Annotated in this window: 114 protein-coding genes and 4 pseudogenes (2 of these 118 running past the window's edge); 61 read left to right on the top strand and 57 right to left on the bottom strand. The window is 71.5% G+C overall.

Features of this window, described 5'->3' with window-relative positions; translation table 11 throughout:
- The 3 genes from ACWF79_RS00825 to ACWF79_RS00815 all read right to left on the bottom strand — a co-directional run.
- Positions 1 to 354 carry the 5' portion of a carboxymuconolactone decarboxylase family protein gene (locus ACWF79_RS00825; protein ID WP_453725878.1) on the bottom strand. Its footprint begins 39 nt before the window's first position, so only the first 354 of its 393 coding nucleotides appear in the window; the start codon lies at positions 352 to 354; its stop codon lies off the left edge, out of view.
- A gap of 100 nt (positions 355 to 454) precedes the next feature.
- Positions 455 to 784, bottom strand: coding sequence for a TfoX/Sxy family protein (locus ACWF79_RS00820; RefSeq protein WP_453725877.1), 330 nt, complete (start codon positions 782 to 784; stop codon positions 455 to 457).
- Positions 785 to 801: 17 nt separating this feature from the next.
- Positions 802 to 1,257, bottom strand: a complete 456-nt coding sequence (locus ACWF79_RS00815; protein ID WP_453725876.1) for an SRPBCC family protein — start codon at positions 1,255 to 1,257, stop codon at positions 802 to 804.
- A gap of 187 nt (positions 1,258 to 1,444) precedes the next feature.
- Here ACWF79_RS00815 and ACWF79_RS00810 point away from each other — a divergent pair, with 187 nt between their 5' ends.
- From ACWF79_RS00810 to ACWF79_RS00795, 4 genes are all read left to right on the top strand, one after another.
- Positions 1,445 to 1,570, top strand: coding sequence for a hypothetical protein (locus ACWF79_RS00810; protein ID WP_453725875.1), 126 nt, complete (start codon positions 1,445 to 1,447; stop codon positions 1,568 to 1,570).
- On the top strand, positions 1,570 to 2,022 hold the full coding sequence (locus tag ACWF79_RS00805; RefSeq protein ID WP_453725874.1) for a hypothetical protein: 453 nt from the start codon (positions 1,570 to 1,572) through the stop codon (positions 2,020 to 2,022). Before ACWF79_RS00810 ends, ACWF79_RS00805 begins: the two co-directional genes overlap by 1 nt.
- A gap of 54 nt (positions 2,023 to 2,076) precedes the next feature.
- Entirely contained in the window at positions 2,077 to 3,507 is a 1,431-nt protein-coding gene (locus ACWF79_RS00800) for a vanadium-dependent haloperoxidase (RefSeq protein WP_453725873.1), read from the top strand.
- 115 nt (positions 3,508 to 3,622) lie between these two features.
- Positions 3,623 to 4,183 (top strand): DM13 domain-containing protein, encoded by a 561-nt coding sequence (locus ACWF79_RS00795; RefSeq protein ID WP_453725872.1) that lies wholly within the window; start codon positions 3,623 to 3,625, stop codon positions 4,181 to 4,183.
- Positions 4,184 to 4,247: 64 nt separating this feature from the next.
- On the opposite strand, the gene ACWF79_RS00790 is transcribed toward ACWF79_RS00795, so the two are convergent.
- Positions 4,248 to 4,835 (bottom strand): TetR/AcrR family transcriptional regulator, encoded by a 588-nt coding sequence (locus ACWF79_RS00790; protein WP_453725871.1) that lies wholly within the window; start codon positions 4,833 to 4,835, stop codon positions 4,248 to 4,250.
- Between the two features lie 111 nt (positions 4,836 to 4,946).
- Between ACWF79_RS00790 and ACWF79_RS00785 the strand changes: the two genes are divergently transcribed.
- Complete coding sequence (locus tag ACWF79_RS00785; protein ID WP_453725870.1) at positions 4,947 to 5,597, top strand: peroxiredoxin-like family protein; 651 nt, start codon at positions 4,947 to 4,949, stop codon at positions 5,595 to 5,597.
- Positions 5,598 to 5,831: 234 nt separating this feature from the next.
- Here ACWF79_RS00785 and ACWF79_RS00780 read toward each other — a convergent pair whose 3' ends face one another.
- From ACWF79_RS00780 to ACWF79_RS00770, 3 genes are all read right to left on the bottom strand, one after another.
- A complete protein-coding gene (locus ACWF79_RS00780; protein ID WP_453725869.1) occupies positions 5,832 to 6,509 on the bottom strand; it encodes a hypothetical protein in 678 nt (225 codons plus the stop codon).
- A gap of 816 nt (positions 6,510 to 7,325) precedes the next feature.
- Complete coding sequence (locus ACWF79_RS00775) at positions 7,326 to 7,970, bottom strand: hypothetical protein (protein ID WP_453725868.1); 645 nt, start codon at positions 7,968 to 7,970, stop codon at positions 7,326 to 7,328.
- Positions 7,951 to 8,382 (bottom strand): type II toxin-antitoxin system PemK/MazF family toxin, encoded by a 432-nt coding sequence (locus tag ACWF79_RS00770; protein ID WP_453725867.1) that lies wholly within the window; start codon positions 8,380 to 8,382, stop codon positions 7,951 to 7,953. The genes ACWF79_RS00775 and ACWF79_RS00770 overlap by 20 nt, the downstream gene beginning before the upstream one ends.
- A gap of 110 nt (positions 8,383 to 8,492) precedes the next feature.
- Here ACWF79_RS00770 and ACWF79_RS00765 point away from each other — a divergent pair.
- From ACWF79_RS00765 to ACWF79_RS00740, 6 genes and pseudogenes are all read left to right on the top strand, one after another.
- Positions 8,493 to 8,648: pseudogene (locus tag ACWF79_RS00765) on the top strand (IS701 family transposase); the annotation flags it as partial.
- 417 nt (positions 8,649 to 9,065) lie between these two features.
- On the top strand, positions 9,066 to 10,049 hold the full coding sequence (locus ACWF79_RS00760) for a hypothetical protein (protein ID WP_453725866.1): 984 nt from the start codon (positions 9,066 to 9,068) through the stop codon (positions 10,047 to 10,049).
- A 105-nt stretch (positions 10,050 to 10,154) separates the two neighbouring features.
- The gene (locus tag ACWF79_RS00755; RefSeq protein WP_453725865.1) at positions 10,155 to 11,036 is read left to right on the top strand and encodes a sigma-70 family RNA polymerase sigma factor; all 882 of its coding nucleotides are present in this window, start codon (positions 10,155 to 10,157) and stop codon (positions 11,034 to 11,036) included.
- 84 nt (positions 11,037 to 11,120) lie between these two features.
- A complete protein-coding gene (locus tag ACWF79_RS00750) occupies positions 11,121 to 11,591 on the top strand; it encodes a carboxymuconolactone decarboxylase family protein (RefSeq protein WP_453725864.1) in 471 nt (156 codons plus the stop codon).
- A 96-nt stretch (positions 11,592 to 11,687) separates the two neighbouring features.
- Positions 11,688 to 12,074, top strand: coding sequence for a DoxX family protein (locus tag ACWF79_RS00745; protein WP_453725863.1), 387 nt, complete (start codon positions 11,688 to 11,690; stop codon positions 12,072 to 12,074).
- 96 nt (positions 12,075 to 12,170) lie between these two features.
- Positions 12,171 to 12,662 carry a pyridoxamine 5'-phosphate oxidase family protein gene (locus ACWF79_RS00740; protein ID WP_453725862.1) on the top strand — a complete coding sequence of 164 codons (492 nt, stop codon included), beginning with the start codon at positions 12,171 to 12,173 and terminating at the stop codon, positions 12,660 to 12,662.
- Positions 12,663 to 12,666: 4 nt separating this feature from the next.
- On the opposite strand, the gene ACWF79_RS00735 is transcribed toward ACWF79_RS00740, so the two are convergent.
- The gene (locus ACWF79_RS00735) at positions 12,667 to 13,884 is read right to left on the bottom strand and encodes a threonine synthase (protein WP_453725861.1); all 1,218 of its coding nucleotides are present in this window, start codon (positions 13,882 to 13,884) and stop codon (positions 12,667 to 12,669) included.
- A 236-nt stretch (positions 13,885 to 14,120) separates the two neighbouring features.
- Here ACWF79_RS00735 and ACWF79_RS00730 point away from each other — a divergent pair, with 236 nt between their 5' ends.
- Entirely contained in the window at positions 14,121 to 14,306 is a 186-nt protein-coding gene (locus ACWF79_RS00730) for a cytochrome P450 (RefSeq protein ID WP_453726160.1), read from the top strand.
- 18 nt (positions 14,307 to 14,324) lie between these two features.
- Here ACWF79_RS00730 and ACWF79_RS00725 read toward each other — a convergent pair whose 3' ends face one another.
- The 3 genes from ACWF79_RS00725 to ACWF79_RS00715 form a co-directional block, all read right to left on the bottom strand.
- Complete coding sequence (locus ACWF79_RS00725; RefSeq protein ID WP_453725860.1) at positions 14,325 to 14,627, bottom strand: sulfurtransferase TusA family protein; 303 nt, start codon at positions 14,625 to 14,627, stop codon at positions 14,325 to 14,327.
- A complete protein-coding gene (locus tag ACWF79_RS00720) occupies positions 14,624 to 15,871 on the bottom strand; it encodes an MFS transporter (RefSeq protein ID WP_453725859.1) in 1,248 nt (415 codons plus the stop codon). Before ACWF79_RS00720 ends, ACWF79_RS00725 begins: the two co-directional genes overlap by 4 nt.
- Positions 15,872 to 16,199: 328 nt before the next feature.
- Entirely contained in the window at positions 16,200 to 16,877 is a 678-nt protein-coding gene (locus ACWF79_RS00715) for an ArsR/SmtB family transcription factor (protein WP_453725858.1), read from the bottom strand.
- A gap of 48 nt (positions 16,878 to 16,925) precedes the next feature.
- On the opposite strand from ACWF79_RS00715, the gene ACWF79_RS00710 reads away from it, so the two are divergent.
- Both ACWF79_RS00710 and ACWF79_RS00705 read left to right on the top strand, forming a co-directional pair.
- Positions 16,926 to 18,344, top strand: a complete 1,419-nt coding sequence (locus ACWF79_RS00710) for an MBL fold metallo-hydrolase (RefSeq protein WP_453725857.1) — start codon at positions 16,926 to 16,928, stop codon at positions 18,342 to 18,344.
- Positions 18,341 to 19,618 carry an MFS transporter gene (locus tag ACWF79_RS00705; protein WP_453725856.1) on the top strand — a complete coding sequence of 426 codons (1,278 nt, stop codon included), beginning with the start codon at positions 18,341 to 18,343 and terminating at the stop codon, positions 19,616 to 19,618. Before ACWF79_RS00710 ends, ACWF79_RS00705 begins: the two co-directional genes overlap by 4 nt.
- Before the next feature lie 649 nt (positions 19,619 to 20,267).
- On the opposite strand, the gene ACWF79_RS00700 is transcribed toward ACWF79_RS00705, so the two are convergent.
- The gene (locus ACWF79_RS00700; protein ID WP_453725855.1) at positions 20,268 to 20,453 is read right to left on the bottom strand and encodes a hypothetical protein; all 186 of its coding nucleotides are present in this window, start codon (positions 20,451 to 20,453) and stop codon (positions 20,268 to 20,270) included.
- Between the two features lie 95 nt (positions 20,454 to 20,548).
- On the opposite strand from ACWF79_RS00700, the pseudogene ACWF79_RS00695 reads away from it, so the two are divergent.
- Positions 20,549 to 20,702, top strand: a pseudogene (locus ACWF79_RS00695) (pirin family protein); the annotation flags it as partial.
- Between the two features lie 141 nt (positions 20,703 to 20,843).
- Here ACWF79_RS00695 and ACWF79_RS00690 read toward each other — a convergent pair.
- The 4 genes from ACWF79_RS00690 to ACWF79_RS00675 are packed head-to-tail and all read right to left on the bottom strand — an operon-like array spanning position 20,844 to position 23,159.
- The gene (locus ACWF79_RS00690) at positions 20,844 to 21,110 is read right to left on the bottom strand and encodes a DUF4235 domain-containing protein (RefSeq protein ID WP_453725854.1); all 267 of its coding nucleotides are present in this window, start codon (positions 21,108 to 21,110) and stop codon (positions 20,844 to 20,846) included.
- Positions 21,107 to 21,577: a DUF3618 domain-containing protein gene (locus tag ACWF79_RS00685; RefSeq protein ID WP_453725853.1), complete on the bottom strand. Its 471-nt coding sequence runs from the start codon at positions 21,575 to 21,577 to the stop codon at positions 21,107 to 21,109. Before ACWF79_RS00685 ends, ACWF79_RS00690 begins: the two co-directional genes overlap by 4 nt.
- Positions 21,574 to 21,990, bottom strand: a complete 417-nt coding sequence (locus tag ACWF79_RS00680) for a phage holin family protein (protein ID WP_453725852.1) — start codon at positions 21,988 to 21,990, stop codon at positions 21,574 to 21,576. The genes ACWF79_RS00685 and ACWF79_RS00680 overlap by 4 nt, the downstream gene beginning before the upstream one ends.
- A 5-nt stretch (positions 21,991 to 21,995) precedes the next feature.
- A complete protein-coding gene (locus ACWF79_RS00675) occupies positions 21,996 to 23,159 on the bottom strand; it encodes a YihY/virulence factor BrkB family protein (RefSeq protein WP_453725851.1) in 1,164 nt (387 codons plus the stop codon).
- A 146-nt stretch (positions 23,160 to 23,305) separates the two neighbouring features.
- On the opposite strand from ACWF79_RS00675, the gene ACWF79_RS00670 reads away from it, so the two are divergent.
- The gene (locus ACWF79_RS00670) at positions 23,306 to 23,761 is read left to right on the top strand and encodes an archease (RefSeq protein ID WP_453725850.1); all 456 of its coding nucleotides are present in this window, start codon (positions 23,306 to 23,308) and stop codon (positions 23,759 to 23,761) included.
- Between the two features lie 100 nt (positions 23,762 to 23,861).
- On the opposite strand, the gene ACWF79_RS00665 is transcribed toward ACWF79_RS00670, so the two are convergent.
- The 3 genes from ACWF79_RS00665 to ACWF79_RS00655 form a co-directional block, all read right to left on the bottom strand.
- The gene (locus tag ACWF79_RS00665; protein ID WP_453725849.1) at positions 23,862 to 24,410 is read right to left on the bottom strand and encodes a GNAT family N-acetyltransferase; all 549 of its coding nucleotides are present in this window, start codon (positions 24,408 to 24,410) and stop codon (positions 23,862 to 23,864) included.
- Between the two features lie 48 nt (positions 24,411 to 24,458).
- The gene (locus ACWF79_RS00660) at positions 24,459 to 25,871 is read right to left on the bottom strand and encodes an RtcB family protein (RefSeq protein WP_453725848.1); all 1,413 of its coding nucleotides are present in this window, start codon (positions 25,869 to 25,871) and stop codon (positions 24,459 to 24,461) included.
- A 97-nt stretch (positions 25,872 to 25,968) separates the two neighbouring features.
- The gene (locus tag ACWF79_RS00655) at positions 25,969 to 26,199 is read right to left on the bottom strand and encodes a hypothetical protein (RefSeq protein WP_453725847.1); all 231 of its coding nucleotides are present in this window, start codon (positions 26,197 to 26,199) and stop codon (positions 25,969 to 25,971) included.
- Positions 26,200 to 26,347: 148 nt separating this feature from the next.
- On the opposite strand from ACWF79_RS00655, the gene ACWF79_RS00650 reads away from it, so the two are divergent.
- Together ACWF79_RS00650 and ACWF79_RS00645 are read left to right on the top strand one after the other, a co-directional pair.
- Complete coding sequence (locus ACWF79_RS00650) at positions 26,348 to 26,662, top strand: hypothetical protein (protein WP_453725846.1); 315 nt, start codon at positions 26,348 to 26,350, stop codon at positions 26,660 to 26,662.
- A 243-nt stretch (positions 26,663 to 26,905) separates the two neighbouring features.
- Complete coding sequence (locus ACWF79_RS00645; RefSeq protein ID WP_453725845.1) at positions 26,906 to 27,247, top strand: PRC-barrel domain containing protein; 342 nt, start codon at positions 26,906 to 26,908, stop codon at positions 27,245 to 27,247.
- Between the two features lie 90 nt (positions 27,248 to 27,337).
- Here ACWF79_RS00645 and ACWF79_RS00640 read toward each other — a convergent pair whose 3' ends face one another.
- The 10 genes from ACWF79_RS00640 to ACWF79_RS00595 all read right to left on the bottom strand — a co-directional run bounded on the left by ACWF79_RS00640 (position 27,338) and on the right by ACWF79_RS00595 (position 32,317).
- Positions 27,338 to 27,751 (bottom strand): hypothetical protein, encoded by a 414-nt coding sequence (locus ACWF79_RS00640; RefSeq protein ID WP_453725844.1) that lies wholly within the window; start codon positions 27,749 to 27,751, stop codon positions 27,338 to 27,340.
- Positions 27,748 to 28,113: a gas vesicle protein K gene (locus ACWF79_RS00635; protein ID WP_453725843.1), complete on the bottom strand. Its 366-nt coding sequence runs from the start codon at positions 28,111 to 28,113 to the stop codon at positions 27,748 to 27,750. Before ACWF79_RS00635 ends, ACWF79_RS00640 begins: the two co-directional genes overlap by 4 nt.
- The gene (locus ACWF79_RS00630) at positions 28,110 to 28,409 is read right to left on the bottom strand and encodes a gas vesicle protein (RefSeq protein ID WP_453725842.1); all 300 of its coding nucleotides are present in this window, start codon (positions 28,407 to 28,409) and stop codon (positions 28,110 to 28,112) included. The genes ACWF79_RS00635 and ACWF79_RS00630 overlap by 4 nt, the downstream gene beginning before the upstream one ends.
- Positions 28,406 to 29,254 (bottom strand): GvpL/GvpF family gas vesicle protein, encoded by an 849-nt coding sequence (locus tag ACWF79_RS00625; RefSeq protein WP_453725841.1) that lies wholly within the window; start codon positions 29,252 to 29,254, stop codon positions 28,406 to 28,408. Before ACWF79_RS00625 ends, ACWF79_RS00630 begins: the two co-directional genes overlap by 4 nt.
- Complete coding sequence (locus ACWF79_RS00620; RefSeq protein WP_453725840.1) at positions 29,251 to 29,580, bottom strand: gas vesicle protein; 330 nt, start codon at positions 29,578 to 29,580, stop codon at positions 29,251 to 29,253. Before ACWF79_RS00620 ends, ACWF79_RS00625 begins: the two co-directional genes overlap by 4 nt.
- 141 nt (positions 29,581 to 29,721) lie before the next feature.
- A complete protein-coding gene (locus tag ACWF79_RS00615) occupies positions 29,722 to 30,468 on the bottom strand; it encodes a hypothetical protein (RefSeq protein ID WP_453725839.1) in 747 nt (248 codons plus the stop codon).
- Positions 30,465 to 30,722, bottom strand: coding sequence for a gas vesicle protein GvpG (locus ACWF79_RS00610; protein ID WP_453725838.1), 258 nt, complete (start codon positions 30,720 to 30,722; stop codon positions 30,465 to 30,467). The genes ACWF79_RS00615 and ACWF79_RS00610 overlap by 4 nt, the downstream gene beginning before the upstream one ends.
- Before the next feature lie 55 nt (positions 30,723 to 30,777).
- Positions 30,778 to 31,491, bottom strand: coding sequence for a GvpL/GvpF family gas vesicle protein (locus ACWF79_RS00605; RefSeq protein ID WP_453725837.1), 714 nt, complete (start codon positions 31,489 to 31,491; stop codon positions 30,778 to 30,780).
- 3 nt (positions 31,492 to 31,494) lie between these two features.
- Positions 31,495 to 31,935, bottom strand: coding sequence for a gas vesicle structural protein GvpA (locus ACWF79_RS00600; RefSeq protein WP_453725836.1), 441 nt, complete (start codon positions 31,933 to 31,935; stop codon positions 31,495 to 31,497).
- 85 nt (positions 31,936 to 32,020) lie between these two features.
- Positions 32,021 to 32,317, bottom strand: a complete 297-nt coding sequence (locus ACWF79_RS00595; RefSeq protein WP_453725835.1) for a gas vesicle protein GvpO — start codon at positions 32,315 to 32,317, stop codon at positions 32,021 to 32,023.
- Between the two features lie 229 nt (positions 32,318 to 32,546).
- Here ACWF79_RS00595 and ACWF79_RS00590 point away from each other — a divergent pair, with 229 nt between their 5' ends.
- Positions 32,547 to 33,227: a class I SAM-dependent methyltransferase gene (locus tag ACWF79_RS00590; RefSeq protein ID WP_453725834.1), complete on the top strand. Its 681-nt coding sequence runs from the start codon at positions 32,547 to 32,549 to the stop codon at positions 33,225 to 33,227.
- A 48-nt stretch (positions 33,228 to 33,275) separates the two neighbouring features.
- Here ACWF79_RS00590 and ACWF79_RS00585 read toward each other — a convergent pair whose 3' ends face one another.
- Entirely contained in the window at positions 33,276 to 34,565 is a 1,290-nt protein-coding gene (locus ACWF79_RS00585; protein ID WP_453725833.1) for an MFS transporter, read from the bottom strand.
- Between the two features lie 72 nt (positions 34,566 to 34,637).
- Between ACWF79_RS00585 and ACWF79_RS00580 the strand changes: the two genes are divergently transcribed.
- Positions 34,638 to 35,657, top strand: a complete 1,020-nt coding sequence (locus tag ACWF79_RS00580; RefSeq protein ID WP_453725832.1) for a GlxA family transcriptional regulator — start codon at positions 34,638 to 34,640, stop codon at positions 35,655 to 35,657.
- 40 nt (positions 35,658 to 35,697) lie between these two features.
- Here the strand turns inward: ACWF79_RS00580 and ACWF79_RS00575 are convergent, their stop codons facing one another.
- The 7 genes from ACWF79_RS00575 to ACWF79_RS00545 form a co-directional block, all read right to left on the bottom strand.
- The gene (locus ACWF79_RS00575) at positions 35,698 to 39,174 is read right to left on the bottom strand and encodes a hypothetical protein (RefSeq protein ID WP_453725831.1); all 3,477 of its coding nucleotides are present in this window, start codon (positions 39,172 to 39,174) and stop codon (positions 35,698 to 35,700) included.
- A gap of 123 nt (positions 39,175 to 39,297) precedes the next feature.
- Positions 39,298 to 39,531, bottom strand: a complete 234-nt coding sequence (locus tag ACWF79_RS00570; RefSeq protein ID WP_453725830.1) for a ferredoxin — start codon at positions 39,529 to 39,531, stop codon at positions 39,298 to 39,300.
- A gap of 4 nt (positions 39,532 to 39,535) precedes the next feature.
- The gene (locus ACWF79_RS00565; RefSeq protein ID WP_453725829.1) at positions 39,536 to 40,801 is read right to left on the bottom strand and encodes a cytochrome P450; all 1,266 of its coding nucleotides are present in this window, start codon (positions 40,799 to 40,801) and stop codon (positions 39,536 to 39,538) included.
- Between the two features lie 70 nt (positions 40,802 to 40,871).
- Entirely contained in the window at positions 40,872 to 41,663 is a 792-nt protein-coding gene (locus tag ACWF79_RS00560; RefSeq protein ID WP_453725828.1) for an ABC transporter permease, read from the bottom strand.
- Positions 41,663 to 42,667 carry an ATP-binding cassette domain-containing protein gene (locus ACWF79_RS00555; protein ID WP_453725827.1) on the bottom strand — a complete coding sequence of 335 codons (1,005 nt, stop codon included), beginning with the start codon at positions 42,665 to 42,667 and terminating at the stop codon, positions 41,663 to 41,665. The genes ACWF79_RS00560 and ACWF79_RS00555 overlap by 1 nt, the downstream gene beginning before the upstream one ends.
- A 111-nt stretch (positions 42,668 to 42,778) precedes the next feature.
- Positions 42,779 to 43,669 carry a DUF4097 family beta strand repeat-containing protein gene (locus ACWF79_RS00550; protein WP_453725826.1) on the bottom strand — a complete coding sequence of 297 codons (891 nt, stop codon included), beginning with the start codon at positions 43,667 to 43,669 and terminating at the stop codon, positions 42,779 to 42,781.
- A gap of 132 nt (positions 43,670 to 43,801) precedes the next feature.
- Positions 43,802 to 44,332, bottom strand: a complete 531-nt coding sequence (locus ACWF79_RS00545; RefSeq protein ID WP_453725825.1) for a toxin-antitoxin system HicB family antitoxin — start codon at positions 44,330 to 44,332, stop codon at positions 43,802 to 43,804.
- Between the two features lie 298 nt (positions 44,333 to 44,630).
- Here ACWF79_RS00545 and ACWF79_RS00540 point away from each other — a divergent pair, with 298 nt between their 5' ends.
- Positions 44,631 to 46,880, top strand: a complete 2,250-nt coding sequence (locus ACWF79_RS00540) for an MMPL family transporter (RefSeq protein ID WP_453725824.1) — start codon at positions 44,631 to 44,633, stop codon at positions 46,878 to 46,880.
- A gap of 141 nt (positions 46,881 to 47,021) precedes the next feature.
- On the opposite strand, the gene ACWF79_RS00535 is transcribed toward ACWF79_RS00540, so the two are convergent.
- The 4 genes from ACWF79_RS00535 to ACWF79_RS00520 all read right to left on the bottom strand — a co-directional run bounded on the left by ACWF79_RS00535 (position 47,022) and on the right by ACWF79_RS00520 (position 49,814).
- Entirely contained in the window at positions 47,022 to 47,171 is a 150-nt protein-coding gene (locus ACWF79_RS00535; RefSeq protein ID WP_453725823.1) for a hypothetical protein, read from the bottom strand.
- Between the two features lie 66 nt (positions 47,172 to 47,237).
- Positions 47,238 to 48,947 (bottom strand): IclR family transcriptional regulator domain-containing protein, encoded by a 1,710-nt coding sequence (locus ACWF79_RS00530; RefSeq protein WP_453725822.1) that lies wholly within the window; start codon positions 48,945 to 48,947, stop codon positions 47,238 to 47,240.
- A gap of 4 nt (positions 48,948 to 48,951) precedes the next feature.
- Entirely contained in the window at positions 48,952 to 49,551 is a 600-nt protein-coding gene (locus ACWF79_RS00525) for an RNA polymerase sigma factor (RefSeq protein WP_453725821.1), read from the bottom strand.
- Positions 49,545 to 49,814, bottom strand: a complete 270-nt coding sequence (locus tag ACWF79_RS00520) for a hypothetical protein (protein ID WP_453725820.1) — start codon at positions 49,812 to 49,814, stop codon at positions 49,545 to 49,547. Before ACWF79_RS00520 ends, ACWF79_RS00525 begins: the two co-directional genes overlap by 7 nt.
- A 192-nt stretch (positions 49,815 to 50,006) precedes the next feature.
- Between ACWF79_RS00520 and ACWF79_RS00515 the strand changes: the two genes are divergently transcribed.
- From ACWF79_RS00515 to ACWF79_RS00505, 3 genes are read left to right on the top strand one after another with little or no spacing between them, the layout of a single operon-like run.
- Positions 50,007 to 50,867, top strand: coding sequence for an ABC transporter ATP-binding protein (locus ACWF79_RS00515; protein ID WP_453725819.1), 861 nt, complete (start codon positions 50,007 to 50,009; stop codon positions 50,865 to 50,867).
- On the top strand, positions 50,864 to 51,844 hold the full coding sequence (locus ACWF79_RS00510; protein ID WP_453725818.1) for an iron-siderophore ABC transporter substrate-binding protein: 981 nt from the start codon (positions 50,864 to 50,866) through the stop codon (positions 51,842 to 51,844). The genes ACWF79_RS00515 and ACWF79_RS00510 overlap by 4 nt, the downstream gene beginning before the upstream one ends.
- 5 nt (positions 51,845 to 51,849) lie before the next feature.
- On the top strand, positions 51,850 to 53,916 hold the full coding sequence (locus ACWF79_RS00505; protein WP_453725817.1) for an iron ABC transporter permease: 2,067 nt from the start codon (positions 51,850 to 51,852) through the stop codon (positions 53,914 to 53,916).
- Positions 53,917 to 53,993: 77 nt separating this feature from the next.
- On the opposite strand, the gene ACWF79_RS00500 is transcribed toward ACWF79_RS00505, so the two are convergent.
- The 3 genes from ACWF79_RS00500 to ACWF79_RS00490 form a co-directional block, all read right to left on the bottom strand.
- On the bottom strand, positions 53,994 to 56,384 hold the full coding sequence (locus tag ACWF79_RS00500; protein WP_453725816.1) for an ATP-binding cassette domain-containing protein: 2,391 nt from the start codon (positions 56,382 to 56,384) through the stop codon (positions 53,994 to 53,996).
- A 184-nt stretch (positions 56,385 to 56,568) separates the two neighbouring features.
- On the bottom strand, positions 56,569 to 56,925 hold the full coding sequence (locus ACWF79_RS00495; protein ID WP_453725815.1) for a VOC family protein: 357 nt from the start codon (positions 56,923 to 56,925) through the stop codon (positions 56,569 to 56,571).
- An 80-nt stretch (positions 56,926 to 57,005) separates the two neighbouring features.
- Entirely contained in the window at positions 57,006 to 57,935 is a 930-nt protein-coding gene (locus ACWF79_RS00490) for a LysR family transcriptional regulator (RefSeq protein ID WP_453725814.1), read from the bottom strand.
- A gap of 110 nt (positions 57,936 to 58,045) precedes the next feature.
- Between ACWF79_RS00490 and ACWF79_RS00485 the strand changes: the two genes are divergently transcribed.
- The 6 genes from ACWF79_RS00485 to aroQ all read left to right on the top strand — a co-directional run bounded on the left by ACWF79_RS00485 (position 58,046) and on the right by aroQ (position 63,985).
- The gene (locus ACWF79_RS00485) at positions 58,046 to 58,894 is read left to right on the top strand and encodes an EamA family transporter (protein WP_453726159.1); all 849 of its coding nucleotides are present in this window, start codon (positions 58,046 to 58,048) and stop codon (positions 58,892 to 58,894) included.
- Between the two features lie 182 nt (positions 58,895 to 59,076).
- Positions 59,077 to 60,168: a substrate-binding domain-containing protein gene (locus tag ACWF79_RS00480; protein ID WP_453725813.1), complete on the top strand. Its 1,092-nt coding sequence runs from the start codon at positions 59,077 to 59,079 to the stop codon at positions 60,166 to 60,168.
- Between the two features lie 102 nt (positions 60,169 to 60,270).
- The gene (locus ACWF79_RS00475; RefSeq protein ID WP_453725812.1) at positions 60,271 to 61,053 is read left to right on the top strand and encodes an ATP-binding cassette domain-containing protein; all 783 of its coding nucleotides are present in this window, start codon (positions 60,271 to 60,273) and stop codon (positions 61,051 to 61,053) included.
- Entirely contained in the window at positions 61,050 to 62,351 is a 1,302-nt protein-coding gene (locus tag ACWF79_RS00470) for a sugar ABC transporter permease (protein ID WP_453725811.1), read from the top strand. Before ACWF79_RS00475 ends, ACWF79_RS00470 begins: the two co-directional genes overlap by 4 nt.
- Before the next feature lie 192 nt (positions 62,352 to 62,543).
- Positions 62,544 to 63,476: a glucose-6-phosphate dehydrogenase assembly protein OpcA gene (gene opcA, locus ACWF79_RS00465; protein WP_453725810.1), complete on the top strand. Its 933-nt coding sequence runs from the start codon at positions 62,544 to 62,546 to the stop codon at positions 63,474 to 63,476.
- Between the two features lie 65 nt (positions 63,477 to 63,541).
- The gene (gene aroQ, locus ACWF79_RS00460; RefSeq protein ID WP_453725809.1) at positions 63,542 to 63,985 is read left to right on the top strand and encodes a type II 3-dehydroquinate dehydratase; all 444 of its coding nucleotides are present in this window, start codon (positions 63,542 to 63,544) and stop codon (positions 63,983 to 63,985) included.
- Here aroQ and ACWF79_RS00455 read toward each other — a convergent pair.
- The 4 genes from ACWF79_RS00455 to ACWF79_RS00440 are packed head-to-tail and all read right to left on the bottom strand — an operon-like array spanning position 63,955 to position 68,840.
- On the bottom strand, positions 63,955 to 64,668 hold the full coding sequence (locus ACWF79_RS00455) for an ABC transporter ATP-binding protein (RefSeq protein WP_453725808.1): 714 nt from the start codon (positions 64,666 to 64,668) through the stop codon (positions 63,955 to 63,957). The genes aroQ and ACWF79_RS00455 overlap by 31 nt on opposite strands.
- On the bottom strand, positions 64,665 to 65,606 hold the full coding sequence (locus ACWF79_RS00450; RefSeq protein WP_453725807.1) for an ABC transporter ATP-binding protein: 942 nt from the start codon (positions 65,604 to 65,606) through the stop codon (positions 64,665 to 64,667). Before ACWF79_RS00450 ends, ACWF79_RS00455 begins: the two co-directional genes overlap by 4 nt.
- A complete protein-coding gene (locus ACWF79_RS00445; RefSeq protein ID WP_453725806.1) occupies positions 65,593 to 67,332 on the bottom strand; it encodes an ABC transporter permease subunit in 1,740 nt (579 codons plus the stop codon). The genes ACWF79_RS00450 and ACWF79_RS00445 overlap by 14 nt, the downstream gene beginning before the upstream one ends.
- Positions 67,329 to 68,840 carry an ABC transporter substrate-binding protein gene (locus tag ACWF79_RS00440; protein ID WP_453725805.1) on the bottom strand — a complete coding sequence of 504 codons (1,512 nt, stop codon included), beginning with the start codon at positions 68,838 to 68,840 and terminating at the stop codon, positions 67,329 to 67,331. The genes ACWF79_RS00445 and ACWF79_RS00440 overlap by 4 nt, the downstream gene beginning before the upstream one ends.
- A 190-nt stretch (positions 68,841 to 69,030) precedes the next feature.
- Between ACWF79_RS00440 and ACWF79_RS00435 the strand changes: the two genes are divergently transcribed.
- Genes ACWF79_RS00435 through ACWF79_RS00420 form a run of 4 tightly spaced genes read left to right on the top strand, consistent with a single transcriptional unit; the run spans position 69,031 to position 72,241 of the window.
- Positions 69,031 to 69,771 carry an amino acid ABC transporter ATP-binding protein gene (locus ACWF79_RS00435; protein ID WP_453725804.1) on the top strand — a complete coding sequence of 247 codons (741 nt, stop codon included), beginning with the start codon at positions 69,031 to 69,033 and terminating at the stop codon, positions 69,769 to 69,771.
- 40 nt (positions 69,772 to 69,811) lie between these two features.
- Positions 69,812 to 70,654, top strand: coding sequence for a glutamate ABC transporter substrate-binding protein (locus ACWF79_RS00430; protein ID WP_453725803.1), 843 nt, complete (start codon positions 69,812 to 69,814; stop codon positions 70,652 to 70,654).
- 10 nt (positions 70,655 to 70,664) lie between these two features.
- Positions 70,665 to 71,330: an amino acid ABC transporter permease gene (locus ACWF79_RS00425; RefSeq protein WP_453725802.1), complete on the top strand. Its 666-nt coding sequence runs from the start codon at positions 70,665 to 70,667 to the stop codon at positions 71,328 to 71,330.
- Positions 71,327 to 72,241: an amino acid ABC transporter permease gene (locus ACWF79_RS00420; RefSeq protein ID WP_453725801.1), complete on the top strand. Its 915-nt coding sequence runs from the start codon at positions 71,327 to 71,329 to the stop codon at positions 72,239 to 72,241. Before ACWF79_RS00425 ends, ACWF79_RS00420 begins: the two co-directional genes overlap by 4 nt.
- A 28-nt stretch (positions 72,242 to 72,269) precedes the next feature.
- On the opposite strand, the gene ACWF79_RS00415 is transcribed toward ACWF79_RS00420, so the two are convergent.
- On the bottom strand, positions 72,270 to 75,251 hold the full coding sequence (locus tag ACWF79_RS00415; protein ID WP_453725800.1) for a carbohydrate binding domain-containing protein: 2,982 nt from the start codon (positions 75,249 to 75,251) through the stop codon (positions 72,270 to 72,272).
- 256 nt (positions 75,252 to 75,507) lie between these two features.
- On the opposite strand from ACWF79_RS00415, the gene nadE reads away from it, so the two are divergent.
- The 6 genes from nadE (at position 75,508) to ACWF79_RS00385 (ending at position 79,547) form a co-directional block, all read left to right on the top strand.
- Positions 75,508 to 76,338, top strand: coding sequence for an ammonia-dependent NAD(+) synthetase (gene nadE, locus ACWF79_RS00410; protein WP_453725799.1), 831 nt, complete (start codon positions 75,508 to 75,510; stop codon positions 76,336 to 76,338).
- 112 nt (positions 76,339 to 76,450) lie between these two features.
- Positions 76,451 to 76,843: a VOC family protein gene (locus tag ACWF79_RS00405; protein WP_453725798.1), complete on the top strand. Its 393-nt coding sequence runs from the start codon at positions 76,451 to 76,453 to the stop codon at positions 76,841 to 76,843.
- A gap of 78 nt (positions 76,844 to 76,921) precedes the next feature.
- Complete coding sequence (locus tag ACWF79_RS00400; protein ID WP_453725797.1) at positions 76,922 to 77,161, top strand: DUF6381 family protein; 240 nt, start codon at positions 76,922 to 76,924, stop codon at positions 77,159 to 77,161.
- 87 nt (positions 77,162 to 77,248) lie between these two features.
- Positions 77,249 to 77,929: an ABC transporter permease gene (locus ACWF79_RS00395; protein ID WP_453725796.1), complete on the top strand. Its 681-nt coding sequence runs from the start codon at positions 77,249 to 77,251 to the stop codon at positions 77,927 to 77,929.
- Positions 77,926 to 78,600, top strand: a complete 675-nt coding sequence (locus tag ACWF79_RS00390; RefSeq protein ID WP_453725795.1) for an ABC transporter permease — start codon at positions 77,926 to 77,928, stop codon at positions 78,598 to 78,600. The genes ACWF79_RS00395 and ACWF79_RS00390 overlap by 4 nt, the downstream gene beginning before the upstream one ends.
- Positions 78,597 to 79,547, top strand: a complete 951-nt coding sequence (locus ACWF79_RS00385; RefSeq protein ID WP_453725794.1) for an ABC transporter substrate-binding protein — start codon at positions 78,597 to 78,599, stop codon at positions 79,545 to 79,547. Before ACWF79_RS00390 ends, ACWF79_RS00385 begins: the two co-directional genes overlap by 4 nt.
- A 19-nt stretch (positions 79,548 to 79,566) precedes the next feature.
- Here the strand turns inward: ACWF79_RS00385 and ACWF79_RS00380 are convergent, their stop codons facing one another.
- Positions 79,567 to 80,730: an ABC transporter ATP-binding protein gene (locus ACWF79_RS00380; protein WP_453725793.1), complete on the bottom strand. Its 1,164-nt coding sequence runs from the start codon at positions 80,728 to 80,730 to the stop codon at positions 79,567 to 79,569.
- Between the two features lie 185 nt (positions 80,731 to 80,915).
- Here ACWF79_RS00380 and ACWF79_RS00375 point away from each other — a divergent pair, with 185 nt between their 5' ends.
- From ACWF79_RS00375 to ACWF79_RS00350, 6 genes and pseudogenes are all read left to right on the top strand, one after another.
- Positions 80,916 to 82,373 (top strand): cellulase family glycosylhydrolase, encoded by a 1,458-nt coding sequence (locus tag ACWF79_RS00375; protein WP_453725792.1) that lies wholly within the window; start codon positions 80,916 to 80,918, stop codon positions 82,371 to 82,373.
- Between the two features lie 101 nt (positions 82,374 to 82,474).
- Positions 82,475 to 82,606, top strand: a pseudogene (locus ACWF79_RS00370) (alpha/beta hydrolase); the annotation flags it as partial.
- Between the two features lie 190 nt (positions 82,607 to 82,796).
- Complete coding sequence (locus tag ACWF79_RS00365; RefSeq protein ID WP_453725791.1) at positions 82,797 to 83,912, top strand: GntR family transcriptional regulator; 1,116 nt, start codon at positions 82,797 to 82,799, stop codon at positions 83,910 to 83,912.
- 101 nt (positions 83,913 to 84,013) lie between these two features.
- Positions 84,014 to 84,913, top strand: a complete 900-nt coding sequence (locus tag ACWF79_RS00360) for an SIS domain-containing protein (protein ID WP_453725790.1) — start codon at positions 84,014 to 84,016, stop codon at positions 84,911 to 84,913.
- A gap of 19 nt (positions 84,914 to 84,932) precedes the next feature.
- Positions 84,933 to 85,688 (top strand): PIG-L deacetylase family protein, encoded by a 756-nt coding sequence (locus tag ACWF79_RS00355; RefSeq protein WP_453725789.1) that lies wholly within the window; start codon positions 84,933 to 84,935, stop codon positions 85,686 to 85,688.
- Positions 85,689 to 85,796: 108 nt separating this feature from the next.
- Positions 85,797 to 86,630 carry an enoyl-CoA hydratase/isomerase family protein gene (locus ACWF79_RS00350; RefSeq protein ID WP_453725788.1) on the top strand — a complete coding sequence of 278 codons (834 nt, stop codon included), beginning with the start codon at positions 85,797 to 85,799 and terminating at the stop codon, positions 86,628 to 86,630.
- A gap of 1 nt (position 86,631) precedes the next feature.
- Here ACWF79_RS00350 and ACWF79_RS00345 read toward each other — a convergent pair whose 3' ends face one another.
- From ACWF79_RS00345 to ACWF79_RS00335, 3 genes are all read right to left on the bottom strand, one after another.
- A complete protein-coding gene (locus ACWF79_RS00345; protein WP_453725787.1) occupies positions 86,632 to 87,411 on the bottom strand; it encodes a VOC family protein in 780 nt (259 codons plus the stop codon).
- 121 nt (positions 87,412 to 87,532) lie between these two features.
- Entirely contained in the window at positions 87,533 to 88,432 is a 900-nt protein-coding gene (locus ACWF79_RS00340; protein ID WP_453725786.1) for an SDR family oxidoreductase, read from the bottom strand.
- Positions 88,433 to 88,473: 41 nt separating this feature from the next.
- Entirely contained in the window at positions 88,474 to 89,460 is a 987-nt protein-coding gene (locus tag ACWF79_RS00335; RefSeq protein WP_453725785.1) for an NAD(P)/FAD-dependent oxidoreductase, read from the bottom strand.
- A 63-nt stretch (positions 89,461 to 89,523) separates the two neighbouring features.
- Here ACWF79_RS00335 and ACWF79_RS00330 point away from each other — a divergent pair, with 63 nt between their 5' ends.
- The 9 genes from ACWF79_RS00330 (at position 89,524) to ACWF79_RS00290 (ending at position 98,674) form a co-directional block, all read left to right on the top strand.
- Complete coding sequence (locus ACWF79_RS00330; protein ID WP_453725784.1) at positions 89,524 to 90,120, top strand: helix-turn-helix domain-containing protein; 597 nt, start codon at positions 89,524 to 89,526, stop codon at positions 90,118 to 90,120.
- A gap of 92 nt (positions 90,121 to 90,212) precedes the next feature.
- Complete coding sequence (locus tag ACWF79_RS00325; RefSeq protein ID WP_453725783.1) at positions 90,213 to 91,178, top strand: NADPH:quinone oxidoreductase family protein; 966 nt, start codon at positions 90,213 to 90,215, stop codon at positions 91,176 to 91,178.
- Entirely contained in the window at positions 91,178 to 92,374 is a 1,197-nt protein-coding gene (locus tag ACWF79_RS00320) for an acyl-CoA dehydrogenase family protein (RefSeq protein ID WP_453725782.1), read from the top strand. Before ACWF79_RS00325 ends, ACWF79_RS00320 begins: the two co-directional genes overlap by 1 nt.
- The gene (locus tag ACWF79_RS00315; RefSeq protein WP_453725781.1) at positions 92,371 to 93,459 is read left to right on the top strand and encodes an acyl-CoA dehydrogenase family protein; all 1,089 of its coding nucleotides are present in this window, start codon (positions 92,371 to 92,373) and stop codon (positions 93,457 to 93,459) included. The genes ACWF79_RS00320 and ACWF79_RS00315 overlap by 4 nt, the downstream gene beginning before the upstream one ends.
- Positions 93,460 to 93,547: 88 nt before the next feature.
- Positions 93,548 to 95,155: an ABC transporter substrate-binding protein gene (locus ACWF79_RS00310; RefSeq protein ID WP_453725780.1), complete on the top strand. Its 1,608-nt coding sequence runs from the start codon at positions 93,548 to 93,550 to the stop codon at positions 95,153 to 95,155.
- A 23-nt stretch (positions 95,156 to 95,178) separates the two neighbouring features.
- On the top strand, positions 95,179 to 96,144 hold the full coding sequence (locus ACWF79_RS00305; RefSeq protein ID WP_453725779.1) for an ABC transporter permease: 966 nt from the start codon (positions 95,179 to 95,181) through the stop codon (positions 96,142 to 96,144).
- Positions 96,137 to 96,973 carry an ABC transporter permease gene (locus ACWF79_RS00300; protein WP_453725778.1) on the top strand — a complete coding sequence of 279 codons (837 nt, stop codon included), beginning with the start codon at positions 96,137 to 96,139 and terminating at the stop codon, positions 96,971 to 96,973. Before ACWF79_RS00305 ends, ACWF79_RS00300 begins: the two co-directional genes overlap by 8 nt.
- A 101-nt stretch (positions 96,974 to 97,074) precedes the next feature.
- Positions 97,075 to 97,974, top strand: coding sequence for an ABC transporter ATP-binding protein (locus tag ACWF79_RS00295; protein ID WP_453726158.1), 900 nt, complete (start codon positions 97,075 to 97,077; stop codon positions 97,972 to 97,974).
- Entirely contained in the window at positions 97,967 to 98,674 is a 708-nt protein-coding gene (locus ACWF79_RS00290; RefSeq protein WP_453725777.1) for an ABC transporter ATP-binding protein, read from the top strand. Before ACWF79_RS00295 ends, ACWF79_RS00290 begins: the two co-directional genes overlap by 8 nt.
- Here the strand turns inward: ACWF79_RS00290 and ACWF79_RS00285 are convergent.
- Positions 98,637 to 100,190: an oxidoreductase gene (locus ACWF79_RS00285; protein WP_453725776.1), complete on the bottom strand. Its 1,554-nt coding sequence runs from the start codon at positions 100,188 to 100,190 to the stop codon at positions 98,637 to 98,639. The genes ACWF79_RS00290 and ACWF79_RS00285 overlap by 38 nt on opposite strands.
- Positions 100,191 to 100,405: 215 nt before the next feature.
- Here ACWF79_RS00285 and ACWF79_RS00280 point away from each other — a divergent pair.
- From ACWF79_RS00280 to ACWF79_RS00270, 3 genes and pseudogenes are all read left to right on the top strand, one after another.
- Positions 100,406 to 100,567: pseudogene (locus ACWF79_RS00280) on the top strand (hypothetical protein); the annotation flags it as partial.
- Positions 100,568 to 100,674: 107 nt separating this feature from the next.
- The gene (locus tag ACWF79_RS00275; protein ID WP_137991798.1) at positions 100,675 to 100,869 is read left to right on the top strand and encodes a hypothetical protein; all 195 of its coding nucleotides are present in this window, start codon (positions 100,675 to 100,677) and stop codon (positions 100,867 to 100,869) included.
- A gap of 127 nt (positions 100,870 to 100,996) precedes the next feature.
- A complete protein-coding gene (locus ACWF79_RS00270; protein WP_453725775.1) occupies positions 100,997 to 102,580 on the top strand; it encodes a hypothetical protein in 1,584 nt (527 codons plus the stop codon).
- Positions 102,581 to 102,643: 63 nt separating this feature from the next.
- Here ACWF79_RS00270 and ACWF79_RS00265 read toward each other — a convergent pair whose 3' ends face one another.
- Entirely contained in the window at positions 102,644 to 103,444 is an 801-nt protein-coding gene (locus ACWF79_RS00265) for a VOC family protein (RefSeq protein WP_453725774.1), read from the bottom strand.
- Positions 103,445 to 103,583: 139 nt separating this feature from the next.
- Complete coding sequence (locus ACWF79_RS00260; RefSeq protein WP_453725773.1) at positions 103,584 to 104,801, bottom strand: phosphodiester glycosidase family protein; 1,218 nt, start codon at positions 104,799 to 104,801, stop codon at positions 103,584 to 103,586.
- Positions 104,802 to 104,989: 188 nt separating this feature from the next.
- Here ACWF79_RS00260 and ACWF79_RS00255 point away from each other — a divergent pair, with 188 nt between their 5' ends.
- Entirely contained in the window at positions 104,990 to 106,069 is a 1,080-nt protein-coding gene (locus ACWF79_RS00255) for an NAD(P)H-dependent amine dehydrogenase family protein (protein ID WP_453725772.1), read from the top strand.
- On the top strand, positions 106,066 to 106,545 hold the full coding sequence (locus ACWF79_RS00250) for a carboxymuconolactone decarboxylase family protein (protein ID WP_453725771.1): 480 nt from the start codon (positions 106,066 to 106,068) through the stop codon (positions 106,543 to 106,545). Before ACWF79_RS00255 ends, ACWF79_RS00250 begins: the two co-directional genes overlap by 4 nt.
- A gap of 2 nt (positions 106,546 to 106,547) precedes the next feature.
- Here the strand turns inward: ACWF79_RS00250 and ACWF79_RS00245 are convergent, their stop codons facing one another.
- Entirely contained in the window at positions 106,548 to 108,125 is a 1,578-nt protein-coding gene (locus ACWF79_RS00245; RefSeq protein WP_453725770.1) for a GMC oxidoreductase, read from the bottom strand.
- Between the two features lie 162 nt (positions 108,126 to 108,287).
- Here ACWF79_RS00245 and ACWF79_RS00240 point away from each other — a divergent pair, with 162 nt between their 5' ends.
- Positions 108,288 to 108,315 carry the 5' end (the start) of a DUF6197 family protein gene (locus tag ACWF79_RS00240; RefSeq protein WP_453725769.1) on the top strand. It continues 560 nt past the right edge of the window, so the window shows 28 of its 588 coding nt (coding positions 1-28); the start codon lies at positions 108,288 to 108,290; the stop codon falls past the right edge of the window.

Here is a 108,315-nt window from a genome sequence, read left to right as displayed (position 1 = left end):
TTCATGTTCGAAGTCGTCGTAGTCCTCACGGATGCCGTTGAGGTATGCGCTCCAGCCGAGGCTGTTCTTCGCGTAGTGGACGGCTTCCTGAATCTCCTCGTCGGTGGCCCCGAACAGCTTCGCGGCCTCCGTGTGGAAGAGCGTGCAGTAACGACACTTCGTCTCCGAGTGCAACGCGATCCCGATCAGCTCCTTGTACTTGTTCGGGATGAGCGTCTCGCCGAGTTCGATCTTCTTGAAGATCTCCCACTCGTAGTCCAGCAGGTCATCGGGGATCCGGGAGAAGAAATGAGGTACGAGGCCCAGGGTCTCCTTGATCTCCGACTCGACCTCGCTCCGGGTCCGGCCCGCCATGGCGACCAACTCCTCTCAGCCGGGCGAAACCAACACCCCTCATTCCACGCTAGAACGCCCTGACGGCCCCTGCGACCGTTGCCGCTGCCGCCTGGGCACGTCACTTGGGTGGCAGCCCCGCCGCGAACGCATGGCCTTGCTCGATCCACTCGGCGAGGGCCGCGTCGTCGGTCAGGGCGGACGCGGCGACGACGACCCAGCCGCGCATCGGACGGCCGGTGTAGTCGAAAGGCCTCGTCCCGGGCCGCGCCAGGGCGGTGTCGGTGGCATCGGGGCCGACCCGGACCATGAGTTCGTCGCCGATCACGCCCACGGCCATGTTGCCGGCGTGCAGGAAGGCCAGCCCGCCGAACATCCGCTTCTCCGTGACGGCCGGGTGCGCGGCCAGGTGGGCCCGGATCCGTTCTGCCAGTCCCTCGTCGAACGCCACGACAGTCCTCATTCCGGTCAACGCTGTGGCGTGCTCAGCCGCCGCTCCAAGTCGCGCAGGTCCTTGACCAGCGAGGATCGCACCTTGCGTGCCATGAGGGGCGCCGCCAGGCCGTAGAAGCCGGACGCGCCACCCCGCACGCGGATCCGGGCGAGCGTGCCGCCGTCCTGGAGAGGATCGAACGTGTACGTGACGTGCATCGGCATCGGGCCCGCGACCGACACCATGTCGAGCAGCCGCGGGGGCTCGTAGGCGGCGACGCGCAGCACGTAGTCGATCCGCCTGCCCAGGAAGTACGCGGTCCGCGTCACCTCGGCCCCGACCCCGAAACCACCCGCATCGGCCTCCCGCGTCAGCTCAGCCGTGCGGATGCCCTGGGTCCACTCGGCGTCGTGGCGCCAGTCCATGGCGTACGCCGCCACCTGCTCACAGGGCAGCGGGATCACCCGCTCCACGGTCTCGTCGATTCCCATCCGCTGCCCCGTTTCCCGGTTCCGTTCCGCGCCCAGTTCCATGGACCCACCCAGACCCGGCACCGGCAACCGGACCCCGTGCGGCGGACTACCGGCGCATACGTAAGCGCGGTCGCGTACCTGCCGACGTCACACGTCCTGGCGTCGGCGGTGAAGGCGGCAGAACCCGCTCGATGGGGCGATCACCATGACCACCGCTGCACACGTATCCCCCAAGATCGCCGAGATCCCCGTCCATGCCGTGTGGGGAGCACCGGCCGGACTGGTCGGCGGCGTCGGGTTCGGCATCTGGAAGTCGGTGTCCCGGCCGTGATGGACACCGCGATGATCACCATGGTCGCCGGGCTGCTGGGCTCCACCAACGCGTTCGCCGGCTGGCTGATCCACCTCGCGATCGCGCTGACGGCCGGCACCACCTTCGGTGTCGTGTTCGGCCACCTCGCGCAGCGGCTCGCCGCCGCCGTCGTCCTCGGTCTCTTCTACGGCGCGGTGTGGTGGACCCTCGGAGCCCTGTGGATCATGCCGGCCAACATGGGCATGCCTGTCGTCCTGCACGAGCTCGCCGACCGGTATCTGATTCGCCTTGCGCGCGGCCGCATCACTGTTCTGGACCCGACCCGCCCTCCACGAAGAAACCGGATGAGGAGGAGCCCCCCGGTAGCTGCGCACGCGCGACGGGTTTCGGTCATGCACGTGCCCGGGGCCGGTCATTCCGCCGCGGGTGCGCGGCGAATCGGCCCGTCGTGGAGCGGCGAGAGGCCATGATCTCGCCGCCACCGGACGTGTGGTGATCAGCAGACGCGATCACAAGGAGCACCGATGCGCCCCACCCCGCGATCCGCCCGACGACGCACCTCCCGCCGCTTCAGCGCCCTGGCCACCGCCGCCGTCCTCGCCACGGCCGGAACACTCCTGACCGCCGCCCCGCAGCCCGCACAGGCGGCACTGCCCCCGCAGACCATCAAGGACCCCGTCCACTACTGGAACGACGTCCTGCTCCAGGTGGTACGGCGCGAAGGCGGCGGACCCGGCCCGATGGCCCGCGCCGCTGCCATGATGAACGCCGCCATCTACGACGCCGAGAGCTCCTACCAGCTCAAGTGGAAGGGCCGGATCGCGTCCGAGCCGTACATCCACGCCGAGAAGTACGCGGGCTGGATCGAGGGGCCGGACGAGGAAGAGCGGGTCATCGGGCGCACCGCCTACAACATCCTGCTCAAGCTGTACGGGAAGAATCAGACGGCCTTCCTCGACGCCCGCTTCCGGGAGCGCTTCGGTACCGAGCCCACCGAGTTCGACCTCCTCGACGCCACCGTCGTCAACAAGATGGTGACCCAGATGACGAACGCGCGCACCGGCGACGGCTCGGACGACGACCGCGTCTACGTGGGCGATTCCAGGCCGGGCGCGTGGCGGCCGACAAGCTACCCGGACATGCAGGACCCCAACTGCACGCAGCACAGCCAGGCGGTCACGCCCTACTGGGGCCTGGTCAAGCCCTTCGCCCTCACCTCCGGCTCGCAGTTCCGGCCGCCGACCCCCGGGCTCTACGGCACGTACGAGAAGCTGCTCGCCAGCGACGCCTACAAGGCCCAGGTCGAGGCCGCCCGGGCGGCGGGCGCCGACCGGCCGACCGCAAAGACACCTGTGATCAACCGCACCGCAGACCAGGAGGCCGCCGCCTGGTTCTGGGCCAACGACAACGACGGCACCTACAAGCCTCCGGGCCAGCTGCTCCAGGCCACTCGCGAGATCGCCACCGCGCGCGGCCTGAACACGTACGAGAGTGCCCGGCTCTTCGCGCTCGTGTCGATCGCCATGGCGGACGCCGGCATCGCCGTCCGGGACGTGAAGTTCCTGACCCCCATCGACCTGTGGCGCCCGGTCTCGGCCATCCGCGACAGCGGCATCGACCCCGAGTGGAAGCCGCTGCTGAAGAACCCGGCCGGCGTCAACGTCACCCCCTGCTTCCCGGCGTGGGCATCCGGTCACGCCACCTTCGGGGCGGCCTGGGCGGGCATCATGAAGCGCTACTTCGGCTCCGACGGCATCGCCTTCGACATGACCACCGATGAACCGCAGTCCCCCGTCAAGTCCCGTCACTTCACCAGCTTCAGTGCCGCCGCCCGCGAGGACGCGTACAGCAGGGTCTGGCTCGGTGTCCACTTCCCCTGGGACGCCGAGGACGGCCTCACCCTGGGCGACAAGATCGCCAGCCACGTCTTCACGACCAAGCTGCGCATGCTCTGACGAGCCCCGGGTCGACCGGACGTAATGGTTTCGTCATCCTGCACGGCTTCCAGCTGGAGCCTGGTGCCGCGTTGGATGGTGGCTGAACAGCCGTGCCGATGGATAGGGGAGTGCCGTGGAGCGTGCCAGGAAGAGGACACTGTGGGCAGGTGTCGCCGTTGCCCTCACGGTCGTGGTGGCGGCCGGGCTGGTGTGGTTCAAGCCCTGGGCCCTGTGGGTGGACGAGACGGTGAACGAGGCGCTGCCGTCGGCGGGCGCACCGGCGGTGACGGGAACGGCGTCCCCCTCCCCGGCCGTGTCGGCGAGCCCGTCGCCGGCCGGCCCCACGACCCTGGCGCAGGGCACTCTCATCAGCCATGAGCACGCGACGACCGGCACGGTGAAGGTCGTCCGCCTCGCGGACGGCACCCACACCCTGCGCCTGGAGGGGCTGGACACCAGCAACGGCCCTGACCTGCGGGTCTGGTTGAGCGACGCGCCGGTGAAGGAGGGCAAGGCCGGCTGGGGTGTCTTCGACGACGGGAAGTACCTGAACCTCGCCAAGCTGAAGGGCAACAAGGGCGACCAGAACTACCCGCTGCCCGCGGATGTCGACTGGTCGGCGTACCCGAGCGTCAGCATCTGGTGTGACCGCTTCGACGTCTCCTTCGGCGCGGCGGCCCTCGTCCGCGCCTGACCGGCGGCGGGCGCATCGAGGGGAGCCCGGTCGGACTGGGCTCCCCTCGGCGTTTCCCGCCCTCTCACGCGGTCAGTGCGGCGAGCGCAGCACGTATCGTGCCGCGCAGCTGGTCCTGCTCGGCGCCGGCGCGCGAGCGGAGGTTCACGCCGTGAGCGAGGAGGGCCAGGACCTCGGCCGCTGACGCGGGCTCAGTGGCCGGGCGGAGTTGGCCCTTCGCCCTCGCGGTCGTGAGCGCGTCCCGCAGGGCGTCACGGAGCCGGTGGTGCTGGCGGTCCAGGACGGTGCGGACCTCCGCCTCGTTGTGCTCGGCGCCGACGTGCGCGTTGGAGACCATGCAGCCCCAGCCGGCGTACTCGCCGGTGCAGCGCGTCGCGATCAGGTTCTCGAAGAACTCCTCGACGGCGGGCAACCCTCGTTCGTCCTCGGCGAGGCGGCCGAGGATGGGGCGGGACCTCTCTGCGACGTAGCGCTCCAGGGCGGCCACATAGAGCTGCTGCTTGCCTCCGAAGGTGGCGTACAGGCTGGAGCGGTTGAGCCCCGTCGCGTTCACGATGTCCTGGATGCCGGTCGTGGCCATGCCCTGCTTCCAGAAGAGCCGGACGACCCTGTCCAGGACGGTGTCGGGATCGAAGTGCTTGATGTCCGCCATCGCACGCCCCTCAGGTTGAAACGACAGTTCCAAGATACCTCTGGGCAGTGCGCCTGTGCGGCGCTATCTTGGAACAGTCGTTTCAAGATCGATGTGTTTCAGGGAGTCTTCATGAGCCTCAACGCCGAACTGCGCGCCTTCTTCGAGAGCCGTCAGGAGCACATCCCGGCCCACGTCCGCGAGATCATGAACCGCGCCGGCCAGGACCTCTCCGACTCAGGCCAGGCGGGCCGCGCTCTCAACACGGGTGACGCCGCACCCGACTTCACCCTCCCCGCCGCCACCGGCGAGTCGGTGGCCCTGCGCACCCTCCTCGCCGCCGGGCCGGTCGTGCTCACCTTCTACCGCGGCGCCTGGTGCCCGTACTGCAACCTCGCTCTGCGTGCCCTCCAGCAGTACCACGGCGACATCGCCGCCCGAGGCGCCCGCCTCGTCGCGGTCTCCCCGCAGATCCCCGACGAGTCCCTGTCCCTGGCCGAGAAGCACGACCTCGCCTTCGACGTCGTCAGTGACCTCGGCTCCGACGTCGCCAAGCAGTTCGGCCTCGCCTTCGATCTCCCCGATGACCTCGCCGAGGTCTACGTCGGCTTCGGCATCGACCTCCTGCACGCCCACGGCGGACACGCCCGCACCCTTCCCCTCCCGGCGACCTACGTCATCGACCAAGGCGGCGTCATCCGCTGGGCCTTCGTCGACACCGACTACACCGCCCGCGCTGAACCCGCCGACATCCTGGCCGCGCTGGACGCCCTGGATCGCTGACGAGGTGCGTGCGGCCCTGGCTGAGGGACCGACGGCAGGGTCGGCGGGGTGGTGTCAAGAATCGTTGTGTGCTCGCGGCCCGCGGTCTGATTCCTGCGGCACGAGAAGTGTTCGGGCAGCCCTTCGGGTCCAGGAAGGCTTGCGGGTTGACCGCAGCCGAAACGACAGAGCGGGATCGCTTGACCCGTCGCGTCGACCGGAACCTTGGCGGCCTCGGTTTCCCGAGGGCGGGACTCAAGTACGATGGCGCGACTGCCGCGTCGCTGATTTGATTCCGCCCGCACCTCCGAAGCTGGAGGGTCCTCGCTGCACCTGTCGCGCCGGCCCCCTTGTCGTACAGATGGTGCTCGACTGGTGGGCGGGCACGAGGACGCGGTGCCAGCCCAAGCAGTACCCGGGGTCGGTGGGGTTCTCCGGGTCGTAGGGCTTATTCGGGCAACGGGTGAGCGTGCCGCTTGGACTGCACTTGCCCTCCTCCAGGACGAAGTTGCCGTCCCGGACCGCGATGGGGTTCTTCTGCACGCGGATGACGGAGGCCGGCAGATTGGGCGGGCGGACGTAGGGGACGGTGCCGATGCCTGCCTGGTCGGGGTCGGCGAAGCCCCAGACCGACTGGATACCGCCGCGGCGCCGGAACCCCTCTCGTGCCCGCATTCCGCGGGCTGTCTGGGCGCTCAGCTGAGGCTCGTACCCCAGGACGATGCCGTTGGCGCCGTTGATGCGTACATCCAGGCGCGCGTGCCCGTCCGCGGTTTGCGACTCGATGTCGGCGTGGAAGCCGTGGTCTTCGGAGTCTTTCGCGATGCGTTCCTTTCGGGCGAGGTGTTCGTCGGACTCGTGGCTAATGGGCTTCTCTCCGGGCTTCCTGTAGTGGGAGGCAAGCCATACGCCGTCACGCTGGACGAGGTACATGGAGACGCGCCGGCCGCGGAGGTCCCGGCAGTCAGGGCAGATGAGCCCGCGCTTCTCGACGGGGACACGCTCATTACGCTACGGGGAAGGTCTGACAATCGGGGTTGAACAGCGGAAACAGGGCGCACTGGGAGACAAGGGGGCAGCTGGCCCACAGCGGTTCAGGTCCCCACAGCACACAGTGCTCCGCGCTGGTGAACTGGTAGGGGCGGGTGTCATCAGTAACGAAGGGGCGAAACTGACGAGCCTCGTCGGTGACCGTGACCCAAGCCGCTCCGTAGCCGCATAGCCCGGCGAGGATGGTCGGGGACAGGCTGCTCGTGAAGCCCGAGTCGGGCAGTCGGCGCAGGATTGCCTGCCAGAGTTCCGGCTGGAGGCGGGGAGTGGGGTCCCTCTGTTGTGGCCCGGAGATCGAGGATGCCGTCTTGCTGACGTCACCCAGGACGAACTGCTGGTCGCCGCAGTAGGTTTCGTCGGTGTCACACCTCGTGAGGTGCAGGGGCAGACCGAATGTCGGGTCCGTGAGGGCGGCGACGACGTTGTGTGGCCGGGCCCCTGCCCACGTACATGGGAGGATCGCAGGACCAGCCGTGCCACGTCGGAAGTGCCGCCGTAGCCGTCAAGGAGGAACGTGTTGGACACGGTGTGCAGGAGGGCGGCTCGGCGCAGCAGCCCGCTGCTGAGCCAGGCACCATGCTGCTGCACCTGAGTGAAGTGATCGCTGGGGCTCTCCCATTGGAGCTGATGCCCACTCTCGGCATCTGTCCATGCCTTCGGTGAGAACTTCCAGCACAGAAGCTTGACGTCCGGGTCGATCTACTTGTCGAGCATCCTTGCGATGGCGCTGCGCCACAGTCTCGCCGGCAGGCCGGTCAGTCGCAGTCGGGTGGGCTCGCCGAGCACGCGCAGTTCACTTGCCGTGCGATCTCGTTGCGTGATGCGGAGCCCCGGCACCCCGTGGACCTCGTGGTCCTCCTCCGATACGTACGTGGGGAGGAGGTTGAAGAGGATCTCGGCCGCCCGCTCCTCGCTCTCGACGTGCAGGGCAATGCCATCCGGCTCTGGGCGCACCGCGGTGATGCCGAGGGGATATCGGGTGTAAAGGTTCCGGAACTCCAGGAGGCCGAGAAGCACGCGTGCCTCGAAGTGCTGCTGAGCCGGCGAATCCGCCGAGGGGATTGGGGGCGTATCGGGCTCGAGCGAGTCAACCGCCCGACGGGCTTGCTGGACGCTCTCCCCTGTGTAGAGGCACCGGCGCAGGTAGACGTTTTGGTGCATCCCTGCCGCTCGTCTGCCGCAGGTGGAGGTGTGCTCCGGGTCGGGCAGGTGCGCGAAGTGGCAGGCGCGGTCCTTGTAAAGCTTGTTGGTGAGCTGTTGGCCGCATCCGCCCAGCCAGACTCCGCACCAGAAGGTGTGGCCGTCGCGGTGTGCACGGAAGGCATCAAGTTCTATGGCTTCCATCGGGAGGACGATGGGGATCTCGGAGTCGGCATGGCCGACTACCGCTGTTTGCACTCGGCGCTTGTCCAGGGGCCATGGGACCTGCTTGTCCCGCGAGGCGGAGGGCATCGTCGATCTCGCTGAGCTTCCTGGAGGACAGGACGGCCGCCCGCTCCATCAGGTCGTCCCGGGACACGGTGGTCAGCCACGTGCACGGGATGAAGCCCGGACGTGGGAACGCGAGCCGCAGCACGCCTTCGAGCGGCAGCCCTTCACCGGCGCCGACCGTCACTTCGATGGCGAGGCCGCTGATGTCGACGCCCGCCGGAGCGACGACCTGCATCACCTGGAACCCGGACGCGTCGTCTCCTGACAGCAGTACGACCAACCTCGGCTCGTCGAACTGGACCCACCAGACTTCGCCACGTTGCACGAGCCCTCCGATACACAGGGACGACAGGCAGGCGCTGTGCGACCTGACGCGGTGTGGAGACGGGTGTGGCCACCGTTGATCATCGGTGTGTGAAGACAAACGATCACGCCGTGGCCGTAGGTGACAGCGTAGACCCTGCCTGCTGGCAGGAGGCGCTCGAGGGCCTGACGAGCCGGACAGCGGGACGCTTCACACGGGTCGAATCCCGACGCCGACCCCGGAAGTTGGTACTCGGCCCGTTGTACGACCTGCCGCGCAAGAACTGCTGAGCCATCGCGCGACCGCTTTCCAGCGGCCATGCATCGGCACCGCGGGCTGGATCGAGAACGCCCAGGTCGCCTGGGTGCTGGGGCCGGCTGCCGGACGGTTGGCCGGCTCCACTCCATTGCGCCCCGGCGGCCGGCACGTCACCGCCGGTCCTTGGTGCTGGACGACCGAGGCGGCGTGACCGACTGTGTCTGCACCGACGCCGGGATGCCTTCGCCCCCGGCCAGGCACTCGACGATGGCGAGTGACGGATGCCGCCGGGACTGCGACAGGCTCGGCGGCCGTCGGTGGCGAACGACCACCGCTTCGTGCGCCACCGCCGGATACCCCGACAGCGAGGTGTCGCCGAGGCGGCCGGACCTCACATCTACCTCAAGCGGTACCCGTCTCGCCCAACGCGCGCTCATGGTTGCCTCATGGCGCTTCGACAGCGGACGGCACGTAACATGCGTGCCCACTGGAGACTGTTATGCATTCCCGTTGGCATCGTGGTGAACGCCTGCGGTAACGCTCTTTACGAAAGCCCCCGCCGGAATCTCGGCCTGTTCCTCTTCCTCGCGGGCGGGGCCCTATCTCTCTTTGGGGCGCGGTACCTTAAACGGTTCTTGAAGGAGAACCCGCTTCACGAGGGGACCGTCAACGTCATCGCGGCCGTGTCGATGCTGGCCTGTATCACCGCCATATCCCCCGTGGTTGCCGTGGCCAAGGGCATCGGAGAAATGGCCGCCCAGCCATCCGATTACCGTGCAGCGGGCGCATCGCTGACACTGATCTGCCTCACGCTGCCACCCATCCTGCGGTGGCTCGAACCGAGCGACTTCATCTTTCAGCGGCTTCCCGGGCGTATCCGAAGGGCCGCCATCTTCCGGACCGTCGCGAACGCCGCCGGCATTCTCGCCGTTGCCATGTTCTTGAAGTTCCGGTTCGGTGTCGTCCACCCTGCACCGCTGATCTCCACCGCCCTGACACTCTTGGTCGCCATGACCGTGGTCACTCACAAGACCTTCGCGCGGACGCGGAGGCTGTGCACGCAGATCCACGTCGACACGCAGAGCCTGCTTCGAGACCTGGAGGAGCTGGACCGGGCAAGAGGCAACGGTACGACGGGCAGGTCGAGGAAATGGCCGCTGATGCCGAAGGAGGCGAACGACAAGCACGACGACACGCGGGTGGCGGCACGGCGAAGCTGGGACGCCCTTAAGCGCGACCTCTCCACCACGGTGGACACCGGCTACCGTCGCATCGGTTTGTCGTTCCTCCCCGCCGAGGTGATAGCTGAGCTGGAGAAGAAAGTGCTGGACGGGATCAAGGCGGACGACAGCAGCACCTCCGCCCCTGCACGTGAAGACCTCCAGAGCATCAGGGACGCGTGCGCGGACCACATCGACGTGCTGGCCTGATATCGCCGCCGCCGTGCTTCCGTCGGGCTTGCCCGCCGAACGGTTACCTCGTCACCTTCGGGCCCGTCATGATCATGACGGAGTTCGCGCGAGGAAGGTAACGACATGACCGCATCAGGTCCGACCGACGTACTGGCGGGGGCTTTCGAGCAGCAGCGGGAGCGTCTGGTGGCAGTGGCCCATCGCATGCTCGGGTCGCGGGTGGACGCCGAGGACGCGGTGCAGGAGGCGTGGATACGGCTGGCGCGGCAGGACGCGGCGGCGATCGACAACCTGGCCGGCTGGCTGACCACCGTGGTCGGCAGGGTCTGCATCGACGTGCTGCGCTCGCGCAAGACCCGGCCCGAGCTGTCGTACGACGACCAGCTGCCGAGGCTGGTGGTGACCGTGGACGGCGGGGCGGCACCCGAGGACGACGCGATGCTCGCCGAATCGGTCGGGGTGGCCCTGCTGGTGGTGCTCGACACCCTCACGCCCACCGAGCGGCTGGCGTTCGTCCTGCATGACATGTTCGCGGTGCCCTTCGCCGAGATCGGCGAGATCATCGACCGGTCCACCGACGCGACCAAGATGCTCGCCAGCCGGGCCCGCCGGAAGGTGCGGGGCACATCGCTGCCGGACGGGGAGCCGCGGCGGCAGCGCGCGGTGGTCGACGCGTTTCTCGCCGCGGCGCGGAACGGGGACTTCGAAGAGCTTGTGCGGCTGCTCGATCCGAAGGTGACCTGGCGCACGTTCCACCCGCAGGGCGTGATGACCACGGTCGGGGCGGCCGAGGTGGCCGAACCGGTCCTGCGCGGTGCCCGGTCGATGACCTCGGTGCTCCCGGTCCTGGTCAACGGCGAGCCCGGGTTCGTGGCCTGGGGTGCGAACGGCAAGGTGCTCGGCGTGGTGGCGTGCACCGTGGTCGACGGCCGGATCGTCGAGCTCCTGACCGTGAGCGACCGCAAGCGCCTTGACGCCATGGGACTTCCCGAGCAACCCGAGTAACGCATGTCGGGCACGGGGCCTGTTACGTCTTGGCGGGGGGCTTCGTCGTAGGGGTGCAGGCATCCGAAGACGAAGGAGACCGAGATGGAAACCCGGATCAACCCCATGCGCAACGAGGTCGGGTCGAAGTGGGCCACGCACATCATCTCGTCGAACAAGGCCATCACCGACTCGGCGTTGCCGAAGGCGGTGCAGGAGCTGGTGAAGATCCGCGCCAGTCAGATCAACGGCTGTGGCGGCTGCCTCGACATGCACACCAAGGACGCCGCGGCCGCCGGTGAGAGTGCGGTGCGGATCAACCTGGTCGGGGCGTGGCGGGAGACGACCGTCTACACCGACGCGGAGCGGGCGGCGCTGGAACTCACCGAGCAGGGCACCCGCCTCGCCGACTCCAGCGGCGTCACCGACGAGGCGTGGGCGAACGCGGCGAAGCACTACGACGAGGACCAGCTCATGGCCCTGGTGGCCCTGATCTGCGTGATCAACGCCTTCAACCGGCTGAACGTGATCACCCGGACCCCCGGCGGCGAGTACCAGCCCGGACAGTTCGGCTGACGCGGGCACTCCCGCTCAGGCGCTCAGGCGGGCCCGGGACGATCCGGGTCCGCCGTCGGCCGCCACCACCAGACTTGCGCCAAGGAGAAGGCACACATGAACACCGCACTGTGGATCATCACCGGCCTGCTGACCGCCGTCTTCCTGTTCTCCGGTCTCGGGAAACTGTTCGTCCCACGGGAGAAGATGGCCGCGATGGCCGACGCCGCGCGCTGGGTCCTCGACTTCAAGCCCGGCGCACTCAAGGCCATCGGAGCGCTCGAGGTGCTCGGTGCCATGGGCCTCGTCCTGCCCGCCTTCCTCGGCAGCGCGCCGATACTGGTACCGCTTGCGGCCGGCGGGCTGGCGCTGATCATGATCGGCGCCACGACCATGCGGATCCGCCGAGGTGAGGCCAAAGCCGCGCTGGGGGACGGCGGCTACCTCGCCCTGACCGCCTTCGTGGCCATCGGCCGCTTCGCACTGGAACCGTTCAACGGCTGAGGGGCGTGCCACGGGCATCGAGCGCCTCGACCTTGATGAGGGTCGGTGCTGGGACGGGGGAGGGGCCGTGCGGCCCAGGGCCCGTACGCTCGGGGAATGATCACCGACACCGACATGCTTCCCCGTGACCCCGCCCAGCGTGTGCGGGACGTGCGGGCGCGGCTCGTGGCCGACATGGATCTGTGGGTCGCGTCCGCCGACGCCGACGGGCGGCCGTACCTCGTGCCGCTCTCGTTCCTCTGGGACGGGGACGCGGTCTGGGTCGTCACCCGGCTCTCCAACCCCACCGGCCGCAACCTCGCTGCCGGCAGCCGGACCCGGCTCGCGCTCGGTACCACCCGGGACGTCGTTCTCGTCGACGGCGAGGCGGTCGCCTACACCCAGGACGACGTCCCGGCCCCGGTGGCCGAGGGTTTCCGTGACAAGACCGGCTGGGACGCCCGTGCCGCCGGGCCCGCCTACCGGTGGTTCCGGATCCGGCCGGCGACTGTTGAGGCGTGGCACGAGTACCCCGAGTTCCCGGACCGCCGTCTGATGACCGACGGGGCCTGGGTGGCCGGGGCGGCGGAGGACGTCCGTCAGCGGTAGCCCTTCACGCGCCGTGGGATGGCCAGGGCCGGGCCGGGGTGAGCCGGGTCTTCAGCTCCTCCCACGTCAGGTCCACCGGCGGGTGCGTGTCGCGTGCCGTGGCGGTGTCCTTGTAGCCGCTGGACGTGGCCACGCAGACGACGGGGCCGTCCTCGTCGGCCGGGCCGTGGGTGCGCAGTCCGGCGAGGCCGGCCGCTGCGGACACCTCGCACCACAGGCCCTGTGCCGCCAACTCGTCCTGGGCCTGGGTCATCTGATCGTCGGTCACCGTACGGGCCTCGCCCATCGTCCCGCGCAGGGCGACGATCCCGCGGTAGCCGCTGATCTCGCAGTCGATGGCGTACGCGGCGGTCGGCCCGACCGGGACCCGCGCCGTGTCGGCGCCCGTGCGCATCGCCTCGGTGAGGGCGCCGGCGGCGGCCGGCTCGGTGGCGTACACGCGCGGGACGGCGTCGGTGACGCCGAGCCTCGCCAGCTCCAGGAAGCCCTTGGCGACGCCGTACAGCAATTCGCCGTATCCGGTGGGGAGGTGGACGGCGGCCGGGGCGCGGCCGAGGTCGAGGGCGATCTCGTACGCGATCGTCTTGTACCCCTCGGGGCCGAAGGGGTGGCCGGTGTGCGCGGTGTCGGTCACGCTGCTGACCGACTGGTAGCCGAGCTCGTCGACGATCCGCCGCATCAACGGCCGCACGGAGTCGAAGGGGACCGTCAGGACGGTCGCCCCGTAGGCACGCAGGTGGGACGCGACCGCCGGTGGCGCGGTGGGCGAAGTGAACACGGCACAGGGCAGCCCCGCGCGGGCCGCGTAGGCGGCGGCCGACGCGCCGTGGTTGCCCGAGGACGACACGACGATCCCGCGGGCTCCGGACGCGACGGCGGCGCTCACCGCGACCCGGTTCAGCCGGTCCTTGTGGCTCCAGGTCGGGTTGCGGGACTCGTCCTTGATCCAGACGCCGTCGGGGAGCCGCACCAGCGGTGTGTTTCCCTCGCCGAGCCCCGGTGCGGCGAGCGGAGGGAGAAGCGGCGCCCAGCGTTCCAGGCCATGGGCGGTGGGACCGGTGAACAGGTCCTCCGGGACGCGGTCGTAGTCGTAGTCGATGTCCAGCGGGTACGCGACGGATTCGGTGGACGTGGCGGGGTCGCCGGCCGTGAGCGGCGGCCACAGAGGGTGGCGTACGTCGGGGTTGCGGAGGGAACGCTGTGCGGAGGCAAGGGAGTTCACAGGATCATCTTCCCTTGGAGGGCCGGGCACCTCCCGTCGTTCGTGGCGACGGACCCGAACGATCCGCCCGTCCGGCCAGGCCGGCTCCATCTCGGCCGGACGGGATCCGGCCGTCCGTCGATCACCGCTCGGGCCGTCCACCGAACCGGCCGCTGGACAACGGTGCCGCCCACCACGACGAGGCCGTCCTCGCCGACCCCGACCGCTTCGACGCGACCCGTTAGGCCCTTGGGCATCTGACCTTCGGGTACGGCGTCCGTTACTGCGTCGGCGCGCCGCTGGCCCGGATGGAACTGCGGGTCGCCCTCGGTCAGCTCGTCCCGCGGTTCCCCCGGATGAGGCTCGCCGTGCCCGTCGAGGAGCTGCGCGTCCGTAGGAGCATCCTGACCGGTGGTCCGGAGGCGCTGCCTGTGACGCGGTGAGCTACGTCGACGGGACCGTCAGCCGTCGATGGCATGCCAGGGAGCGTCCGGGCGCGTCCGCCGCGCCTGGGCGGTGAGGCGCACGGCGTAGACGGGCGGTTCTTCCTCGGAGAGGCGCCCGAGGTAGGTGTGGCCGGTCATATGGCACCAGGCGGGCAGATCGAGCGGGGCGGCAGGGTCGGTGGCGATGACGTGCACCACGGTGTCCGGCGCGGCGCCGTCGATCTCCTTGCGCAGGCGGAGCAGGAGGGTGACGCAGAGCAGGCCGGTGCCGTCGACGGTGATGGCGGGTGCTGGGACCGGGCTGTCGTGGTGGGTCATCGGCGGTAGGCGGTGGCGGCGACGGCGGGCAGGACGGCGAGGGAGAGGACGCCTCCGGTCAGGGCGAGGGCGGGGTAGCCGGCGGCGGCGACGACGATGCCGGAGGCCATGCCGCCGGTGGCGCCGGCGATGGCGATGGAGACGTCCACCAGGCCCTGGGTCTTGGCGCGGGTGGCCAGCGGCACGGTGTCGGTGATGATCGCGGTGCCGGACACGAGGCCGAAGTTCCAGCCGAGGCCGAGCAGGGCGAGCGCGAGGGCGAGGAGGGCGACGGAGTCGCCGGGGGCGAGCGCGGCGAGGATGCCGGCGGCCAGGAGCGTGAGGCCGGCGGCGGCGGCGATCGACATGCGGCCGTAGCGGTCGACGAGCCAGCCGGTCAGCGGTGAGGGCAGGTACATCGCGCCGATGTGAAGGGCGATGACGAGGCCGGATGCGGCAGTGCCGTGGCCGTGGTCGTGCATGTGGACCGGGGTCATCGTCATGATCGCGACCATGACGAGTTGAGTGAGGACCATGACCAGCGCGCCGACAACGACGCCCCCGCGGCCCGCACGCGTCTCTGTGACGTCGGCTGCGGCTGGGTCGGCGGCCGCGTCGGCTTCCTTCGCTGCGGCGAGGGAACGGGCCAGGATGAGCGGGTCCGGGCGCAGCCACAGGGCGAGGACGAGCGCGGCCAGCCCGTAAGCGATGCCCGAGATGACGAAGAGTCCGGCGAGGTGGGGGATGCCGAGGTGCTCGGCGAGGGTGCCGGCGGGGGCGGCGAGGTTGGGGCCGGCGACGCCGCCGAGGGTGGTGGCGACGAGGACGGTGGAGACGGCGCGGGCTCGGTGGCCTGGGGCGGCGAGGTCGGCTCCGGCGTAGCGGGCCTGGAGGTTGGTGGCGGTGCCGGCGCCGTAGACGAACAGGGCGATGAACAGCAGGACGGGGTTGTCCAGGACGGCCGCGGTGATGACGCCGGCCGAGCCGATGGCTCCGGTGAGGTATCCGGTGGCGAGGCCGGGTCGGCGGCCGCGGGATTGGGAGATGCGCCCGACGATCACGGCCGTGAGTGCGGATCCGGCGGTGAACAGGGCGCTGGGCAGGCCGGCGAGGCTGGTGGTGCCGAGCATCTCCTGCGCCAGCAGGGCGCCGACGGTGACGCCGGCAGCGAGACCGGCGCCGCTGAGGATCTGGGAGGCGACCAGGACCCGCAGAGTCCGGGCTTGCGCCGTGGCGGGGTCGGACATGGAGGACGTGCTGGTCATGCCTTCTTCCAGGGTGAGCGGTGCGGGGTACGCATCGGACCATGGCCTTGAAGGCCCGGGCCGGTGCACGAGGGATGTTCGTCAGTCGGTGTCGGCGGCCTGGGCGAGGGTCGCTGCCGCCGTCTCGATGTCACCGGCCGTGGTCCGGCGGCCCAGGGACAGCCGCCACGAGCCGAGCGCGCGGTCTGAGTTCAGGCCCATGGCGGTGTGGGTTGCTGTGGCGGGCCGATCCGGTGGAGGCCGGGATCTGGCCGACGGCGGAGAGGAGCTCGTGCCCGAGGGCACCGTCGACGCTGACGTTCAGAGTGTGGGGCGCCGCCCGGGGCGGTCACGTCAGGTCCGAGGCATCGACGGGCAGTTCCGACAGGCGCCACTCGAGCATGCCGTCGTTGAGGCGGATCGCCCGGCGCCCACGGTCGGTCAGCAGCCGGACGGCGTCGTAGGCGAGGACGCAGTATTCGCCGCGGCAGTAGACGACGATCTCCGTGTCCGCGGGCAACTCGTCGATCCTCTCGGTGAGCTCGTCGACCGGGATGGAGATCGCGCCGGGGATGTGCCCGGCCCGGTACTCCTCGACCGGCCGGACGTCGAGCACGACGACGTCACCGGTCTCCACCCGCGCCCGCAGTTCCTCACGGGACAGTTCCGCCCCGCCGTCCTCCCCGAGGTAGGCGTCCCGCGCTGCGGGCACGGCGGCCTGGTGGCGGTCGGCGACCTTGCGCAGCAGCGCGAAGAGCTGGGCGACGTCGTCGCCGGCGAGCCGGTAGTGGATGCGCACGCCCTCGCGGCGGGTGGCGACGAATCCGGCCTGCTTGAGGGTCTGCAGGTGCGCCGAGGCGGTGGTCAGGTTCAGCCCGGCCGCCTTCGCCAGCGCGTCGACCGTGCGCTCGCCCTGGGCCAGCAGATCCAGCAGCTCCAGGCGCTTTCCGCTGGCCAGCGCCTTTCCGCTGGCCGCGAACGCGTCATAAAGCCGCGCCTTCGTCGCGCTCTTCGTGTTCTCCGGCATGACATCCTCCATAAATCCATGGATTATTGTAGGCGAGGCGGTGGGGGCGTGACCACACACCCCCGTTTCAAGATCCTGGAGGACGCCGTGGGCTTCGCGGACGATCACCTCATCCCGCTCGTCGACGAAGGACTGGGCAACAGCGCCTACCTTCTCGACCTCGGCGACGGCCGCGCCCTGGCCATCGACGCCAGCCGCGACCTGCGCGCCCTGCACGCAGCCGCCGAGCGGCGCGGCCTGCACATCGCGTTCGCCGCCGACACCCACCTGCACGCCGACTTCCTCTCCGGGGCCGTCCAACTCGGCCACGACACCGGCGCCACGGTGCTCGCCTCCGCCGCCGGCCGCCGCACCTTCCCCCACCACGCTCTCGCCGACGGCGACGAGGTCGGCCTGGGCGGGCTGACCCTGCGCGCTCTGGCCACCCCCGGCCACACCGACGAGCACCTGTCCTTCCTGCTGCTGGACGGCAACCGGCAGCTGGGCGTGTTCACCGGCGGCTCGCTGATCGTGAACTCGGCCGCCCGCACCGACCTCCTCGGCGCCGACCGCACCGAGGAACTGGCCCGCGCCCAGTACCGATCGATCAAGCGCCTGACCGAACTGCCGGACGAGACCGCGGTCTGGCCCACCCACGGCGCCGGATCCTTCTGCTCCGCCCCGCCCGGAACCGAGCGCACCACCACCATCGGCGCGCAGAAGCAGGCCAACCCGCTGCTTGCCGCGCCCGACGAGGACACCTTCGTCTCCCAGCTCATCGCGAGCCTGGGCACCTACCCCGCGTACTTCGACCGCCTCGGGGAGATCAACCGCCGCGGGCCCGCCGTGCTGACCACGGACCCGCTGCTGCCCGCCCTGCCCGCGCAGCAGGTCCGCGCCCTGATGGTCGACGGGTGTCACGTCGTCGACGTCCGACCGGCCGCCGACTACGCCGCCGGCCACATCCCCGGCTCGCTGTCCATCCCGCTGCGCGACCAGTTCGCCACCTGGCTCGGCTGGCTCCTGCCCGAGGCCGCCCCGCTCGCCTTCGTCACCGCCGACGGTCAGGACCTGAGCGAGCTCGTCTGGCAGGCGTACAAGATCGGGTACGAGCGGCTCGCCGGCCGCCTCGACGGCGGCATTCCGGCCTGGACCGCCGCCGGTCACCCGCTGGCCTCCACGGCCTTCGTCACCGCCGAGCAGACGGACAACCGCCCGTATGTGGACGTGCGGCAGGAGTCGGAGTTCGCCGCCGGACACGTCCCCGGCGCGGTCCACATCGAACTCGGCGGCCTCGCCCGCGTCGCCTCCGACGCCCCCGAGGGCGCGGTCGTGGCCTGCGGGCACGGAGAGCGCGCCATGACCGCCGCCAGCCTCCTGGAGCGAGCCGGCCACCGCGATGTCACCGTCCTCGACGGCGGACCGGCCGACTACGCCACCGCCCACGGCCACAAGCTCGTCCAGGGCACGGAGGACACCCGTCCGTGAACCCGCCCCCCACGACCACCGCCTCGGCCGACACCGGCGGACGGCCGGTACGGCTCGGACTGCGCGAGAACCGGCTGCAGTTCACGCTGCTCGTCATCGTCAACGTCTGTGTCGGCGGCCTGGTCGGCCTGGAACGCACCACCGTCCCGCTCATCGGCTCCGAGACGTTCGGCCTCACCAGCGACCTGGCCATCTTCTCCTTCATCATCGCCTTCGGCCTCACCAAAGCCCTGACCAACCTGGCCGCCGGGGCGCTCACCGCCCGCTTCCGCCGCAAGCAGCTCCTGGTGGCCGGCTGGCTGATCGGCATCCCCGTCCCCTTCGCCCTCGCCTACGCCCCGTCCTGGGGCTGGATCGTCGCCGCCAACGTCCTGCTCGGCCTGAACCAGGGCCTGACCTGGTCGATGACGGTCAACATGAAGATCGACCTCGTCGGCCCCTCACGCCGCGGCCTGGCGACCGGCCTTAACGAGGCCGCCGGATACACCGCAGTCGGCGTGACCGCCCTGCTCACCGGCTACCTCGCCACCTCGTACGGCCTGCGCCCCGTGCCGGAGCTCATCGGCGTCGTCTTCGTCGTCGCCGGCCTTGCCCTGGCCCTCGTCGTCCGCGACACCGCCGCCCACGTCGCCCTGGAGCTGGCCCACCACACCAAGCCGCTGCCCTCGGACGAGGACACCGGCCTGAAAGCCACGTTCACCCGCACCTCCTGGCACAACCGCTCCCTGCGCGGCGCCAGCCAGGCCGGACTGATCAACAACCTCAACGACGGCCTCACCTGGGGCGTCTTCCCGCTTCTCTTCACCGACCACGGCCTCGGACTCGCCGCAGTCGGCCTCATCAAGGGCCTGTACCCGATCCTGTGGGGACTCGGGCAGATCCCCACGGGGCACCTCGCCGACCGCATCGGCCGCAAACCGCTGATCGTCCACGGCATGCTCGTCCAGGCCGCCGGATTCGTCCTCGCCCTCGCCCTGCTCGACCGGCCCCTGCTCGCGGGCATCCTGTCCGCGGTCTTCCTCGGCCTGGGCACCGCCATGGTCTACCCGGCCCTCATCGCCTCCATCTCCGACCACGCCCACCCGGCATGGCGGGCCAACGCCCTGGGCACGTACCGGTTCTGGCGCGACATCGGGTACGCCGCCGGAGCTCTCGTGGCGGGCGTACTCGCCGACTGGCTCGGCCTGAAGGCCACCGTCGTCGCCGCTGCCGTCCTCACCGCCGCCTCCGGACTCCTCGCCGCCCGCTGGATCACCGAGCACACCACACGCTGAGGGCAGGCAAGGCGGGATGTGCCGACGAAACGCCGGGCTTGTCGCATCATGTGACGCGAGCCATCAGGCCGACGCGAGAGCCTCCCTGACTGAGGCTTACAGGTGTACGGCGGGAAGGGTGCCCAGCGCGTCAGGAGCTGCCGGGACGGCTTGCGCTGCCCGCTCTTCGGCGGCCAGGCGCCTTCTGCCCGGCCTGCTCGATCGCTGTCTCGGTCGACGCCCAGTGCAGCCGCCGCCGACGATGGGTGCTGGTAGTTGGGTGGCCGAAGAGCCGGGCATTGACGGCCTGCTCGAAGCCGGGGCGGACGGTGGGTGCGTGCGCGAAGCCGAACAGGGCAGCGGGCTCGCCGCCCGGCCCGGACCGAGTGTGGCCGGAAGCGCTCAGACCGGGTGGCACTCGAACCTGACACGATCCTTGTCCCGTCTCATCGACCATGCCATCGAGATGCGCTGTGACCTGCGCACTGTCAGGTCTGATTGAGACTCATCTCGCGGGTGACGTGCAACGAGATCCAGTCGCTGATCTGGAGGTGCCAGGAAGTCTCATCGATCATGGCCGACGCCTGGGCGGCCGGCTTCGGTTCGTCAGCTTGACTGAGACGCCGAAGACGGGAGTCTCATGGGGTATCGCAGTATTCGGGGGATCAGCTCAGGGAGACGTCGTTGGTCGGTTCTGGCCGGCCTTCCACTCGTCGGTGTACTCGTCGACCTGCTTGCCGCCCGGGTCCCGGTAGCGGACCTCGTAGAGGTGTGGGCACTTGGTCCAACGGGTTGCGGGGTGCTCGCACTCCTTGAAGAAGGTGCCCATACCTCGGGCCGGTGTCGTGGCAGCCATGCGATCAGGACTCCTCGGATGCCGATGCTGACGGTTTGCTGACCGTCAGCGATCCGAGACCCCTTTGACCTGCAAAAACGTTCCTGTGCCGCGCTTTGTTCTGGAACTGGATCGGACGCTCCCAGCAGGACATCGAGGAAGCCCGAGAGGCGTGGATGACCGGCACCAGGTTCGGCGACCGTCAAGGGCTACGGCGGCTCTCCGCTCCCGGCCCCGGAGCTGCCGGCGACACCGCTCAAGCCCCGGGGAGGGTGCGCTGAACTGGGCCAATTCCTCAAGGAAGGCGCTGTAGACGGCCACGGTCAATTGCTCGCCGCCGGCCAGGAACAGCGCCTCGTCCTTGGCCGCCTCGACCCGCGGCGCACCCAGTACGGTCTCGGCGGGGAGCGGTCAGCCCGGCCAGGTGCCGGTCATGCGGCGGACGGCGGCGGCGCCGCCGCGGTCCACGGAGGCCTTGACCGCGGCGAAGATCGCGCCCTGAAGTGTCGCGGCGAGCAGGACCTCGCGCCAGCTGCGGTCCTCGTCGGTGGCATCGGGGGCGTCCTCGCTATGCCCGAGCTTCTTCCAGACCTGCTTGAACATGGCCCCGGCCAGTACGCCGCTGACGGCGCCCAGGGCGAGGCCGACCGGCTTGTAGGCGATCTTCGAGGCTTTCACCGCTTCCTCCGTGAACGGCGGATGAGCAGGAGGACGAGGAGTGCGCCGGCTGCGGCGAGCAGGGGAGCTCGGTTGGCCCGCGCGACCTGCATCCCCTGGTCGGCCTTCTCCCGGACCGGCTCCGGGGCCTTGTCCCGAGCGAGCTGTCCGGCATGGGATGCCTTGTCGCGGATCTGTTCGGTGGCCGCAGCAGCCTTGGCACGCACCGGATCCGGTGTCTTGTCCTGAACTACGTGTGCCGCATGGGCGGCTTTGTCGCGCAGCTGGTTCCTGGTCCGTGCGGTCTTCTCGCTGAGCTGATCCTTGACGGCAGCCGTTTTCTGCTGGGCGCGGGTCTTGACGTCCGCCTTCGCGGCGAGGGCCTCAACCGTCTCGCCCAGCTCCTGGCGCGATTCCTCGACCTTTTCGCGCAGTTCCTCCGGGGTGGGCGGCGTCTCCTTGTCCGTGTGCGGCTTGTCGTTGGTCATCGCTGTGCCCTCTCCTTGATCTCCGCCACATCGGCCTTCACGCTGTCTTTGGTCTGCTCGGGCGTGGGCGGGGATGCCTTGCTGATCTGCTGCTTGCCGAGCGCGGCCATGAGCGCGGCCACACCGGCCAGCACGCAGGTGACGATCAGCGCCGCCACCCACACCTCGAGCGCGAGCGACAGGGCGGCGATCGCAGTGGCCGCAAGCGCCTGCAGGGCCAGGACACCCACCAGACCGGCGCCGCCGAACAGGCCACCGCCCTTGCCCAACCGTTTGCCTTTCTGGGTCATCTCCGCCTGCGCCAGGCGCATCTCGTCGCGCACCAGCTGGGACAGCTGCTGCGAGGCTCGCTGGACCAGCTCACTGACGGGTTCCTGCGGTGCGTTGCCTCCGCGGGGGCCGTCTGCGGTCATGGTGTTCACCCTTTCTGTTCCGGGCCGACGCGTCCCCGGTGCCCTGATCCATGGTTGGTCTCCCCAGTGGGGGACTCCGGGCCCCTCGTGTCCGGGGCCGTTCCGTTCTCAGGTGCGAAACGGCGGCGGTCTTCCTCATCCCATTTCCGGGTGTCGCGAGGCTGGACGTAGGGCTCCTCCTCGGCGGGATGGCCGCCCTCCACCGCGCGCTGCCGGTTCATCTCGGCGTCGAACTCCAGCCCGAGCAGGATCGCGAGGTTCGTGATCCACAGCCACACCAGGAAGATGATCACCCCTGCGAGCGCGCCGTAGGTCTTGTTGTAGGAGCCGAAGTTCGCCACGTAGAACGCGAACCCCGCCGAGGCGATCATCCAGATCACCAGGGCCAGGAAGCTGCCCGGCGTGATCCAGCGGAAGCCGCGCACCTTCGCGTTCGGTGTCGCCCAGTACAGGATCGCGATCATGATCGTGACCAGGACCACGAGCACGGGCCACTTCGCGATCGACCACACCGTCAAGAAGGTGTCCCCGACTCCCAGCGCCGTGCCGACCTGCCGGGCCAGGCCGCCGGTGAACACGACGATCAGCGCACTGATCACCGCGAGGACCATCAGCACCACGGTCACACCGAGCCGGACCGGCAGTACCTTCCACACGGGGCGGCCCTCGGGGACGTCGTAGACCGCGTTCGCAGTGCGGATGAACGCGGCGACATAGCCGGATGCCGCCCACACCGCGAGCGCCAGACCGACGATCGCCATGATCGAGCCGAGCCCGCCGTTGCCCTGCATCTGCTTGACCGCGTTGCTGAGGACGTCCCGCGCCGCGCCCGGGGCGAGCTTCTGGATGTTGTCCAGCACCTGCTGCGTCGCCGACTGGCCGACGATCCCGAGCAGCGAGACCAGCGCCAGCAGGGCCGGGAACAGCGCCAGGATTCCGTAGTAGGTCAGGGCGGCGGCCCGGTCGGTCAGCTCATCCTTCTTGAACTCTTTCAAGGTGCCCTTCAGCACCGTCCCCCAGGAGCGTTTGGACAGGTCCGTCGGGCTGTCCGGCGCCCGCTGCTCCACCTGCTCATCCGGTCCGGCGCGTGCCCCCCGCCCAGCCTCGGGCTCTTGGCCGGCCGGGGGGTGCCCGCCGTGCCTTCCCTGCCGTTTCGTCATCCGTGCCATGTCGCGCGAGTATCCGTGCGCGCACGGACCAAACGCGCAGGGGCCGCAGAAGGCGTGCGTGCCGTTGGCGGAGGCCATCCCACCCGATGTGGAGCACGGTGCCGCCGCAGAGGCATGGGGGCGCGTCGGGCGGGCAGGCGAGGGGCATGGTGGGCGACACGGGCAACGGCGAACAGGTCAGGCGCCCCGGGGCGGGCGGGCACCGGACCGTGCCGCACACGGCCGACGTGCGCATCGAGGCGTGGGGGACGAGCCGCGAGCAGTGCCTGGTGGAGGCGGTTCTCGGCATGGTCGAGTGCTTCGCGGACGTCTCCGGGGTACGGGCGCGGGCCGTGCGGCAGGTGCAGATGGCCGAGGGAAGCGACGACGACCTGCTGGCCGCGCTCCTGGACGAGGTCGTCTTCCGGCTCGAGGTGGACGGCGAGGTGCCCGTGGACGTCGAGGCGGAGACGATCGACGGCGGCCTCGATGTACGGATGGCGATGACGGACGTCAGGTCGCTCCCCATTACCGGCGCCGTCCCGAAGGCCGTGTCCTGGAACGAGCTGCATCTCGCCCCCGACCCGTACGGCTGGTCGTGCGCGGTGACGATCGATGTCTGACGGCCCCTGAAGCGGCTGCGTGGCGAACGAGCCTCGACCACGGCCGGCCCTTTCCGGCGGAGCGGCTGCCGGCTCGCTCGTGCCCGCGAGAACGCCCCGCTCAACCGGACGGCGCGACCGAGGACCACAGGCCGAACCACTGCTCCGCGCCGTACTCCTCGAACCGCTCCACCTCGGTGAACCCCAGCTTCGTCGCGAGGCGCATCGCGCGGTCGTTGGTGGTCCGGGTGCAGAGCACCACCGGCTCGCCGGGGAGCGCGTCGGCGAACCAGCCGAGTGCCGCTGCGCACGCCTCGGCGGCGTAACCGCGTCCCCACGCCTCCGGCAGGAGCATGTAGCCGAGTTCGGCCTCTGCGGCATCCGGGCGGACATGGCCCGGACGCTCCGCGTCGCGCCGGTCGAGCGTGATCACGCCGATCATCGCCCCGCCGAGATCGATCACGAAGAGACCGGGGCGCCGCCCGGGCACTTCAGGGACCGCGCGTTCGAGTTCCTCACGCGGTCGAGGGCCACCGAGGTAGGTGCCCACCTCTGGGGACGCGAAGAGCTCGATGAACGCCGCACGGTCCCGGGGCTCGGACGCGCGGAGCACGAGCCGTTCGGTTCTCAGCGGGGCAGGTGGCCAGGCGGCGAGTCCGAGATCAGCCATGGCGGGCAACCTATCGCACGCCTGTGAGAACGATCCCGGGAAGAAGGCCTAACCCTTGACCACCCCCAGCGGGACCAGGCGGGCCACCCTGCGGCACAGACCCGCGCCCTCGCTCGCCGCCACCACCGCGTCGACGTCCTTGTACGCCTCCGGGGTCTCCTCGGCCAGGGCCTTCCAGCCCTTGGGGCGCACCGCGATGCCGTCGGACTCCAGGCGGGCGCGCAACTCCTTGCCGCCCACCGTGCGCGCCGCCTGGTGACGGCTCATCACGCGGCCCGCTCCGTGACACGTGGAGAAGAAGGCACCACCGCCGGGTACTCCGGCGAGGACGTACGAGGCGGTCCCCATGGTGCCGGGGATGAGTACGGGCTGCCCTGCCGCCCGCAGGTCCGCGGGCAGCTCGGCGTGGCCGGGCGGGAAGGCACGGGTGGCGCCCTTGCGGTGCACGCACAGTGAGCGCGGCTCGCCGCCGACCGCGTGGGTCTCGATCTTGGCCAGGTTGTGGGAGACGTCGTACACGAGAGTCAGCCGGGCGTTCGCCTCGCGACGGAAGATCCGGCGCGCCGCCTCCGCCAGCAACTGCCGGTTCGCGCGGCCGTAGTTGGCGGCCGCCGACATCGCCCCCAGATAGGCGCGGCCCTCCGGCGAGCGCACCGGCGTGCAGGCCAGCTGCCGGTCCGGCACATCGATCCCGTAGCGGGCCATGGCCCGGTCCATCGCACGGACATGGTCGGAGCAGATCTGGTGGCCGAGGCCGCGCGAACCGCAGTGGATCATGACGCACACCTGGTCGGGGGCGATTCCGAAGGCGGTCGCGGCCTGCTCGTCGTACACCTCGGTGACCTGCTGGATCTCCAGGAAGTGGTTGGCGGAGCCGAGGCTTCCGACCTGCCCGAGTCCGCGCTCGCGCGCCCGTTCGCTCACCCGGTCGGCATCGGCCCCCGCGACCGCTCCGCCGTCCTCGCAGCGCAGCAGGTCGCGCTCCTGGCCGTGCCCCTGTTCCACCGCGTACCGCGACCCGCCCAGCAGCACCCGCTCCAGCTCGCCCTGGCCGCTCAGCTGCCACACGCCGCCCGGTCCTGCGCCCCGAGGGATGGCCTTGTCGAGGCCGTCCATGACCGCCCGCAGCACCGGATCCAGTTCCCGCCGCTCGCGGTCGGCGGCCAGCAGGCGCACGCCGCAGGAGATGTCGAAGCCGACGCCGCCGGGCGACACCACGCCACCCTCCTCGATGTCGGTGGCGGCGACACCGCCGATGGGAAAGCCGTAGCCCCAGTGGATGTCCGGCATGGCGTACGAGGCGTCCACGATGCCGGGGAGCGTCGCGACGTTGGCGACCTGTTCCAGCGACTGTTCGGCGTCCCGCAGCAGCTCGGGGGAGGCGAACACCACGCCGGGCACACGCATGCCCGGCCGCTGCTCGATGCGCCAGCGGTAGGGCCCCTCCTCGACGAATGCCATGACCACCGCCTCCTGTCACGGTCGTACGCTTCGTCACCCTTCCGCGTTACCTGCACAGCACCGCGCAAACGGCCGCAGGGCGCCACGGCCCGCCCCGTCAGCCCCGACCGACGGCGACGACGAGCAGCGCGGCGGCGATGGTGACGCCGGCCGCGGCGAGCATCAGCAGCCGCAGGACAGGCACATCCGCCGAGGTCCTCGGAGGCGGGGGCTTGATCAGCTGTCGGCAGTCAGCGCATTCCGCGTCGTCATGAGCAGGTCGCTCGAGCCAGTAGGCGCCTGTCAGTCCGGCGAACGAGGGAAGGGACGCGTCGTTCGGAGCAGTCACGCATCGGACAACGACGACGCCGCGGACTCGGGTCGGCTCCGGCGCCACAAGCCGCCAATTCGTAATCCGGTGTACGACAGGCGGGGAACGGACGGCGCCATGACCGCCGGTCCGCGTCGGCGCGCCCGCTTGCTCATACGCTTGCCGCATGACCGAGAACGAGATCCAGCTCAAGGCCATCGCGGCGCTCACGGCGCTGCGTGGGGGCGTCGGTGCGGAGTACGTCTCCGGCCTGCTCGGCGAGGTGATCCCCACGCACTTCGTGGTCCCCAGCACCGACGATCCGCGCGAGGTCGGCCTGGCCGTGCTGAGCCAGCTGTCGGACCCGCTGAGCGCCCTGATCAACGGGTTCGTCCTTGCCTTCGAGACGGTGGCGACCGCGTACGACGAAACGGACCCCGAGACGCCGACCGACGCCATTCTGCAGGCGCTCGCCCTGAACATCGCACGCGATGCCGACTGACACCGACTGAAGCGCTGAGGCGCCGTACCCGGGCGGTACGGCGCCGAGGGCAGATGCCGCCCCCGCCGCGCAAGAACCCGCCGCCCAAAAATCCTGCGAGCACCCACCCCGCCCCGCGCCTCGACCTCAACCGCACGCGGTGTGGGCCCGGACGACGGGGGCACCCGAACGCCGAGGGCCGTGTGGCGGCGCCTCGCCCGTACGAGCGTGGTGCGGCGATTCGAGAAGCAGAGGAGCGGCGGCATGACGGACGACCTGTGGAGCTACGGCACGCGGTGCGGTCACGTGGCGGGTGCCGATCTGACCGGCTGGAGGGTCGAGGCGACCGACGGTCACGTCGGCGAGGTGGACGAGCATTCCGACGAGACCGGTGACGCCTATCTGGTTCTGGACGCGGGGCCCTGGATCTTCGGAAAGCTGCTGATCCCCGCGCGTGCGGTGGTGCGGGTCGACGCGGCGGAGAGCACGATCCACCTCGGTCTGTCCAAGGAACAGGTCAGGGACGCGCCGCAGTTCCTCGCCGACAAGGACCTCGCCGACCGTCAGTACCGCGAGGACGTCGTGGCGTACTACCGCTCCCACTGACGGAGCCGCCCCCCGAACGGCGCCGATCCGCCCCGAGGAGACGGGGCGGATCGGAGGCGTTAGCGCCGGGAGGCGGATCCGGTGAGGTCGTCAGATCCGTCCGCCGACGAGCCGCGTCAGGGGACCGACGGCCGGCTTGGCCGTCGAACGCCCCACCGCGAACGCGGCGCCGGCGACTCCCACGACACCTGCCGCCGCCCCGGCCGCGATCATCTTCCTCTCCTTGACGACGGCCCAGGCCGCCGTGGCCGCGGTCGCCGCCTTGGCGGCGTTCGCCGTCACGGCCTGCTGGCCCGCCTGCAGGCCGCTCGCCACCGCCTGGCCGGTCCGCCTGGTCGTCTCACCCGCGGAGCTGAGCGTCGTCGACGCGGACTTCTCCGCCTCGCCCGCCGCAGCCGTGGCCTTCGACTCGGCGCGCTTGGCCGTGCTCGTCGCCCGCTTCGCCGTCGACTTCCTGGTGGTCGTGTTACCGGAGTTCTTGGCACTTTCGTTCGATGCAGTCATGGCTTTCCTCCTTGCCTCTCTTTCGCCGGTGAAACGGCGAATGCGTCAACGGAGCCGTCGCGGGGGAGGAGCGAGCCCAACGGGCCCAGGTCCAGGTTCAGATCGTCCATGGACAGGTCGTATCGCGCGCACAGCTCCTCCATGCGTTCGTGCAGGATCATCAGCGTCATGCCGATGCGTTCTTCCTCGTCCTCGCCGAGGTCGCCCTGGTCGACGCGGTGAACCGCGGTCCGTTCCATCAGTTGGCGCAGCAGTTCGACGATGGTGAGGACGAGTTTGATCAGGTCGCGTTCCACCGTGTCGGGGTCCATGGCCAGCCGCTCTGCCACGGCGTTGCCGTCGGCGGTCGTCGGATCCTTCATCCCGGAGGCCTCCTTGGGATCGAGGCGCGGTCAGCGAGCGGCTCGCCGTCCACGAGCGGTTCGCCGGCACCGTACGCGCGTGCCCAGGGCGCTGGTTCGTCGCCGCTGATCGACCGGATGACCGCGCGCAGGTTGATGTGCACCAGGTCGACGTCGGCGATGGAGAGAACCAGGTCTCCCGTCAGGACCGCGCCCCCGGTCAGGAGGCGGTCCAGCAGGTCGATGAGGGCCACCGGAGGACCGGAGAGGCGCTCGCTCGGCTCGTGGGAGCCGTCGTCCGTGAAGGGGGTGCTCATCGCGGCGCCAGGTTCCCGTCCGTGTTCTCCACGTCCGGCTCTTCCACGGCCGGCGTCGCGAACGAGTACGGAGCCCAGGGACCGGTGACCTCCACCCGTACGCCGGGGACCGAACGCGCCACAGCCTCGACGTCCTCGCGGAAGCGTTCCTCGGCCCCCATCGGCACCAGGTACGCGTGGTTGGCGATGTTGACCCCGCGCCGACCGGACAGTTCGCCCTGTTGGGGGCGGTGCACGACCGCGGCCCGGGCGCGCTCCTGCGCCACCTTCGTCACCTCCACCGCGACGGCGCCGGCGCTCCGATAGAGGTCCTCGGTGCTACGCCGGTGCTGCCTGCGCTGCTCCAGATAGGCCCTCCCCGGGCTCGTCGCACGCGTCGAGGCCGACGGTTCCTCCGGAGGCGCGCCCGCGGCCGTCCTCGCCTCGGGGTCCGCGTGGACCTTCACCCCCAGCTCGACGTGGCCCTCCAGCCATGCCAGCAACTCGGTGAAGGGGGCGCGATGTCGGACCAGCATGTCGGCCACCCGGCTCTCGTCGAGGTAGACCGTGGCCAGCCTGAGGGGAAGCACGACGGACTCCGCGAACGCCGCGTCGATGACGGCATGGTGTGATCGAGCGATCTCCTCCAGCCTGGCGAGATCCTCCAACTGACGCCGTAGCGCGGCCTCGTCGAACACGTCGGCCGGTACGACCGACGTCAGTGCGACAAGGCCGCCGGCCGCGACGAGGCCCACAGCGTGTCCGTCGACCCCGCTCACTCTCTCCGCGAGACGGCGGACGTCCGCGTCGTCCCGGCCGATGCCGTACACGTACACCACCGAGCGCGTCGGATCAGGCGTCCTCACGATGCCTCCTCCCTTCCCTCGCGGGTGACCGCCTCCGGCCACCCTTCGCTCCCTGCCGGTCCGCCCGCGGCACGCAGGCGCGTGAGCTCGGCCCGCAGACGCTCGTTCTCGTCCGCCAGGAGCTCCTCACGTGGGGCGTTCCCGTCGACGGGGCGAGGCGGGCGTGCGCGGGAGGAGAGCGACGGGTCGTGCTCCCACCAGTCGATGCCCATCTCCTTCGCCTTGTCGACGGAGGCGACCAGCAGACGGAGCTTGATGGTCAGCAGCTCGATGTCGAGGAGATTGATCTGGATGTCGCCGGCGATCACGATGCCCTTGTCGAGCACGCGTTCCAGGATGTCCGCGAGGTTCGCGGACGAGCCCTGACGACTGCTCGGCGATGCGGCATGCGGTGAAGCCGGTAGGCGTCCCGCGAAGGAATCGGACACGTTGGCGCCCCTGTTCTGTGGGTGTGCTCCTGCTCTCGGTCAGTTGGCGACGGAAGCGCGGCGCCGGGAGCGGCCCCCCGATGCGCGCGGCTCGTCCTCGGCGTCCTCGACCTCCTCGGCGTCCTCGACCTCCTCGGTCTCGTCAGCCTCGTTCGCCGGGACCTCGTAGGACTCGTCGTCGGCCTCCTCGACGGCCTCCTCGTCGTCGGCCACGGCCTCGCCGTCCCTGACCTCGCCGCGCAGCATCAGGAACTTCCGGTAGAGCTTGAGATCCAGCCGTGCGCGGCGGTCCTGGGCGCGCCAGATGTTGCCCGCCTTCTCGAAGAGCCCCTTGGGGAAGTACTCCAGCACCAGCAGGACCCGGGTGAGGTCGTCGGTGAGGGGGTGGAAGGTCACCACTCCCCGGACCGTTCCCTTCGCACCCTCCGCCGTCCACGCGATGCGTTCGTCGGGGACCTCCTCGGTGACGTCCACCACCCCCTTGGCGAAGGTGCTGAACTCCTGGAACTGCGTCCACCGGTCGTACGCCTCGCGCACCGGAACTCCGACATCGATGTCCTCGACGATCGTCACGCTCTTCCCGGTGCCTGCGCCCGACGTGCGGCCACCGCCACGAAGTCCCTTGGTCCTGTCCTTCGCGGCCCCGAGCCGGGCGACGCCTTCGCCGAGGCGCTGCCCAAGCCGGGTGACCGCGCCCTTGGCACGGGCGGTCAGGTACAGGCGCAGTTCTTCCTTGAGTCTTTCGATGGCGGGGTTCTCCGCCACCTCGTTCCTGCTTCTCGTCATGAACCGTTCTCCGTCCCGCTTCGGTACGCCTCGATCTCGTCGAGGCGGTCCAGGAGGGCGTCCTCGCGTCGGTCGAACTCCTCCGCGTCCACGCGGCCGTTCGCCAGGTCCTCCACGAGCGCGGCCAGTTGGGCCCGTACGGGCTCGGGGTCGTAGTACTCCCGTTCCGCGGTGAGCAACACCTGGTCGACCACCCACGCGGTGCCGCGCAGCGGTGCCAGCGGCAGGGTCAGAATGCCGGTGAGCAGTCCCACGGCCGCGTCTCCCTCCCTGGTACGCCGGCTGCTTGCCCGGCGTCCGTCCGATGCATCACACGAAGCTGTACGGCGGCAGAGGCCCGGTCAGGGTGAAGGTGCAGGCGTCGCCCTGGCGCTCCGCCTCCGCCCGGACAGCACGTACGAACTCCTCCGTGGTCTCCGCCGAGACGAGGAACGACACGTTCAGGAAGTGGCTCGGGCCCGGCTCGCCGCGCGCGACACGGGCGGCCAGGGGCTGCAGGCGCTCCATGGTCTTCCCGGCCTGCGCCTCGCTGCGCTCGGCCACCTGTCCGGCGACCAGCTCACCCAGGGCGATGCGCTCGTCCTGGCCCGCCGCTCCCGACCGCGTCCGCTCGTTGAGCTCCCGGATCTGGTCGGACTCCGCCACGATCTCGAGCAGCATGTCCTGTTCGTCGCGGGCCGCCTTGAGGTTGAACTCGACGTGCCCCGCGAGTTCGGCGAGGCGGGCACGGTAGGCGTCGCTGTCCTGCGCCAGCGCCTCGGCCACCTTCTCGTCGTCCGGGCCGAGCAGGCCGAAGCGCATCGGCAGCGTCGCGCCGTCCGCCATCAGGGTTTCGAGGACGCCTTCGTGGGCCAGGACGTCACGGCGCTTGGCCCGCAGGCCCTCGGGGGCGTCGCTGACGACCGCGGCGATGTCGCCGGTCGTGACGGTCCGCAGCGGCGCGGGTGGTTCGCCCACACCGTGGAGCTCGTCCAGACGCAATGGGTGGTCGACGCCGGTGATGGCGTACACATAGGTCGGCATCTGCTACTCCTCACTTCGCTGGGAGCTGGACGTCCTGCTGGACGTGGACTTCCGCGCCGGTCGCTTCCTGGTCTCCTCCTCGGACTCCTCACGCTTGCTCTGCAGGGAGTCCGTGAACGCCTCGACGGCGCCGGTCAGCGCGCCCTTCGACTTCCCCTTGGCGCCGCTCTCGGTCATCTCACCGACGATGTCGGTGAGTTGGGTGGGCGCCTTGCGGCCGGACTCCAGGTCCAGCCGGTTGCACGCCTCGGCGAACCGCAGGTACGTGTCCACACTGGCGACCACCACGCGGACATCGATCTTGAGTATCTCGATCCCGACGAGAGAGACGCGGACGAAGGCGTCGATGACGAGTCCGCGGTCGAGGATGAGTTCCAGCACGTCATAAAGGTTTCCCGAGCCGCTTCCGCTGCTCGTCGTACTGCTCTGTTGGACGAGTGTCACGATGAACTCCTTCCGATAGCGCGTCTGTCGACGCGTGAGCGCCCGACGTTCCGTCGCGGGAAGGCCGACGCCGGTCACCGCCGTATCAGCGGCGGTCGATCTGACCTCGGGCGTAACGCCGTGTGCGTTCGTACGCGACGAGCCGGCCCTCGGTGTCGAGAGCGACGTGGTACGAGGCCATGACGCTCATCGTGTCCGGGATCTTCTCCAGCTCGACGACTTCCACATCGGCCGACCACCCCTCCTCGGTCGCCTTCACCGCCGAGACGGATCCGGGTTCGCACCGCAGAAGCTCCGACAGCTGCGCGGAGGCGCGGCGCATCGCCGTGGCGATGTCGAGTTGTCCGGTCGTGTTCTTCTTCTCGTCGTCAGTCGCGTCCATGTTCCCGCCTCTGAGGCCTGGAGGACGGGCCTGAGTTGGGTTCCGGGCCCGTCCGGGGCTGAGGTTCGCGTGCCCGGCACTTCAGAACGTATGCGTGACGATTGTCGAAACCGTCCGAGGGCGCCGTCACCCCGCCTCGTCCCAGGCCTGGCGTTGCCCTGCGGGCGTGGGTTTGCCGGAACGGCAACAGGAGTGGCGTGGCCGGGATGTGTTCGGTGACGGTGGGGGCATGACGGACAACATCGCGACAGGATCGCCCGAGGCCGGCTCCCCCTCGCCCGCAGGCGGGTACATGGGAGACCCCGCCGTGCGGGCGGAGTGGGACAGCCGTTACGCCGACCGGCACCAGCTGTGGAGCGGTCGGCCCAACGGTGCTCTGGTGGCCGAGGTCGCCGGGCTCACGCCGGGGCGGGTGCTCGACGTCGGGTGCGGTGAGGGCGCGGACGCCGTGTGGCTCGCCCGCGGTGGGTGGGACGTGACCGCGCTCGAGGTGTCGGGCGTGGCGCTGGAGCGGGCGGCCGGGCATGCGCGGGACGCCGGCCTCGCTGTGCGCTGGGTCCATGCCGAGCTGACGGAGGCGGGGCTCGCGCCCGCCTCTTTCGACCTGGTCTCCGCCCAGTACCCTGCCCTGCTGCGCACCCCCGACGCCGCGGCCGAGCGAGCGCTGATCACGGCCGTCGCGCCCGGCGGCGTGCTGCTGGTCGTCCACCACGCGGGGATGGACACCCAGCAGCCGGACGACAGCGGCTTCGACCCGGCCGACTACGTCTGGCCGTCCATGGTCGCCGCTCTGCTCGACGACGACTGGGAGGTGGAGGTGGACGAACAGCGGCCACGGGTGATCCCCGACGGGGGCGCGGGCGCGCACCACACCGACGACGTGGTCCTCCGCGCCCGCCGACTGCGCTGAGCCCGGCATCCCGCGCGGCCAGGCGGTGAGCGCGACGCAGCCGCGTGGTCATTCGCCGCGTGTACCGGCCGGTGCTGCGAACTTGTCGCTGTCCATGGGGGCGGCACGGCGTAGGGTGCGGATCGCCGGGATCGCGAGCAGCGCCACGCAGCCGGTCAGGCAGGCGCCCGCCGAGACCAGCAGCAACCGCCCCGGGGAGGCCAGGGTGAGGGCCGGGCCCGCCAGGATCTGGCCGAGCGCGATGCCGGACACCGAGCCGGCCAGCTCGTACGCGGAGACCCGGTTGAGCACCGCGGGCGGGGTGTGGGTCTGGACGCTCGTCGCCCACATCACCGACCAGAACGCCAACGCTCCGCCGCCGAGGACATGACCGGCCAGCAGTACGGGCAGGTGGGTACCGAGCGCCACGCAGAGCGGCAGCACGGTGTACAGCACCATCGCCACCGCTCCGGCCGCCAGTGGCCGGGCCGGGCGCAGCCGCAGGGCGAGCAGGCCGCCGAGCACCGTACCGACGCCGAGGAAGGAGACCGCAAGGCCGTACGCGTTCGGGCCGAGCCGGTCGCCGACGAGCGCCGAACCGAGCGGCACCAGCGGGCCGAAGAGCAGCACTCCGAAGACCACCCAGATCAGGATCACCGCCCACATCCAGGTGCGTGCCCGGAACTCCTGCCAACCCTGGCGCAGGTCGCGACGGAGTGAACTCCCGCTGCGGGAAGGGGGGTCGGCGGCCGGGGCGAGCCGGACGAGCGCCAGGCACAGGGCGCTGAGCAGGAAGGTGCCGGCGTCGATCGCGTACACGGTCCCGGCGCTCGTCACCGCGATCAGCAGCCCCGCCAAGGCCGGGCCGACCAGGTGGGCGAGCGCGTCGGCCACCTTGAGCGTGGCGTTGGCCCGCTGCGGCTCGGCCGCGACCAACGGGATCATGCCGTTCGCCCCCGGCAGGAACATCGCGACGGCTGCGCCGGCCAGGGCCGCCATGGTCACCAGCAGCCAGAACGGCGGCGTACCGGCGAAGAACGCGGCAGCCAGTACACCCTGGGTGAGGACCCGGACGAGGTCCGCGCCGACCATCATCCGGCGCGCGCCGAACCGGTCGGCGAGCACTCCGCCGAACAGGACCAGGAGGACGAACGTCCCGGTCCAGGTGCCGAGGACGTAGCCGACCCCGGAGATCCCGTACAGCGCGCCGACGGCGAGCGCGGCGGCCACCGGCATCATCGCGTCGCCCACGAGCGAGATCGTGCGGGCGGTGAAGAAGAGCGTGAAGCTCCGGTCCCACAGCGGGAGTCGGTCGGGCGGGCGGGCCGTCCGGGTCTGCTGGTGCGTCTGCGTGGTCACACCAGAGATATTGGTGTGGACCAATCGACCGGTCCCAGTGTCCTGAACGACATGATGGGGTACTTTCGCGCCATGACGCCTCGTTCGCTGCCGAAGTCCCCGGCGCCGCACCGGGTGGTGGCTCTGCTGAGGCCCCCGCAGTCGACGTTTCCGCTGGCCTGCGCGACCGAGGTGTTCGGCGACCACGACCCGGCGACCCCCGCCCGGTACGCCTTCGAGGTCTGCACCGAGCGCCCCGGCCCGGTGCGTACCGAGGCGGGTTACGACCTGCTGGTCACGGCGGGCCTGGACGCGCTGGAGCGTGCCGACACCGTCCTGGTCCCCGGCTGGCAGGAGCCGGTCGGCGCGGAGGTGCCGCCGGAGGTGGCCGAGGCGGTCCGCGAGGCGCACCGACGCGGGGCGCGGATCGTCGGCATCTGCTCGGGCGCCTTCGTGCTCGCGGCCGCCGGCCTGCTGGACGGCCGGCGGGCCGCCACCCACTGGGCCCGGGCCGCCGAACTGGCCGCCCGGTTCCCGCAGGTCCGGGTCGACCCTGCGGTGCTCTACGTGGACCACGGCGACGTCGCCACCAGCGCCGGATCGGCGGCCGGCGTGGACCTCTGCCTGCACCTGGTCAGCTCCGACCAGGGCGCCGCGTACGCGATGCGGGTCGCCCGGCGGATGGTGATGCCGCCGCACAGGGAGGGCTGCCAGCTGCAGTACGCCGAACTGCCCGCCTCCGGACCGGTCACCGACTCCTTGGCCCCGCTGCTGGAGTGGCTCGCCGGGCGCCTTGACCAGCCGGTCAGCGTCGCCGAGATGGCGCTCCGCGCCCAGGTCTCGGCCCGCACACTGACCCGGCGCTTCACCGAACAACTGGGCATCAGCCCCGGACGCTGGCTGCTGGACCGGCGGATCGCCGCCACCCGGGCGCTGCTGGAGGAGACCGACCTGCCCGTGGAGACCATCGCGCGCCGGGTCGGCCTCTCCTCGGCCGTCAACCTGCGCCGACGCTTCCACGAGGCCCTGCGCACGACGCCGGCCGCCTACCGACGCGCCTTCCGCGCGAACGAAGCCAGACAGATCCGGATAGGGCCGGGTGGAGCGGGATAGGTCAGAACAGAGTCGGACAGAGTCGAACTTGCCGGATGAATCAGCCCCCGCCCACGGTCGTGGCGTACGCCGCCTCCCGGACCTCCAGCTCAGGGTGGCGGCGTAGGCCGACGACGGCGGTACGGCAGATGTCCGGCCAGTTCTGGCGGGAGCCGAGGGCCGTGGCGAGGGCGACGGCGAGGAGGCCTTCCACCAGCCCGCCGTCCCCGCTCAGGGCGCGGACCGCGGCGTGGGCGGCGGCGGGGTCGGAGAGCGGACTGCCGTTCCGATGCGCGTCCTCCAGGTCTTCGGCCACCCGGGCCGCGAGGACGGGGCGGCCCCCGATCGCGGCCGTCAGCTCGCGGAGCGAAAGCATCAGATCGGGCTCGGCCGCGTCCAGGTCGATCGCCCGTACGAGAAGGGCGGTGCGGGTGGCCGTGACGGCCGGTTCGGCTGCCAGCCGCCGTGCCAGGGTGGCGCACATCCGGCGGTCCCGGATCGACGAGCAGAGCAGGGAGTGCAGGCGACGGCGCGCCGGTAGATCCCCACCGCGTCCGCCGCCCTCCGGTTCGCCGGCCGCGACGAGGACGAGCAGCCGGTCCACGACGTCGGCCAGAAGGCTGCCCGGCTCCACGCCGCCGATCGGGTGGGGCAGTTCGGACTGGGCCAGCTCCGTCAGCCCGTAGCTCACCCGCCAGACACTCAGGGGCAGGGCGAGGTCGGTGTAGACGTCCGCCAGTGCCGTCGCGGCCGCAGGCGTGTACGGCGCCCAGTCTGGGAGGCTGAACAGGGCCTGGTCCGCGACCTCTTCGTCGGAGGTGAAGGGCAGCCGGGCGACGAGTTCCCCGTACCGCGACCGGTGCGCCGGGGCCAGCTCCGCCGGGTTCACGTCCAGCAGTGTGCGCCGGGCGACAGCCGGGCCGTCGGTGGCCGCCGACTCCAACAGCGCCCACATCTCCGGGGCGGGCAGCAGCGTCGTGGCCAGACCGACGACGGTGGCCCGCACATCCGGGTGGATACCAGGGGTGCGGCCGACGGTGGACAGCAGCGCGGTGGCGGCGCCCTGGGGCAGGTGGCGGGCGGCGAGCCGGGCGGCCGTCTTCCGTACGGTGACCTTCACCCCGTTCTCGCGGGTCAGGACGGCATGGAGCAGGGCCGCGACCTCGGTGGGCCGGGCGTGGGCAGCGGCGCGGCCGGCGGCGGACCAGGCGGCCCCGGCCCGGTCGTCGCCGACGTGGTCGAGCAGGGCGGCGAGGGCCGAGGCAGGGTCGTCCGTGTGGGCGGCCGCGTCCAGAGCCGCCACCGTCAGAGCGGACTCGGCGGCGCCGGCCGTGGGCGCCTCCGAGACCTCGGGCCCGGGTGAGGTCGGCGCGGAGGCGGTGTACCGCTGGAGCAGGGCCCGTCCGTGCTCCGGTATCGGGGCCACCGCACGGAGGACCGCGGCCCGTTCGTCGATGCCTCTGCCGGGATCGGCGATGACGTCGGAGGCCAGCCGGACTGCGGCCCGCTGCTGCCGGGGCAGCCACCGGTCGGCGTACCGGAAGGGCGGCAGCGGCCGGGGAGTGCCGGCCATCGGGAACCGGCCGCCCCGGAGCGGGATCTCGGGCGGCAGAGCGCGGTCCAGCAGGTCGGTGCGCTCGGCGGCGAGGACCGCGAGCACCGGAGGCAGGAAGACCGCGGAGGGCTCCCGCGCCAGCAGGTCTGCCACGCGGGCCCCACGGGTCGCGGGGTCGGCCAGCCAGGCCGCGGCGACATCGCCGAAAGCCCCGTCCGGGCAGGTGCGCAGGGCCTGTTCGAGGCGGTCTTGCAGTTCTGGGATCTCGTACGCGCGGCGTCCGCAGGACATGACCAGCGCGAGCAGGGGAACGACGTCCCCACGGGCGGCGGCCCGGTCCAGCCACGGGCGGAGGGCGTCGAGTACGGCACTCATCCCGCCGTCGCGCAGGCGCAGGGTGCCCGGGCGGCCGAACTCCACGGTGCCGGTGTGAGCGGTCAGCGCCTCCACGACGCGTACAGCGGTCCGCAGAGCGGCACCGGCACCGGGATCCGTGCGCGTGCCGTCGGCCGCGGCCCCCTCCACGGCGGCGAGCAGAGTCACGGCCAGTGTCCGGATCGTGTCCCGGGTCAGGGGTGAACAGTCCCGGGCCCGTAGGGAGTCCAGGCACAACCGCTCCAGGGAGTCGCACCCACCTGCCCCGAGGGCTGCCACGAGCAGGGGCGTCGGCAGCTCGGCGAAGGCGGAGAGGACCTCCCCACGTACGGGATCGCGCTCGTTGGTCAGTCGGCCGGCGGCCAGCGTGAGGACCTCGGCGACCTGCGCCGGATCCCGGCTCTGCCCGGCGTTGGCGGCCAGCCGGTCCCAGACGACCCCGCGCTCGTCGGCGTCACCGGTACCGAGCGCGGCCATGAGCTCGGGACGGGCTTCGGCGGGCGGCAGCAGGGCGAGCAGGCCCCACAGGTCCCAGCTGTTGTCACGTTCGGCCCGCAACGCCTCGATCGCGGCACGGGCCCGGGTGTGCCGCTCTGCGACCGGGAGCAGGGCGAGCACGCCCGCGTGGGCGCGCACAGTCCTGCGGGGATCGCCCGCGGCGAAGACGGCGTCCACGAAATCCGCCCGGCGCGCCGGGGCCATCGACCGCAGCAGTACGTCGAAGGCCTCCCGGTGGAACCACCGGGCCCCGAGCCTGGGCAGGGACGGCGGGTCCGCCACCACGAGCTGCCGCATGACCGCCCGGCCGGGTGTCCGTTCCCAGCGCGCGGCCGCCCGGTCCGGGTCGGCCAGCCAGCGCGCGACGCGCTCGGCGTCGCACCGGACGAGGTCGCCCAACCGTTCGTGCACCGGCCCGGGCAGGTTGTCGGGGCCGTACCGTTCCAGCAGGTCCAACACGCGTGCCGGCGCGGCGGGCAGGGCGGCGGCGATCCCGGAGGCGTGCCGCCTCCACCAGCTGTCGCGCAGCCGCGCGGTGAGGTCGCTCAGTTCCCGCTCCGCCTGGTCGAGGACGGCGACGGGGTGGCGGACGGCCAGCGTGCTCCAGTCCTCGTACGCGAGTGCCCCGGCGAGTTCGGGCAGCAGCCGCGCGGTGAACTCCGGCGAGCAGCCCGGCAGCAGGCGGGCCGCGTCCTGGTCGCCGTACTCCGTACGGACGCGAACGGCGAGCCGCTCGGCGAGTTCGGGCCGCCGACCGTCGCGCAGCAGCCGCGCGAGGTCGGCGCGGACCACGGCGGGCGCGTCGTCGTACGCGGCCTCGACAGCGGCGTCCGGCACGGGTAGGCGCCGGGCGCCGCGCAGCGCGTAACGGCGTACCACCGGGTCCGGGTCGCCGAGCCGGGGCGCCAAGTGCCCCAGCTCCCCTGCGGTCAGGGCCGCCAGCGCGGCAAGGCGGCGCTCGTACGGACCGCGCGCGTCGAGGGCGGCGAGGAGGGGCCGTAGTGCGCCTCGGGCCGCGAGCCGACGAGCGGTGACGGCGGTGTGCCGGAGCCGGGCGGCGTGCGGGAGGGGATCGAGTACGGCGAGCAGCTCGTCGGCAGTGGGGATCATCGAGGGCATTGTGCCTGACGGTGCGAGCGGGCCCTACCGATTATCGGACCGGCCCGTACGACGCGAGAGCCCCCACCGGCATGCGGTGCGGGTTCTCGGTCCCGGAGGAGGGAGGCGCGGTGGTTACGCGCCTCTGGAGTCCGGGGAGTAGAAGGTGATGGCCTCGGCGGGGCAGAGGCCGGCGGCCATGCGGGCGGCGGCCCGGTCTTCGAGGGCCGGGGTGGGCTGGAGGAGTACCACCAGGCCTTCCTCGTCGTCCTGGTCGAAGACGTCCGGGGCCGTCAGGGCGCACATGCCCGCGCCGGCGCAGCGGTCACGGTCGACGTTCAGGCGCAGTGGCTCTCGTGGGTCGCTCATGAGGCTACTCCTTGTCCCAGGTGACAGGCAGGCTGATCACACCGTAGATGTTGGAGCGGTCGCGCAGCGGTACCTCCTCCGGCGGCACCGCGAGGCGCAGGGTGGGGAAGCGGGCGAAGAGCGCCGGGAAGGCGACGGCCATCTCGACCCGGGCGAGCTGCTGGCCCAGGCACTGGTGGGCGCCGTGGCCGAAGGCCAGGTGACCGACGGCCCGACGGTGGATGTCGAGCCGGTCGGGCTCGGGGAACTTGAGCGGGTCGCGGTTGGTGGCCTGTACGGAGATGGTCACCGTTTCGCCCGCCTTGATGAGCCGGCCGTCCACCTCGACGTCCTCGAGCGCCGCGCGCGGCAGCGGGTCGGCCACGCTCAGGTAGCGCAGCAGCTCCTCCACGGTCTGCTCGGCGAGGCCCGGGTCGGCGCGCAGCGCCGCGAGTTGGTCCGGGTTGCTCAGCAGGGCGAAGGTGCCGAGTGCGAGCATGTTCGCGGTGGTGTCGAGCCCGGCGGCCAGGAGCAGCCCGCCGATTCCGGCCAGCTCCCCGTCGGTCAGGTCGGAGGTGGTCAGATCGCTGAGCAGGTCGTCGGTGGGTTCGGCGCGCTTGGCGAGGACCAGTTCGTTCAGGTACTGGATCAGCGCCATGTAGGCCTCGCCGATCGCCTCCGCGTCCGCCTTCTGGTCGAGGAGCGTCGCCACCTGGCTCTGGAATCGTTCCCGGTCGGCGTACGGCACACCGAGCAGCTCGCAGATCATGAGCGCGGGCACGGGCTGGGCGAACGCCTCCACCAGGTCGACCGTGGGCCCGGCCTGTTCCATGGCGTCCAGCCGCTCATGGGTGAACTGCTCGACCCGCTCGGTGAGTTGGCGCATCCGGCGGACGGTGAACCTGCCGGTGAGCAGGCGCCGGTAACGGGTGTGCTCCGGGGCGTCGAGGCCGATGATGTCGCCGACCAGCGCCGGCGGCAGCTCCTCCGGCGCCCCCTCCAGCGGCATCGGCGCATGCATGAGTTCGTACCGCGAGCTGAAGCGAGGGTCGGCCAGGATCGCCCGGGCCGCGGCGTGCCCGGTGACCAGCCAGCCGATGTGCCCGTCGGCGTAGCGCATACGGCGTAACGGCTTGTCGCTCAGGGCGGTCAGCTCGGCGGGCGGGTCGAAGGGGCAGCCGGTGCGGCGGTCGGTGGGCAGGGTGGGCAGCTCCTCGGTGGGGGTGTCGGCGGTGGTGCCGGTGGTGATGGCGTCAGCCGTCGGGTCGGCGGGCGTCGGGTCGTTCGACATGGGTCTCCTGTGATCGTTCTACGGGACGGGTGGTGTTCGGTGGCGTGAAGTGGCTTGGGGAGTGCGGTGGTTACCGCTTGGCGCCGGTCCTGAAGGTGCGGCGGGCCCAGAGGTAGCCGACCGCGGAGAGCCCCACGCACCAGGCGAGACCGATGACCGCGCTGGAGCCGATGCCGGTGCCGAGCCACAGGCCGCGCAGGGTCTCGATGATCGGGGTGAAGGGCTGGTACTCGGCGAACCAGCGCAGGCCGGTGGGCATCGAGTCCGTCGGCACGATGGCGCTGCCGATGAACGGCAGGAACGTCAGCGGCATCGGGATGTTGCTCGCGGTCTCCACGTTCTTGGCGACCAGACCGATGCCGGCGGAGAGCCAGGTGAGCGCGAGCGTGAGCAGGGTGAGCAGGCCGACGGCGGCGATCCACTCGACGGGCGTCGCGTCGGGGCGGAAGCCCATCAGGAGGGCGACGCCGATGACGAGCGCGATGCTGGTCATCGTCTGGATCACGCTGCCCACGACATGGCCGGTCAGGAACGAGGCGTGGGAGATCGGCATCGTACGGAAGCGGTTGACGATGCCCTCCGTCTTGTCGACACACACGCTGATCGCGGTCGTCAGGGCGCCGGACGTGGCCGCCATCAGGATGATGCCGGGGGCCAGGTAGTCGATGTACTCGCCGCTGCCGGTGGGCAGTCCGCCGATGCCTGCGCCCAGGGCGGTGCCGAAGGCGTAGTTGAACAGCAGGAGCATCATGATGGGCATGATGACGACGGTGAGCGTCAGGGACGGGTAGCGCAGGGCCTTCTTGAGGTTGCGCCGGAGCATCGTCCTGGAGTCCCTGGCGGCGTAGGACATGGTGGCCATCAGACGTTCTCCTTGGTCGATGTGACGGCGTCGGCCGGACGGGGCCGGCCGGTGAGGGTCAGGAAGACGTCGTCGAGGTCGGGGGTGTGTACGGTCAGCGCCTCGGCCTGGACGGCGGTGGCCTCCAGGGTGTCGAGGACGGCGCGCAGGTTCGGGATGGAGCCGTCGCTGGGGATCTGCAGGGTGAGGGACTCGTCGTCGCGGGTGGCGACGCCGAAGACGCCCGCGGCGGCGTCGAAGGCCTGGGCGTCGGCGAACCGCACCCGGATGTGGCCGCCGGGGATGCGCTGCTTCAGCTCCTCGGCCGTACCTTCGGCGATCAGCCGCCCGTGGTCCAACACCGCTATACGGTCCGCCAGTTGGTCGGCCTCTTCGAGGTACTGGGTGGTCAGGAAGATGGTCACGCCCTCGTCGGCGACCAGACCGCGGATGATCTCCCACATGGTGCGCCGGCTGCGCGGGTCGAGACCGGTGGTCGGCTCGTCGAGGAAGATGATCCGCGGGTCGCCGACCAGGGTCATCGCCAGGTCGAGCTTGCGCCGCATGCCGCCGGAGAAGGTGACGGCGTTCTTGCCCGCCACGTCGGCGAGGTCGAAGCGGCGCAGGAGGTCCTTGGCCCGGAGCTTGCCTTCGCGCCGGTCGAGGTGGTGCAGGTCCGCCATGAGGAGCAGGTTCTCCTCGGCGGTCAGCAGGTTGTCGACGGCCGAGAACTGGCCGGTGACGCCGATCGCGGCGCGCACCGCGTCGGCGGCCCGGGTCAGATGACGGCCCGCGACCCAGGCTTCGCCCGCGTCGGCGGGGATGAGCGTGGAGAGGATCTCCACCGTCGTGGTCTTGCCGGCGCCGTTCGGCCCGAGCAGGGCGAACACGGTGCCTTCGGCGATGTTCAGGTCGATGCCGTCGAGAACGAGCTTGTCGCCGTAGGACTTGCGGAGACCGGTGGCGGTGATCGCCGCTGCCGCCGTGTTCGCGGCGAGCGGCGCGGATGTCTGGGTGGCAGTCATGCCGCTTCCTTTCGAGGACGCCTTTCGAGGCGGGAGTTGGAGCGGTGGCTGAGGGGAGAGGAGCTGCGGGTGAGGGGTGCCCGAGGGGGAGAGGGGAGCGCGTACGGAGGATCAGGCGCGGGTGATGATGATGTCGCCGGCCCCGGTGCGGGCGTGCACCTCGACGGTCTCGTCGGATTCCGCGGGCCCGGCGGCGGGGCCGAGCGCGTTGCGTACCGTGCCGTACTTGGGGGTCAGGTCGAGCCAGGCGGCGGTGCCTTCGTGGATGCCGACCTCGATGTCGCCGATGCTGGTGCGCAGGTCGATCCGGCCGCGGGTCACGTCGCCGACGCGGATGGCGCCGTTGGCGCAGGAGGCCTCGACCCCTGCGTGGGCGACGCCGATCTCGATCCGTCCGTTGGCGGACTTGGCGGCGGCGTTGCCGTGCACGATGCCGACGACGATGTCACCGTTGGCCGCGCTGGTCTTCAGGGTGCCGGTGACCTCGCCGACGGAGGTCACGCCGTTGGAGTTCTTGACGGTCGCCGCGCCGGCGACGGCGCCGATCTCGATGCGTCCCGCGCCGGCGATCTCGACGTCGCCGGTCGAGCGGTCCAGGCGGATGTGGCCGGTGTCGGTCCTCAGGTCGGCGCTCGCCACCTCGTCGAGCTGGAGGTCGCCGAGGCCGGTCTTGAGCACCGTCGCGCCGAGGCGGCCCTCGCAGAAGAAGCCGCCCATGCCCGTGGTGCCGCGGACATCCGATCCGGCGGGCAGTTCGATGCTCACCTCGACGGCGCCGGGCTTGCCGAAGGGGGACCGCTTCTTGGGCGTCTTGACCGTCAGGCGGCCGCCCGAGCAGGTGACCGTGGTCTGCTGTACGGCGCGTAGGTCGTTGTCGTCGGAGCCGTCCCGCGGCAGCACCTCGACGACCGTGTCGGTGCGCTTGCCCGCGGCGATACGGGCGGTTCCGGCGTCCAGCTCGAGGATGGCGGAGATCGGGTCCGGGGTCTCGAACGTAGGCATAGCTGTTCCGTCCTCTTGGTTCGGGTGGGTGATCCCGCTGGTGAGGCGGGTGATGAGTGACGTCGGCGGGATCGGCGATCCGCCGGTGAAGTGGGGTGGCGCGCGGGGCAGGTGGCCCCGGCGGGTCTCCGGCTAGCGGACCCAGCCGGTGAAGCTCCGGCTGCCCGAGTCCTTGCCGCGGCCCGGCGGAGCCGTGCGCTCCCGGCCGTCGAGGGCGGTGGACACCGCCCGCACCAGCCAGGCGTTGACCGACAGGCCCTCCGCCGCCGCCGCGCTCTCGGCACGCGCCTTGAGGTGGGCGGGGAGGCGGAAGTTGATCCGCGCCATGGTGCCGTCGTCGGCGTCCGAGGGCGCCGGGGACGGGGCGGGCGCGGCGGGGGCGGTGACCGGGGCCTGCGTCTCCTGGAACGGCTCGGGTGCGGGCGGTGGCGTCACCACGAACTCGGGGTCGAGTCCGCGCAGCCGCACGTCGACCGAGCCGGGCGCCAGCTCCCGGGTGACCTCGCCCATGGCCGCGGAGAGCGCGTTGAGAAGGGTGAGCCGGGTGGCGGACTCCAGGGGGGCGGTGAGCCGCTCGGCGAGGGCGCGGGCTTCGTCACCGCCGGCGTCCGCCGCGAGGGCGAGTTCGTGCCGGAGGTTGTCGACGTAGGGCGTGAGGTCCATGACGCCATCATGGCACACTCGTGGCGCTATGGCGAGCCACGGTGGCATTTTCGTGGCGCATTCGTCTTTGACCTGGGGTTTCACCGATTTCATGGCGCGGCGGGGAGCTGTTTCCGCGAGGCTATGGCTTGCGGTGGCGGCACGGTGATGTCATGGTGGCACCACTCGGGCGGCAAGCGTGATGCCATCGAGGTGCCCCATTGGTGTCATCTCCCAGGACGGTCCCTCTCCTCGTCCCGCTCCGCGCTCGACCCTCTTCCTTCCGCCGTTTCCGGCCCTCTGACAGGAGTTCCTCGCCGTGGCTACCTTCCTCTACAAACTCGGCCGTCTCGCCTTTCGGCGCCGATGGCTGATGGCCCTGCTGTGGCTGGTGATCTTCTGTGGCGCCGGCGTCGCCGCCTCCTCCGCGCCGATGCCGCCCGCCGACACCTTCTCCATGCCGGGCACGGAATCGCAGAAGGCCTTCGACCTCCTGGAGGAGAAGTTCCCGGACGCGCGTGCCGACGGAGCCAGTGCGCGCATCGTGGTCCGGGCGCCCGAGGGTGGGAAGATCTCCGCCCCCGCGCAGAAGGACCAGGTGGCGGCACTGATCGCGCGGATGAAGGCCTCCCCGCAGGTGGCCTCGGTGACCGACCCGTTCATGACGCAGGCGGTGAGCAAGGACGGCACCACCGCCTACGCCATCGCCACGTACAAGGTCCCCGCCACCGAGATGGGCGACACGGCACACGACGCGCTCGACGACGCCTTGGCCCAGGCCCGCGCCGGCGGCCTGACCGCCGAGGCCGGCGGCGACGCCGTGAAGATCGACGCCGCGATGAGCGGGACGGGCGAGAAGATCGGCATCCTGGTCTCGGCCGTCGTTCTGGTCCTCACCTTCGGCTCGGTGATCGCCGCCGGAATGCCGCTGCTCACCGCCCTCGTCGGCGTCGGCGTCGGCATCTCCGCGATCACGGCCCTCGGCTCCACCCTCGGGCTGTCCAGCACCACGTCGACGCTGGCGATGATGCTCGGCCTCGCCGTCGGCATCGACTACGCCCTCTTCATCGTCTCCCGCTACCGCGCCGAACTCACCGAGGGCCGCGAGCGCGCCGACGCCGCGGGGCGGGCGGTCGGAACCGCGGGCTCCGCGGTCGTCTTCGCCGGGCTCACCGTCATCGTGGCCCTCGCCGGCCTGGCCGTCGTGAACATCCCGATGCTCACCAAGATGGGGCTGGCCGCCGCGGGCACCGTCGCCATCGCCGTACTCGTCGCCCTCACCCTCGTACCCGCGCTGCTCGCCTTCGCGCCGGTCAAGGTGCTGCGCCGCCGCGACCGTGCCCACTTCTCCGGCAAGCCGCTCAGCGCCCGCCGGCAGCGCAAGGCCGCGAAGAGCGCCGAGAAGGACGCCCGCCGCAAGCCCAACCTCGGCTCCCGCTGGGCCAGTTACGTCCTGCGCCACCCCGTCGCCGTCCTGCTCCTGGCCGTCGTCGGCCTCGGCACGGTCGCCGTACCCGCCGCCGGCCTGGAGCTCGGTCTGCCCGGCGAGGGCACGATGGCGCCCGACACCACCCAGCGCAAGGCGTACGACATGCTGTCGGAGTCCTTCGGCGCCGGCTTCAACGGGCCCCTGATGATCACCGTCGAGGGTCCGGACGCGGCCGCCGCCGCCAAGACGGTCGGCGAGCGCCTGGCCGAGCAGGACGGCGTCGCCGCCGTCACCCCGGCCACGCCCAACGAGGCCGGCGACACTGCGATCCTCAACGTCGTCCCGACCACCGGTCCCACCGACGCCGCGACCGAGGACCTCGTCCGCTCGATCCGCGGTCTCGCCGACGGCTTCCAGGCCGACACCGGCGCGGAGGTCCTCGTCACCGGTCAGACCGCGATGTTCATCGACTTCTCGCAGACCCTGAACGACGCGCTGCTTCCCTATCTCGCCCTGGTCGTGGGCCTGGCGTTCCTGCTGCTGATGGTGGTCTTCCGTTCGATCCTCGTCCCGCTCAAGGCGGCCCTGGGCTTCCTCCTCTCGGTGACGGCGGCGCTCGGCGCGGTGGTGGCGGTCTTCCAGTGGGGCTGGCTCGCCGATGTCTTCGGCGTCGACCAGCCGAGCCCGATCATGAGCACGATGCCGATCTTCATGATCGGTGTGGTCTTCGGCCTCGCCATGGACTACGAGGTGTTCCTGGTGACCCGCATGCGGGAGGCGTACGTCCACGGGGCGCGACCCTCCGAGGCCGTCGTCACCGGCTTCCGCTACGGCGGCAGGGTGGTGGCCGCGGCCGCCGTCATCATGATCAGCGTGTTCTCCGGCTTCATAGTGGAGGACAACGACTTCATCAAGATGATCGGCTTCGGCCTGGCGGCCGCCGTGCTCTTCGACGCCTTCATCGTCCGTATGACGATCGTGCCCGCCCTGTTCGCGCTGCTCGGCAAGAGCGCCTGGTGGCTGCCGCGCTGGCTCGACCGGCTGCTCCCCAACCTCGACGTCGAGGGCGAGAAGCTCCACCGCACCGCCACCTCCGGCCGGCTGTCGGCTCCCCGCCGCGAGCGCGAACTCGTCGACTAGCGTCCCCGGTCGACTCCGTCGACCAGCATCAGACCCCAGCGGCTCCGCGTCGCTGGGGTCTGTTCCGGCTTGCCGCGACGAGGCGTCGCCGGATGAACGAGCCCATGTGTCGGCCCTCCGCCACGCGGACCCCCGCGCGGGTCAGCCCTGTTCGCGGAAGTGGGTCTCCGGCATCACGTTGTCGTGCTCCCTGGGCTCCTTCGTGCCGAAGCGGGCCCACACCAGGAACACGCCCAGCCCAACGGTCAGCAGACCCACCGGTATGAGCACCGCGAGAACCCATTCGGGCATGGCGCCTCCCCCTTCGTCGTCGTTTCGGGCAGGGGTCCCTTCCCCCGTGCCCGGAGTGGCCGAACCTCAGGGCAGAGCACGGCGTGGCTCCGGAGTCGTGGTCTTGGCCGGAGGGGTGTCCTCCGTGAGGAGCTGGGCGAGGAGGAGACCCGTGGCGCGGTGGCTCAAGGAGTGGGCGGCGGTGAGGAGACGAGGGTGCTGGTGTGCCGGAAGGGAAAGGGCGACGCTCGTGGCCCGGCCGGGCAGCCCGAGTGAGTACGCGACGCACACCTCCGTCCTGGAGTATTCGAGCAGGTCGAACTGGGCGGCGTACGGGCCGTGTCCGTCGAGGGTCTCGATCAGGGCGCGCGGGTTGGTGATGGTGCGATCGGTGAGCGGGATCGAGGGGTGGCGGGCGAGATGGTCCATGCGGGAGTCGAAGTCGAGCTGGGCCAGGAGACTCTTGCCGACGGCACTGGCGTGACCGGTGTCGGTGAACGGAGCCCACTCGTCGACCGGCGGGGCGGTCGCGCTGTGCGCGGCCTCGTGGATACGGATCTCGCCGTCCGTGTAACTGCTGAGGTAGACGGCGGCGTCGAGTTCGTCGCGCAGACCGGCCAGGGTCTTCTTGAGCAGCAGGCGGCCGGGTTCGGGTTCGGTGACCAGCTCCATGACCGGCCCGGGGTGGTGGACGCCGGCGACGGTGACGACCAGTCCCTGGCCGCGGAGCCATTCCAGGAGCAGGGCGGTCGCGTTCAGGGACATCCCCGCGCGCTGCGCGAGGGCGCGCGTGTCCGCGCCGCCCGCGCCCACGATCAGGTGGAGCAGGTCCCTGGCACGTTGGGTGGCCTGCCATCTGGCCGGGACCACGGCGGGGGAGCGGTGCCGCCTGGCCATGTCGTGGAGGACGGCCGGCCGCAGGGCGTTCGCCGACCACCAGGGCTCCTCGGCGCGCCTGCCCGTACCGGCAGCGCCCATGGGGCCGGACGGCTGGAGCGGCGTGGCGGCGGTGGAGGTCTCGGCGGGCAGCTCCGGCAGGGGGAGAGCCGGCCCGGACCGCTGTCCGCCCGGCAGCGCGCTCAGCCGCGGCCGGCTGCTCTCCGCCCCGGCGGCGGCGCCGGCCGGGTGGCGGTAGTCGCTCGGTACCTGCGGCGCCGGTACGAGGAAGAGCTGGGGCTGCGCGTCGAGTTCCCCGGCCGCGACGGCCGGTGCCTCCTCGGCGCCCGATACGAACGACGTACCGTCGGCCGCCGCCCCCGGAAGGGGAGCCTCGGGCTCGACGGGGGGCAGCGCGCAGAGCAGGTGCTCGGACACGCCGAGCCGGGTGCGGACCTCCTCGAAGAACTCGGTGTCCTCGCACAGGAGAGTCGCCGTCCCGCCCGCCGGGCGCCGGTTCCCGAGCGCGGCAAGGAGCCGGGCCGCGTCCCCGTGTCCGTGCCGGGCCGCCTCGGCGACGAGGTAGCTTCCGTCGTCGGCCCACTCCCCGCCGGCCCGCAGCGCGACCACGGCGAGCCGGAACAGGGCTCCCGGGTGACCGACGGCCGCGGCCTCGCCCAGCCACTGCGCCGCGCTCGTCAGTTCGTCCCGGCCGAGGGCCTTCGATCCCAGCCGGTAGAGCGAGTTCGCCCGCTCGCGTTCCTCGCGGCCCGCCCCGTACGTCTCGGCGAGCGGGCCGAACGCCCCGTCGGGCCGGTCCCAGAAGTCCGGGGGCCCGGCGAGCCGGTTCATCAGTTCCACGAGCCCGGCCGGGACGTCCGGCGCCGGGCGGCCGCCGCCGGCCTCGTTGAAGCGGCTCACAACGTCACCTGTCCTTCTTCAAGCATCGTGTCGTCCTTCGGTGCTCGTCGCGGATGAACGCGCCAAGGGCGTCCCGCAGTTCGGCCACCGCCTTGTGCCGCTCCCGGTGGAGTCGGTCCGCCCGCATGCCGAGCGAGGCCGCGATCTGCACGTCGCTGAGCCCCTGGCTCTGGAGCCGTACGACCTGGCGCCGCCGGCTCTGCGGCATCGCGTCGATGGCGGGCAGCACCAGGTCCTTCAAGGGGTCGAACTCGCCGACCGCCTGGCGCTGTTCGGGCAGCGAGACCGTCAGGCCGTCGCCCGCCAGCTCCAGCCTCCCCTCGCTGCGGAGCCGGTCCCGTGCCAGGTTCCACGCGGCGGCCCGCAGATAGGCCGGGACGTTCACCTTCTCGTCGAGTTCGCCCTTCGCGGCCTTGCGCGCCACCCGCAGGAACGCTTCCTGCGCCACGTCCTGGCAGGCCTGGAAGGAGAGCTTGTCGTCGGCCCGCCGCCGCAGGAAGAGCGGCTCCCGGTCCATGAACAGCGCGTAGTGGTCGTACAGCCGCTGTCCGACCCCGCGGTCCACCGCGCGTGGTGGTGCCTGCCTCGTCTCGCCGTCTACCACGGGGCGTGCTCCTTCGCCGAGGACGGGCGGCAGGCCCCGTCCGACACCACCACGACCTCGACGGTGACGTGCGGGGCCGCCCCGGCGTGCCCGGACTCCCGCGTCGAGGAAGCCGGTGCGTCCCGCGGGTCGGTGGCGGGCCGCTCGGTGCCACCCCTGGACCGCCGCCGGTCCACGTACAGGTGCACAGCGGCGGCGAGCCCGGGGATCACCACGCTCGTCAAAGCCGGGGCGAGCCCGGTCCACTCGAAGGGCGCCGTCATCTGAGTCGTTCTCCATCTGCTTCGAAGGGGACGCAGGTGCGCGCCCTTGCCTCACAGACGGCCGACGACGGCCGGTTCTCCCCTCAGGACCGCAATGCTCCGAAAGTGATCGGAAGGCTGAGCGGAATTGACCGACCTTGCCCCAATCACCCCAGGTCCACGCCGGGATTAGGTTAGGCTAACCTGTGCGGCGTGAGAGTTGGTGAAGAAAGTCCGCAGGCCACGTCCGTACGCGGTCATGCGCTGTCGGCCACTGATGTCACCGTCGCCTACGACGGTGTCGATGTCGTGCACGGCGCGTCCGTGACACTGCGGCCCGGCGACGTGACCGTGCTGGTCGGCCCGAACGGCAGTGGCAAGTCCACGCTCCTGCGGACGATCGCCCGGTTGCAGCGGCCCCGCAATGCCGCCCTGACCATCGACGCGGACACGGACGGCCTCGCCCTGACGCCCCGCGAGTTCTCCCGGCACGTCGCCCTGCTGACGCAGGGTCGCCCCACGCCCAGCGGGCTGACGGTACGGGACGTGGTCGAGTTCGGCCGCTATCCGTACCGAGGCCGCTGGGGCAAGGCCGACCCGGGCGGCCGGGCCGCCGTCGACCGCGCGCTGCGCATGACAGGCGTCGAGGAGTTCGCCGAGCGGGGCGCCGAGCACCTCTCCGGAGGACAGCTCCAGCGCGTCTGGCTCGCCGGCTGTCTCGCCCAGGAGACCGGCGTGCTCCTCCTCGACGAACCCACCACCTACCTCGACCTGCGGTACCAGATCGAACTCCTCGACCTCATCCGCGACCTGGCCGACGACCACGGCATCGCCGTCGGCGTCGTCCTGCACGACCTGGACCAGGCCGCGGCCGTCGCCGACCGGATCGTGCTGCTCCGGGCGGGACGGATCATCGCCGAAGGCCGCCCCGAGGACGTCCTGACCGCACCACGGCTCACCGACACCTACGGCATCCGCATCGAGGTCGACACCGACCCCTCGACAGGCCGGCTGCGCACCCGCGCGATCGGCCGCCACCACACGCGAAGCGAAAGGCTCAGCCCCACCTCATGAGACGCCTCCTCCTCACCGCCGCGGTCGCCACCGCGGCGGCGCTCACCCTGACCGCCTGCGGCACGACCGAGCCCGCCAAGGACGACGCGAAGAAGTCCGCCGAGCCGATCACGCTCACCGACGACACCGGCGCCAAGGTGGAGCTCGACGGCCCCGCGAAGAAGGTCGTCGGCACCGAGTGGAACGTGGTCGAGACCCTGATCTCCCTCGGTGTCGACCCCGTGGGCGTCGCCGACGTCAAGGGCTACAAGACCTGGGACTCCGCCGTCCCGCTGAAGAACGACCCCAAGGACATCGGCACGCGCGGCGAGCCGAGCGTCGAGACCATCGCCGGCCTGAAGCCCGACCTCATCGTCGCCACCAGCGACCTGCCGCCGGCCGCCGTGAAGCAGCTGCGCGGGATCGCCCCGGTCCTGAACCTCACGGCCGCCGACGCCGCCGACCCCATCGGCCGGATGACGAAGAACCTCGACGCCATCGCGAAGGCCACCGGCACCACGGCGCAGGCCGACACGCTCAAGAAGGGCTTCGACGCGAAGCTCGCCGAGGGCAGGAAGGCCCTGGCCGACGCCGGGCTCGCCGGCGCCAAGTACGCCTTCGCCGACGGCTACCTCGTCTCCAACCAGGTCCAGATCCGCCCCTTCACCAGCGGTTCGCTCATCGGCGCCGTCAACGAGAAGCTCGGCCTGAAGAACGCCTGGACGGTCAAGGGCGACCCGGCCTACGGCCTCGGCACCACCGACGTCGAGGGCCTCACCAAGCTCGGTGACGGCGTGCACTTCGCGCACATCAGCAACGACGGCGACGCGAGCAGCAACCCCTTCGAGGGCGCCCTGGCCAAGGACAAGGTGTGGACCTCGCTGCCGTTCGTGAAGAAGGGCGACGTGCACCGGCTGCCCGACGGCATCTGGATGTTCGGCGGCCCCGAGTCGATGAACCAGTACGTCGACTCCGTCGTCAAGGCGCTGACGAAGTAACCCCCATGGCCGTCACCGCACCTTCCTCCGCCGCCCTCCCGTCGGCGGCCGCGTCCCGGTCGGGCGCGGCCGCGGTGACGGCCGTACTCCTCCTCCTCGTCGGGGGCCTCGCCCTCGTCGACATCACCCAGGGCACCGCCGCCGTCGGCGCCGCCGAGGTGTGGAAGGCGTTCACGGGCCAGGCCGACCCGGCCGACGCGTCCGTCGTCATCGCCTCCCGCCTGCCGAGGATGGCCGCGGGGCTGTTCGTCGGAGCCGTCCTCGGCATCGCGGGCGCCGCCCTCCAGGCCGTCAGCCGCAACGTGCTCGCCTCGCCCGACACCCTCAGCGTGAACGCGGGCTCCTACCTGGCCCTTGGGGCCGTCTCCGCGAGCGGGCTCTCGCTCCCGCTGCTCGCCTCCTCCGGCGTCGCCTTCGTCGGCGGCCTCGTGGCGGCGGCCGTCGTCCTCGGGCTCTCCGGCCTCGGCGCCGGCACCGTCCGGCTCGTGCTCGCCGGCAGCGCCCTCACCCTCGGCCTGACCGCCGTGACCGAGGGCCTGATCCTGCTCTTCCCCCAGGAGACGGAAGGCCTCTACACCTGGAACCAGGGCAGCATCTCCCAGAACGGCTTCGACGGCGTCCTGCAGATGGCGCCGGTCGGCCTCCTCGGTCTCGTCGGACTGCTGCTGGTCTCCCGCAAGGTCGACGCCCTGGCGCTCGGCGACGACGCCGCCCGCGGCCTCGGCGTCCCGGTGCGCGCCACCCGCGTCACCGCCGTCGTGCTCGCCGCGCTCCTGTCGGCGGCCGCGGTCACGCTCGCCGGACCGATCGGCTTCGTCGGCCTGTGCGCCCCCGCCCTCGTGCGGCCCCTCGTCCGCCGGTTCCGCTCCTTCTCCCGTGCGCGGGCTGCCCTGCCGATCGCCGGTCTCGCCGGCGCCGCCCTCGTGCTCGGCTCGGACGTGCTGCTGCGCGCCGTCATCCCGGCGGACACGGCGGTCGCCGTGCCGACGGGTGTCGTCACCAGCCTGGTCGGCGCGGTCTTCCTGATCGCGATGGCGACGCGGGTACGGGACACCGCCGGAGCCGCCGCCGTCGACCGGCTGCGCATCCGCAGCAGGGCCGTCTTCCTGACCACCACCACCGTCCTGGTCGTCGCCCTCGTGGGCGTGACGATCGCCGCCGTCCTTCTCGGCGACAGCAAGCTGCTCCTCGGCGACGTCGCCAACTGGGCGCAGGGCAACGCCGGCAGGACCGTCTCCTTCGTCCTCGACACGCGCGTGCCCCGGGTCCTCGCGGCGCTCCTGGCCGGCGCGGCACTCGCCCTGGCCGGAACGCTCGTCCAGGCCGTGACCCGTAACCCGCTCGCCGAGCCCACGACGTTGGGCGTGTCCGGCGGCGCCGCACTCGGCGCCGTCCTCCTCGTCACGTCGGTGCCGCTGGCCGCCTCGTGGAGCGTGGCCGGTGCCGCGTTCGCGGGCGCCGCCGTCAGCTCCCTCATCGTCTTCGGACTGGCCGCGCGGGGCGGTTTCCAGCAGAACCGGCTCGTGCTCGTCGGCTTCGGCGTCGCCACCGGCTCGGCGGCGCTGATCAGCCTGCTCATCGTCCTCACCGACCCCTTCAACGCGACCAAGGCCCTCACCTGGCTGTCCGGTTCCACCTACGGGCGGACCATGCCGGACATCGTGCCCCTCGCGGTCGTGCTCACCGTGGGCGTGGCCGTCGCGTTCGCGCGGCGTACGGAGCTCGACCTCGTCTCCCTCGACGAGGACACCCCCCGGCTCCTCGGCCTGAGTCTCGGGCGGGGCCGCCTGGGCTTCCTCGTGCTGAGTGTCCTGCTCAGCGCCACGGCCGTCGCCGCCGCGGGCACGATCGGCTTCGTGGGCCTCGTCGCCGCGCACGCGGCCCGCGCCCTCGTGGGCAGGCAGCACGCGCGCGTGGTCCCGGTCGCGGTCCTCCTCGGTGCCGTACTCGTCTGCACGGCGGACCTGTTGGGCCGCACGGTGATCGCGCCCGGCCAGCTCGGCGCCGGACTGATGACGGCCGTGATCGGCACGCCGTACTTCCTCCACCTACTGGTCCGCAGCCGTCGGTGACGACGGCGGCCGCATGGCCGAGAGCCCCGCCCCCGGAGACGTTCCCAGGGCGGGGCTCAGGCGTTTCAGCGGCCGCGTCAGCCTCCGACGTAGGCCGCGAGGTGCTCGCCGGTGAGGGTGGAGCGGTCGGCGACGAGCTTGGCGGGCGGGCCCTCGAAGATGACCTTGCCGCCGTCGTGACCGGCGCCCGGGCCGAGGTCGATGATCCAGTCGGCGTGCGCCATCACGGCCTGGTGGTGCTCGATGACAATCACCGACTTGCCGGAGTCGACCAGCCGGTCGAGCAGGCCGAGCAACTGCTCCACGTCCGCGAGATGGAGCCCGGTGGTCGGCTCGTCGAGGATGTAGACACCGCCCTTGTCGGCCATGTGGGTGGCGAGCTTGAGCCGCTGCCGCTCGCCGCCGGACAGGGTGGTGAGCGGCTGGCCGAGGGTGAGGTAGCCGAGCCCGACGTCGGAGAGCCGTTCGAGGATCGTGTGCGCGGCGGGTGTCCGCGTCGCGCCCTCGCCGAAGAACTCCTCGGCCTGCGTCACGGACATCGCGAGCACCTCGCTGATGTCCCGCCCGCCGAGCTTGTACTCGAGCACCTCCGCCTGGAACCGCTTCCCCTCGCAGTCCTCGCAAGGGGTGGCGACGCCCGCCATCATCGCCAGGTCGGTGTAGATGACCCCGGCGCCGTTGCAGGTGGGGCAGGCGCCCTCGGAGTTGGCGCTGAAGAGCGCCGGCTTGACGCCGTTCTCCTTCGCGAACGCCTTACGGATCGGGTCGAGCAGACCGGTGTACGTCGCCGGGTTGCTGCGCCGTGAGCCACGGATCGGGGCCTGATCCACCGACACCACGGTCTCACCGGCCGGAATCGACCCGTGGACGAGGGAGCTCTTGCCGGAGCCCGCGACGCCGGTGATGACGACCAGCGCCCCCAGCGGAATGTCGACGTCGACGTTGCGCAGGTTGTTCGCCGTCGCGCCGCGGATCTCCAGCGCGCCGACGGGTGTACGCACCGTCTCCTTGAGGGAGGCGCGGTCGTCGAGATGGCGGCCGGTGATCGTGTCCCCGGCCCGCAGCCCCTCCACGGTGCCCTCGAAGCAGACGGTGCCGCCGCCCGTACCGGCGCCGGGACCGAGGTCGACGACATGGTCGGCGATCGCGATCGCCTCGGGCTTGTGCTCGACGACGAGGACGGTGTTGCCCTTGTCGCGCAGCCGCAGCAGCAGGTCGTTCATCCGCTGGATGTCGTGCGGGTGCAGGCCGATCGTCGGCTCGTCGAAGACGTACGTGACGTCGGTGAGCGACGAGCCGAGGTGCCGGATCATCTTGACGCGCTGCGCCTCGCCGCCCGACAGCGTGCCGGCCGGCCGGTCGAGGGCGAGGTATCCGAGCCCGATCTCCACGAAGGAGTCCAGGGTCCGCTGGAGCGCTTCGAGCAGCGGCGCCACCGACGGCTCCTTGAGACCGCGGACCCACTCGGCGAGGTCCCGGATCTCCATCGCGCACGCGTCCGCGATGCTGATCCGCTTGATCTTCGAGGACCGTGCCCCTTCGCTGAGCCGGGTGCCGTCGCACTCCGGGCAGGTGGTGAAGGTGACCGCCCGCTCCACGAAGGCCCGGATGTGCGGCTGCATCGATTCCTTGTCCTTGGACAGGAACGACTTCTGGATCTTGGGGATCAGCCCTTCGTACGTGAGGTTGATGCCGTTGACCTTGATCTTGGTCGGCTCCCCGTAGAGGAAGGCCTGCATCTCCTTCTTGGTGTACTTGCGGATCGGCTTGTCCGGGTCGACGAAGCCGGACTGGGCGTAGAGCTGCACGGTCCACTGGCTGTCCGACTTCCAGCCGGGGATGGTGAAGGCGCCCTCGGCCAGCGACTTGGAGTCGTCGTAGAGCTGCGTGAGGTCGATGTCGGAGACCTTGCCCCGCCCCTCGCAGCGCGTGCACATCCCGCCCGTGCGCTGGAACGTCGCCTTCACGGTCTTGGTCTTGGCGGCACCCCGGTCGACGGTGATCCCGCCGCTCGCCCGGACCGACGCCGTGTTGAAGGAGTACGCGCTCGGCGGGCCGATGTGCGGCTTGCCGAGCCGGCTGAACAGGATGCGCAGCATCGCGTGGGCGTCGGTGGCGGTGCCGACCGTCGAGCGCGGGTCGGCGCCCATCCGCTGCTGGTCGACGGTGATCACCGTCGTCAGGCCTTCGAGGACGTCGACCTCGGGGCGGGCGAGGGTCGGCATGAAGCCCTGGACGAAGGTGCTGTACGTCTCGTTGATCAGCCGCTGCGACTCCGCCGCGATCGTGTTGAACACCAGCGAGCTCTTGCCCGAGCCGGAGACTCCGGTGAAGACCGTCAGCCGGCGCTTCGGGATCTCGATGCTGACGTCCTTGAGGTTGTTCTCGCGCGCGCCGTGCACGCGGATCACGTCGTGACTGTCGGCACCGTGCGGCGCGGGCGGCTGCGCGCCCTTCCTCGTGGCCATGCTGATCGTGCTCTCCATCCGTGAGGCGGGCCGCGCACCACGCGGCCGCCGTCCGTCCCTCCGGCCGTCTTTCCGACGCGCCGTCCGTCGGTCCTTCCGGCGCGCCGACCTTCAGCCGTCCGTCCCACCCGGTTCTACGTCGCGGGGAGGCCGGAGGCAACGGTTCAGCGCCGCGCCGTCACGCTCACCGGTCCTGAACCAGCCCCAGCACGTTGCCGTCGGCGTCCGTGAACGTGGCCACCAGTCGGCCGCCACCGACGTCCTTGGGCGCGTCCTTCACGGTCGCACCGGCGGCCGTCACCTCGGCCAGCTTCGCCTCGATGTCCGTGACGTGCCAGTAGGCCACCGGCGAGGTCATCCCCTGCGGGCCGCCGTTCGGGACGAGCCCGATGTGCTGGCCCTCGGCGTCGAAGCCGACGTAGTAGTCGCTGTCGGCCTGAGGCCGGATGCCGAGCAGCGCGGCGTACACCTCCTTGGCCTTCGCCAGGTCGGACACGGGGTGCAGCACGGTCTTGATGCCCTGGGTGGGGGTGCCGGTCATGATCGCTCCTGAGGACGTGGGTCGCCCGGACCCGGTCGGTTTCGTGCGGACATCGGCCCTCCGACGCCACGCCAGCCACGCTACGTGCGGCCCGGGGACGGCGCTTCTCGATTCCTGACCGGTTCGACCGCGCCAGGATCGAGGCCGAGGACGGTGAGAAAGGCGGTCGCCGCCGGGGTACGGCCGACGGCGCTCCAGACGGCGTACTCGACGCGGGTCGGCGCGTCCGTGACCGCGATCGTGGTGACGCCGGTCAGCTGGTGCACGTACATGGACGGGAGCAGGGCGACCGCCAGGCCCTGGCCGACCAGGCGGGCCATGAAGAGGTCCGCCGTCGTCACCTCGAACGCCACCTCGCGGGCGAGGCCCGCCGCCGCGAAGGCGAGGTCGGACTGGACGCGCCCGGCCGTCCCGGCCGGAAGGTCCACGAAGGCCTCCGAGGAGAGCCGGCGCAGGTCCACCTCCGGCTCGCCGGCGAGGGGATGGTCCGGGGCGACCACGGCGACCAGCCGGTCGTGGGCGAGGACATGGGCGGCCACACCGCGCGGCGGCGGCGCCGTGCTGGGCAGCCCCAGGAACGCCACGTCGAGGACGCCTTCGCGGACCTGCTCGGCGAGATCCTCGCTCGCACCCACCTTCAGGCCGATGCGCACCTGCGGGTAGCGCCTGCGGAACGTGCGCAGCGCCCCGGGGACGTCGACCGCCGCGACGGTCGGGATCAGGCCCACGGCGAGCCGGCCGCGTACCTCGCCGACGGCAGCGGCGACCTCGGCCGCCGCCCGCTCGGCGGCCTCCAGACACTGGCGGGCGGCCGGAAGGAACGCCGCCCCGGCCGGGGTGAGGCGCACCCTGCGGCTCGTACGGTCGAAGAGCCGCGCGCCCAGCTCCCGCTCCAGGCGCGCGATCTGATGGCTGAGGGCGGACTGGACGACCAGGCACCGTTCGGCGGCCCGGGTGAAGCTGTTCATCTCGGCGACGGCGACGACGTACCGCATCTGTTGGAGGTCCACCGATCCATCGTGGATCGTGATGGATCACGTGACAAACATGTGTTGGACTCATCGATCTCTGCCGCCCGAGACTGCGGGCATGACAAGCCCCCTCCTGTCCCGCACCCTTCCTGACGGCGCTCGCGCCCGTCTCCTGGGGCACCTTCTACGTCGTCACCACCGAGCTCCTGCCGCCCGCGCACCCCCTGTTCGCGGGGCTCATGCGGGCGTTGCCCGCCGGTCTGGTCGCGCTGGCGATCGGCCGGACGTTGCCGCGTGGGGCGTGGTGGGGGAAGGCCGCCGCGCTCGGCGTCCTGAACATCGGGCTGCTCTTCCCGCTGCTGACCATCGCCGCCGAGCGCCTTCCCGGAGGCGTGGCGGCGACCCTGGCGGCGGCCCAGCCGCTCGCGGTCGCCGTGCTGGCCGTGGTGGTCCTCCGGGAGCGCCTGTCCGTCTGGCGGCCGGCCTGGGGGCTGGTGGGCGTGGCAGGTGTCGGCCTGGTGGTGATCGGGCCGAGCGCGGGGTTCGACCTCGTCGGTGTCCTCGCCGGCCTCGCCGGCGCGGCCACGATGGCGCTCGGGGTGACGCTCACCAAGCGCTGGGGGCGCCCCGCCGGAGTGGGCCCCACCGCGTTCGCCGGCTGGCAACTCACCGCAGGCGGCCTGTTCCTGCTGCCGCTCACCTTCCTCGTCGAGGGGGCGCCGCCCGCGATCGGTCTTCCCGCCGCCCTCGGCCACCTCTGGCTCGGCCTGGTCGGCGGCCTGATCGCCTTCGTCCTGTGGTTCCGCGGCGTCACCACGCTCCCCGTCACCTCCGTCGCGGTGCTCGTCCTGCTCTCCCCGCTGGTCGCCGCCGTGCTTGGCGCCGCCCTGCTCGGTCAGACCCTGGGACCGGTCCAGCTCCTCGGTTTCGGGCTCTGCCTCGCCGCGATCGTCGCCGCGCAACTGCCCGCGCCGGCCGCCCGCAGGGCGCCCGCCTGACCGGGCGCAGTCGCAGGGCGGCCGCCTGAACTGCGTAAACGTCGAGCCTCCGGGCCGGGGCGATTCACCCGCTTGCCGGTCATCCGGTTGCGGCTAATGTCGTATTAAGGCCACATGTGCACCCCCTTGGCTCCTGTGCTCTCCCGGTGACGGGACAGGGGGGCGTACGGAAGGAGCCCCCCATGATGCGCACATTGCGTGGCGCGATCGCCCTTGCCGGAGCCGCCGCCCTGTCCCTGGGCGCGGTCTCCATGAGTGGCGCGGCCCAGCCGGGCGCGGCCACAGCGGCGCAGGGCGAAGTGAAGATCGGCCTGCTGCTCCCGGAGAGCAAGACCACGCGCTACGAGAAGTTCGACCGGCCGTACATCGAGCAGAAGATCAAGGAACTGGCGCCCGACGCGCAGATCGACTACTACAACGCCGCCGAGAGCGCCACCACCCAGCAACAGCAGGTCAACACCGCGCTCGCCAAGGGCAACAAGGTGCTGATCCTGGACGCCGTGGACTCCAAGTCCATCCAGTCCTCCGTGCAGAAGGCCAAGGACGCCGGCGTCAAGGTCGTCGCGTACGACCGGCTCGCGCAGGGACCCGTCGACGCCTATGTCTCGTACGACAACCGCAAGGTCGGCGAGTTGCAGGGCCAGGCGCTCCTCGACGCGCTCGGTGACAAGGCCGAATCCGGCCAGATCGTGATGCACAACGGCTCTCCCACCGACCCCAACGCCGCCGAGTTCAAGGCCGGTGCGCACTCCGTCCTCGACGGCAAGGTGAAGATCGGCAAGGAGTACGACACTCCCAACTGGGACCCGAACAACGCCAACCAGCAGATGGCGGGCGCCATCAGCGCCCTGGGCAAGGAGAACATCGTCGGCGTGTACTCGGCCAACGACGGTCTCGCCGCCGGTATCGCCACCGCCCTCAAGGCGGCCGGCATCAACGTCCCGTTGACCGGTCAGGACGCCCAACTCGACGCCATCCAACGGATCCTCCTCGGCACCCAGACCATCACGGTCGAGAAGCCGTACAAGCCGGAGGCCGACATCGCCGCCACCATGGCCGTCGACCTCGCCGAGGGCAAGGAACTCCCCGACTCCCTGACGCCCACCACCGTCACCAGCGGCAGCGGGCAGAAGGTCCCGGCCAACCTGCTGACACCGATCGTGGTGAACAAGGACAACATCAAGGACACGGTCGTCAAGGACGGGCTGTACACGGTCCAGGAGATCTGCACACCCACCTACGCGGACGCCTGCAAGCAGGCCGGACTGGAGTAGCCCTGGAGCCCGGGGCCTCGGATCCCGTGGCCCCGGGCCTCGGAGCCCTGTCCGAGCATCCGCGCAGCAACGCAACGGGGGCCGGGTAGGAGGCGGTTGACGGTGCCCGAAACACCTGTGCTCAGTCTGCGGGGGATCTCCAAGAGGTTCGGAGCGGTGCAGGCCCTCACGGACTTCGACCTGGACGTCCACCCCGGCGAGGTCGTCGCGCTCGTCGGCGACAACGGCGCCGGCAAGTCGACCGCCGTCAAGGCGATCGCCGGGGTGAACCCGCCGGACGAGGGCGTCATCGCCTGGGAGGGCCGCCCGGTCACCGTCCACCGGCCCCACGACGCCCAGAACCTCGGTATCGCCACCGTCTACCAGGACCTGGCGCTCTGCGACAACCTCGACGTCGTCGGCAACCTCTTCCTCGGCCGTGAACTCAGGCGCTGGGGCGTGCTCGACGAGGTCGGCATGGAGCAGCGTTCGCGCGAACTGCTCGACACCCTCTCCATCCGCATCCCCAGCGTCCGCATCCCCGTGGCCTCCCTCTCGGGCGGCCAGCGCCAGACCGTGGCGATCGCCCGCTCCCTGATCGGCGAACCGAAGGTCGTCATCCTGGACGAGCCGACCGCCGCGCTCGGCGTGGAGCAGACCGCCCAGGTCCTCGACCTTGTCGAGCGGCTCCGCGAACAGCGCCTGGGCACCATCCTGATCAGCCACAACATGGTGGACGTGATGGCGGTCGCCGACCGTATCGCCGTCCTGCGCCTCGGCCGGAACAACGGCTTCTTCGACCGGCGCTCCACCACCACCGAGGAGATCATCTCCGCCATCACCGGGGCGACCGACAGCGCGGTCACGCGCCGCCAGGCCCGCAAGCGGGAGGAGGGGGAGCGATGAGGCGCGACCGAGGCCGCCACGAGCCCTCCGGCCCGGGGCCCGGCGACGGCGCCGGCCAGGAACCGGCCCACGACGCCGTACCCGCCGTCGACACCCGGCTGATCGTTCGGGAGGAGGGCTTCAAGGGGTACCTCGGGGAGTTCAGGCGGAAGCTGCGCAGCGGCGAACTGGGCTCGCTGCCCGTCGTCGTCGCCGTGATCATCATCTGGACGGTCTTCGGCACGCTGGACAGCGCGTTCCTCTCCGCGCAGAACCTCTCCGACCTCAGCCAGCAGATCGTCGGCACCGGGATGATCGCGATCGGCATCGTCTTCGTCCTGCTGCTCGGCGAGATCGACCTCTCCGTCGGCTCCGTCAGCGGCCTGTGCGCCGCGCTCTTCGCCGTGCTCAACGTGCTGAACGGCATGAACGAGTGGCTGGCGCTGCTGGTCGCCGTCGCCGGCGGAGCGGCCGTCGGACTGATCCACGGCTTCTTCTTCGCCAAGGTCGGCGTGCCCGCGTTCGTCGTCACGCTCGCGGGCAACCTCGCCTGGAACGGCCTCATGCTGCAGGTGCTCGGCACCAGCGGCACGGTCAACATCCCGAGCGAGAGCGTCGTCTCGGAGCTGTACTCGACGATCTTCCGCAGCCCGGCCGCCGCCTACATCACCGCGGCCGTCGGCGTCGGGCTGTTCCTGGCGGCCTCGCTCCTCGACGCCCGGCGCCGCCAGCGCGCCAGGGTGCCGTTCCGGCCGATCGCCGAGATCGCGATCCGTACGGTCGTCATCGCCGCGATCGCCTTCGTCGCCGCCGCCATCCTCAACCAGTACCAGGGGCTGCCGCTGGCGCTCCTGATCTTCCTGATCCTCCTGGTGCTCCTCGACTTCGTGCTGCGCCGCACCTCGTACGGGCGGCAGATCTTCGCCGTCGGCGGCAACATCGAGGGCGCGCGCCGGGCGGGCATCAGCGTGCCGTTCGTCCGGATGAGCGTCTTCTCCATCGCCGGCACGATGGCGGCGATCGGCGGCCTCTTCCTGGCCGGGCAGATCCAGTCCGCGAGCCAGACCTCCGGCGGCGGCAACCTCCTGATGAACGTCATCGCGGCGGCCGTCATCGGCGGCACCAGCCTCTTCGGCGGACGCGGCTCGGTCTGGTCCGCCCTGCTGGGCGCGCTGGTGATCGGATCGATCCAGTCGGGCATGAACATCATGGGCGTCAGCAACGCCGTCCAGTTCATGATCACCGGATCGGTCCTGCTGGCCGCCGTGGTCGTCGACTCCCTGTCCCGCAGGAGCCAGAAGGCCGCCGGGCGCGCCTGAACACCACACGCCGCGCCGGTGCGGGGCCTCCAGGGGCGCCAGTTGGTGCTCGGCGAGGCGCGGCCCGCCCGCCGCGACGGTCCCTCGGCGGCGGTGGTGCGGGACCACCGCCAGCGGGAACGCTGCCGCGCGCGTAGGCTCGGGGGGGACAGGCGCGGTGATCGCACGCGACGGAGGGAACGGGCGCGGGCCATGAAGATCGATCTCACGGACACCACATCCAGCAAGATCAACAAAGCGATCGTCGAGGGCCGCCGGGCCGTCGGCACGCCCGCCGTCGGCATGGTGCTCACCCTCGTCATCGTCACCGACGAGGAGAACGCCTACGACGCGCTGAAGGCCGCCAACGAGGCCTCCCGCGAGCACCCGTCCCGCACGCTCGTCGTCATCAAGCGCCATGACCGTTCGGCCCGGCGGCGCAACGAGGCCCGCCTCGACGCGGACGTCCGCGTCGGCAGCGACGCCGGATCGGGGGAGACCGTCCTCCTGCGGATGTACGGCGAACTCGGCGCCCGCGCCGACTCCGTGGTCCTCCCGCTGCTCCTCCCCGACGCCCCCGTCGTCGTCTGGTGGCCGGTCGACGCGCCCGAGGTGCCGTCCACGGACCCGCTCGGCTCGCTCGCCCAGCGCCGCATCACCGACGCGTACGCCGTCGAGGACCCGCTCGCCGCGCTCGACGTCCGCGCCGCCTCCTACGCCCCGGGCGACACCGACCTCGCCTGGACCCGGCTCACCCCGTGGCGCTCGATGCTCGCCGCCGCCCTCGACCAGGCCCGGGCGACGGTCGTCTCGGCCGCCGTGGAGAGCGAACCGGACAACCCGAGCGCCGAACTGCTCGCCCGGTGGTTCGAGGACCGGCTCCAGGTCCCCGTCGAGCGGGTGGACACGGCCGGCCCGGTCGTCACCGCCGTACGCCTCGGCACGCCGGACGGCGAGATCCGCATCGACCGCCCCGAGGGCCCGGTCGCGCGGCTCTCCATCCCGGGCCAGCCCAGCCGGGTCCTCGCCCTGAAGGTCCGTACGACGGCCGAGCTGATCGCCGAGGAGCTGCGCAGGCTCGACCCCGACGAGGTGTACGCCTCGGCTCTGCGGAGGTCGCTCACTCCGACGGCGGCCGCCGCGTAGCGGGAGCGGCTCAGGCCGGGATGTCCGGCGACACCCCGTCACATTCCGTCCCTTGAGGAGTCGCCATGGAGACCCCCGTGCTCGTCCTCAACGGGCCCAACCTCAACCTGCTCGGTCTGCGCGAGCCCGCGATCTACGGCACGGACACGCTCGACGCGATCGAGCGGCTCTGCCACGACACCGGCGAGCGGCTCGGCCTCCGTGTCGACTTCCGGCAGTCGAACCACGAGGGCGTCCTCATCGACGCCGTCCAGGAGGCCCGCACCACCCACCGCGGCATCGTCATCAACCCCGCGGGGTACAGCCACACCTCCGTCGCGCTGCGCGATGCGCTGGCCGCCGTCGGACTGCCCGTCGTGGAGGTGCATCTGTCGAACATCCACCGCCGCGAGCCGTTTCGGCACCACTCGTACGTCTCCGGTGTCGCCGACGCCGTCATCTGCGGCGCCGGCGCCCAGGGCTACGCCCTCGCCCTCACTCACCTCGCCTCGCTGACCTCGAAGGGCTGAGGGGCCGGAGTCGGAACGATCCTCCCCTCGCGCATGGTGAGCACCCGGTCGCACATGTGCCGGACCGCCGCCATGTCGTGGGAGATGAACAGGCAACCGAGCCCGAGCCGGTCCTGGAGGTCGAGGAGCAGGTTGAGGACGCCGGCGCGCAGGGACGGGTCCAGGGCCGAGACCGGTTCGTCCAGGACGAGCAGCTCCGGAGAGCTCGCCAGGGCGCGGGCGATGCCGGCGCGCTGGCACTGCCCGCCGGAGAGCTCGTGCGGGAGCCGCTCGCCGAGCGCGCCGTCCAGGCCCACCATGTCGAGGAGTTCGGCCACCCGTTCCGGCCCGGTGGGCCGTGACCAGCGGCCCTGGACACGCAGCGGTTCCGCGATCTGGTCGCGGATCCGCCGCCGCGGGCTGAGCGAGCCGTACGGATCCTGGAACACCGGCTGGAGACGCGGCCGGACCGCTCGGATCCGGCGCTCGCTCAGGGCGCCCAGCTCCAGACCGTCGAACCGGACCTCGCCGCTGTGCGGTCTGCGCAGGCGCAGGACCGCGGCGGCGGTGGACGACTTCCCGCAGCCGGACGGGCCGACCAGGCCGACGGTCTCACCGGCGTCCACATGGAAGGAGACGCCGTCGACGGCGGTGGTCCCGCCGTGGCGTACCACCAGGTCGCGGACGTCGAGCAGAGGGCTCATACGGACTCCAGGGCGGCGTGGTGGCAGGCGACCTCGCGCCCGTCGAGGCGGCGGGGCGCGGGCCGTTCCGTCCCGCAGCGGTCGGTGGCGCGGACGCAGCGGGGAGCGAAGGCGCATCCCGCCGGCAGCTCGCCGGGGGTCGGCGGGCGGCCGGGAAGGGCCGGCAGCCGCGTGCGCGGAGCGGTCTCGGGGGTGGGGAGGGAGGCCAACAGGCCTGTGGTGTAAGGAGCGAGGGGCCGGGCGAGGATCCGCTCCACCGGCCCGTACTCGGCGAGCACCCCGGCGTACATGACCGCCATGCGGTCGGCGTGCGCCCGTACGACGTCGAGGTCGTGGGTGACCAGCACGAGCGAGGCCCCCCGTGCCGCACACCGTTCGCGCAACAGACCGAGGACCTTCCCCTGGGTCTCCGGGTCGAGCGCGGTCGTCGGCTCGTCGGCGACGACCAGGGCGGGTTCGTTCACCAACGCCATGGCGAGGACGGCGCGTTGCCGCATGCCGCCGGAGAACTCGTGCGGGTACGCACAGGCCTTGGCGGCGGGGATGCCGACCTCGGCGAGGGCGGACTCGGCGCGCCGCCGGGCCTCCTTCCTCGCCATCCCCTGCACGGACCGCAGGGCGAGGGCGAGTTGGTCGCCGACCGGGTGGACGGGAGAGAGGGCGGAGAGCGCGTCCTGCGGGACGAGCGCGAGCCGACGGCCCCGGTCGGCCGGCGTGACCGGGCAACCCCCGAGCAGCACCTCGCCGGAGACCGTCGCCTCGCGCGGGACCATCCCGAGCAGGGCGCGGGCCGTCAGCGACTTCCCCGCGCCCGACTCGCCCACGAGCGCCAGGACCTCACCGGCGCGGACCTCGAAGGACACGTCGCGGACCACGTCCACGCCGTCGAAACCGACGCGGAGCCCCTGGACCGAGAGCAGGGTGTCAGACCGGGACACGGGTCGCCTTCCTTCGCGGTGAAGCGGTACGGGTGGAGGTGTGGGTGCGCCGCACCGTCGTCCGGGAGAGGGTGACGGCGAGCGCGGCGAGCAGCGCGAGCGCGACCGCCGGCGCGAGGGCCGCCACCGGCGCCCGCTCCACGTAGTCGGCGGACTCGTCGAGGAGCAGCCCCCACTCCGGGGACGGCGGCTGGGCGCCGAGCCCGAGGAAGCCGAGCGAGGCGAGGGCGAGCGCGATGCCGGGCAGCCGCAGGACGGCGTGCCGGGCGACCGGCGCCGCCACCGACGGCAGGACGTGCCGCCCGAGGATCCACAACGGGCTCGCGCCCATCGCCCGCTGGGCCAGCAGGAAACCGGAGGCCCGGACCTCCTGGGTGAGCGCGGCGGCGTGGGCCGCCAGCGGTGGCCAGGAGACCAGCGTGACGGCGACCGTCGCGGCGCCGGTGCCGGGCCCCGTCGCGGCGGCGACCAGGATGCCGGCGACGACGGGCGGCACGGCGTTGGCGATGTCCGCGAGCCCGGAGGCCGGCCGCGGCAGGAAGCCGAGCGCCAGCGCCACCAGAAAGGCAGACATACAGACGACGGCGGCCGTGCCGACCGTCGACGCCGCGCCGTGCCCGAGCCGGGCGAGCACGTCCCGGCCCAGGGCGTCGGTGCCGAGCGGATGCGCCGGGGAGGGCGATGCGAGCCGGGCCGCGGTGTCGATCGCGTACGGCTCGCGCAGCAGACCCCAGCCGACCACGGCCACCAGGACCGCGCCGAGCACGACCGGCACGGCGACGGGGACCCGTACGGGACGGGCGGCGGGCAGCGTGAGCCCCGCGTCGCGCAGCGCGGGACCCAGCAGCCTGCGCCGCACGACGGCCGTGAGGGCGCCCGTCAGGACCCCGAGCGCGAGCAGCGCCAGGACCGCGCCCTGGAGCAGCGGCAGGTCCTGCGACTTGGCCGCGCCCAGAGCCGTACGGCCGAGACCGGGGACGGCGAAGACCGTCTCGACGGCGACCGCGCCGCCGGTCAGGCCGACCGCCACCATCCCGAACTGCGGGACCAGCGGCGGGAGGGCGCGGCGCACGGCCGCCGCGGCGATCACGGTCCGGCCGACGCCCGCACCGCTCCACAGCTCGACCCAGCGCTCGTCGAACACGGCAGGCAGCGCGTCGGCGACCAGCCGGCCGAGCAGCGCCCCCGCCGGAACGCCCAGGGCGAGCGCCGGCAGGACCAGGTGGGCCGGTCCGGCCCAGCCCGAGGTCGGGAACCAGCCGAGCCACACCCCGGCCGTGATCAACAGCCCGAGGGAGAGCAGGAATTCGGGGACGGCGGCGAGGACCGCGGCCAGGGCCCCTGTCGTACCCCGCCCGCGGACCAGGACGGGGACGGCGAGCGCAGCGCCGACCAGGAGCGCCACGACGAGGGCCGCGCCCATCAGCGTCAGGGAGACCTGGAGTCCGGCGGCCACCGACGGCAGGACGTCCGTACCGGAGACCCAGGAGACGCCGAGGTCGCCGCGGAGCAGGCCGCCCGCCCACCGTCCCAACAGGCCGAGCGGGCCCGCGTCGAGTCCCAGGTCCGCTCGGATTGCGGCCAGGGCCTCGGGCGTCGGCACCTGTTCGGCGGACCTGGCCCGCAGCACACCGAGCGCGGGGTCCGTGCCGGACAGCCACGGCAGCAGCCCGGTCACCGTCAGGACGGCGACCAGGCCGGCCGCCCTCGCGAGGGCCGCTCTCACTTGACGACGGTGTCGAGGGTGACGAGCTCACGCTCCCGGGGATCGTGCGCGGCGCCGCTCACGTTCGCCGCGTCGCCCTGGATGACGCGCTCGTGCAGCAGGGGCACGGCGGCGTCGGTGGCGAGCACCGCGGCCTCCGCGGTCATGACGGCCCGGCGCCGGGCGTCGCCCGTCGCGGTCTGGGCGGCAAGGACCAGCGCCCGGTCGACGGCCGGGTCGGCGAGCTGTGAGAGGTTGAAGGAGCCCTCGCCCGCGAAATCGCTGTACAGGTACGCGGCCGGGTCGCCGGAGTCGAGAACGGTGGCCCGGGACAGGACGAACGCGTCGAACTTCCCCGCCAGCGCGTCCGCCTCGATGTTCGCGTACTCGCGCACGTCGAGGGTGACGGTGAAACCGGCCGCCTGGAGCTGCTGTTGGAGCACCTGGGCGACCTCCGGAAGCTCGGCCCGGTCCGTGAAGGTGCCGATCGTGATCCGGGCCCCCTTCGGGACACCGGCCGCCGGGTGGGCGGCCTTTCCGCGCAGCTTCCCGGCCCAGGGCAGCGCGGGGCCGAGCAGCCCCTGGGCAACGTCGGCCCGGCCCTCGTACACGCCCGTGACGATCTGCCCCGCGTCGATCGCCTCGCGGGCGGCGGCGCGCAGCGCGGGGTCCTTGAACGGGCCGGATCCGGTGTTGAGGTACAGGGTGTTGGTGCGCGGCATCGGCACCTCGGTGATCAGCTTCCGGTCGAGCAGCGCGGCCTGCGAGACCGGTACAGCCTCGACGACATCGGCCTCGCCGCTGCGCAGGGCGGCGGCCCGCGCGGTGCCGTCCGGCACGAACTTCACGTCGATCCCGGAGGCCTTGGCCCTGCCGCCCCAGTAGGCGTCGTACCGGTTCAGAGTCGCGGAGGCGGTGCCGTTCACCGTGACCAGCTCGAAGGGGCCGGTGCCCGCGCCGACCGGGCTGACCGTCTTCCCCCGGTACGCCTTGGCGGCCAGGATCGACAGCTGTGGCGAGCTGAGGCGCTGCGGTACGAGCGGATCGGCGGCCGCCGTGGTGACGGTGACCGTGCGCGGGCCGGTGGCCCGGGCGGTGAGGTCGACGCCGTCGAGAATGCGCGGCTTGGGGGAGGCGCCGGCGGCGACGGTCAGGGACTTCACCACGGACTCGGCGGTGAGAGGGGTGCCGTCGTGGAAGGTGACGCCGTCGCGGAGCGTGAAGGTCCAGGTCCGGTCGGACTGCTTCCACGTCGTGGCCAGGGCGGGGACGGCGTTGCCGTCGCGGTCGAGCCGGACGAGCGTCTCGGCGGTGGACCAGCGCGACAGTTTGAAGGCGTCGTCCGACAGCGGGGAGAGCCCCGAGCGCGGGGGCTGCATCATCGCGACGCGCACGCGCGCGCCGTCGGATCCCTTCGCCTCGGTGCCGGTGGCCGAGAAGCAGCCGGTGAGCAGGGCGGAGGCGGCGCCGACGGAGAGGACGGTCAGCGGGGCGCGGCGGCGTGTGCGGGAGTGTGCGGGCAGGCGCAAGGGAGGTGCCCCCAACGGGAGGTGCGACAAGTGGTTGATCGCTTGACCATACCATCATGACAATCGTTTTCATTACGCCCCTCTCGGCGCCCTGCTCCGCGGGCCCCCGGCGCCCGGCGTGCAGTAACTCCTCCCAAGGCGGAGCATGAACGTGAGGAGGGTGGCCGCGGGGCGGCGACAGGAGGCTGCCATGCCCGACGCGCTCGTCACACTGAAGAACGTCGACAAGCACTTCGGCGCGCTCCATGTGCTCCAGTCCATCGACCTGACCGTCGGCCGGGGCGAGGTCGTCGTCGTCATCGGCCCGTCCGGCGGCGGGAAGTCGACCCTCTGCCGCGCCATCAACCGGCTGGAGGCCATCGACTCCGGCGAGATACTCATCGACGGCAAGCCTCTGCCCGCCGAGGGCCGGGAGCTCGCCGCGCTCCGTGCCGACGTCGGGATGGTCTTCCAGTCCTTCAACCTCTTCGCGCACAAGACCGTCCTCGAGAACGTCACCCTCGGCCAGATCAAGGTCCGCAAGAAAGACAAGAAGGCCGCCGAGCAGCGGGCCCGGCAGCTGCTCGACAGGGTCGGGGTCGCGACCCAGGCCGACAAGTACCCCGCCCAGCTCTCCGGTGGCCAGCAGCAGCGCGTCGCGATCGCCCGCGCGCTGGCCATGGATCCGAAGGTGATGCTCTTCGACGAGCCGACCTCCGCCCTCGACCCCGAGATGATCAACGAGGTCCTGGAGGTCATGCAGCAGCTCGCCCGGGACGGAATGACCATGGTCGTCGTCACCCACGAGATGGGCTTCGCCCGCTCCGCCGCCAACCGCGTGGTCTTCATGGCGGACGGCAGGATCGTGGAGGAGACGACACCCGAGCAGTTCTTCAGCAATCCCAGCAGCGACCGCGCCAAGGACTTCCTCTCGAAGATCCTGCACCACTGACCGCGGCCGCCATGCGCCCAGCAGCCCCAGGGGTGACCCCATGAACCCTCGCAAGCTCACCAAGGCCGGCGTCGCCGCGGCCGCCGCGCTCGCTCTCTCCTTCTCCCTGGCCGCCTGCGGCGACGACGGGAACGGCGGCTCGGGCGGGAGCGACGACAAGATCACCGTCGGTATCAAGTTCGACCAGCCCGGCGTCGGCCTGAAGACCCCGGACGGCACGTACACCGGCTTCGACGTCGACGTGGCGACGTACATCGCCCAGCAGCTCGGCCGCGATCCCGGTGACATCGAGTGGAAGGAGGCCAAGAGCGCCGACCGGGAGACGATGCTCCAGCGCGGCGACGTGGACTTCATCGCGGCTTCCTACTCGATCAACGATCAGCGGGAGGAGAAGGTCGACTTCGCCGGTCCGTACCTCCTGGCCCACCAGGACGTCCTGATCCGCGCGGACGACAACTCCATCACCAAGCCCGAGGACCTGAACAACAAGAAACTCTGCTCGGTCACCGGCTCCACGTCCGCGCAGAACGTCAAGGACAAGATCGCCCCCGACGCACAGCTCCAGGAGTACGGCGGCTACTCGGAGTGCCTCACCGGCCTGGAGAACGGTGTGATCGACGCCCTGACCACCGACGACGCGATTCTCGCCGGCTACGCCTCGCAGCCCGAGTTCGAGGGCAAGTTCAAGCTCGGCGGCTTCAAGCTGAGCAACGAGAACTACGGCATCGGAGTCCAGCAGGGCAGTGAGCTGAAGGCGCAGATCAACGACGCCCTGAAGAAGATGGTCGCCGACGGTTCCTGGGACGCGGCCGTGAAGAAGAACTTCGGCCCTGCCGAGTACAAGAACGAGCCCGCGCCGGAGATCGGCGTCGTCGTCAAGTAAGTGGGCCGCCGTGTTCGACTTCCTCGAAGGCTACGACCTGCTGGGAGCGTTCTGGGTGACGGTGCAGCTCACCGTCTACTCCGCGATCGGCTCCCTGATCTGGGGGACGCTGCTGGCCGCCATGCGCGTCAGCCCCGTCCCCCTGATGCGGGGCTTCGGCACCGCCTACGTGAACATCGTCCGTAACATCCCCCTCACGGTGATCATCGTCTTCACCTCGCTCGGCCTGTTCCAGACGCTCGGTGTCGACATGGGCGCCAAGGACTTCACCACGATCAACTTCCGGCTCGCCGTCCTCGGGCTGATCGCCTACACCTCCGCCTTCGTCTGCGAGGCCCTGCGCTCCGGCATCAACACCGTCCCCCTCGGACAGGTCGAGGCCGCCCGTGCCATCGGACTCAACTTCCCCCAGGTGTTGCGCCTGATCGTGCTGCCGCAGGCGTTCCGCTCGGTCGTCGGACCGCTGGCCAACGTCCTGATCGCCCTCACCAAGAACACCACCGTGGCCGCCGCCATCGGCGTCGCCGAGGCCGCCCTGCTGATGCGGGAGATGATCGAGAACGAGGCCCAGCTCATCCTCATCTCGCTGATCTTCGCGGTCGGCTTCATCTGTCTCACGCTGCCCATGGGGCTCTTCCTCGGCTGGGTGAGCAAGAAGGTGGCGGTGAAGCGATGAAGGAGAAGCCCACCGTCCTCTACGACCTGCCCGGTCCGCGCGCGAAGCGGCGCAACCTCCTCTACACCCTGCTGTTCCTGGTCGCCGTCGCCGGCCTGATCTGGTGGGTTCTGGCGACCCTCGCCGATCAGGGCCAGCTCGAATGGGCCAAATGGTCCCCGTTCTTCACGGACTCCCGCACCTGGTCGACGTTCCTCCTGCCCGCCTTGAAGAACACCCTCATCGCGGCCGCGCTCGCCGTGGTCATCGCCCTGCCGGTGGGCGCCCTCCTCGGCATCGGGCGGCTCTCCGACCATGCCTGGATCCGCGGTGCCGCTGGTACGGTCGTGGAGTTCTTCCGCGCCATCCCCGTGCTGATCCTGATGCTCTTCGCCAACGCCGCGTACTCGGAGTTCACCGACATCAGCCCGGAGAACCGCCCCCTCTACGCGGTCGTCACCGGACTCGTCCTCTACAACGCCTCGGTCCTCGCCGAGGTGGTGCGCGCCGGCATCCTCTCCCTGCCCCGCGGCCAGACCGACGCCGCCAAGGCGATCGGCATGCGCAAGGGCCAGACGATGACGAACGTCCTGCTGCCCCAGTCCGTCACCGCGATGCTCCCGGCGCTCGTCAGTCAGCTCGTCGTCATCGTCAAGGACACCGCGCTCGGAGGCGCGATGCTCGGCTTCTCCGAACTCCTCGCCTCCGTACGCCCGATGAGCGCAAACTACGGCGCCAACACCATCGCGAGCTTCACTGTCGTCGCGATCATCTTCGTCGTCCTGAACTTCGCACTGACCACCTTCGCGAGCTGGCTGGAGCGCCGGCTGCGGCGCGCCAAGAAGTCCACGGGCGCGGTCGTCGGTGCCGACGCGGTGGAGGATCTCGCCCGCCCCGGCGAGCACCTCGGACCGTCCGACGTCGGCAAGTGACGGCCATGCGTGCACGGCCGTCCGGCCACTACTTCAGATACGGCCCCGCGGTCCCGATCCGGCCGGGGCCGTTCAGTACGTACACCCGTAGGTTGCCCTTCCCCGGCGCGGCGACGGTCAGCGTGCCGTTGGTGACGGTCCGCTGGTCGCCCGTGACGGCGTCGGTGTACGTGCCGTTCGGGATGCCGGTGTACGTCGCGCCACCGGTGACCGTGACGAGCGCGAAGCTGTCCGTACCGCCGGAGGTGTAGCGGCGCTTGAACGCCATCGCCCCGCTGATGCCCTCGGTGGAGTACTGGCCCATCTGCAGGGCCGGTACCGCCCGGCGGATCTGGCCGAGCCGCTGGAGGTGCCGGGCCAGCGGCTGGGCGAGGGTCTGGGCGACGGGTCCGCTCGCCGACTCGACGCTGGAGAATCCGGACGCCTTCACGTCCCCGGAGAGATGGTCGCCGAAGTAGGCGCGGCCCGTGGTCGCCAGCGGGCAGGTCGGGCCGCAGTCGATCTTCTTCCCCTTCTGGAACTCGATCTCGGAGCCGTAGTACAGCGTCGGGATGCCGCGGAAGGTCCACATCAGCGACATGTTCTCCGCCCAGGCGTCCGTGCCGCCCGCGTAGCGTTCGCTGCTCTTGTTGGGCCCGTAGTCGTGGCTGTCGACGTACACGACGTTGTAGGTGGCGTCGTTGTAGCTGTCGTCGGAGTCCTTGCCGTTGCCGAAGGCGTTCCGCGCGTCACCGAAGTTCATGTGCATGCGCATGTCGATGACGTTCATCCCGGAGAAGCGGCTGTGGTCCGGGGCGTGGTAACTGTTGCCGCTCAGGAAGGCGTTGTTCGACGTCGGCTGGTTCGCCGTGCCCTGCTGCTGTTCGTAGGCGTACATCTCCAGGGCGGCGGCGGCATCGTCGGGCGCGTACTCCTTGCGCTCCTTCCATGTGAAGAACTGGGCGGAGTGGTTGACCGATCCACGGTTCCACTTGTCGTTGACGAAGGCGGCGACCTCGCCGAAGACGAAGAAGTTCTTGGCGGCCTCCGCCCCGAACTTCGCGGCGACCCGCTCCTGGATGGCGGGCAGGAAGCGGCGGTTCCAGGTGGTGCGAGGGACATGGACGGCGGTGTCGACCCGGAAGCCGTCGACCCCCATGTCGATGTACTTGTTGTACGCGCCGATCAGGTAGTTCTGCACGGCCGCGGACTCGGTGTCGAAGTCGGCGAGATCGTCGTGCAGCCAGCAGGACCGTGAGTCCTCGCCCTCCCAGTTGCCGATCCAGCACTGGTGGTACAGCGACGTGGGGAACATGCCGGAGGTGGGGCCGGGCCACTGGCAGTTGTAGATGCGGTAGCCCTCCGGGGAGGTGTGCTGGGTGGGCACGCCCCAGTTGACGCACGTGTTGCCGGTCGGCTCGGCCGTCGACCACAGGTCGCCGTTGTAGTACGACTTCCCGGACTTCGGCTCGACGGTCAGTCCGTCGTACTCGAAGGAGGGGTTCGGCTCGTCGTAGTGCCGGCTCCACTGGCTGTCGCGCACGCCGAACACCTTGGGGGTGAACAGGCCCTTCGCGCCCCAGCGCGAGGAGTGGTTGTAGACGACGTCCTGGTAGATCTTCATGCCCTTGGCGTGGGCCGCGTTGATCAGGTCCTGATACGAGGCGCCCGCCGACTCCAGACGGGCGTCGACCTTGTAGAAGTCGTACCCGTGGTAGCCGTGGTAGTCGTAGTCGGACCGGCCCAGCACCACCGGCGTGATCCACACGGCGGAGAAGCCGAGGCCCTTGATGTAGTCGAGCTTGTTCACCAGCCCCTTGAAGTCCCCCCGGAACATGGGGTCGCCGTTCGCCTCGTTGCCCGACTTGGTGTGCTGGCTCCCGCCTCGGTTGTTGGACGTGTCGCCGTCGTTGAAGCGGGCGGTCAGAACGAAGTAGATCGGGTCCTTGCGCGGGTCGGTGCCGAGCGGGCGGCCCGCCTCGGGTGCGGGGGGTGCGGTGCCGGTCGTCGCCTGCGCCGCGACGGAGGCGGCCGAGGTGTTCCCGGCTGCGTCGCGTGCCCTGACCGTGTAGGTGTAGGCGGTGCGCTCCTCCAAGCCGGTGTCGGAGAAGACGGTGGAGCCCACGTCGGTGACCACCGTGCCGCGCGTGCCGCCGGTACGGGTCACCTGGTAGCCCGTCACTCCCTTGTCGTCGCTCGAGGGCTGCCAGGTCAGGACGACGGAGGTGCCGTCGGCGCTCGCGGCGAGGCCGGCGGGCACGGTCGGCGCCTGGGTGTCGGGGACCTCGGCGGCGCAAGGGTCGGCCGCGCCGCCCCTGACGACCTTGTCCTTCACCGTCGTCGTGCCGGCCGTGAGGGAGTAGTTGGCGCCGTTGTTGTTGTCCCAGACGCCGTTGCCGTTGTTGAAGACGGCGCTCAGGGTGGTGGCCGTGCCCAGGTCCACGGTCCGCTTCCACCAACCGGTGCAGGCGGCCTCCATGCCCACCCCCGGAACGGTGGTCCAGGCTCCGCCCGCCGGGGCGTGGTGCAGGTTGACGGTGGTCCAGCCGAGGGCGGCGGCCGAGTAGTAGACCGTGGCCGCGTTGGCCGGCGCGGTGGGCCCGCCCGGGTCGGTGGCGCACGGGTCGGAGTGGGCGACCACCCCGTCCTTGACGGTGATGGTGCCGGTGCCCAGGTCGTAGTTCCGGCCGCCGTTGTTGTCCCAGGTACCCGTGCCGTTGGTGAAGGTCGCCTGGAGCCCGTCGGCGGAGCCCAGGGTGACCGTCTTCTTCACCCAGTCCGTGCAGGCGGGCTCCATCGCCACACCCGGGACGGCCGTCCAGGCTCCGCCGTCCGGCGCGTAGTGGAGGCGGTAGGACGACCAGTTCTTCGACTTCGTGGAGTAGAAGACCGTCGCGGTGTTCTCGGCGGCCGCGGCGGGCGTCGTGGCGAGGGGGGCGGGCTCGGCCGGGGGAGCGGCCGTCAGCAGCCCGAGCAGGCAAGCGGCTGCCGCCGCCACGCCCCCGGACCGTCTCGCAGGAGTGCGTCGCATGCGTCTCTTCTCCGGAGCAGGGCCGCGACGGGGAGGTCGCGGCGGCACTGAAAGGCTGACCGGCAACTTGCTGCAAGCGCTTGCGAGAGCGAAAGTTACCCGTGCATGACAGAGGCGTAAAGAGTGCTTGCGCGATTCGTCGGGGCCCGGGGCCCCGCCCCGACCGATCGCCTGAGGGCCCGTCGCCCGCCTCCGCGGTGGGCCGCATAGAGTCGACCTGGCCTTTCGAACCGCCGACCATCCCGAGGAGCTTCACGTGACCGACGCGGCGTCCACCGCCCTGCAGCAGCAGATCGCCGAGGAACTCGAGGTGTCCCCGAGCTTCGATCCGCTGGTCGAGATCGAACGCCGGGTGGCCTTCCTCACCGAGCGCCTCACCTCCACGGGGCTGCGCAGCCTGGTCCTCGGCATCAGCGGCGGCGTGGACTCCACGACCGCGGGACGGCTCTGCCAGCTCGCCGTGGAGCGGGCCAGGGCGGCCGGCCACGACGCCACCTTCTACGCCATGCGGCTGCCCTACGGCGTCCAGGCCGACGAGAAGGACGCCCAGCTCGCCCTGGGCTTCATCGCCGCCGACCGGGTCCTTACCGTGGACGTCAAGGCGTCGAGCGACGCCGCCCTCGAAGCCTGCCTGGCCGGTGGCGTGACCTTCCGGGACGCCCACCACCAGGACTTCGTCCAGGGCAACATCAAGGCCCGCCAGCGCATGATCGCGCAGTACGCCGTCGCCGGCGCCCACGACGGCCTGGTCGTCGGCACCGACCACGCGGCGGAGGCGGTCTCCGGCTTCTTCACCAAGTACGGCGACGGCGCGGCCGACGTCGTCCCGCTGACCGGCCTGACCAAGCGCCGCGTGCGGGCCTGCGCCGAAGCCCTGGGAGCCCCCGCCGAGCTGGTGTGGAAGACCCCGACGGCCGACCTGGAGACCCTCGACCCGGGCAAGCCCGACGAGGACGCGCTGGGCGTCACGTACGACGACATCGACGACTTCCTGGAGGGCAAGCCGGTCGCGGAGGCCGCGTACGCCTCGATCGTCCGGCGCTACCGGCTCACCGACCACAAGCGGCGGCTGCCGATCGCTCCCTGAGGGTGACGGGCGGCGACCATCCGGACGCGAGCGCGTGTGTCGGGCGTCCGGATGGTGCTCCGTTGGGTGTGCCCTCGGAATTCCCGAAGGCACACGCGAAGGAGACAACGGCATGTTCGGACAGGCGAAGGCGTTCAGCGGCTTCTCGGTCGACGATCTCGACCGGGCCCGTCAGTTCTACGGCGACACCCTCGGCCTCCAGGTCGAGATGGTCGGGGAGGGGGACATGCGGATGCTGACGATCAAGCTGGGGAGCGGCGCGAACGTCTTCGTCTACCCCAAGGACGACCACACGCCGGCGTCGTTCACGATCCTGAACTTCCCCGTGGACGACATCGAGGTGGCCGTCGACGAGCTGACCCGGCGGGGTGTGTCGCTGGAGCGCTACCCGCAGTTCGAGCACGACGCCAAGGGCGTCGTGAAGGGCCCGGGCAACGACGGGCCGAAGGCGATCGCCTGGTTCACCGACCCGGCCGGAAACGTGCTCTCCGTCCTCCAGGAGTAGGGACGGCGCAGGTCGGACCGCACCCGGCCGGGTTTCCACCGTCGAAGGGCGGGAAGCCGCACGCCGAGGAGGTGCGCCATGGACGGCGGCAGCGGACGGAACGACCGGGAACGGGAGGGCGAGGCGGCCCACGCCCACGCCCAGTACGAGCGGGACAAGGCGGAGAACATGCTTCATCGCGCCCGGCGCAGCGAGGACCCCGAGGAGGCCGCCCGGCTGCGTGAGCAGGGCGAGCGCCTCAAGGAACGCAGCGAACGTGCGCTGCGCGAGGAGCACGAACCCTGGCCCGGCGACCAGCACGAGCCGTACCCCGGCTGACGCGGACGGCGGCGGTGGCTCGACGCCACCGCCCCGAACGGCCCGGCCCGGGGTGCGCCGCCCCGGGCCGCCGCCTGGAATGGGGGGATGACCGCGCCCCCCGACGACTGCCTCGCGCGCAACGAGTGGATCTGCGGCGACTACCTGTCCTCCCGGAGCGAGATCCTCGGCGACGCCGTCGTCCAGCACCTCCAGCTCACCGTCGTCTCGGTCGCCATCGGGCTCCTCCTCGCCGTGCCGCTCGCCGTCGCCGCCCGCCGCTGGCGCTGGGCGTCCGGCCCCGTCCTCGGGGTCACCACGATCCTCTACACGATCCCGTCCCTCGCGATGTTCTCGCTGCTCCTGCCCCTCTACGGGCTGAGCGCCGCACTCGTCATCGCCGGGCTCGTGCTCTACTCCCTCACCCTGCTCGTACGGAACATCCTGGCCGGCCTCCGCGCGGTCCCGGAGGAGACCCGGCAGGCCGCGCGCGGCATGGGGTACGGCCCCGTCCGGCTGCTGCTCACCGTCGAACTGCCGCTCGCGCTCCCCGCGGCGATGGCCGGGTTGCGTATCGCCACCGTCTCCGCCGTCTCCCTCGTCACCATCGGCGCGATCGTCGGCCACGGCGGTCTCGGCAACCTCATCTACTCCGGGATGAACACCTACTTCAAGGCGCAGGTGCTCACCGCCTCCGTCCTCTGCGTGATCATCGCGATCGTCGCCGACCTGCTCCTGCTCGGCGCGCAGCGGCTGCTCACGCCCTGGACCCGGAGGCGCGCCGCGTGAACACCCTCTCCGCCACCTGGGACTGGCTCACCACCGGCGCCAACTGGTCCGGCGACGACGGCGTCTGGCACCGCCTCGCGGAGCACCTCTTCCTGACCGTCGTCTGCCTCGCCCTGAGCTGTGCCCTCGCGCTGCCGGTCGCGCTGATCCTCGGCCACCTCGGCAAGGGCGGTGCGCTCGCCGTCAACCTCTCCAACATCGGCCGTGCCGTGCCCACGTTCGCCGTCCTCGTCCTGCTGCTGCTCAGCCCGATCGGTACGTACGGGGACTGGCCGACGATCATCGCGCTCGTCCTCTTCGCGGTCCCGCCCCTGCTCACCAACGCCTACGTCGGCATGCGCGGCGTCGACGCCGATGTCGTACGGGCCGCACGGGGAATGGGCATGACCGGGCGGCAGATGCTCCTCGGGGTGGAGCTGCCGCTCGCGCTGCCGCTGATCCTCACCGGGGTCCGGATCGCCGCCGTGCAGCTCGTGGCCACCGCGACGGTCGCGGCGCTCGCGGGCGGCGGGGGACTCGGCCGGATCATCACCGCCGGGTTCAACCTCGCCTCCACCCCGCAGGTCGTCGCGGGCGCGGTGCTCGTCGGCCTCTTCGCGCTGGTGGTCGAGGGCGTCTTCGAGGGCGCCCAGCGGCTCGCCCCGGTCTGGGCGCGGGGGAGTGCCGAATGAGGGCGCGGCGAGCGGTGGCGGCGGCGGTGGCCCTGATCGCCCTCGCCGGCTGCGCCGCGGGCCCCTCCCTGGAGAACCAGGGCGAGGTCACCGCTCCGCCCGGCGACAGCCGCCACCTCACCATCGGCTCGGCCGGCTTCACCGAGAGCGACCTGCTGGCCCAGATGTACGCCCTGCTCCTCGAAGAGGCCGGTTACGGCACGAAGATCCTCTCGGTCACCAACCGCGAGATCTACGAACCGGCCCTGGAGAGCGGCCAGATCGACGTCGTACCGGAGTACGCGGCCACCTTCGCGGACTGGCTGAACGCGAAGGTCAACGGGGCGAAGGCGCCGACCGTCGGCTCGCCCGACCTGGCCGCGACGATGACCGCGCTGCGCGGGCTCGCCGCACCCCGAGGGCTGACCGTCCTCGATCCGGGCCGGGCCGTGGACCAGAACGCCTTCGCCGTCACAGCCGCGTTCGCCGACGAGCACGGGTTGAAGACCCTGAGCGACCTGGGCGCGGCGAAGCTGCCCGTACGGCTCGCGGCGGGCGACGAGTGCGTCCAACGGCCGTACTGCGCGCCGGGGCTGCGCGGGACGTACGGGATCGACGTCATCGGGGTCGACCCCAAGGGCGTCGGCACGACGCAGGCCAAGCAGGCCGTGCAGAGCGGTCAGGACCAGATGGTCCTGACCACGACCACCGACGCGACCCTCGACGAGTTCGGACTGGTGCTGCTCGCCGACGACAAGCACCTCCAGAACGCCGACCACATCGTCCCCGTCGTCAACCGCTCCCGCGCCGGGAGCGAAGGCGTGACGAAGGCCATCGGCCGCCTCAACACGGTCCTGACCACCGCCGACCTGGCGAACATGAACGAGCAGGTGGACAGCTGGCGCCGCCTCCCCGAGGACGTCGCGCGCACCTACCTCACGCAGAGGAAACTCATCCCCGCCCCGTAGGGCCCACGCCCCGGCCTCCTCACGCGTCGGCGACCGAGTCGAACTCCACCTCGTCCCGGCCCACGCCCTGCGCGTCCGCGTCGACCGAGCGGCGGAGCGCCTCGTGGAGCTTCGCCGGGGTGAGGACGCCGAGGAAACGCGTCCCGTCGAGGACCGCGACCCAGCCCGCGTCGTGCTGGAGCATCTCGCTGAAGGCGTGCTTCAGCGGGGCCCCGACCGGCACCCAGGCCTCCATGCGACGCGCCAGGTCGCCGACCGTTCCCTTCTGGCCGGCCAGAGAGAGGGCGTCGGCGGCCACCCAGCCGTGCAGATCCCCGTCCGCGCCGAGCACGACGGCCCATCGGGCCCCGTCGGCGCGCAGCCGGGCCACCGCGTCCACCGCCGGCTCGTCGAGGCGGGCGACCGGCGGCTGCTCCAGGTCGTCCGGTTCGATCTCGGTCACCGAGAGCCGCTTCAGCCCCCGGTCGGCGCCGACGAACTGGGCGACGTAGGGCGTGGCGGGCGCGCCGAGCACGGCCGCCGGGGTGTCGAACTGCTCGATGCGGCCCTGTCCGTACACGGCGATCCGGTCGCCCATCCGGACGGCCTCCTCGATGTCGTGGGTGACCAGGAGGACGGTCTTGCGGACGCCGGCCTGAAGGTTCAGGAACTCGTCCTGGAGGCGCTCGCGGACCACGGGGTCGACCGCGCCGAAGGGCTCGTCCATCAGGAGGACGGGCGGGTCGGCGGCGAGCGCGCGGGCCACGCCGACGCGCTGGCGCTGCCCGCCGGAGAGCTGGGACGGATAACGCGAGCCGTACGTCTTCGGGTCGAGTCCGACGAGATCGAGCAGTTCGGCCGCGCGGGCGCGGGCCTTCGCCTTCTTCCAACCGATCAGCGCCGGCACGGTCGCGGTGTTGTCGAGGATCGTTCGGTGGGGGAAGAGCCCGACCTGCTGGATCACGTAGCCGATGCTTCTGCGCAGCTTCACCGGGTCGAGGGAGGCGATGTCCTTGCCGTCGACGAGGATCCGCCCGGAGGTGGGCTCGATGAGCCGGTTGACCATCATCATCGTGGTCGTCTTGCCGCAGCCGGACGGGCCGACCAGGGTGACCAGTTCGCCCTCGGAGACCTCGAAGCTGAGGCCGTCGACCGCCGGGGTGCCGTCCGGGTACACCTTGCTGACCTGCTCGAACCGGATCATGGATCCACGCTAGGAGGCATGGGGGTGGGGCGCACGGGGGCGGGGACCAGTCGGGGGCGGCCGGGACACCCCCCGTCGTACGCCCGAGGCCGTCCTTGTCATGACCCTTGCGAGTCGGTCGACGGGGCTGCTATTCATCATTCGTTAGGAAAGTTTCCTTCCAATACCCGTTCCTGGGAGCCCCCATGACATCGGCACGAACAGCACGTCTCCGGTTGCGTTCCCTGAGTGCCGCCGGCACCGCCGCGGCCGTGCTCCTCCTCGGCCTTGCCGCCGCGCCCCCCGCGGCGGTCGCGGCCCCCGTCACCCACGAGGCGGAGGCGGCCACCGTCTCCCAGGGCGCCGTCGAGTCCAACCACACCGGCTTCACCGGCAGCGGCTTCGTCAACTACGACAACGTCACCGGCAGCTCCGTCCAGTGGAACGTCAACGCCGCCCAGGCGGGCTCCGCGACGCTGACGGTGCGCTACGCCAACGGCACCGGCACCAATCGTCCGATGGACATCGCCGTCAACGGGAGCGTCGTCGCCGCGGGCAGGTCCTTCGCCGGAACCGGCGCCTGGGCCACCTGGGCCACCACCACCCTCACGGTGAACCTCAGGGCCGGCGCCAACACCGTCCGTGCCACCGCCACCACCGCCAACGGGGGTCCCAACGTCGACCACATCAAGGTCGACACCGCCACCACCCCGCCCGTCACCGGCACCCCCGTCGAGGTCAACGGCCAGCTGTCGGTCTGCGGCGTCAAGCTCTGCAACCAGTACGGCAAGCCGATCCAGCTCCGCGGCATGTCCAGCCACGGCACCCAGTGGTACCCGCAGTGCCTGACCAACGGCTCGCTGGACGCCCTCGCCACGGACTGGAAGGCCGACATCCTGCGCGTCTCCACCTACGTCCAGGAGGACGGCTGGGAGACCGACCCGGCCAAGTTCACCAACCTCGCCAGCACGCTGATCGACCAGGCCACCGCGCGCGGCATGTACGTGATCGTCGACTGGCACATGCTCAGCCCGGGCGACCCGAACGCCAACCTGGCCAACGCCAAGAAGTTCTTCACGGACATCGCCACCAGGCACAAGAGCAAGAACAACATCTTCTACGAGGTTGCCAACGAGCCCTCCGGCGTGACCTGGCCGACGATCAAGAGCTACCACGAGCAGATCGTCCCGGTGATCCGGAACATCGACGGCAACGCCCCGATCCTGCTCGGCACCCGCGCCTGGTCCTCCCTCGGCGTCTCGGACGGCGCCGACGAGACCGAGGTCGTGAACAACCCGGTGAACGCATCCAACGTCATGTACACCTTCCACTTCTACGCGATGTCGCACCGCGAGGAGTACCTGAACACCCTCTCCCGGGCCGCCGACCGGATCCCCATGTTCGTCACCGAGTTCGGCACCCAGGACTACGCCGGTGAGGGCGCCAACGACCTGGCCATGTCGCAGAAGTACATCGACCTGATGGCCGCCAAGAAGATCAGCTGGACCAACTGGAACTTCTCGGACGACCACCGCTCGGGCGCCGTCTTCAAGACCGGCACGTGCAACAGCAACGGCCCCTGGACCGGCACCTCGTCCCTGAAGGAGGCCGGCGTCTGGATCCGCGACCGGATCAGGTCCGCCGACAACTTCCCGACCTCCTGACCCCCACCCCGGCGCTCCCGTGACCTCCTGACCTCGATGCGCCCCCGCCCCGCGCCCTGTGAGGGACTGGACGGGCGGGGGCGTATCGAACAGGGGCGGCACTGACCAGTTGCCGCCGGCCCGGCCAAGTCCTCACCGACCACCGCTTCACCGTCCCGCTCGACCACACCGTCCCCGACGGTGAGCGGATCGAGTTGTACGGCCGCGAGGTCGCCCGCCCGGGGCGACCTCTGACGCTCGGGGTTGCCGGTGAGTCTCCGGCGGTAGCATGCGCCGCGCAACAAGGCAGCAATCGAGGCGCGTTCGGAGGAGGCCGGGTTGGCACGGAGCGAGGTTCCCGAATCCGGGAGTGATGTTCCGGCGTCCAGGCGTGGCGTTCCGGCGTCCGGGCGCGAGGTTCCGGCGTCCAGGCGTGGCGTTCCGGTGTCCGGGCGCGAGCTGAAGTTCCGGGCGCTGATGGCCGAACTCCGACGCGGCATCCTCGACGGCACCTGGCCCCCCGGCTCCAAACTTCCCACCGAGCGCGCCCTCGCCACCGAGACCGGGCTCTCGGTGACCACGGTCCGCCGGGCCTACGAGGACCTCGTCGCCCTCGGCCTGGTCGAACGCCGTCAGGGCGCGGGCACCTTCGCCGCCCAGCCGGCCGCCGACACCGGGGCGAGCGCCCCCGACCGCCGGATCGTCGGCGTCCTCGTCCCCGACACCTCCTTCTACTACCCCCGCGTCCTCCAGGGCATCGAGCGGGAACTCGCCGCCGCGGGCGCCCGCCTCGTCCTCGCCTGCTCCCACTACGACCCCGACGAGGAGGACGCCGCTCTCGCGCGCCTGCTCTCCGCCGGCGTCCACGGACTGCTGCTCGTCCCCACCCTGCACACCGCCACCGACCCGGGCAGGCGCGCCGACGACCTCCTCGCGCTGCCCGTACCCGCCGTCCTCGTCGAGCGCCGGCTCGCCGCGTACGGGCCCGGCGACCCCACCGAGCACGTCTGCACCGACCACGAGGGCGGCGCCTACGACGCCGTACGCCATCTGCGGGCCCTGGGGCACGAGCGGATGGCCCTGCTCGTCCGCTCCGACGCGCCCACCACCGCCCCGATCGAGTCGGGATTCGCCCGGGCCGTCGCCGATCTCGGCCTTCCCGAGCCCCTCCACGTACGGGACGAAGGCGCGCGCTGGGACCCCGAAGGGGCCGACCGCGCCGTCGCCGCCCTCCGCGCGGCGGGTGCCACCGCCGGGCTCTGCTTCGGCGACCGGGAGGCGTCCCTCGTCCTCGCCGCGGCCCGGCGCGCCGGCCTGAACGTCCCCCGCGACCTGGCTCTGATCAGCTACGACAACGAGTTCGCGGATGTCGCGGAGACCCCGCTGACCGCCGTCTCGCCACCCAAGTTCCAGGTCGGCCGACTCGCCGCGCAGATCCTGCTGCGCCGGCTCGCCGACGGCGACGCCTCCCCGCTGCACCAGGTGCAGCTGCGCCCCCGGCTGGTCGTCCGCGCCTCCTGCGGCGCGAACCGGCCGGCGGCGGACGCGCGCGGAAGGTGACCGTTCGCAAAAGTCCAAGAAATGCGTCCTGATTGCTCATGGCGCGTCCGTGGCGCGGCGGATAGAACTCCTCCGGAGCGCACCGAGGAGAGGACCCGGACATGACCACCCACGTCAGTGCCGAGATCGCCGCCCAGCCCGACTGCTGGCGCCGTGCCGCGGACACGGCCGCCGACCACGCCCGGCTGCTGCCCCGCCCGGGCGAGCGGGTCGCCGTCGTCGGCTGCGGGACCTCGTACTTCATGGCCCGGGCCTACGCCGCCCTGCGCGAGTCCCTCGGCGCGGGCGAGACCGACGCCTTCCCGGCCTCCGACGAGACCCCGCTCAGCCGTGGCTACGACCGGATCGTCGCCCTCACCCGCTCCGGCTCGACCACGGAGGTGGTCACCCTGCTCGCCCGCGCCTCCGGCCGTATCCCGACGCTGGTCCTGACCGCCGTCCCCGACAGCCGGGCCGCCCACCACGCGGACCGGGTCATCGGCCTCGGCTTCGCCGACGAACGCTCCGTCGTCCAGACCCGGTTCGCCACCAGCGCCCTCCAACTGCTGCGCGCAGGCCTGGGCGTGGACCTCACCGCCTCCGTCGCGGACGCCGAACTGGCCCTCTACGAGCCGCTGCCGGTCAGCTGGGAACGGCGCGCCCAGTTCACCTTCCTCGGCACGGGCTGGACGGTCGGGCTCGCCGACGAGGCCGCGCACAAGCTGCGCGGGGTGGCCCGCGCCTGGGCGGAGTCGTACGCGGCGATGGAGTACCGCCATGGGCCGATCGTCATCAGCGACCGCACCAGTCTCGTGTGCTGCCTCGGGCCCGAGCCGACGGGGCTGAGGGACGAAGTGGAGGCCACCGGGGCGCTGTTCGCGGCGGACGCCATCGACCCCGTCGCCGCCCTGGTGCGCGCCCAGCGCCTCGCCGTCACGCTCGCGGCGCGGCGCGGGCTGAACCCGGACCGCCCCCGGCACGCCTCGCGTTCCGTGATCCTTTCCGCGGCGATCCGGGGCTGAGGAGCCGTATCCTGCGACCATGATCGACGACATGAACTCCCCGCACCTGGCCGACATGCCCGACGACTGGCAGCGCGCGCTCGCCGTCGTCGCCCACCCCGACGACCTGGAGTACGGCTGCGCCGCCGCCATCGCGGGCTGGACGGACGCGGGCAAGGAGGTCGTCTACGTCCTCGCCACCCGGGGCGAGGCAGGCATAGACACCCTCGACCCCACCACCTGCGCCCCGCTGCGCGAGCAGGAGCAGCGGGCGAGCGCGGAGGTGGTCGGGGTGTCGACGGTGGAGTTCCTGGACCACCGGGACGGTGTGATCGAGTACGGGCTCGGTCTGCGCCGCGACATCGCGGCGGCCGTCCGCCGCCACCGCCCCGAACTGGTCATCACCCTCAACCACCGCGACACCTGGGGACCGAGCGTCGGCGGCTTCTGGAACACGCCCGACCATGTGGCCGTCGGCCGCGCCACGCTCGACGCGGCGGGTGACGCGGGCAACCGCTGGATCTTCCCCGAGCTGACCGAGCAGGGCCTGGAGCCGTGGAACGGCGTCCGCTGGGTGGCGGTCGCCGGTTCGAGCACCCCGACCCACGCCGTCGACGCCACGCCTGGTGAGGAGCGCTCCATCCGCTCGCTGCTCGCCCACCGCGCGTACATCGAGGCCCTGACGGACCAGGACCCCGAGGAGTACGTCCGCGCGTTCCTGGCGGAGAACAACCGGCGTTTCGCGGCCCGGTACGGCGACCGCCCGACCGTCGCCTTCGAGCTCTTCTCCCGCTGAGGGCGAGGCGACCCCGGACGGCGACGGCGGGCCCGCGGGCCTTCCTCCTGCTGTGGCGAGCCCCTAGCCTGAGGCCATAACTGACGGTACGTCAGGAGGGGGTGCGGGGTGATCGACACGCTCGACCGGGAGATCCCGGAGGGGGAGGAGCGGTTCACGTTCGTCGTCGAGGAGGGCCTCGGGGTGCTCACGCTCTGCCGGCCCGAGAAGCTCAACGGGTGGAGCTGGGAGGCCAGTCGGCAGCTCGGGATCATGGCCGACCGGATCCGCTTCGACGAGAGCGTGCGCGTCGTGCTGCTGCGCGCCGAGGGGCGCGCGTTCTGTGCGGGGATCGACGTCACCGCGCCCGGTGGCGGCATCACCGGGCGGACCACCGCCGAGAAGATCCAGCGGTACGACGAGGGCATCCGCTGGGTCCACGAGCGCTTCGCCGTCCTCGCCCGGCTGCCGCAGCCGGTCGTGGCCGCCGTCCAGGGCTACTGCCTGGGCTTCGGCTTCGAGCTGGCGCTCATGGCGGACATCCGGATCGCCGCCGACGACGCCCTCTTCGCCCTCCCCGAGGCGGGCCTCGGCGTCGCCGTCGACGCGGGGGGCGACCTGCGGATCGCCCGCGAGGCGGGCGCGGGCTGGGCCAAGTACCTCGCCCTCACCGGCCGCCGGATCGACGCCGCCACCGCGGAACGGCTCGGCCTCGTCCAGCTCGTCACACCACGCGACGAGCTGGAGCGCACCGCCCGCGAGACGGCGGCCGCCATCGCGGCCGCCGCGCCGCTCGCCGTCCGGGCGATCAAACGGAACATCGACGCCTACGCCGACCAGGGCCTGGCCGCCGCCCTCGACCGCACGGCCTCGGCCGCCGCCCTGACCCTCTCCTCCGCCGACGCCCGCGAGGGCTACGCGGCGAAGGCGGCACGCCGGACGCCCCGCTTCGAGGGCGGCTGACCTACTGCTGCGGCGCCGGCTTCAGGACCGCGAACGGGGCGCCGTAGGGGTCGGCCACCCAGGCGATGCGGCCCACGTCGGGGATGTCCGCCGCCGGCATGACGACCGACCCGCCGTTGCCCTGGGCCCGGGCGACGATGTCGTCCGCGTCGCCGACCGCGAAGTACGGGATCCAGCGGGCGTGGTCGGCGCCCTCCTGAAGCTCGGCGACACCGCCGAAGGAGGTGTCCTCCAGGTCCCCCTCGGCGGTCGACAGCACCCGGTACGTCATGCCGGGCGCCTCCATCTCCTGCGCGCGCCAGCCGAACAACTTCCCGTAGAAGTCCAGGGCGGCCCGGGGGTCCGGCACGTGCAGCTCCGCCCAGCACAGCGTGTGGTTCTCGGAGGCCCTCTCCAGCCCCTTCGTCGTACCCGGCTGCCACACCGCGAACTGCGCGCCCTGGGGGTCCGTCAGCTGCGCCATCCGCCCCGCGTCCATGATGTCCATGGGCTCGGCCCGCACCGTCCCGCCCGCGCTCTCGGCGGTCTTGACGGTGGCGTCGGCGTCGGGGGTCTGGAAGTACAGCGTCCACGCACTGCTCGCCCCCTCCTCGGTCAGCGGACCGAGGGCGGCGACCGTCTTCCCGTCCTGCTGGAAGAACCCGTAGCCGCCCGCGTCCGGACCGGCCGAGGCGAACTCCCAGCCGAAGACGGCGGTGTAGAACGCGGCGGCGCCCTCCGTGTCAGGGCTGCCCAGGTCGACCCAGTTGGGCGATCCCTTGGTGAAGTCCGTACCGAGCATGTGGTGTGCCTGCCTTTCGGTGTCTCAGGAGGTCCTTCGGGCCACCCTCGCCGATCCTGGCCGCTCTCCACGGCCCCCGCAGCCGCAGTCGCGCGGGTTCATCCGCGTGGACCAGCGCGCGTCACTCCCCGAACGGCCCGCGTCCCAGCTGCTCACGGACCGGCACCACGGGGTCGTTGACCAGGACGCGGCGCTGCCAGTTCGCGCCGTCCACCACGAGCGTGTGCCCGGAGACGAACCGGGCGTACGGCGAGGCGAGGAAGGTCGCCGCCCACCCCAGCTCACGTGGGTGGCCGACACGGAGGGCGGGCTGACGGGCGTCCTGGAGCGGCGCCCGATCCAGCGCGCCCCGGATGTCGGCCGTCATGTCCTCGTGCGGCATCAGTCCCGGGACCAGCCCGTTCACCTGGATCCCGTACGGTCCCCACTCCACCGCCAGCGTCTCCACCAGGTTCTTCACGCCGGCCTTGGCGGCCGCCGAGTGGGCGAAGCCGGGGCCGCCGGTCCAGGCGTAGGAGGCGCCGACGTTGACGACGGAGCCGGGCGTGCGCGCCGCGAGGTGGCGGCGGGCGAACTCCCGGGTCATGAACCAGGTCCCGGTCAGGGTGATGTCGACGACCGCGCGCCAGCCGTTCGGCGACAACTCCTCCGCCGGTACGGGGAAGTTGGCCGCCGCGTTGTTCACCAGGACGTCCGGCCGGGAGCCGAGGGCACTCTCGCAGGCGTCGAAGGCCCCGGCGACGGAGCCGGGTTCGCGGATGTCGCAGACCGCGGTCGCCACCCGGGTACCGGCGACCTCCGTCAGCTCCCGCCGAGCGGTCTCCAGCCGGGCCGCCGTCCGGCCGACGATCATCAGCTCCGCCCCGAGCCGGGCGAACTCGGCCCCGATCGCCTTCCCGAGACCCGTCCCGCCGCCCGTCACGAGAACCACCCTCCCCTCGTACGTCCCCGGTGGCAGCGCGCTCGCGCCGAGCGGGGGAGGGGAGGGCAGTCCGGGCGGGTCCTTCTCTTCGGTCGTCATGCCGCATCGATAGCGCGACGGCGCCGAGAACTGAAGGGCCGTCAGCTCGTGGCCGCGGCCTGTCGGTCGGCGGCGGTGACCTTGCGGTCCAGATCCTCCATGATCAGCTCCAGGTTGATCGCGACACCGGCCCGGTAGCCGCCGCTCGCCGCGTTGATCACCTGCTCCTGCGCGCCGATCGCGTTCCCCGCCGCCCAGACGCCGGGCACGCTCGTCCGGCCGGTGTCGTCCACGGCCACGAACGGGCCGAGCGGCGTCTCGCGGGCCTCGGCGCCCAGTGCGGTCAGCAGACCGTCCCGAGGCGTCATCCGCGTACCGACGAAGAGGACGTCACGCTCCACGACCCGGCCGTCCGCCATCCGTACCCCGAGGAACCGGTCGTCCTCGACCGCGATCCCGGCCACCTCGCCCGCCACCACCTCGATCCCGGCCGCCGCCACCTGGGCGGCCTGCTCCTCGGAGAGCGGCCCGGCCGTGTGCGGGAAGAGGGTCACGTCCGCCGACCACTGGGAGACGATCAGCGCCTGATGGGCGCCGAAGACGGGGTGCGCGAGCACCCCGAAGGCCTGGTCGCGCACCTCCCAGCCGTGGCAGTACGGGCAGTGCAGCACCTCCCGCCCCCACCGCTCGGCGACCCCGTCGAGTGCGGGAAGCTCGTCGACGAGCCCGGTCGTGACGACGAGCCGGCGCGCGCGGACCAGATGGTCGTCGTCCACGGTCACGACGAAGCCCCCGGCGTCGCCCAGCTCCCGGACCGCTCCCGTCACCTGCCCTGTCGTCCACTCCACCCCGTACGCGGCGATCTCGCGCCGCCCCACCTCCAGGAACTCCGCCGGGTTCATCCCGTCCCGGGAGAGGAAACCGTGCATGTGGGCGGATGGGGCGTTGCGCGGCTCGCCGGAGTCGACGACCAGGGTCCGGCGCCGTGACCGGCCGAGGACCAGGGCCGCGCTCAGCCCGGCGGCTCCACCGCCGACCACCACCACGTCGTAGGACTCGGGCTCATGGGGGCTCGTGTGTTCGCTCATACCAGCAGCGTCTCCCCGACCGCCGGGGTTGACAAACGCGTTTGCCGTTTCTGCAATGGAGAGATGACTGAAGCAGACACCGGGGACGACCGCATCGACGCCGTGCTGAACGAGGTCGGACCCCGGCTGCGCCGGATCCGCCGCGATCGCGGCGCCACGCTCGGGGACCTCTCCGCCTCCACCGGAATCTCGGTGAGCACCCTCTCCCGCCTGGAGTCCGGGCAGCGCAGGCCGAGCCTGGAGCTGCTGCTGCCCATCGCCCGGGCCCACCAGGTCCCGCTGGACGAACTCGTCGGCGCGCCGCCGGTCGGCGACCCCCGGGTCAAGGCCAAGCCGATCGTGCGGCACGGCCGGACGATGTTCCCCCTCACCCGCCAGCCGGGTGGGCTCCAGGCGTACAAGGTGGTGCAGGAGAAGCCGTACGAGGACCCGGACCCGCGGGTTCACGAGGGGTACGAGTGGCTCTATGTGCTGTCCGGACGGCTGCGCCTCGTCCTCGGCGAGCACGACGTCGTGCTGGGGGCGGGGGAGGCCGCCGAGTTCGACACGCGCGTACCGCATTGGTTCGGACCGACGCCGGACGGGCCGGTGGAGTTCCTCAGCCTCTTCGGCCCCCAGGGGGAGCGGATGCATGTGCGAGCCCGCCCCAAGCAGTCCTGAAGAAGTCGCCGGCATATGGTTCACCAGACGCAAGCGACCGCTTAGTATGCGACCGACCGCGCAGTACGGACGACGGCTGGTGGAGGACCGCGATGCAGGCATGGCGAGTGCACGAGAACGGCGAGCCGGGCGAGGTGATGCAGCGCGACGAGGTCGACACGCCCACGCCCGGCGAGGGGCAGCTCCTCCTGCGGGTGCGCGCCGCCAACGTCAACTTCCCCGACGCCCTGCTCTGCCGGGGCCAGTACCAGGTGCGGCCCCCGCTGCCCTTCACCCCCGGGGTGGAGATCTGCGGGGAGACCGAGGACGGCCGGCGGGTCATCGCCACCCCCGCCCTCCCGTACGGCGGCTTCGCCGACTACGCGGTGGCGGACGCGGCGGCCGTGCTGCCCGCCCCGGAGGCCCTTGACGACGCCGAGGCCGCCGCGCTCCACATCGGCTACCAGACCGGCTGGTTCGGCCTGCACCGCCGCGCCGCCCTGAAGGAGGGCGAGACGCTGCTCGTCCACGCCGCCGCGGGCGGCGTCGGCAGCGCCGCCGTCCAGCTCGGCAAGGCCGTCGGCGCGACCGTCGTCGGGGTCGTCGGTGGAGCCGACAAGGCCGAGGTCGCCCGCGCGCTCGGCTGCGACGTCGTCGTCGACCGGCGCTCGGAGGACGTCGTCGCCGCCGTCAAGGAGGCCACCGGAGGCCGGGGCGCCGACGTGATCTACGACCCCGTCGGCGGCGAGGCCTACACCCAGTCCGCGAAGGTCGTGGCCTTCGAGGGCCGGATCGTGGTCGTCGGCTTCGCGAGCGGAGCCATCCCCTCGCCCGCCCTCAACCACGCCCTCGTCAAGAACTACTCGATCGTCGGACTCCACTGGGGCCTCTACAACCTCAAGGACCCGGCGGCCGTCCTGCGCTGCCACGAGACCCTCACCGAGTACGCCGCCAAGGGTCTGATCAAGCCACTGGTCAGCGAGCGCGTCCCCTTCGACGGCGCGGCCGACGCCGTGCAGCGCGTCAGCGAGGGCGTCACCACCGGCCGTCTCGTCGTTCTCCCGGAAGGGGCCGCGTGATGGCCGTCGCGATCGACGCCGACGAACTGCGCGCCCGTACACGCGGATTGCTCGCCGACCACCCGCCCGCCACCACGGACCGTACGGACTTCCTGCGCGCCCGCTTCGACGCCGGGCTGGCCTGGGTCCACTACCCCGAGGGCCTCGGCGGGCTCGACGCCCCGCGCTCCCTCCAAGCCGTCGTGGACGCCGAACTCGCCGCAGCCGAGGCCCCCGACAACGACCCGCGCCGGATCGGCATCGGCCTCGGCATGGCCGCGCCGACCCTCCTCGCGTACGGCTCCGAGGAGGTCAAGCGGCGGTTCCTCCGGCCGCTCTGGGTCGGCGAGGAGGTGTGGTGCCAGCTGTTCAGCGAGCCCGGCGCCGGGTCCGACCTCGCCGCGCTCTCCACCCGCGCCGTCCGTGACGAGGCCAGCGGCGACTGGATCGTCAACGGGCAGAAGGTGTGGACGTCCAGCGCCCATGTCGCCCGCTGGGCCATCCTCATCGCCCGGACCGACCCCGATCTGCCCAAGCACCGGGGCATCACCTACTTCATCTGCGACATGACCGACCCGGGCGTCGAGGTGCGACCGCTGCGCCAGATCACCGGCGAGGCCGAGTTCAACGAGGTCTTCCTCACCGACGTCCGTATCCCCGACGCCCACCGGCTCGGCGAGACCGGCGACGGCTGGCGGGTCGCCCAGACCACCCTCATGAACGAGCGGGTCTCGATCGGCGGCGCCCGCATCCCCCGCGAGGGCGGCATGATCGGCCCCGTGGCCGCGACCTGGCGCGAGCGCCCCGAGCTGCGCACCCACGACCTCCACCGGCGCCTGCTCGACCTCTGGGTCGACTCCGAGGTTGCGCGCCTCACCGGCGAGCGGCTGCGCCAGCAGCTCGTCGCCGGCCAGCCCGGCCCCGAGGGCAGCGCGATGAAGCTGGGCTTCGCCCGCCTCAACCAGGCCATCAGCGGCCTGGAGGTCGAACTCCTTGGAGAAGAAGGGCTGTTGTACGGGGACTGGACGATGCGCCGCCCCGAACTCGTCGACTTCACCGGCCGCGACGCCGGCTACCGCTATCTGCGGTCCAAGGGCAACTCGATCGAGGGCGGTACGACCGAGGTCCTGCTCAACATCGTCGCCGAACGCGTCCTCGGCCTTCCCGCCGAGCCCCGCAACGACAAGGACGTCGCCTGGAAGGACCTCGCGCGATGACGGACCTGCTCTACTCCGAGACCGAGGACGACCTGCGGGCCGCGGTCCGCTCCCTGCTCGCTGACCGGGCCGACACCGGCGTGCTGCTCGGCCGGATCGAGACCGGCGACCCCTACGTCCCCGGCCTCTGGAAGTCCCTCGCGGGCGAGATCGGCGCGGCCGGTCTCCTCGTCCCCGAGGAGCTGGGAGGCCAGGGCGCGAGCCACCGCGAGGCGGCCGTGGTCCTGGAGGAGCTGGGGCGTGCGGTGGCGCCGGCGCCGTACCTCACCAGCGCGGTCGTCGCGACCGAGACCCTGCTCGCCCTGGACACCGGGAGCGCCCCGGTCGCCGAGCTGCTCGCCTCTCTCGCCGACGGGCGTACGGTCGCGGTGCTCGCGCTGCCCCTGTCCACGGCCCCGGGCGCGCCGCTGCCCACCGGCGACACCGTGACCGGGGTCGCCGACGCCCTCGCCGCCGACGTCCTCCTCGTTCCCCGTGCGGACGGCCTCCACGCGGTCCCGACGGCCGACGCCACCGTGGAGCAGCAGACTCCGCTCGACCTGACCCGGCCGCTCGCGCGGGTCACCACGCGCTCCGGATCCGGCACGCTCCTCGCCGACGCGGCGGCGTCCACGGCGGCCGTCGAGCGCGGTCTGCTCGCCGGGGCCGGCCTGCTCGCCTCGGAGCAGCTCGGGCTCGCCGAGTGGTGTCTGGAGGAGACCGTCCGCCACACCCGCGCCCGGTTCCAGTTCAACCGGCCGGTCGGCTCCTTCCAGGCGCTCAAGCACCGCATGGCGCAGCTCTGGCTGGAGATCGTGAACGCCCGGGCGGCGGCCCGCGCCGCCGCCGACGCGCTCGCCACCGGCAGTCCCGAGGCGCCGCTGACCGTCGCCGTCGCCCAGGCGTACTGCTCGAAGGTCGCCGTCCATGCGGCCGAGGAGTGTGTGCAACTCCACGGCGGCATCGGCATGACCTGGGAGCACCCCGCCCATCTCGCACTGAAGCGGGCCAAGTCCGACCAGATCGCCCTGGGTTCGTCGGGTCGGCACCAGGACGCGATCGCCGCCCTCGTCGACCTTCCGGCGCCCGCGTCACCGCACCGGTAAGGGGCCCATGTGCCCGCACCCCTTTACATACTGTTTAATTGCGAGTTGTTCGCAACAACAGTTGATCTTCAAGAGGGGTGTGGGCACGATGACCGCCCGATCCATACGCGGCGTGGCCGCCGTGACGCTGGCCGGAGCGGTGGCCCTCACCGCGGCAGCCTGTTCGAACCCGGGCGGGACCGCCGCGGGCTCCGGCGGTCCGAAGGACTCCGCGGTGGTCGGCATCGCCTACGAGCCCGAGACGCTCAGCCCGCTCCTCGGCTACGGCAAGGACGGCAACTCCAAGATCTTCGACGGGCTCCTCGCCTTCGACGCCGACCTGAAGCTCCGCCCGGCCCTCGCCGCCGAGCTGCCGAAGGTGAGCGCCGACGGCCTGACGTACACGTACAAGCTCCGCAAGGGCGTGACGTTCAGTGACGGCAAGCCCTTCTCGGCCAAGGACGTCGTCTTCACGTACAGGACCGTCCTCGACCCGAAGACCAACAACCCCTCCAAGACCGAGCTGGACGCCCTCAAGGACGTCAAGGCCGCCGGTGAGGACACCGTCGTCTTCACCCTGAAGTACCCCTACGCGCCCTTCGCCGAGCGCACCGTCCTCGCCATCGCCCCCGAGCACGTCGCCGGGAAGCAGGACGTCAACACCGGCGCCTTCACCACCAAGCCCGTCGGCACCGGCCCGTACGTCCTGACCGACTGGTCCAAGGGCGAGAAGCTCAGCTTCAAGGCCAACCCCACCTACTGGGGCGGCGAGCCGGAGGTGAAGAAGTTCACCATGGCGATCATCAAGGACGACGACGTGCGCGCCACCCGGCTGCGCTCCGGCGACCTCGACGGCGCCATCCTGCCGCCCAACCTCGCCGCCGGCTTCAAGGGCGACAAGGCGAAGAAGACCTACGCCGCGAAGACGTACGACTACCGCACGGTCACCCTCCCCACCCACAACAAGGTCACCGGGGACACCGCCGTCCGCCGCGCCCTCGACGTCGCCGTCGACCGGCAGGCCATGGTCGACAAGATCCTCGAAGGCGCCGGCAAGCCCGCCTACGGGCCCGTCCCCACCGACAGCGAGTGGTTCGCCAAGGGCACCGAGCGCCGCCACGACCTCGACGCCGCCCGGAAGATCCTCGACGAGGCCGGCTGGAAGCCCGGCGCCGACGGGGTCCGCGTGAAGGACGGCGTCCGGGCCGAGTTCCCGCTCTGGTACCTCTCCGGCGACAAGCTCCGCCAGGACCACGCCCTCGCCTACGCCTCCGACGCCAAGAAGGCCGGCATCGACATCAAGACCCAGGGCGGCACCTGGGAGGTCATCGAGCCCCGGATGAAGACCGACGCGGTCCTCGCCGGCGGCGGCTCGCCCGGCGACCCCGACTTCGACCAGTACCTGCTGCTGACCTCCAGCCTCGGCGGCGACGGCTTCAACAACATGGCCTGGTACGACAACAAGACCGTCGACAAGGCCCTGGTCGACGGCCGCCGCACCAACGACCCCGTCAAGCGGCGCGCCGCCTACGACACCGTCCAGCGCGAACTGGTGAAGAACCCCGGCTACACCTTCCTCACCCACATCGACCACCTCTACGTGGTCGACGACAGCTGGAACGGCCTGTCCACCCAGACCGAGCCGCACGACCACGGCCTCGCGTCCGGCCCCTGGTGGAACGTCGAGGCCTGGAAGCCCAAGGGCGCCGCGAAGTGAGCCGCCGCCTCCCCTGGGGGGCCATGGCCCGGATGACGGGACGGCGGGCCCTGTTCGCCGTCCCGGTCCTCCTCGTGGTCACCTTCGCGGTCTTCGCCGTCGCCGAGGCCTCCCCCTTCGACCCCGTCAAGGCCTACGCCGGCACCGCCGGGCTCACCTCCTCCCAGGAGAACCTGGACCAGCTGCGCGCCAACCTCGGCGTCGACCAGCCGCTCACCACCCGCTGGTGGGAGTGGCTCACCTCGGCGCTCCACGGCGACCTCGGCGACTCCAGCGTCATGCGCCAGCCCGTGGTTGACGTCATCGCCGAGCGGATCGGCTGGTCGACGCTGCTCGCCACGACCGCCTTCCTCCTCGCGATCGTGCTCGGCACCGGCCTCGGCGTCCTCGCCGGGCGCCGCCGGGGCGGCCTGCTCGACCGGGCCGTCAGCTCCGCCGCGTACACCCTGGAAGCCGCCCCGGCGTTCTGGCTCGGGCTGCTCGCCATCTGGTTCTTCGCCCTCAAGCTCGGCGCGCTGCCCGCCGGCGGACTCACCGACACCGCCAGCGACACCGTCACCTTCGACCAGGTCGCCGGCCACCTCGTGCTGCCCGCCCTCGTCCTCGGCATCTCCCAGCTGCCCTGGTTCTTCCTCTACGTCCGCCAGGGCGTCGGCGACGCCCTCGAAGAGGACCCCGTACGCGGCGCACGCGCGCGAGGACTGCGGGAACGGACCGTCCTCCTCGGCCACGCCCTGCGCTCCGGCATGCTCCCCATGCTCACCCTCGTCGGCTCCCGCGTCCCCGAACTCATCACCGGGGCGCTGCTCGTCGAGACCGTCTTCAGCTGGCCGGGGATCGCCGCCGCGACCGTCCAGGCCGCCACCTCCGTCGACTTCCCGCTGCTCGCCGCGCTCACCGTGCTCGCGACCGCCGCCGTCCTCCTCGGCAACCTCCTCTCCGACCTGCTGTACGGGCTCGCCGACCCGAGGGTGGGCTTCGATGGCTGAGCTCCGTACCCGGCGACTGCGCCTGTGGTCCTCCGCCGGGATCGTCGGCGCGGTCCTCCTCGCCGTTCTCGTCGTCCCGCCGGTCGTCCAGCTCGACGAACAGGCCGTCGACCTCTCCCTCAAGCTCCTGCCGCCGTCCCTCGAGCACCCCTTCGGCACCGACGACGTCGGCCGCGACCTGCTCCTGCGCTGTGTCTACGGGCTGCGGGTCTCGCTCCTCGTCGGCGTGGTCGCCGCGCTCGTCGCCACCGTCATCGGCACGGCAGTCGGCGCCGCGGCCGCCTCGCTCGGCGGCTGGACCGACCGGGTCGTGATGCGGATCGTGGACGCCTTCTCCTCCGTACCGCACCTGCTGCTCGGCATCTTCATCGTCGCCATGTTCCGGCCGGGCGTCTGGCCGGTCATCGTCTCCGTCGCCCTCACCCACTGGCTGTCGACCGCCCGGATCGTGCGCTCCGAGGTCCTCTCGCTGCGCTCGCGTCCCTTCATCGACGCGGCGATCTCCGGCGGCGCCTCGCGGTGGAGGGTGACCGTGCGCCACCTGCTGCCCGCGGTCCTGCCGCAGGCCGGACTCGCCGCCGTCCTGATGGTGCCGCACGCCATGTGGCACGAGTCCGCGCTCTCCTTCCTCGGCCTCGGACTCCCCAGCCATCAGGCCAGCCTCGGCAACCTGGTCCAGTCCGCGCGCTCCTCGCTGCTCGCCGGCGACTGGTGGCCGACGCTCTTCCCCGGCCTGCTCCTCATCGTGCCGACCCTGGCCATCGCCGGGCTCGCCGGAGCGTGGCGGGACCGGCTCAACCCGCGCCGCCGATCGGAGCTGATGCTGTGACCGCCCCGGACTCGCGCGTGGCGCGTGCCCTCGACGCGCTCACCGCCGAACGCGCGGACGACGCCGTCCTCAGCGTGCGCGGGCTCTCCGTCCGCTTCCGGATGCGCGGAGGACGCCACGTCGCCGCCGTCACCGACGCCGACTTCGACCTGGCGGCGGGGGAGTGCCTCGCCCTCGTCGGCGAGAGCGGCTGCGGCAAGTCGGTCCTCGCCTCCGCGCTCCTCGGCCTCCTGCCGGGCAACGCCGAGACCTCCGGCACGGCCCTCCTCGACGGCGTCGACCTGCTCACCGCCGACGAGGAGACCCTGGCCCGTACGGTACGAGGACGGCGCGTCGGACTCGTACCGCAGAGCCCCGCCGCCCACCTCACCCCCGTGCGGACCGTCCGCGCCCAGCTGGAGGAGACCGTCCGCGAACTGACGGGCACCCCGCGGCGGGAGCGCCGGGCGGCGGCCGAGGCGGCGGCGGAACGGGCCGCGTTCCCCGTCGGACACCTGGACCGCCACCCGCACGAACTCTCCGGCGGCCTCGCCCAGTGCGCCGCGACCGCGCTCGCCCTCATCGGCGACGCCCCGCTCCTGCTCGCCGACGAGCCGACCACCGGCCTCGACCGCGACCTCGTCGAGCGGACCGTCGACGAACTGCGCCGCCACGCCGACGACGGCCGGGCGCTGCTCCTGATCACCCACGACCTGGCGGCGGCGGAACGGATCGCCGACCGCGTGGCGGTCATGTACGCGGGCCGGATCGTCGAGTCGACGCCCGCGCGCCGGTTCTTCGGCGAGCCGGGCCCGAGCCACCCCTACGCCCGGGGCCTCCTGAACGCCCTGCCCGACCGCGCGTTCACCCCGATCCCCGGCATGCCCCCCGAACTGACCGCCCTGCCGCCCGGCTGCGCGTTCGCCCCGCGCTGCCCGCGTGCGACGGACACCTGCGACACCCTGCCGAAGCCGCTGGCGGGCGTGGCCTGCCACCACCCCGAGGGAGGCCCGCGTGCTTGAACTCGACGCCATCACCGCCGGATACGACCGTCGCACGCCGGTCTTCCACGGCGCCTCGCTCACGGTCACCCCCGGCGAGGCGGTGGGCCTGCTGGGGCCAAGCGGCTGCGGAAAGTCCACGCTCGCCCGGGTCGCCGCGCTGCTCCAGCGGCCGGACGCGGGGCGGGTCACGATCGACGGCGAGAGCGTGCGAGGCTGGCGCCACAGGGCGCCTCGCTCCCTGCGGACCGCCGTCGGCGTGGTGTTCCAGCAGCCCCGGATGTCCGCCGACCCGCGCCTGCGGCTGAGCGACCTGATCGTCGAACCGCTGCGCGCCACCGGCCGACGCGCCGAGACCGGGACCCGGCTCGCCGAACTCGCCCCGAGGGTCGGCCTCACTTCCGACCTGCTGGCCCGCCGTCCCCACGAGGTCAGCGACGGCCAGCTCCAACGTGCCTGCCTGGCCCGTGCGTTGGTCCTGCGTCCGCGCTGGCTCATCTGCGACGAGATGACGGCGATGCTCGACGCCTCGACGACGGCCGCCCTGGTGGCCGCCGTCGAGTCCTACCGGGCGGAATCCGGCGCGGGCCTTCTCGCCGTCGGCCACGACCGCGTCCTGCTGACCCGCTGGTGCGACCGCACGGTCGAGTGGTCCGACTGCGTGGACGCCGACAGGCGCGCCGTCAGTTCTTCTGCAGCGTCCGGGTCATCCCCGCGATGAAGGTCGTCGTCAGCACCCAGCCGCAGCCGACCAGCAGATAGGCCAGCCACTGGAGGCTGTCCTGCGTCCAGTACCACGCGCTGCGCTGCCCCAGACCGCCGATGGGGATCAGGAGATCGAGGGTGTAGACGAGCGGCTGGAACGGGCCGCCCTCGCCCGGTTTCATCGGCGACGGGGAACGGGTGTCGAAGGCCAGGGTGCCCAGCAGGGTCAGCACGACGAGCCAGAGGCCCGCCAGCCAGGGGCGGTAGCCGTAGCCCACCGTCACGTCGAGGAGGTGGCCCCAGGCGCGGTTGGCCGGGGGCAGGGTGCGGCGCCGGTGGCGCTGCTTGGCCAGGAGCACCCGACGGGCGTCGTCGTCGTGTCCGATGCTCCGGTACCAGCTCGCCAACTGCTCGTACGGCTGCGGGCTGTAGCCCGAGCTGCGCCGGATCCACTCCACGCGGTCGGCCACGGGCTCGCGCGCCGCGGCCTCCCGCCGTTCGCCCGCCTCGTCCACCTTGATGGAGCCGTAGACGAAACCGTCCAGCTCCACCACGGGCGGCCAGCTCTGCCGGCTGTCGTGGAGGTAGGACACCCGCGCTCCGCGCAGATCCACGCTCCCGGCCGGAGGACGGGCGAGGGTGAAGTCGAAGTCGACGGCCTGCATCAGCATGCCGACCACCGCCGGGCCGTCACCGTCGGGCGCCGCGTTCAGGACGGCCCCCTCGAACGTGAGGCTGTCCGAGACCTGGGCGCCACGCAGACGTACGGTCCCGTTGGCGGTGAATCCTCCGGAGAAGTTGAGAGAGGAGGCCACGGCGTTGTCCACCGCGAGGGCCACCCCGCCCGGGCCGGGGCTTTCCAGGCGCGCTCCGCGCATGAACAGCCCACCAGGCAGCTGCGCTCCCCTCATCCGGATGCCGCCGTGGGCGACGAATCCGTCCCGGAAGAAGACACCGCCTTCCGAGACCATGCCACCGGCGGACACCGCCCACCCGCCGGGCGCGGTGATCTCGGCCCCGCTGAGGAGCACTTCACCGGCCACATGGGCGTGGATGAGCAGGACGACGGTCACCTTGCCGTGGAACTGCGAGACGGGACCGCGGTCCATGACGCACCGGCGGAGGTCGAGGCGTCCTTCGATGCGGGACGACCCGGCGTTCAAGCCCGGTAATCGACTGCCGATGATCGAGATCGTCTGGGTGGAGGCGGCGAAGAGGTCCACACTCTCCTCGAACCAGCACTCCTCGAGCCAGAGGCCATGGCCGATCTGAGCTCCGGACAGGTCGAGGGGTCCGGTGATACGGGCGCCGACCAGTCGCAGAGACGCGACCGCGCCTGTCTGCGTGGTGTTCGCGCCCAGCAGCAGCGCCGCGATCACGGCGGCCCGAACCGTACGGTCGGCGCCCCATCGCCCGCCTGCGCGCACGTGGTCGTCGTCAGGTGTTCCCGTACGCAGGTCCAGGCGGCGCCCCTCCGGGAAGGCGTCCCACAGCGCGCGCTCGGGAGGAGTCAACTCATCGTAGGAAACCATCCGTTCAGGTTAGTGACGTTCGCCGCGCCCGGCTTGTCCTCGTGACACATCGGCGGCGCCGGGTCCGGCGCGCGAACCGTCGGCGGCCGTACGGCGTCGAGTTGAGCAACTCCCGGGCCGGATAAGCATGTTGGTTCGAAGCGCCGACCATACTCGGTCGGGTTCAGCTGCTCATCGACATCAAGGGCGACGGCGTCGCGGCCTACGGCGACCGCACCGCCCGCGCACGCGGCCGGCGGGTCCGCTTCTGGGCCACCCCCGACCTGCCCGGACCCGCCCGTGACGCCCTCTGGAGCGAACTGCGCGCCGCCCGCGTCGACCACATCAACACCGACGACCTCGCCGGGCTCCGGTCCTTCCTGAACCGCCGACCCGGAATCTCACCCGTTCGGCAGGCATGCCGTACGGCCGGACGGCGCTCCCGCTGCGCCACACTGGCCGCCGAACGCCGCGATTCCGGCGCGGCGCAAGGAGGGTGTGGGCGATGGCCGTGTCCGTTTCTGTCGTGCTTCTACTGCTCGTCCTCGCGGTGATCTTCCTCCGCAGTGGCGGCCTCAAGTTCTCCCACGCGCTGGTGTGCGCCCTGCTCGGCTTCTTCCTCGCGGGCACCAGCATGGCGCCGACCATCCAGAACGGGGTCGCCGCCACCGCCAACGTCGTCAGCAGCCTCAAGCCGTAACGTTTCGGGGGAACGTTTCGCGACCATGAAGTGGCCGTGAAACCAGCGGCAGTTCCATGTACATCTCACCTACTCGGGCCTAACGTCGGCCGCCGGCGCGACCGACGTACGCACCCGAGGAGCCGCATTGACCACCCCCACCGTGCGCGACCGCGCGCTCGCCCTGATCGCCGTGTCGACCGCGATCGCCCTCGCGTTCGCCACCCCCACAGCCCTCGCCGACGACATACCGAAGGCTCCGGGCCACCGGCTCGTCGCTCCCTACGAGGGCGCTCCCGCGCCCGCGCGGCCGGTGCCGGGCGAGGCACCCGACCAGCATCCGTACCTCGCGCCCAACGGGCGCAGCGGCATGCACGCCGACGGCGCCGGCAGCGGCACCCACCCCTTCTCGGGTCCGCTCGGGCGCGACCCTCGGGTCTCCAGCGAGAAGATCGCCGCCGTCGGCGGAGAGTGCGCCACGGCCACCTTCGACGCGGGCGGCCGCCTACTCACCGTCTGCGGAACGTTCTCGGGGTTCCTGCTCAAGCTGCTGGACCCGCGCACGCTGGACACGCTCGCCGAGTACCGGCTGCCGCAGCGCTCCTCGACCGTCGAGGCGATCACGCGGCTCGACTTCGCGAAGATCTTCAAGGACACCTCCGGTGGTGCCTACTTCTACCTCGACAACACCGACCGCGTCGTCCTCGCCGACTCCCGCCAGCACGTCCTGCGCATCGCACACCGTCAGAAGGCGGACGGCGCATGGGAGTTCGTGGTCGAGGACGACTGGGACCTCACCCCGCACGTCCCGCACGACTGCGTCAGCTGGACCAACCTCTTCCCGAGCGGCGTCTGCGACCCCGTCACCTCCGTCATGCCGGACTACGACGGCCGCGTCTGGTGGGTGACCCGGCTCGGCCGGGTGGGCACCGTCGACCCCGCCAGCGGCACGCTCCGCTCGATCCGGCTGGACGGCGAGGAGATCCAGAACTCCTTCTCCGTCGCCCGTGACGGCGTCTCCATCGTCTCCGACCACGCCCTCTACAGCTTCCGCGCCGACCCCGACGGCACCCCGCGCATCCAGTGGCGGCAGACCTACGACCGTGGGACCGGCACCAAACCCGGTTCGGTGAACCAGGGTTCGGGCACCACGCCCGACCTCTTCGGTGTCGACGACGCGTATGTCGCGATCACCGACAACGCCGACGACCGGATGAACGTCCTCGTCTACCGGCGCGGCGCCGGTGTCCCCGACGCCGAACGCCTCGTCTGCACGGTGCCGGTCTTCACCTCCGGCGCATCCACCACCGACAACTCCCTGATCAGCTGGGGCAACAGCCTCGTCGTCGAGAACAACTACGGCTACGAGAACCCGACCACGCTCACCTTCGGCCGCAGTGTGGTCGGCGGCGCCACCCGGATCGACGTCCGGCCGGACGGCAGCGGCTGCGACACCGTCTGGGAGAGCGACGTCCGCTCGCCCTCGACCGTCCCCAAGCTCTCCACCGCCAACGGACTGCTCTACTTCTACGAGAAGCAGCCGAACCCCCTCGGCGTCGACGCCTGGTACCTGACGGCCGTCGACTTCCGCACCGGCGAGCGCGCCTGGAGCCGGCTCACCGGCACCGGCCCGGCCTACGACAACAACTGGGCACCGATCACCATCGGCCCCGACGGAACGGCGTACGTCGGCGTCTTCAACGGGATCGTCGCCGTCCGCGACGGTGGCTGAGGGAGCAGCGCGTACGACGGTGCCCGGGACCTTCACGGACCCGGGCACCGTCGTACGTATCGCTCAGACCATGTCGGGAACCTCGCCCTCGGTGGTCGTCATGTCGATCACGGCGAACGCCGCGCCCTGCGGGTCCACGATCGCCGCGAACCGCCCGAAGGGGCTGTCCATCGGCCCGAAGACCTTCTGTCCGCCGAGCTTCACGGCCCGGTCGACCGCCTGGTCGCAGTTGTCGACGGCGAAGTAGACCTGGATGTACGACGGGACCTCGGCCGGGAAGTCCTCCTGCGTCATCTTCATCCGCCCCAGGACCGGCATGTCGCCGCCCAGGTCGAAGACCTTGTAGTCCATGGTGTCGTCGACCATCTTCTTCGCGTTGTAGCCGAAGACCGACGTGAAGAAGTCGTCCGACTTCGCCGTGTCCCGCGTGAAGACCTCGGCCCACGCGAAGGAGCCGTTCTCACCCTCCAGCTCGAAGCCCTCGTGCGAGCCGGGCTGCCAGACGCCGAACATGACGCCGGCCGGGTCCTGCGCCAGGCACATGGTGCCGAAGTCGCCGACGGTCATCGGCTCCATGAGGATCGTGCCGCCGCTGCTCTTGATCTTCTCGGCCGTGGCGGCGGCATCGGGCGAGGAGAAGTACAGACACCAGGCCGACTGCGGCGAGCCGTCCTGGCCCGGCATGGGCGGGACGACGGCCGCGACCGCCTTGCCGTCGCGGTACGCCTGGGTGTAGTTGCCGAATTCCGAGGAGGATTCACCGAAGGTCCAGCCCAGCACATCGCCGTAGAAGGTCTTGGCTCCTTCGACGTCGGTGAACATCGCGTCGGTCCAGACCGGGGTGCCTTCAGGTCGTGCGGCCATGACGGACTCTCTTTTCCGTTCGAGGGTGGTGCGAAGACGGTCTCGATGGGGTTGTCGACTCCCACGCTAACCACGCCTCGCAAGCCGCGCTCGGTGACCGAACGTGACCGCGGTGGGTCGGCGGAGGGGCAGTGGTGGGTCAGGGGTGGGCGAGAATCCCGATGCCGTTCGGCACGGGACGTTCGGCGCCCGCGGCGGGGTGGTTGCGCACGGTGACGGCAGGGGCGTCCTGGTCCCGGGTGACGAGCGTCGAGGAGCCTCCGCCGTCGAGGCTGAAGCCGTCGACCGCGCCCACCTGGTCGAGCACCGCCGCCACCTCGGCGATCGTCAGGCCGGTCCGGAACTCGGGACCGCCGTCCAGCGCCATCAGCAGCAGCCGCCACCCGCCGTCCGCGATGCCCGCCGCCGAGCGGACGGCGGCCGTCCTGCCGTCGAGGCCGGGCAGCGGCTCGCCCGCCCGCAGCACCGGATAGCCGCCCACCGCGAAGACGTAGGGGACACGGGCACCCTCCGCGACCAGCCGGTGGTGCACGCCGACCCGGTCACCCACCTCCAGCTCCCGCAGCCGCCGGGCACCCTCCTCCCGGCCCACCAGGACCGCGGAGCCCTCCGCGATCGGGCCGCGCCCGGGCGCGGCGGCCACGGCGACGACCCGCCCGTCCCGCACCGTCACCTCGTACGTCTCCGTCGTGCATGGCGCGGCCCTCTCGGTGTCCGTGCCGCACGTGGCGCGGACGCGCGAGAGGGCGCCCCAGTCGGAGGTGAACACCCCGACCGCCCCGACCGGCAGCGCGTACTGGTTGAGCCCGCCGAGCGGGATCCGGCCCTCGGGCGTGGACACCGTGCCGTCCAGGGTGAGCCGGCCCAGCCGGGCCCGGCGGTCGACGCCCACGCCGAGGACCTCGCGGGTGTCGGTGCCCGGCGGCAGCGCCGGCCCGAAACGCTGGCCCGTCGGTACGGCCGCCTTGAGGACCCGTCCGCCGGCGATCGCGGGGCCGACCGGGGCGCCGGTCGCCTCGACGCCCGGGTGCTGGGTCTCGGTGATGTTGAAGAAGTCCCCGTTGACGGCGGCGACCGCCCCGCGCGCATCGGCGAGCTCCGACAGCGGGGCGCGCGCGGCGACCGCGCCGGGCGCGAGGAGGTCGACGCCGACCCCTGGCGCGCGCAGATCCACCGAGACCAGGTGGACCCGGGCGGGACCCGCGACTCCGTTCACATCGAAGGTGCGGTAGGCGACGCCCCGGGCGAGCTCCGTCCAGACGGCTTCGGCCGTACCCGGCGTGGCGCCCGCGAGGAGGGCGCACCAGGCCAGCAGGACGGTGCACAGCGCGCGGGCGCGCGAACCCGGAACCGGCACGGTTGCTCCCTGGCGCTCCGTCACTTCTCCGCTGTATCAAAAAGTTGACCAGACGTCAGTGGCTGGGACCGGTCCAGGAGTCGACCAGTCGGGAACGGGCGAGAGAACGGACACCCTCCGGTGCCTCCAGGGAGAAGCCGTCGTTCCCGCCTCTAGAAACTGACGGTCCGTCAGGTTACTCTCCCCGCATGATTCCGACCGTCGTCTGGGGTACCGGAAATGTCGGCCGCGCGGCCATCAGGGCCGTCGACGCCCACCCGGGGCTCGCCCTCGCCGCCGTCCTCGTCCACGACCCCGCCAAGGTCGGCCGTGACGCGGGCCCGCTCGCCGGACTCGACCGCCCCCTCGGGGTGGCGGCGACCGACGACATCGACGCCGTCCTCGCCACCCGCCCCCGGGCGGTGGTGTACGCCGCCTCCGGCGACATCCGGCCCGACGGGGCGCTCGCCGACGTCGTCCGGGCCGTGCGGTGCGGCGCCGTCGTCGTCACGCCCGCGCTGTACCCGCTCTACGACCACCGTGGCGCCCCGCCCGAGTTCCGCGACCCGGTGCTCGCCGCGGTCGCCGAGGGCGGTGGCTCGCTCTTCGTCTCCGGCGTCGACCCCGGCTGGGGCAACGACGTGCTGCCCCTGCTGGTCAGCGGCCTCGGCTCCACCGTCGACGTCGTCCGCTGCCAGGAGATCTTCGACTACTCCACGTACGAGCAGGAGGAGTCGGTCCGCCATCTCATCGGCATGGGGCACCCCATGGAGTACGAACCGCTGATGCTCGCCCCCTCCATACCCACCATGGTGTGGGGCGGCCAGATCCGGCTGATGGCCCGGGCCCTCGGCGTCGAACTCGACGAGATCCGCGAGACCATGGCGCGGCGCCCCCTCGACACCACCGTGACCACCCGCACGATGGGCGTCTTCGAGGCCGGCACCCAGGGCGCCGTACGGTTCGAGGTCCAGGGCATCGTCGGCGGTGAACCCCGGATCGTCATCGAACACGTCACCCGCATCCACCCCTCCTGCGTCCCGGACTGGCCCACCCCGCCCGACGGCGTGGGCGCCCACCGCGTGGTCATCGAGGGCCGCCCGCGCATCGAGGTCACGGTCGAGGCCACCGACGAGGGCGAGAACCGCTCCGCGGGCGGGAACGCCACGGCCGTCGGCCGGCTCGTGAACGCCGTCGACTGGCTCGTGGACGCGAAGCCCGGCCTCTACGACGCGCTCGACGTCCCGCTGCGCCCCGCAGTGGGCAGACTGGGAAGGAAGCGACCATGAGGATCGACGTCCCCGAGGGCAGCCACCCGATCGAGTACGTATGGGGCGAGATCGTCCCCGAGATCGGGAAGGCAGCGGCGAACTTCTCCCTCTCCGTCTACGCCCACACCACCCTGGGCCTGCGGGAGTTCGAGGCCGCGCGGCTACGGATCGCGCAGGTCAACGGCTGCCTGTTCTGCCTCGACTGGCGCACCGACCGCGACGGGGAGAAGGTCGAGGAGTCGTTCGCCGACGCCGTCACCCAGTGGCGCACCACCGATGCCTTCGACGACCGTACGCGGCTGGCCGCGGAGTACGCCGAGCGGTACGCCCTGGATCATCACGGTCTCGACGAGGACTTCTGGGCTCGTATGACCGCGCACTACAGCCAGCCCGAGATCGTGGAGCTGACGATGAGCATCGGATCGTGGTTGTCGTTCGGGCGGCTCAACCGGGTGCTCGGCCTCGACGCCGCGTGTGTGCTGCCCACCCAGTGACCTCAGAGGTCGGTGGCGATGATCTTCTCGATGTTGCGTTCGGCGAGCGCGGTGATGGTGACGAACGGGTTGACGCTGGCGTTGCCCGGAATCAGCGCGCCGTCGATCACGTAGAGGCCCGGGTGCCCGTGCAGGCGGCCGTAGTTGTCGGTCGCCCGGCCCAGCACCGCGCCGCCGAGCGGGTGGTACGTGAGGTGGTCGCCCCAGATCTTGTACGCGCCGAACAGGTCGGTGCGGTAGATCGTCCCCTCCTTCGCGTTGATCTTGTCGAAGATGGTCTTGGCGGCGTCGATCGACGGCTGCTTCCAGGCCGTCTGCCAGTTGAGCTCGACCCGGCCGGTCGTGGGGTTCCAGGAGAACTCGGCGCGGTGCGGGTTCTTGGTGATGGAGAGGTAGAACGAGGCGTACGTCTCGATGCCGGTGGGCAGCGGCGCCACCTCGGCGAACGCGCCGCCCGCGGCCCAGTTGTCGATGCCGGCGGTGGGCATGGACGACTGCAGCTTGCCGGTGGCGTCCCACATGTGGTTGGCGCGGCCGCACATGACGTTGCCGTTGTCGCCCCAGCCCTTGCCGATCTCGCCGTTGAGGCCGGGCAGCGCGCCGGTGGCTCTCAGCTTGGTCAGCAGCTTGCTGGTGCCGACGCTGCCGGCCGCGAAGAAGACCCGGTCCGCGAGGACGGACTCGGTGGACGTGATGTTCCCGGCGGTGTCCAGCCGGTCGATGGCGACCGTGTAGCCGCCGCCGGACGCGGGGGACACGGATGTGACCCGGTGCAGCGGTGAGACGGTGACCCGCCCGGTCGCCCGGGCCTGCGCGAGATAGGTCTTCTGGAGCGTCTTCTTGCCGTGGTTGTTGCCGTACAGGACCTCGCCGGCCAGCGCCGACGTGGGGACGGTGCCGGCGGCCTCCTGCTTCATGTACTCCCAGTCGTAGACGTTGGGCACGAAGACGAAGGGGAAGCCGGAGCGCTGCGCGTGCTTACGGCCGACCCGTGCGTACTGGTAGCAGGCCGTGCTCTCCCACCAGGCCGGGTCGACCTGGCTGACGCCGAGCCCCGCGTTCGCGCGCGGGTAGTAGACGTCGTACATCTCGGCGGCGTTCACGGTCGGGAGGATCGCGCCGAAGTTCTCCCGGCGCGGAGTGACCGCCATGCCGCCGTTGACCAGCGAGCCGCCGCCGACGCCCCGGCCCTGGTAGACGGTGATGCCGCCGAACTCCTCGGCGTCGAGGATCCCGGTGTGGCGGGGGACGTCCTTGTCGAGCGGGAAGCCCAGGAACTGGCTGAGTGGCTGCTTGGTGCGGGTGCGCAGCCAGAAGGACCGGTGGTCCGGTGTGGTCGTGTTGGCGAAGATCTTTCCGTCGGGGCCGGGGGTGTCCCAGGCCATGCCCATCTCGACCATGCGTACGTCGACGCCCGCCTGGGCCAGCCGCAGGGCGGCGACGGAGCCGCCGTAGCCGGTGCCGATGACCAGGGCGGGGATTCGGGACTGGGTGGCTGAGGCGTAGGCGTGTGTGGGGAGTGCCAGGGTGCCGAGAATAGAACCTGTTCCCGTGATGAATCCACGGCGTGTAACAGCCATGAGAGGCCCTCACTGTCGGGGGAATGGGAACGAGTTCTACTGCTGGCCGCATGGGAAGTCACGGCATACCAATTGGTAACTTTTGGCTGGATCGCTCAAGAATGTTCGGTACAAAGCCGACATTCTGATGAGTCATCGATCCCTGCCGAGTCCGGAGCGCGCATGTCCCTGCCGACCCTCGCCCCCGACG

It is taken from the genome of Streptomyces sp. NPDC054975 (assembly GCF_053609105.1).
The sequence above is the reverse complement of the archived record's forward strand: the minus strand, read 5'-3'. Positions and strand labels throughout refer to the sequence as shown.

What these genes read in the sequence shown, in the direction of transcription:
- ACWF79_RS00815 (WP_453725876.1), bottom strand. Translation starts at nt 1,257, where the DNA reads ATGGGAATCGACGAGACCGTGGAGCGGGTGATCCCGCTGCCCTGTGAG.
- ACWF79_RS00810 (WP_453725875.1), top strand. Translation starts at nt 1,445, where the DNA reads ATGACCACCGCTGCACACGTATCCCCCAAGATCGCCGAGATCCCCGTC.
- ACWF79_RS00805 (WP_453725874.1), top strand. Translation starts at nt 1,570, where the DNA reads ATGGACACCGCGATGATCACCATGGTCGCCGGGCTGCTGGGCTCCACC.
- ACWF79_RS00800 (WP_453725873.1), top strand. Translation starts at nt 2,077, where the DNA reads ATGCGCCCCACCCCGCGATCCGCCCGACGACGCACCTCCCGCCGCTTC.
- ACWF79_RS00790 (WP_453725871.1), bottom strand. Translation starts at nt 4,835, where the DNA reads ATGGCGGACATCAAGCACTTCGATCCCGACACCGTCCTGGACAGGGTC.
- ACWF79_RS00785 (WP_453725870.1), top strand. Translation starts at nt 4,947, where the DNA reads ATGAGCCTCAACGCCGAACTGCGCGCCTTCTTCGAGAGCCGTCAGGAG.
- ACWF79_RS00780 (WP_453725869.1), bottom strand. Translation starts at nt 6,509, where the DNA reads ATGTACCTCGTCCAGCGTGACGGCGTATGGCTTGCCTCCCACTACAGG.
- ACWF79_RS00775 (WP_453725868.1), bottom strand. Translation starts at nt 7,970, where the DNA reads ATGGAAGCCATAGAACTTGATGCCTTCCGTGCACACCGCGACGGCCAC.
- ACWF79_RS00760 (WP_453725866.1), top strand. Translation starts at nt 9,066, where the DNA reads ATGGCGCTTCGACAGCGGACGGCACGTAACATGCGTGCCCACTGGAGA.
- ACWF79_RS00755 (WP_453725865.1), top strand. Translation starts at nt 10,155, where the DNA reads ATGACCGCATCAGGTCCGACCGACGTACTGGCGGGGGCTTTCGAGCAG.
- ACWF79_RS00750 (WP_453725864.1), top strand. Translation starts at nt 11,121, where the DNA reads ATGGAAACCCGGATCAACCCCATGCGCAACGAGGTCGGGTCGAAGTGG.
- ACWF79_RS00745 (WP_453725863.1), top strand. Translation starts at nt 11,688, where the DNA reads ATGAACACCGCACTGTGGATCATCACCGGCCTGCTGACCGCCGTCTTC.
- ACWF79_RS00740 (WP_453725862.1), top strand. Translation starts at nt 12,171, where the DNA reads ATGATCACCGACACCGACATGCTTCCCCGTGACCCCGCCCAGCGTGTG.
- ACWF79_RS00725 (WP_453725860.1), bottom strand. Translation starts at nt 14,627, where the DNA reads ATGACCCACCACGACAGCCCGGTCCCAGCACCCGCCATCACCGTCGAC.
- ACWF79_RS00720 (WP_453725859.1), bottom strand. Translation starts at nt 15,871, where the DNA reads ATGACCAGCACGTCCTCCATGTCCGACCCCGCCACGGCGCAAGCCCGG.
- ACWF79_RS00715 (WP_453725858.1), bottom strand. Translation starts at nt 16,877, where the DNA reads ATGCCGGAGAACACGAAGAGCGCGACGAAGGCGCGGCTTTATGACGCG.
- ACWF79_RS00700 (WP_453725855.1), bottom strand. Translation starts at nt 20,453, where the DNA reads ATGGCTGCCACGACACCGGCCCGAGGTATGGGCACCTTCTTCAAGGAG.
- ACWF79_RS00685 (WP_453725853.1), bottom strand. Translation starts at nt 21,577, where the DNA reads ATGACCAACGACAAGCCGCACACGGACAAGGAGACGCCGCCCACCCCG.
- ACWF79_RS00680 (WP_453725852.1), bottom strand. Translation starts at nt 21,990, where the DNA reads ATGACCGCAGACGGCCCCCGCGGAGGCAACGCACCGCAGGAACCCGTC.
- ACWF79_RS00675 (WP_453725851.1), bottom strand. Translation starts at nt 23,159, where the DNA reads ATGGCACGGATGACGAAACGGCAGGGAAGGCACGGCGGGCACCCCCCG.
- ACWF79_RS00670 (WP_453725850.1), top strand. Translation starts at nt 23,306, where the DNA reads ATGGTGGGCGACACGGGCAACGGCGAACAGGTCAGGCGCCCCGGGGCG.
- ACWF79_RS00665 (WP_453725849.1), bottom strand. Translation starts at nt 24,410, where the DNA reads ATGGCTGATCTCGGACTCGCCGCCTGGCCACCTGCCCCGCTGAGAACC.
- ACWF79_RS00660 (WP_453725848.1), bottom strand. Translation starts at nt 25,871, where the DNA reads ATGGCATTCGTCGAGGAGGGGCCCTACCGCTGGCGCATCGAGCAGCGG.
- ACWF79_RS00650 (WP_453725846.1), top strand. Translation starts at nt 26,348, where the DNA reads ATGACCGAGAACGAGATCCAGCTCAAGGCCATCGCGGCGCTCACGGCG.
- ACWF79_RS00645 (WP_453725845.1), top strand. Translation starts at nt 26,906, where the DNA reads ATGACGGACGACCTGTGGAGCTACGGCACGCGGTGCGGTCACGTGGCG.
- ACWF79_RS00640 (WP_453725844.1), bottom strand. Translation starts at nt 27,751, where the DNA reads ATGACTGCATCGAACGAAAGTGCCAAGAACTCCGGTAACACGACCACC.
- ACWF79_RS00635 (WP_453725843.1), bottom strand. Translation starts at nt 28,113, where the DNA reads ATGAAGGATCCGACGACCGCCGACGGCAACGCCGTGGCAGAGCGGCTG.
- ACWF79_RS00630 (WP_453725842.1), bottom strand. Translation starts at nt 28,409, where the DNA reads ATGAGCACCCCCTTCACGGACGACGGCTCCCACGAGCCGAGCGAGCGC.
- ACWF79_RS00615 (WP_453725839.1), bottom strand. Translation starts at nt 30,468, where the DNA reads ATGACGAGAAGCAGGAACGAGGTGGCGGAGAACCCCGCCATCGAAAGA.
- ACWF79_RS00605 (WP_453725837.1), bottom strand. Translation starts at nt 31,491, where the DNA reads ATGCCGACCTATGTGTACGCCATCACCGGCGTCGACCACCCATTGCGT.
- ACWF79_RS00595 (WP_453725835.1), bottom strand. Translation starts at nt 32,317, where the DNA reads ATGGACGCGACTGACGACGAGAAGAAGAACACGACCGGACAACTCGAC.
- ACWF79_RS00590 (WP_453725834.1), top strand. Translation starts at nt 32,547, where the DNA reads ATGACGGACAACATCGCGACAGGATCGCCCGAGGCCGGCTCCCCCTCG.
- ACWF79_RS00580 (WP_453725832.1), top strand. Translation starts at nt 34,638, where the DNA reads ATGACGCCTCGTTCGCTGCCGAAGTCCCCGGCGCCGCACCGGGTGGTG.
- ACWF79_RS00575 (WP_453725831.1), bottom strand. Translation starts at nt 39,174, where the DNA reads ATGATCCCCACTGCCGACGAGCTGCTCGCCGTACTCGATCCCCTCCCG.
- ACWF79_RS00570 (WP_453725830.1), bottom strand. Translation starts at nt 39,531, where the DNA reads ATGAGCGACCCACGAGAGCCACTGCGCCTGAACGTCGACCGTGACCGC.
- ACWF79_RS00565 (WP_453725829.1), bottom strand. Translation starts at nt 40,801, where the DNA reads ATGTCGAACGACCCGACGCCCGCCGACCCGACGGCTGACGCCATCACC.
- ACWF79_RS00560 (WP_453725828.1), bottom strand. Translation starts at nt 41,663, where the DNA reads ATGGCCACCATGTCCTACGCCGCCAGGGACTCCAGGACGATGCTCCGG.
- ACWF79_RS00555 (WP_453725827.1), bottom strand. Translation starts at nt 42,667, where the DNA reads ATGACTGCCACCCAGACATCCGCGCCGCTCGCCGCGAACACGGCGGCA.
- ACWF79_RS00550 (WP_453725826.1), bottom strand. Translation starts at nt 43,669, where the DNA reads ATGCCTACGTTCGAGACCCCGGACCCGATCTCCGCCATCCTCGAGCTG.
- ACWF79_RS00545 (WP_453725825.1), bottom strand. Translation starts at nt 44,332, where the DNA reads ATGGACCTCACGCCCTACGTCGACAACCTCCGGCACGAACTCGCCCTC.
- ACWF79_RS00535 (WP_453725823.1), bottom strand. Translation starts at nt 47,171, where the DNA reads ATGCCCGAATGGGTTCTCGCGGTGCTCATACCGGTGGGTCTGCTGACC.
- ACWF79_RS00520 (WP_453725820.1), bottom strand. Translation starts at nt 49,814, where the DNA reads ATGACGGCGCCCTTCGAGTGGACCGGGCTCGCCCCGGCTTTGACGAGC.
- ACWF79_RS00510 (WP_453725818.1), top strand. Translation starts at nt 50,864, where the DNA reads ATGAGACGCCTCCTCCTCACCGCCGCGGTCGCCACCGCGGCGGCGCTC.
- ACWF79_RS00505 (WP_453725817.1), top strand. Translation starts at nt 51,850, where the DNA reads ATGGCCGTCACCGCACCTTCCTCCGCCGCCCTCCCGTCGGCGGCCGCG.
- ACWF79_RS00500 (WP_453725816.1), bottom strand. Translation starts at nt 56,384, where the DNA reads ATGGCCACGAGGAAGGGCGCGCAGCCGCCCGCGCCGCACGGTGCCGAC.
- ACWF79_RS00495 (WP_453725815.1), bottom strand. Translation starts at nt 56,925, where the DNA reads ATGACCGGCACCCCCACCCAGGGCATCAAGACCGTGCTGCACCCCGTG.
- ACWF79_RS00480 (WP_453725813.1), top strand. Translation starts at nt 59,077, where the DNA reads ATGATGCGCACATTGCGTGGCGCGATCGCCCTTGCCGGAGCCGCCGCC.
- ACWF79_RS00470 (WP_453725811.1), top strand. Translation starts at nt 61,050, where the DNA reads ATGAGGCGCGACCGAGGCCGCCACGAGCCCTCCGGCCCGGGGCCCGGC.
- opcA (WP_453725810.1), top strand. Translation starts at nt 62,544, where the DNA reads ATGAAGATCGATCTCACGGACACCACATCCAGCAAGATCAACAAAGCG.
- aroQ (WP_453725809.1), top strand. Translation starts at nt 63,542, where the DNA reads ATGGAGACCCCCGTGCTCGTCCTCAACGGGCCCAACCTCAACCTGCTC.
- ACWF79_RS00455 (WP_453725808.1), bottom strand. Translation starts at nt 64,668, where the DNA reads ATGAGCCCTCTGCTCGACGTCCGCGACCTGGTGGTACGCCACGGCGGG.
- ACWF79_RS00435 (WP_453725804.1), top strand. Translation starts at nt 69,031, where the DNA reads ATGCCCGACGCGCTCGTCACACTGAAGAACGTCGACAAGCACTTCGGC.
- ACWF79_RS00430 (WP_453725803.1), top strand. Translation starts at nt 69,812, where the DNA reads ATGAACCCTCGCAAGCTCACCAAGGCCGGCGTCGCCGCGGCCGCCGCG.
- ACWF79_RS00420 (WP_453725801.1), top strand. Translation starts at nt 71,327, where the DNA reads ATGAAGGAGAAGCCCACCGTCCTCTACGACCTGCCCGGTCCGCGCGCG.
- ACWF79_RS00415 (WP_453725800.1), bottom strand. Translation starts at nt 75,251, where the DNA reads ATGCGACGCACTCCTGCGAGACGGTCCGGGGGCGTGGCGGCGGCAGCC.
- ACWF79_RS00405 (WP_453725798.1), top strand. Translation starts at nt 76,451, where the DNA reads ATGTTCGGACAGGCGAAGGCGTTCAGCGGCTTCTCGGTCGACGATCTC.
- ACWF79_RS00400 (WP_453725797.1), top strand. Translation starts at nt 76,922, where the DNA reads ATGGACGGCGGCAGCGGACGGAACGACCGGGAACGGGAGGGCGAGGCG.
- ACWF79_RS00395 (WP_453725796.1), top strand. Translation starts at nt 77,249, where the DNA reads ATGACCGCGCCCCCCGACGACTGCCTCGCGCGCAACGAGTGGATCTGC.
- ACWF79_RS00385 (WP_453725794.1), top strand. Translation starts at nt 78,597, where the DNA reads ATGAGGGCGCGGCGAGCGGTGGCGGCGGCGGTGGCCCTGATCGCCCTC.
- ACWF79_RS00380 (WP_453725793.1), bottom strand. Translation starts at nt 80,730, where the DNA reads ATGATCCGGTTCGAGCAGGTCAGCAAGGTGTACCCGGACGGCACCCCG.
- ACWF79_RS00375 (WP_453725792.1), top strand. Translation starts at nt 80,916, where the DNA reads ATGACATCGGCACGAACAGCACGTCTCCGGTTGCGTTCCCTGAGTGCC.
- ACWF79_RS00360 (WP_453725790.1), top strand. Translation starts at nt 84,014, where the DNA reads ATGACCACCCACGTCAGTGCCGAGATCGCCGCCCAGCCCGACTGCTGG.
- ACWF79_RS00355 (WP_453725789.1), top strand. Translation starts at nt 84,933, where the DNA reads ATGATCGACGACATGAACTCCCCGCACCTGGCCGACATGCCCGACGAC.
- ACWF79_RS00345 (WP_453725787.1), bottom strand. Translation starts at nt 87,411, where the DNA reads ATGCTCGGTACGGACTTCACCAAGGGATCGCCCAACTGGGTCGACCTG.
- ACWF79_RS00340 (WP_453725786.1), bottom strand. Translation starts at nt 88,432, where the DNA reads ATGACGACCGAAGAGAAGGACCCGCCCGGACTGCCCTCCCCTCCCCCG.
- ACWF79_RS00335 (WP_453725785.1), bottom strand. Translation starts at nt 89,460, where the DNA reads ATGAGCGAACACACGAGCCCCCATGAGCCCGAGTCCTACGACGTGGTG.
- ACWF79_RS00330 (WP_453725784.1), top strand. Translation starts at nt 89,524, where the DNA reads ATGACTGAAGCAGACACCGGGGACGACCGCATCGACGCCGTGCTGAAC.
- ACWF79_RS00325 (WP_453725783.1), top strand. Translation starts at nt 90,213, where the DNA reads ATGCAGGCATGGCGAGTGCACGAGAACGGCGAGCCGGGCGAGGTGATG.
- ACWF79_RS00320 (WP_453725782.1), top strand. Translation starts at nt 91,178, where the DNA reads ATGGCCGTCGCGATCGACGCCGACGAACTGCGCGCCCGTACACGCGGA.
- ACWF79_RS00315 (WP_453725781.1), top strand. Translation starts at nt 92,371, where the DNA reads ATGACGGACCTGCTCTACTCCGAGACCGAGGACGACCTGCGGGCCGCG.
- ACWF79_RS00310 (WP_453725780.1), top strand. Translation starts at nt 93,548, where the DNA reads ATGACCGCCCGATCCATACGCGGCGTGGCCGCCGTGACGCTGGCCGGA.
- ACWF79_RS00305 (WP_453725779.1), top strand. Translation starts at nt 95,179, where the DNA reads ATGGCCCGGATGACGGGACGGCGGGCCCTGTTCGCCGTCCCGGTCCTC.
- ACWF79_RS00300 (WP_453725778.1), top strand. Translation starts at nt 96,137, where the DNA reads ATGGCTGAGCTCCGTACCCGGCGACTGCGCCTGTGGTCCTCCGCCGGG.
- ACWF79_RS00295 (WP_453726158.1), top strand. Translation starts at nt 97,075, where the DNA reads ATGCGCGGAGGACGCCACGTCGCCGCCGTCACCGACGCCGACTTCGAC.
- ACWF79_RS00285 (WP_453725776.1), bottom strand. Translation starts at nt 100,190, where the DNA reads ATGGTTTCCTACGATGAGTTGACTCCTCCCGAGCGCGCGCTGTGGGAC.
- ACWF79_RS00275 (WP_137991798.1), top strand. Translation starts at nt 100,675, where the DNA reads ATGGCCGTGTCCGTTTCTGTCGTGCTTCTACTGCTCGTCCTCGCGGTG.
- ACWF79_RS00265 (WP_453725774.1), bottom strand. Translation starts at nt 103,444, where the DNA reads ATGGCCGCACGACCTGAAGGCACCCCGGTCTGGACCGACGCGATGTTC.
- ACWF79_RS00255 (WP_453725772.1), top strand. Translation starts at nt 104,990, where the DNA reads ATGATTCCGACCGTCGTCTGGGGTACCGGAAATGTCGGCCGCGCGGCC.
- ACWF79_RS00250 (WP_453725771.1), top strand. Translation starts at nt 106,066, where the DNA reads ATGAGGATCGACGTCCCCGAGGGCAGCCACCCGATCGAGTACGTATGG.
- ACWF79_RS00245 (WP_453725770.1), bottom strand. Translation starts at nt 108,125, where the DNA reads ATGGCTGTTACACGCCGTGGATTCATCACGGGAACAGGTTCTATTCTC.